General features: G+C 64.4%; 116 protein-coding genes, 1 tRNA gene and 1 pseudogene (2 of these 118 only partly in view). 75 read left to right on the top strand and 43 right to left on the bottom strand.

The annotated features are described in order from the left end of the window. Positions 1-364 carry the start of a formate dehydrogenase accessory sulfurtransferase FdhD gene (gene fdhD / locus JLZ96_RS18540; protein ID WP_094694990.1) on the bottom strand. 476 nt of this gene lie to the left of the window's left edge, so 364 of the gene's 840 nt are visible here — the first part of the coding sequence; the start codon lies at positions 362-364; the stop codon falls past the left edge of the window. Between the two features lie 60 nt (positions 365-424). Then, positions 425-2,584 carry a 4-alpha-glucanotransferase gene (gene malQ / locus JLZ96_RS18535; protein ID WP_236254150.1) on the bottom strand — a complete coding sequence of 720 codons (2,160 nt, stop codon included), beginning with the start codon at positions 2,582-2,584 and terminating at the stop codon, positions 425-427. Between the two features lie 183 nt (positions 2,585-2,767). Between malQ and JLZ96_RS18530 the strand changes: the two genes are divergently transcribed. From JLZ96_RS18530 to proB, 12 genes are all read left to right on the top strand, one after another. Further along, the gene (locus JLZ96_RS18530) at positions 2,768-3,199 is read left to right on the top strand and encodes an anti-sigma factor (protein WP_027497563.1); all 432 of its coding nucleotides are present in this window, start codon (positions 2,768-2,770) and stop codon (positions 3,197-3,199) included. After that, positions 3,199-3,984, top strand: coding sequence for a SigB/SigF/SigG family RNA polymerase sigma factor (locus tag JLZ96_RS18525; RefSeq protein ID WP_032368200.1), 786 nt, complete (start codon positions 3,199-3,201; stop codon positions 3,982-3,984). Before JLZ96_RS18530 ends, JLZ96_RS18525 begins: the two co-directional genes overlap by 1 nt. A 49-nt stretch (positions 3,985-4,033) precedes the next feature. Continuing rightward, positions 4,034-6,034 carry an alpha/beta fold hydrolase gene (locus JLZ96_RS18520; RefSeq protein ID WP_201010930.1) on the top strand — a complete coding sequence of 667 codons (2,001 nt, stop codon included), beginning with the start codon at positions 4,034-4,036 and terminating at the stop codon, positions 6,032-6,034. A 9-nt stretch (positions 6,035-6,043) separates the two neighbouring features. After that, positions 6,044-8,713, top strand: a complete 2,670-nt coding sequence (locus tag JLZ96_RS18515) for a valine--tRNA ligase (protein WP_201010929.1) — start codon at positions 6,044-6,046, stop codon at positions 8,711-8,713. Further along, positions 8,714-10,144 (top strand): folylpolyglutamate synthase/dihydrofolate synthase family protein, encoded by a 1,431-nt coding sequence (locus JLZ96_RS18510; RefSeq protein WP_201010928.1) that lies wholly within the window; start codon positions 8,714-8,716, stop codon positions 10,142-10,144. Then, positions 10,141-10,530 (top strand): DUF4233 domain-containing protein, encoded by a 390-nt coding sequence (locus JLZ96_RS18505; RefSeq protein WP_201010927.1) that lies wholly within the window; start codon positions 10,141-10,143, stop codon positions 10,528-10,530. Before JLZ96_RS18510 ends, JLZ96_RS18505 begins: the two co-directional genes overlap by 4 nt. Positions 10,531-10,598: 68 nt before the next feature. Beyond that, the gene (ndk, locus tag JLZ96_RS18500) at positions 10,599-11,018 is read left to right on the top strand and encodes a nucleoside-diphosphate kinase (RefSeq protein WP_027497557.1); all 420 of its coding nucleotides are present in this window, start codon (positions 10,599-10,601) and stop codon (positions 11,016-11,018) included. Between the two features lie 487 nt (positions 11,019-11,505). Beyond that, complete coding sequence (locus JLZ96_RS18495) at positions 11,506-15,108, top strand: translation initiation factor IF-2 N-terminal domain-containing protein (RefSeq protein ID WP_201010926.1); 3,603 nt, start codon at positions 11,506-11,508, stop codon at positions 15,106-15,108. A 233-nt stretch (positions 15,109-15,341) separates the two neighbouring features. Beyond that, positions 15,342-15,653 carry a 50S ribosomal protein L21 gene (gene rplU, locus JLZ96_RS18490; protein WP_027497555.1) on the top strand — a complete coding sequence of 104 codons (312 nt, stop codon included), beginning with the start codon at positions 15,342-15,344 and terminating at the stop codon, positions 15,651-15,653. 59 nt (positions 15,654-15,712) lie between these two features. After that, the gene (gene rpmA, locus JLZ96_RS18485) at positions 15,713-15,976 is read left to right on the top strand and encodes a 50S ribosomal protein L27 (protein WP_027497554.1); all 264 of its coding nucleotides are present in this window, start codon (positions 15,713-15,715) and stop codon (positions 15,974-15,976) included. Positions 15,977-16,147: 171 nt separating this feature from the next. Continuing rightward, on the top strand, positions 16,148-17,599 hold the full coding sequence (obgE, locus tag JLZ96_RS18480; RefSeq protein WP_201010925.1) for a GTPase ObgE: 1,452 nt from the start codon (positions 16,148-16,150) through the stop codon (positions 17,597-17,599). A 62-nt stretch (positions 17,600-17,661) separates the two neighbouring features. After that, positions 17,662-18,741: a glutamate 5-kinase gene (gene proB / locus JLZ96_RS18475; protein WP_370878787.1), complete on the top strand. Its 1,080-nt coding sequence runs from the start codon at positions 17,662-17,664 to the stop codon at positions 18,739-18,741. Here the strand turns inward: proB and JLZ96_RS18470 are convergent. The 5 genes and pseudogenes from JLZ96_RS18470 to JLZ96_RS18455 form a co-directional block, all read right to left on the bottom strand. Continuing rightward, positions 18,714-19,532 carry a Sir2 family NAD-dependent protein deacetylase gene (locus tag JLZ96_RS18470; RefSeq protein ID WP_032368456.1) on the bottom strand — a complete coding sequence of 273 codons (819 nt, stop codon included), beginning with the start codon at positions 19,530-19,532 and terminating at the stop codon, positions 18,714-18,716. The two genes, proB and JLZ96_RS18470, sit on opposite strands and share 28 nt — an antisense overlap. Positions 19,533-19,686: 154 nt before the next feature. Further along, entirely contained in the window at positions 19,687-20,085 is a 399-nt protein-coding gene (locus JLZ96_RS18465) for an ectoine synthase (RefSeq protein WP_027497550.1), read from the bottom strand. Between the two features lie 38 nt (positions 20,086-20,123). Then, entirely contained in the window at positions 20,124-21,401 is a 1,278-nt protein-coding gene (gene ectB, locus JLZ96_RS18460; protein ID WP_236254169.1) for a diaminobutyrate--2-oxoglutarate transaminase, read from the bottom strand. Between the two features lie 48 nt (positions 21,402-21,449). Beyond that, positions 21,450-21,950, bottom strand: a pseudogene (gene ectA / locus JLZ96_RS25030) (diaminobutyrate acetyltransferase); the annotation flags it as partial. A gap of 198 nt (positions 21,951-22,148) precedes the next feature. Further along, on the bottom strand, positions 22,149-24,266 hold the full coding sequence (locus JLZ96_RS18455; RefSeq protein ID WP_201010924.1) for an ATP-dependent DNA helicase RecQ: 2,118 nt from the start codon (positions 24,264-24,266) through the stop codon (positions 22,149-22,151). Between the two features lie 45 nt (positions 24,267-24,311). On the opposite strand from JLZ96_RS18455, the gene JLZ96_RS18450 reads away from it, so the two are divergent. Then, positions 24,312-24,725 carry a CrcB family protein gene (locus JLZ96_RS18450; RefSeq protein ID WP_201010923.1) on the top strand — a complete coding sequence of 138 codons (414 nt, stop codon included), beginning with the start codon at positions 24,312-24,314 and terminating at the stop codon, positions 24,723-24,725. Further along, positions 24,722-25,096: a fluoride efflux transporter CrcB gene (gene crcB, locus JLZ96_RS18445; RefSeq protein WP_027497547.1), complete on the top strand. Its 375-nt coding sequence runs from the start codon at positions 24,722-24,724 to the stop codon at positions 25,094-25,096. The genes JLZ96_RS18450 and crcB overlap by 4 nt, the downstream gene beginning before the upstream one ends. Before the next feature lie 19 nt (positions 25,097-25,115). Here crcB and JLZ96_RS18440 read toward each other — a convergent pair whose 3' ends face one another. From JLZ96_RS18440 to JLZ96_RS18430, 3 genes are read right to left on the bottom strand one after another with little or no spacing between them, the layout of a single operon-like run. Then, on the bottom strand, positions 25,116-25,520 hold the full coding sequence (locus tag JLZ96_RS18440; RefSeq protein WP_201010922.1) for a VOC family protein: 405 nt from the start codon (positions 25,518-25,520) through the stop codon (positions 25,116-25,118). A 9-nt stretch (positions 25,521-25,529) separates the two neighbouring features. Continuing rightward, positions 25,530-26,000 carry a helix-turn-helix transcriptional regulator gene (locus JLZ96_RS18435; protein WP_027497545.1) on the bottom strand — a complete coding sequence of 157 codons (471 nt, stop codon included), beginning with the start codon at positions 25,998-26,000 and terminating at the stop codon, positions 25,530-25,532. After that, positions 25,997-26,824 carry a ribokinase gene (locus JLZ96_RS18430; RefSeq protein WP_236254168.1) on the bottom strand — a complete coding sequence of 276 codons (828 nt, stop codon included), beginning with the start codon at positions 26,822-26,824 and terminating at the stop codon, positions 25,997-25,999. Before JLZ96_RS18430 ends, JLZ96_RS18435 begins: the two co-directional genes overlap by 4 nt. 165 nt (positions 26,825-26,989) lie before the next feature. On the opposite strand from JLZ96_RS18430, the gene JLZ96_RS18425 reads away from it, so the two are divergent. The 9 genes from JLZ96_RS18425 (at position 26,990) to JLZ96_RS18385 (ending at position 39,772) form a co-directional block, all read left to right on the top strand. Further along, positions 26,990-28,255: an aspartate aminotransferase family protein gene (locus JLZ96_RS18425; RefSeq protein ID WP_201010920.1), complete on the top strand. Its 1,266-nt coding sequence runs from the start codon at positions 26,990-26,992 to the stop codon at positions 28,253-28,255. Next, a complete protein-coding gene (locus JLZ96_RS18420; protein ID WP_201010919.1) occupies positions 28,252-31,164 on the top strand; it encodes an FAD-binding and (Fe-S)-binding domain-containing protein in 2,913 nt (970 codons plus the stop codon). Before JLZ96_RS18425 ends, JLZ96_RS18420 begins: the two co-directional genes overlap by 4 nt. Then, positions 31,161-32,636, top strand: a complete 1,476-nt coding sequence (locus JLZ96_RS18415; protein ID WP_167329680.1) for an NAD-dependent succinate-semialdehyde dehydrogenase — start codon at positions 31,161-31,163, stop codon at positions 32,634-32,636. Before JLZ96_RS18420 ends, JLZ96_RS18415 begins: the two co-directional genes overlap by 4 nt. Positions 32,637-32,650: 14 nt before the next feature. Continuing rightward, on the top strand, positions 32,651-33,364 hold the full coding sequence (locus JLZ96_RS18410) for a GntR family transcriptional regulator (protein ID WP_236254149.1): 714 nt from the start codon (positions 32,651-32,653) through the stop codon (positions 33,362-33,364). 221 nt (positions 33,365-33,585) lie between these two features. Continuing rightward, complete coding sequence (locus JLZ96_RS18405) at positions 33,586-34,764, top strand: Xaa-Pro peptidase family protein (RefSeq protein WP_268963058.1); 1,179 nt, start codon at positions 33,586-33,588, stop codon at positions 34,762-34,764. 3 nt (positions 34,765-34,767) lie between these two features. Beyond that, positions 34,768-36,081 carry a PLP-dependent aminotransferase family protein gene (locus JLZ96_RS18400; protein ID WP_236254148.1) on the top strand — a complete coding sequence of 438 codons (1,314 nt, stop codon included), beginning with the start codon at positions 34,768-34,770 and terminating at the stop codon, positions 36,079-36,081. After that, positions 36,078-37,274, top strand: a complete 1,197-nt coding sequence (locus tag JLZ96_RS18395) for a M20 family metallopeptidase (RefSeq protein WP_032389264.1) — start codon at positions 36,078-36,080, stop codon at positions 37,272-37,274. The genes JLZ96_RS18400 and JLZ96_RS18395 overlap by 4 nt, the downstream gene beginning before the upstream one ends. Before the next feature lie 111 nt (positions 37,275-37,385). Beyond that, complete coding sequence (locus JLZ96_RS18390) at positions 37,386-38,816, top strand: MFS transporter (RefSeq protein WP_051365181.1); 1,431 nt, start codon at positions 37,386-37,388, stop codon at positions 38,814-38,816. Continuing rightward, on the top strand, positions 38,816-39,772 hold the full coding sequence (locus tag JLZ96_RS18385; RefSeq protein ID WP_080733330.1) for a D-2-hydroxyacid dehydrogenase: 957 nt from the start codon (positions 38,816-38,818) through the stop codon (positions 39,770-39,772). Before JLZ96_RS18390 ends, JLZ96_RS18385 begins: the two co-directional genes overlap by 1 nt. 20 nt (positions 39,773-39,792) lie before the next feature. Here the strand turns inward: JLZ96_RS18385 and JLZ96_RS18380 are convergent, their stop codons facing one another. Beyond that, positions 39,793-40,911 (bottom strand): NADH:flavin oxidoreductase/NADH oxidase, encoded by a 1,119-nt coding sequence (locus JLZ96_RS18380; RefSeq protein WP_201011027.1) that lies wholly within the window; start codon positions 40,909-40,911, stop codon positions 39,793-39,795. A 123-nt stretch (positions 40,912-41,034) separates the two neighbouring features. Between JLZ96_RS18380 and JLZ96_RS18375 the strand changes: the two genes are divergently transcribed. The 11 genes from JLZ96_RS18375 to holA all read left to right on the top strand — a co-directional run bounded on the left by JLZ96_RS18375 (position 41,035) and on the right by holA (position 51,781). Then, complete coding sequence (locus JLZ96_RS18375; RefSeq protein ID WP_094694970.1) at positions 41,035-42,315, top strand: glutamate-5-semialdehyde dehydrogenase; 1,281 nt, start codon at positions 41,035-41,037, stop codon at positions 42,313-42,315. Positions 42,316-42,366: 51 nt separating this feature from the next. Further along, positions 42,367-43,248 (top strand): MoxR family ATPase, encoded by an 882-nt coding sequence (locus tag JLZ96_RS18370; protein ID WP_027497532.1) that lies wholly within the window; start codon positions 42,367-42,369, stop codon positions 43,246-43,248. 1 nt (position 43,249) lies between these two features. Beyond that, positions 43,250-44,665: a VWA domain-containing protein gene (locus JLZ96_RS18365; protein ID WP_094664611.1), complete on the top strand. Its 1,416-nt coding sequence runs from the start codon at positions 43,250-43,252 to the stop codon at positions 44,663-44,665. A gap of 107 nt (positions 44,666-44,772) precedes the next feature. Then, positions 44,773-45,486, top strand: coding sequence for a nicotinate-nucleotide adenylyltransferase (gene nadD, locus JLZ96_RS18360; protein ID WP_027497530.1), 714 nt, complete (start codon positions 44,773-44,775; stop codon positions 45,484-45,486). Beyond that, positions 45,483-45,872 (top strand): ribosome silencing factor, encoded by a 390-nt coding sequence (gene rsfS, locus JLZ96_RS18355; protein WP_027497529.1) that lies wholly within the window; start codon positions 45,483-45,485, stop codon positions 45,870-45,872. The genes nadD and rsfS overlap by 4 nt, the downstream gene beginning before the upstream one ends. Continuing rightward, positions 45,869-46,522 (top strand): histidine phosphatase family protein, encoded by a 654-nt coding sequence (locus JLZ96_RS18350; protein WP_027497528.1) that lies wholly within the window; start codon positions 45,869-45,871, stop codon positions 46,520-46,522. The genes rsfS and JLZ96_RS18350 overlap by 4 nt, the downstream gene beginning before the upstream one ends. Next, complete coding sequence (gene octT / locus JLZ96_RS18345; protein WP_201010918.1) at positions 46,509-47,261, top strand: diglucosylglycerate octanoyltransferase; 753 nt, start codon at positions 46,509-46,511, stop codon at positions 47,259-47,261. Before JLZ96_RS18350 ends, octT begins: the two co-directional genes overlap by 14 nt. Then, a complete protein-coding gene (locus JLZ96_RS18340) occupies positions 47,258-48,106 on the top strand; it encodes a DegV family protein (protein ID WP_032389259.1) in 849 nt (282 codons plus the stop codon). The genes octT and JLZ96_RS18340 overlap by 4 nt, the downstream gene beginning before the upstream one ends. Before the next feature lie 107 nt (positions 48,107-48,213). After that, positions 48,214-49,170: a ComEA family DNA-binding protein gene (locus JLZ96_RS18335; protein ID WP_081701630.1), complete on the top strand. Its 957-nt coding sequence runs from the start codon at positions 48,214-48,216 to the stop codon at positions 49,168-49,170. Continuing rightward, positions 49,167-50,753, top strand: a complete 1,587-nt coding sequence (locus JLZ96_RS18330; protein ID WP_201010917.1) for a ComEC/Rec2 family competence protein — start codon at positions 49,167-49,169, stop codon at positions 50,751-50,753. The genes JLZ96_RS18335 and JLZ96_RS18330 overlap by 4 nt, the downstream gene beginning before the upstream one ends. A gap of 56 nt (positions 50,754-50,809) precedes the next feature. Beyond that, positions 50,810-51,781, top strand: a complete 972-nt coding sequence (gene holA, locus JLZ96_RS18325; protein ID WP_027497523.1) for a DNA polymerase III subunit delta — start codon at positions 50,810-50,812, stop codon at positions 51,779-51,781. Between the two features lie 75 nt (positions 51,782-51,856). Here holA and rpsT read toward each other — a convergent pair whose 3' ends face one another. Continuing rightward, on the bottom strand, positions 51,857-52,117 hold the full coding sequence (rpsT, locus tag JLZ96_RS18320; RefSeq protein WP_027497522.1) for a 30S ribosomal protein S20: 261 nt from the start codon (positions 52,115-52,117) through the stop codon (positions 51,857-51,859). A 355-nt stretch (positions 52,118-52,472) separates the two neighbouring features. Between rpsT and JLZ96_RS18315 the strand changes: the two genes are divergently transcribed. The 3 genes from JLZ96_RS18315 to JLZ96_RS18305 are packed head-to-tail and all read left to right on the top strand — an operon-like array spanning position 52,473 to position 55,843. Then, positions 52,473-54,029 carry a circularly permuted type 2 ATP-grasp protein gene (locus JLZ96_RS18315; protein ID WP_205913094.1) on the top strand — a complete coding sequence of 519 codons (1,557 nt, stop codon included), beginning with the start codon at positions 52,473-52,475 and terminating at the stop codon, positions 54,027-54,029. Continuing rightward, on the top strand, positions 54,030-55,004 hold the full coding sequence (locus JLZ96_RS18310) for an alpha-E domain-containing protein (protein ID WP_032368183.1): 975 nt from the start codon (positions 54,030-54,032) through the stop codon (positions 55,002-55,004). Further along, complete coding sequence (locus JLZ96_RS18305) at positions 55,001-55,843, top strand: transglutaminase family protein (protein ID WP_196248540.1); 843 nt, start codon at positions 55,001-55,003, stop codon at positions 55,841-55,843. The genes JLZ96_RS18310 and JLZ96_RS18305 overlap by 4 nt, the downstream gene beginning before the upstream one ends. A gap of 48 nt (positions 55,844-55,891) precedes the next feature. On the opposite strand, the gene JLZ96_RS18300 is transcribed toward JLZ96_RS18305, so the two are convergent. Then, a complete protein-coding gene (locus JLZ96_RS18300; RefSeq protein ID WP_048318614.1) occupies positions 55,892-56,461 on the bottom strand; it encodes a type II toxin-antitoxin system PemK/MazF family toxin in 570 nt (189 codons plus the stop codon). Positions 56,462-56,609: 148 nt separating this feature from the next. On the opposite strand from JLZ96_RS18300, the gene lepA reads away from it, so the two are divergent. After that, positions 56,610-58,457: a translation elongation factor 4 gene (gene lepA / locus JLZ96_RS18295; protein ID WP_374758055.1), complete on the top strand. Its 1,848-nt coding sequence runs from the start codon at positions 56,610-56,612 to the stop codon at positions 58,455-58,457. A 111-nt stretch (positions 58,458-58,568) separates the two neighbouring features. Here the strand turns inward: lepA and JLZ96_RS18290 are convergent, their stop codons facing one another. After that, on the bottom strand, positions 58,569-59,981 hold the full coding sequence (locus JLZ96_RS18290; protein ID WP_201010915.1) for an HNH endonuclease signature motif containing protein: 1,413 nt from the start codon (positions 59,979-59,981) through the stop codon (positions 58,569-58,571). Positions 59,982-60,114: 133 nt separating this feature from the next. Here JLZ96_RS18290 and JLZ96_RS18285 point away from each other — a divergent pair, with 133 nt between their 5' ends. Next, on the top strand, positions 60,115-61,122 hold the full coding sequence (locus JLZ96_RS18285) for a nitronate monooxygenase (RefSeq protein ID WP_201010914.1): 1,008 nt from the start codon (positions 60,115-60,117) through the stop codon (positions 61,120-61,122). Positions 61,123-61,132: 10 nt separating this feature from the next. On the opposite strand, the gene JLZ96_RS18280 is transcribed toward JLZ96_RS18285, so the two are convergent. After that, a complete protein-coding gene (locus JLZ96_RS18280; RefSeq protein WP_236254147.1) occupies positions 61,133-63,178 on the bottom strand; it encodes a glycoside hydrolase family 15 protein in 2,046 nt (681 codons plus the stop codon). 94 nt (positions 63,179-63,272) lie between these two features. On the opposite strand from JLZ96_RS18280, the gene JLZ96_RS18275 reads away from it, so the two are divergent. From JLZ96_RS18275 to JLZ96_RS18255, 6 genes are all read left to right on the top strand, one after another. Further along, complete coding sequence (locus JLZ96_RS18275; RefSeq protein WP_027497514.1) at positions 63,273-63,503, top strand: hypothetical protein; 231 nt, start codon at positions 63,273-63,275, stop codon at positions 63,501-63,503. A gap of 149 nt (positions 63,504-63,652) precedes the next feature. After that, entirely contained in the window at positions 63,653-63,742 is a 90-nt protein-coding gene (locus tag JLZ96_RS25250; protein WP_310180897.1) for an Ms4533A family Cys-rich leader peptide, read from the top strand. Between the two features lie 197 nt (positions 63,743-63,939). Then, positions 63,940-64,962 carry a sulfate ABC transporter substrate-binding protein gene (locus JLZ96_RS18270; RefSeq protein WP_032368180.1) on the top strand — a complete coding sequence of 341 codons (1,023 nt, stop codon included), beginning with the start codon at positions 63,940-63,942 and terminating at the stop codon, positions 64,960-64,962. After that, on the top strand, positions 64,963-65,856 hold the full coding sequence (gene cysT, locus JLZ96_RS18265; RefSeq protein ID WP_236254146.1) for a sulfate ABC transporter permease subunit CysT: 894 nt from the start codon (positions 64,963-64,965) through the stop codon (positions 65,854-65,856). Continuing rightward, a complete protein-coding gene (gene cysW, locus JLZ96_RS18260) occupies positions 65,853-66,653 on the top strand; it encodes a sulfate ABC transporter permease subunit CysW (RefSeq protein WP_201010913.1) in 801 nt (266 codons plus the stop codon). The genes cysT and cysW overlap by 4 nt, the downstream gene beginning before the upstream one ends. Further along, a complete protein-coding gene (locus JLZ96_RS18255) occupies positions 66,653-67,693 on the top strand; it encodes a sulfate/molybdate ABC transporter ATP-binding protein (protein WP_032368179.1) in 1,041 nt (346 codons plus the stop codon). Before cysW ends, JLZ96_RS18255 begins: the two co-directional genes overlap by 1 nt. Before the next feature lie 23 nt (positions 67,694-67,716). On the opposite strand, the gene JLZ96_RS18250 is transcribed toward JLZ96_RS18255, so the two are convergent. From JLZ96_RS18250 to JLZ96_RS18230, 5 genes are read right to left on the bottom strand one after another with little or no spacing between them, the layout of a single operon-like run. Further along, entirely contained in the window at positions 67,717-68,457 is a 741-nt protein-coding gene (locus JLZ96_RS18250) for a sirohydrochlorin chelatase (protein WP_201010912.1), read from the bottom strand. Then, complete coding sequence (locus tag JLZ96_RS18245; protein ID WP_032368177.1) at positions 68,454-69,764, bottom strand: sulfate adenylyltransferase subunit 1; 1,311 nt, start codon at positions 69,762-69,764, stop codon at positions 68,454-68,456. The genes JLZ96_RS18250 and JLZ96_RS18245 overlap by 4 nt, the downstream gene beginning before the upstream one ends. Then, positions 69,764-70,708, bottom strand: coding sequence for a sulfate adenylyltransferase subunit CysD (cysD, locus tag JLZ96_RS18240; protein ID WP_027497507.1), 945 nt, complete (start codon positions 70,706-70,708; stop codon positions 69,764-69,766). The genes JLZ96_RS18245 and cysD overlap by 1 nt, the downstream gene beginning before the upstream one ends. After that, positions 70,705-71,415: a phosphoadenylyl-sulfate reductase gene (locus tag JLZ96_RS18235; RefSeq protein ID WP_032368442.1), complete on the bottom strand. Its 711-nt coding sequence runs from the start codon at positions 71,413-71,415 to the stop codon at positions 70,705-70,707. The genes cysD and JLZ96_RS18235 overlap by 4 nt, the downstream gene beginning before the upstream one ends. Continuing rightward, positions 71,412-73,130, bottom strand: a complete 1,719-nt coding sequence (locus tag JLZ96_RS18230; RefSeq protein WP_032374560.1) for a nitrite/sulfite reductase — start codon at positions 73,128-73,130, stop codon at positions 71,412-71,414. Before JLZ96_RS18230 ends, JLZ96_RS18235 begins: the two co-directional genes overlap by 4 nt. Before the next feature lie 364 nt (positions 73,131-73,494). On the opposite strand from JLZ96_RS18230, the gene hemW reads away from it, so the two are divergent. Continuing rightward, the gene (gene hemW, locus JLZ96_RS18225; protein ID WP_201010911.1) at positions 73,495-74,706 is read left to right on the top strand and encodes a radical SAM family heme chaperone HemW; all 1,212 of its coding nucleotides are present in this window, start codon (positions 73,495-73,497) and stop codon (positions 74,704-74,706) included. A gap of 43 nt (positions 74,707-74,749) precedes the next feature. Here the strand turns inward: hemW and JLZ96_RS18220 are convergent, their stop codons facing one another. Beyond that, positions 74,750-75,055 carry a type II toxin-antitoxin system VapB family antitoxin gene (locus JLZ96_RS18220; protein WP_027497503.1) on the bottom strand — a complete coding sequence of 102 codons (306 nt, stop codon included), beginning with the start codon at positions 75,053-75,055 and terminating at the stop codon, positions 74,750-74,752. 133 nt (positions 75,056-75,188) lie between these two features. Here JLZ96_RS18220 and hrcA point away from each other — a divergent pair, with 133 nt between their 5' ends. The 8 genes from hrcA (at position 75,189) to era (ending at position 83,061) form a co-directional block, all read left to right on the top strand. Continuing rightward, on the top strand, positions 75,189-76,232 hold the full coding sequence (gene hrcA / locus JLZ96_RS18215; RefSeq protein WP_027497502.1) for a heat-inducible transcriptional repressor HrcA: 1,044 nt from the start codon (positions 75,189-75,191) through the stop codon (positions 76,230-76,232). Between the two features lie 94 nt (positions 76,233-76,326). Beyond that, entirely contained in the window at positions 76,327-77,484 is a 1,158-nt protein-coding gene (gene dnaJ, locus JLZ96_RS18210; RefSeq protein ID WP_027497501.1) for a molecular chaperone DnaJ, read from the top strand. Positions 77,485-77,487: 3 nt separating this feature from the next. Then, positions 77,488-78,261, top strand: coding sequence for a 16S rRNA (uracil(1498)-N(3))-methyltransferase (locus JLZ96_RS18205; protein ID WP_201010910.1), 774 nt, complete (start codon positions 77,488-77,490; stop codon positions 78,259-78,261). Continuing rightward, positions 78,258-79,013, top strand: a complete 756-nt coding sequence (locus JLZ96_RS18200; protein WP_201010909.1) for a S9 family peptidase — start codon at positions 78,258-78,260, stop codon at positions 79,011-79,013. The genes JLZ96_RS18205 and JLZ96_RS18200 overlap by 4 nt, the downstream gene beginning before the upstream one ends. Positions 79,014-79,127: 114 nt before the next feature. Continuing rightward, on the top strand, positions 79,128-80,171 hold the full coding sequence (locus JLZ96_RS18195) for a PhoH family protein (protein WP_027497498.1): 1,044 nt from the start codon (positions 79,128-79,130) through the stop codon (positions 80,169-80,171). 53 nt (positions 80,172-80,224) lie between these two features. Further along, a complete protein-coding gene (gene ybeY, locus JLZ96_RS18190; protein WP_032368173.1) occupies positions 80,225-80,767 on the top strand; it encodes an rRNA maturation RNase YbeY in 543 nt (180 codons plus the stop codon). 40 nt (positions 80,768-80,807) lie between these two features. After that, positions 80,808-82,130 (top strand): hemolysin family protein, encoded by a 1,323-nt coding sequence (locus JLZ96_RS18185; RefSeq protein ID WP_027497496.1) that lies wholly within the window; start codon positions 80,808-80,810, stop codon positions 82,128-82,130. Between the two features lie 16 nt (positions 82,131-82,146). Then, entirely contained in the window at positions 82,147-83,061 is a 915-nt protein-coding gene (gene era / locus JLZ96_RS18180; RefSeq protein WP_027497495.1) for a GTPase Era, read from the top strand. 18 nt (positions 83,062-83,079) lie between these two features. On the opposite strand, the gene JLZ96_RS18175 is transcribed toward era, so the two are convergent. Continuing rightward, entirely contained in the window at positions 83,080-84,501 is a 1,422-nt protein-coding gene (locus tag JLZ96_RS18175) for an amidase (protein ID WP_201010908.1), read from the bottom strand. Between the two features lie 72 nt (positions 84,502-84,573). Here JLZ96_RS18175 and recO point away from each other — a divergent pair, with 72 nt between their 5' ends. The 4 genes from recO to JLZ96_RS18155 are packed head-to-tail and all read left to right on the top strand — an operon-like array spanning position 84,574 to position 87,620. Continuing rightward, on the top strand, positions 84,574-85,407 hold the full coding sequence (recO, locus tag JLZ96_RS18170) for a DNA repair protein RecO (RefSeq protein WP_008715506.1): 834 nt from the start codon (positions 84,574-84,576) through the stop codon (positions 85,405-85,407). Next, on the top strand, positions 85,373-86,182 hold the full coding sequence (locus tag JLZ96_RS18165) for an isoprenyl transferase (protein ID WP_027497493.1): 810 nt from the start codon (positions 85,373-85,375) through the stop codon (positions 86,180-86,182). The genes recO and JLZ96_RS18165 overlap by 35 nt, the downstream gene beginning before the upstream one ends. Continuing rightward, a complete protein-coding gene (locus tag JLZ96_RS18160) occupies positions 86,175-86,579 on the top strand; it encodes a hypothetical protein (RefSeq protein WP_032384552.1) in 405 nt (134 codons plus the stop codon). The genes JLZ96_RS18165 and JLZ96_RS18160 overlap by 8 nt, the downstream gene beginning before the upstream one ends. 33 nt (positions 86,580-86,612) lie before the next feature. Then, positions 86,613-87,620 (top strand): iron-siderophore ABC transporter substrate-binding protein, encoded by a 1,008-nt coding sequence (locus JLZ96_RS18155; RefSeq protein ID WP_236254145.1) that lies wholly within the window; start codon positions 86,613-86,615, stop codon positions 87,618-87,620. Positions 87,621-87,627: 7 nt separating this feature from the next. Here JLZ96_RS18155 and JLZ96_RS18150 read toward each other — a convergent pair whose 3' ends face one another. Together JLZ96_RS18150 and JLZ96_RS18145 are read right to left on the bottom strand one after the other, a co-directional pair. Beyond that, positions 87,628-88,068 carry a Fur family transcriptional regulator gene (locus JLZ96_RS18150; RefSeq protein WP_027497490.1) on the bottom strand — a complete coding sequence of 147 codons (441 nt, stop codon included), beginning with the start codon at positions 88,066-88,068 and terminating at the stop codon, positions 87,628-87,630. Next, a complete protein-coding gene (locus tag JLZ96_RS18145) occupies positions 88,065-88,439 on the bottom strand; it encodes a metalloregulator ArsR/SmtB family transcription factor (RefSeq protein WP_048318751.1) in 375 nt (124 codons plus the stop codon). The genes JLZ96_RS18150 and JLZ96_RS18145 overlap by 4 nt, the downstream gene beginning before the upstream one ends. A 281-nt stretch (positions 88,440-88,720) precedes the next feature. Between JLZ96_RS18145 and JLZ96_RS18140 the strand changes: the two genes are divergently transcribed. Beyond that, positions 88,721-90,106, top strand: a complete 1,386-nt coding sequence (locus tag JLZ96_RS18140; RefSeq protein ID WP_032368169.1) for a glycine--tRNA ligase — start codon at positions 88,721-88,723, stop codon at positions 90,104-90,106. Between the two features lie 69 nt (positions 90,107-90,175). On the opposite strand, the gene JLZ96_RS18135 is transcribed toward JLZ96_RS18140, so the two are convergent. Continuing rightward, positions 90,176-92,206 carry a YgcG family protein gene (locus JLZ96_RS18135; RefSeq protein ID WP_236254144.1) on the bottom strand — a complete coding sequence of 677 codons (2,031 nt, stop codon included), beginning with the start codon at positions 92,204-92,206 and terminating at the stop codon, positions 90,176-90,178. A gap of 122 nt (positions 92,207-92,328) precedes the next feature. On the opposite strand from JLZ96_RS18135, the gene JLZ96_RS18130 reads away from it, so the two are divergent. From JLZ96_RS18130 to dnaG, 7 genes are read left to right on the top strand one after another with little or no spacing between them, the layout of a single operon-like run. Then, on the top strand, positions 92,329-93,243 hold the full coding sequence (locus JLZ96_RS18130) for an ABC transporter ATP-binding protein (RefSeq protein ID WP_027497486.1): 915 nt from the start codon (positions 92,329-92,331) through the stop codon (positions 93,241-93,243). Further along, positions 93,240-94,034, top strand: coding sequence for an ABC transporter permease (locus tag JLZ96_RS18125; protein WP_027497485.1), 795 nt, complete (start codon positions 93,240-93,242; stop codon positions 94,032-94,034). The genes JLZ96_RS18130 and JLZ96_RS18125 overlap by 4 nt, the downstream gene beginning before the upstream one ends. A gap of 46 nt (positions 94,035-94,080) precedes the next feature. After that, positions 94,081-95,190, top strand: a complete 1,110-nt coding sequence (locus tag JLZ96_RS18120; protein ID WP_236254143.1) for a sensor histidine kinase — start codon at positions 94,081-94,083, stop codon at positions 95,188-95,190. Next, positions 95,187-95,795 (top strand): response regulator transcription factor, encoded by a 609-nt coding sequence (locus JLZ96_RS18115; RefSeq protein ID WP_032374419.1) that lies wholly within the window; start codon positions 95,187-95,189, stop codon positions 95,793-95,795. The genes JLZ96_RS18120 and JLZ96_RS18115 overlap by 4 nt, the downstream gene beginning before the upstream one ends. Before the next feature lie 55 nt (positions 95,796-95,850). Next, positions 95,851-96,567 (top strand): YdcF family protein, encoded by a 717-nt coding sequence (locus JLZ96_RS18110; RefSeq protein WP_236254142.1) that lies wholly within the window; start codon positions 95,851-95,853, stop codon positions 96,565-96,567. Then, positions 96,568-97,842: a deoxyguanosinetriphosphate triphosphohydrolase gene (locus JLZ96_RS18105; RefSeq protein WP_032370250.1), complete on the top strand. Its 1,275-nt coding sequence runs from the start codon at positions 96,568-96,570 to the stop codon at positions 97,840-97,842. It abuts the gene before it with no gap. A gap of 42 nt (positions 97,843-97,884) precedes the next feature. Beyond that, positions 97,885-99,801, top strand: coding sequence for a DNA primase (gene dnaG / locus JLZ96_RS18100; protein ID WP_201010906.1), 1,917 nt, complete (start codon positions 97,885-97,887; stop codon positions 99,799-99,801). Here dnaG and JLZ96_RS18095 read toward each other — a convergent pair. Further along, complete coding sequence (locus tag JLZ96_RS18095; protein ID WP_027497479.1) at positions 99,798-100,043, bottom strand: hypothetical protein; 246 nt, start codon at positions 100,041-100,043, stop codon at positions 99,798-99,800. The two genes, dnaG and JLZ96_RS18095, sit on opposite strands and share 4 nt — an antisense overlap. Positions 100,044-100,225: 182 nt before the next feature. On the opposite strand from JLZ96_RS18095, the gene JLZ96_RS18090 reads away from it, so the two are divergent. Then, a tRNA-Asn gene (locus JLZ96_RS18090) sits at positions 100,226-100,298 on the top strand. A 71-nt stretch (positions 100,299-100,369) separates the two neighbouring features. On the opposite strand, the gene JLZ96_RS18085 is transcribed toward JLZ96_RS18090, so the two are convergent. The 4 genes from JLZ96_RS18085 to JLZ96_RS18070 form a co-directional block, all read right to left on the bottom strand. After that, a complete protein-coding gene (locus JLZ96_RS18085) occupies positions 100,370-100,825 on the bottom strand; it encodes a tyrosine-type recombinase/integrase (protein WP_201010905.1) in 456 nt (151 codons plus the stop codon). A 444-nt stretch (positions 100,826-101,269) separates the two neighbouring features. Beyond that, a complete protein-coding gene (locus tag JLZ96_RS18080) occupies positions 101,270-101,518 on the bottom strand; it encodes a hypothetical protein (RefSeq protein ID WP_201010904.1) in 249 nt (82 codons plus the stop codon). 59 nt (positions 101,519-101,577) lie between these two features. Further along, positions 101,578-101,961: a hypothetical protein gene (locus JLZ96_RS18075; RefSeq protein ID WP_201010903.1), complete on the bottom strand. Its 384-nt coding sequence runs from the start codon at positions 101,959-101,961 to the stop codon at positions 101,578-101,580. A 379-nt stretch (positions 101,962-102,340) separates the two neighbouring features. Further along, positions 102,341-102,844 (bottom strand): hypothetical protein, encoded by a 504-nt coding sequence (locus tag JLZ96_RS18070; protein WP_201010902.1) that lies wholly within the window; start codon positions 102,842-102,844, stop codon positions 102,341-102,343. 17 nt (positions 102,845-102,861) lie between these two features. Here JLZ96_RS18070 and JLZ96_RS18065 point away from each other — a divergent pair, with 17 nt between their 5' ends. Next, positions 102,862-103,128 (top strand): hypothetical protein, encoded by a 267-nt coding sequence (locus JLZ96_RS18065; RefSeq protein ID WP_201010901.1) that lies wholly within the window; start codon positions 102,862-102,864, stop codon positions 103,126-103,128. Positions 103,129-104,405: 1,277 nt separating this feature from the next. On the opposite strand, the gene JLZ96_RS18060 is transcribed toward JLZ96_RS18065, so the two are convergent. From JLZ96_RS18060 to JLZ96_RS18035, 6 genes are all read right to left on the bottom strand, one after another. Then, positions 104,406-104,747 (bottom strand): hypothetical protein, encoded by a 342-nt coding sequence (locus tag JLZ96_RS18060; protein ID WP_201010900.1) that lies wholly within the window; start codon positions 104,745-104,747, stop codon positions 104,406-104,408. Then, positions 104,744-105,082 (bottom strand): hypothetical protein, encoded by a 339-nt coding sequence (locus JLZ96_RS18055; protein ID WP_201010899.1) that lies wholly within the window; start codon positions 105,080-105,082, stop codon positions 104,744-104,746. The genes JLZ96_RS18060 and JLZ96_RS18055 overlap by 4 nt, the downstream gene beginning before the upstream one ends. A gap of 473 nt (positions 105,083-105,555) precedes the next feature. Beyond that, positions 105,556-105,942: a hypothetical protein gene (locus JLZ96_RS18050; protein WP_201010898.1), complete on the bottom strand. Its 387-nt coding sequence runs from the start codon at positions 105,940-105,942 to the stop codon at positions 105,556-105,558. Positions 105,943-105,977: 35 nt separating this feature from the next. Next, positions 105,978-106,466, bottom strand: coding sequence for a hypothetical protein (locus JLZ96_RS18045; protein ID WP_201010897.1), 489 nt, complete (start codon positions 106,464-106,466; stop codon positions 105,978-105,980). Beyond that, positions 106,463-106,912 carry a hypothetical protein gene (locus JLZ96_RS18040; RefSeq protein ID WP_201010896.1) on the bottom strand — a complete coding sequence of 150 codons (450 nt, stop codon included), beginning with the start codon at positions 106,910-106,912 and terminating at the stop codon, positions 106,463-106,465. The genes JLZ96_RS18045 and JLZ96_RS18040 overlap by 4 nt, the downstream gene beginning before the upstream one ends. Before the next feature lie 18 nt (positions 106,913-106,930). After that, positions 106,931-107,596, bottom strand: coding sequence for a hypothetical protein (locus JLZ96_RS18035; protein WP_201010895.1), 666 nt, complete (start codon positions 107,594-107,596; stop codon positions 106,931-106,933). A 718-nt stretch (positions 107,597-108,314) separates the two neighbouring features. On the opposite strand from JLZ96_RS18035, the gene JLZ96_RS18030 reads away from it, so the two are divergent. The 4 genes from JLZ96_RS18030 (at position 108,315) to JLZ96_RS18015 (ending at position 110,522) form a co-directional block, all read left to right on the top strand. Further along, positions 108,315-108,758, top strand: coding sequence for a hypothetical protein (locus JLZ96_RS18030; RefSeq protein WP_201010894.1), 444 nt, complete (start codon positions 108,315-108,317; stop codon positions 108,756-108,758). A gap of 173 nt (positions 108,759-108,931) precedes the next feature. Further along, entirely contained in the window at positions 108,932-109,543 is a 612-nt protein-coding gene (locus JLZ96_RS18025) for a hypothetical protein (protein WP_201010893.1), read from the top strand. 224 nt (positions 109,544-109,767) lie between these two features. Then, positions 109,768-109,965, top strand: a complete 198-nt coding sequence (locus JLZ96_RS18020) for a DUF1508 domain-containing protein (protein WP_201010892.1) — start codon at positions 109,768-109,770, stop codon at positions 109,963-109,965. A gap of 296 nt (positions 109,966-110,261) precedes the next feature. After that, the gene (locus JLZ96_RS18015; protein ID WP_201010891.1) at positions 110,262-110,522 is read left to right on the top strand and encodes a hypothetical protein; all 261 of its coding nucleotides are present in this window, start codon (positions 110,262-110,264) and stop codon (positions 110,520-110,522) included. A gap of 298 nt (positions 110,523-110,820) precedes the next feature. On the opposite strand, the gene JLZ96_RS18010 is transcribed toward JLZ96_RS18015, so the two are convergent. The 3 genes from JLZ96_RS18010 to JLZ96_RS18000 are packed head-to-tail and all read right to left on the bottom strand — an operon-like array spanning position 110,821 to position 111,438. Further along, positions 110,821-111,036, bottom strand: coding sequence for a hypothetical protein (locus JLZ96_RS18010; protein ID WP_201010890.1), 216 nt, complete (start codon positions 111,034-111,036; stop codon positions 110,821-110,823). Continuing rightward, positions 111,033-111,305 (bottom strand): hypothetical protein, encoded by a 273-nt coding sequence (locus JLZ96_RS18005; RefSeq protein ID WP_201010889.1) that lies wholly within the window; start codon positions 111,303-111,305, stop codon positions 111,033-111,035. The genes JLZ96_RS18010 and JLZ96_RS18005 overlap by 4 nt, the downstream gene beginning before the upstream one ends. Continuing rightward, positions 111,298-111,438 carry a hypothetical protein gene (locus JLZ96_RS18000; protein ID WP_201010888.1) on the bottom strand — a complete coding sequence of 47 codons (141 nt, stop codon included), beginning with the start codon at positions 111,436-111,438 and terminating at the stop codon, positions 111,298-111,300. The genes JLZ96_RS18005 and JLZ96_RS18000 overlap by 8 nt, the downstream gene beginning before the upstream one ends. Positions 111,439-111,498: 60 nt before the next feature. Between JLZ96_RS18000 and JLZ96_RS17995 the strand changes: the two genes are divergently transcribed. Next, positions 111,499-111,663, top strand: coding sequence for a hypothetical protein (locus tag JLZ96_RS17995; RefSeq protein WP_201010887.1), 165 nt, complete (start codon positions 111,499-111,501; stop codon positions 111,661-111,663). Between the two features lie 254 nt (positions 111,664-111,917). Here the strand turns inward: JLZ96_RS17995 and JLZ96_RS17990 are convergent, their stop codons facing one another. The 4 genes from JLZ96_RS17990 to JLZ96_RS17975 are packed head-to-tail and all read right to left on the bottom strand — an operon-like array spanning position 111,918 to position 113,106. Further along, positions 111,918-112,142, bottom strand: a complete 225-nt coding sequence (locus JLZ96_RS17990) for a hypothetical protein (RefSeq protein WP_201010886.1) — start codon at positions 112,140-112,142, stop codon at positions 111,918-111,920. A gap of 38 nt (positions 112,143-112,180) precedes the next feature. Next, complete coding sequence (locus JLZ96_RS17985) at positions 112,181-112,495, bottom strand: hypothetical protein (protein WP_201010885.1); 315 nt, start codon at positions 112,493-112,495, stop codon at positions 112,181-112,183. 50 nt (positions 112,496-112,545) lie between these two features. Next, positions 112,546-112,713 (bottom strand): hypothetical protein, encoded by a 168-nt coding sequence (locus tag JLZ96_RS17980; protein WP_201010884.1) that lies wholly within the window; start codon positions 112,711-112,713, stop codon positions 112,546-112,548. A 42-nt stretch (positions 112,714-112,755) separates the two neighbouring features. Continuing rightward, complete coding sequence (locus JLZ96_RS17975; RefSeq protein ID WP_201010883.1) at positions 112,756-113,106, bottom strand: hypothetical protein; 351 nt, start codon at positions 113,104-113,106, stop codon at positions 112,756-112,758. 219 nt (positions 113,107-113,325) lie between these two features. On the opposite strand from JLZ96_RS17975, the gene JLZ96_RS17970 reads away from it, so the two are divergent. Together JLZ96_RS17970 and JLZ96_RS17965 are read left to right on the top strand one after the other, a co-directional pair. Continuing rightward, complete coding sequence (locus tag JLZ96_RS17970) at positions 113,326-114,192, top strand: hypothetical protein (protein WP_201010882.1); 867 nt, start codon at positions 113,326-113,328, stop codon at positions 114,190-114,192. 259 nt (positions 114,193-114,451) lie between these two features. Further along, positions 114,452-114,454, top strand: the 5' end (the start) of a protein-coding gene (locus JLZ96_RS17965) for a hypothetical protein (RefSeq protein ID WP_201010881.1). It continues 444 nt past the right edge of the window; only the first 3 of its 447 coding nucleotides appear in the window; it begins with the start codon at positions 114,452-114,454; the stop codon falls past the right edge of the window.

The raw sequence follows: 114,454 nt of genomic DNA, 5'->3' as shown, positions 1-114,454 counted from the left end.
ATCCCTTGCCGCAGACCCCGCACGACGAGGTCGTGTAGAAATTGCGTTCCACCCCGGTCTCGGGGGCTGCCACACCCGGTGCCAGCGTGACGTCCAGGACGTTGTAGGTGTTCGCGCCCTCGTCGTCGACGCCGTCGCAGTACCGCGCCGCAGCGATATCGGCACGCGATGCAATGACGCCCTCGGTCAGCAGGAAACCGTGGGCCAGTTCGACGTCGTGGCCCGGCGTACGCATCGTGACGGCAAGGGCTCTGCCGTCGACGCGCAGTTCCATCGGTTCCTCCACCACCAAGGTGTCGGGACGGTCGACTCGGTGTTCGCCGCGTATTCGGACGACGGGTCTGCGAGCGGTGATCCGGCCCATCAGTGCCGACTCGATACGCGGCGACGTCGAAAGCTCATACCTCGATTGTGGACCCTCGTGTCATCGGTCCGACGACTCGGTTGCCATTGCCTGCACGAGCGACACCAATCGCGGGTGTTCGGCGAGGTCGTCGACCAGCACTGCCGAGCCGTCGGAGTCGGCGAGCGGGACCTTCCAGTTGCCGTACTGGGTCTCGTCCGTACCCGGTTGGTTCTGAATGCGATGTTCACCGACCGCGTCGGCGAGAGCGACGCCGATCAGGAGTGACGGGCTGCGCTGGACCAGCCGATGCAACGCCTCGACGGTCTCGTGGTTGTCGGCATCGGCGGCGAGTAATCCACGGGTGCGGGCCAGGTCCAGGACCGCCTCTCGCGCACGGGAATCCACTTCCTTTTCCGCATCGATGTCTCGCTCGAGCAGGCCGAGTCGGGACCGCAGTTCGATGTGCTCGCCTTCGAGGTATCCAGCGGTGGGAGGCAGGTCGTGCGTCGTCACCGACGTCAGGCACAGAGTCCGGTAGTCCTCGGGTGGGATGGGTCCGGAATCATCGGCCTCGAACCACAGGATGGAGGTGCCGAAGATTCCGCGCTCGGTGAGGTATTCCTGCACCATCGGCTCGAACACCCCGAGGTCCTCGCCGACCACTACCGCACCCGCGCGCTCGGCTTCGAGGGCGAGGATGCCGATCAGCGCCTCGTGGTCGTATTCGACATACGTTCCGCCGCCGGCGTTCTCGGCCTCCTGCGGAATCCACCACAACCGGAACAGGCCCAGGATGTGGTCGACGCGGATGCCCCCGGCGTGACGCAGAATCGTGCGCAGCATGTCTCGGTACGGGACGTAGGCCATCTCGCGCAGTCGATCCGGATCCCAGGGCGGTTGATTCCAGTTCTGGCCCTGCTGGTTGAAGTTGTCCGGCGGCGCTCCCACGGTGACTCCGGACACCAGCACGTCGCCGAGCGTCCACGCATCGGCCCCGCCGCGGGCGACTCCCACCGCGAGGTCGTGCATGACGCCGATATCCATCCCGGCGTCGAGCGCGGCTCGCTGGGCAGCGGCCAGTTGCTCGTCACAGATCCACTGCAGCCACATGTGAAAGTCGATGCGCCCGGCCAGCTTTGCGCGTTGTTCGAGGACGAAATCGGTGCGTGGGTGCGCTGCGCGATCGGTCCATGCGGGATCGTTCGGGCCGAACTTCTCCGCCAGCGCGCTCCACACCGCAAAATCCCGGAGCCCGGTGCCCTCGCGTTCGACGAACGCCCGGAACGCGGACTCGCGGGCCGGACTGCGCTCGACCTTGTGGACGCGTTCGAGGGCGCGGAGCTTGGCCTTGAACGTCGCGTCCCGGTTCAGCTTCTTGGTGCGAACGTTCGCCTTGTCGAATCGAGCCGCGGCATCCTGGATCTTGCCGAACTGCTTGGGCGAGAGCAGCGCCGTCTCTCGAATGTTCTCGACTCGGATGTACAGCGGATTGAAGAAGCGTCGCGTGGTCGGTAGATACGGAGAGGCCTCCACGGGCGTCGTCGGCCGGTCGGCGTGCAGCGGATTGACCAGCAGATAGTCGAATCCATGCACGCGGCCGGCGATGTCGACCATGTCCTCGAGGTCGGCGAGATCACCGATGCCCCACGAACGCGTCGAGCGCACCGAGTACAGCTGTGCCAGCAGACCGGTACGTTGCCTGTCGGCAAGTTCGGCATTGGGCGACAACGACTTCGGTGTGACCACGACGACCGTGTCCGAGGTTCGGACGGTGTTGTCCTCACCGATCGTCGTCGCTGTGAGGCTGTGCCATCCCAGCGGGGCATCGCCGGGCACCACGAACGTGGCACGTCCGATCAGCCGTCCGTCCACCTCGCGCGGATCGACCCAGACGTCGGCCTGCGGTACCTCGATGGCGTCGCCGTCCTCGGACACCATCGACACTTCCACCGGATTGCCGTGTGGCACATGCACCCACACCGTCGCCTCGGTGCCCTGGGTCGTGACGACCACAGGAGGAAGCAGGCGACGCCACGGTGCGTTCTCGATGTCCTCCAGTGCCCGATCGACATCCTCGGTGGTCTCGGTCGCGTAACCGCGTGCAGCCAAGACCTGCCGCAGGGTCGCGTCGCTCACGTCGTGCTCGGTGTCGTCCCAGCCTCGGTACGACGTCGACGTACCGAGCCGCTCGGCGAGAGTCCGTAGGGCCTGCGAGTAATCCTCATCCGAATGTGCCACGGTGTCGATCGTGCCAGTTCGACGGGCGCACGTCACCCGCACCGGTCGGCCGTTCACCGCAGGTTCGTTCCGCGGTGTGTTCGGGGGCGACACCCGTGTACTGCGAGGGTTGAAAGCTTCCCCGCTGGGTAGTCTTGCTCGGCACACGAGAAACGAACTGCTTGGCGACGATGGGAAGTGCGGATGGCTGGGGTCAGCAAGATCGAAGAACTGGAGCGAGATTCCGGTGCACCGGTCGAGCTGAGGGTGCGCGCAGAAGCCGACCAATTGCCGGTGGTGCGGGCCGTCGCGGAGACTCTCGTGGTGCTCAGTGACTTCACTCTCGACGACATCGCCGACGTGAAACTCGTCGTAGACGAGGTGTGCTCCCAGCTCATCAAAGGTTCGGTCGCCGACGCGGAACTCTCGTGCAGGTTCTCCGTCAACGATGCCGGGATCCGAATCGTCGTGACGTCCACGCTGACTCCGACGTCGGTCCCGAAGCAGGACAGCTTCGGTTGGCACGTATTGCAAACTCTCGCAGACTCCATCGAACTCCGCGCCGACGACGCGATCGACGACGTTGCCGGCCGCACCGTCGCGATCGACGTGGTCAAGCGGAGGAGCAAGGTCTAGTGCCGGTGCCGCAGGAACGAAGCACACGGCGAGAGTCCGACGATTACAGCGACGTGGTCGCGCTGATCCAGCAGATGCAGGCGCTGGACGAGAATTCACCGCAGCGTTCCGTGCTGCGTGACCGCATCATCACGCGCTGCCTTCCTCTCGCCGAACACATCGCGCGCCGATTCGGTGGGCGCGGTGAAGCGCACGAGGACCTCTTGCAGGTGTCCAGGCTGGGTCTGGTCAATGCAGTCGACCGGTTCGACATCGAGCGTGGGTCGGATTTTGTCTCGTTCGCCGTCCCCACCATCATGGGCGAAGCACGTCGCTACTTCCGCGACGCCGGCTGGTCGGTACGGGTACCGCGACGCATGAAAGAGCTGAACTCGATGATCTCGCAGGCGGTGGGATCGTTGTCGCAGAAGCTCGGTCGCGCCCCGACCGCGAGCGAAATCGCCGCCGAACTCGGGATCGACGTCAAGGAAGCATCGCAGGCACTGCTTGCCCGCAGCGCGTATCAGACCGTGTCGGTCGATTCGGTGGTGAGCGAGGATCGCCTCCCGCTGATGGACACGCTCGGTGCCGACGACCCGGAACTCGAGAAGATGGAAAGCTACCTCGCTGTGCGGCCCGCACTGGAGAAGCTGCCCGAGCGCGAGCGTCGTATCGTGGTGCTCCGGTTCTTCGGGTCGATGACGCAGACGCAGATCGCCGAGAAGGTCGGAATTTCGCAGATGCACGTATCGCGAATTCTTGCGCGCACGCTCGCTCAGTTGCGTGAGGATCTCGGCGAAGACTGAACCGGGCACAGCCGCCGCGGAACGATCTGTTGCCACTACTGTCGTTCGCATGAGTGTCTACGACAACATCGACGAGTACATCGCGGCCCGACGTGTCACGGGGTTGGCGGTGGATCGCAGTGGTTCTCGTGCGGTCGTTGTCGTTGCTGCTCTGAGTGATTCGCGCACCGAGTACCGAACGTCGCTGTGGGAGATCGACGTGGACGGGCGTTCCCCGGCGCGGCGAATCACCCACGGCGAGCTGGGCGAGAGCGCGCCGGTGTTCACCGCGTCCGGGGATCTGATGTTCTCGCGCCGCTCCAGCGAGGATGATCCGGCACAATTGTGGATACTGCCCGCCGCCGGCGGGGAGGCCCACGTGGTCGAGACCCGGTCGGCGGGAATCGGTGACGTGCGAGCGGCACGGTCCGTCGATCGGTTCGCCGGCTTCTCGCCGGTGTTCGGCTCGTCCACGACAGACGTGGACGACGACGGCCTGCGTACCGAGCGCAAGACGAACAAGGTGGATGCAATCCTGCACACCGGTGTGCCGGTGCGTTTCTGGGATCACGATCTCGGTCCCGCAACCCCGCATCTGTTCGGAGGTGAGACGGAAACCGACCTCGAGTCGGCACCACTGCGTGATCTGACGCGTGACGCGGCAGGCGCTCTGCAGGAAGCGGCCTTCGACATCAGCGCCGACGGCACTTTCGTCGTCTCCACGTGGTCGGTGCCCGGCCCGCTCGCAACCGTCCGCACGATACTGGTGCGCATCGACACCGGGACCGGAGAACGGACCACGATCGTCGACGACGCGGATGCCGATCTGGGTGCACCGGCCATCTCGCCCGACGGCCGTGCCGTCGCGTTCGTCCGTGAATCGATCTCGAATCCCGAACAAGCGCCACGAATGACGTTGCAGCAGTACGAGTTCGGTACGGACTCCGTCACCGATCTCGCTCCGGGCTGGGATCGATGGCCGATCGGTCCGGTCTGGCTGCCGGACGGGTCCGGCGTGTTGGTCACCGCGGACGACGACGGCCGGTCACCGATCTTCGTGATCGAGCCGGGTGCGGAGCCACGTCGCCTGACGCATACCGACGACGCGTACACCCACATCCATGTGTTGTCGGACGGCAAGCGCGTAGTCGCTGTGGCCGCCTCGTATCTGGCCGCCCCGCACCCGGTCTCGATCGACCTGTCCGACGGCACCGTGGTCGACCTCGACGCCGGAATCGACAACGGCCCGCTGCCCGGCACGTTGACCGAGATCGAGACCGTCGTCGAGGACGGCAGTCGAGTCCGAGGATGGCTGGCGTTGCCGCACGGTGTGTCGGACGATTCGCCCGCGCCGCTGCTGCTGTGGGTGCACGGCGGCCCACTGGGTTCGTGGAACACGTGGTCCTGGCGGTGGAACCCATGGCTGATGGTGGCGCGAGGGTACGCGGTGCTGCTCCCGGATCCGGCGTTGTCCACCGGCTACGGCCAGAACTTCGTGCAGCGTGGTTGGGGCGCGTGGGGCAGTGCCCCGTTCACCGATCTGATGGCGTTGACCGATGTGGCGGTTGCCCGAACCGATATCGACAACACGCGCACCGCCGCAATGGGTGGCTCGTTCGGCGGGTACATGGCCAACTGGATCGCCGGGCACACCGACCGATTCGACGCCATCGTCACCCACGCCAGTCTGTGGGCACTCGATCAGTTCGGACCGACGACCGACGCACCGTGGTACTGGGCGCGGGAGATGTCCCCCGAGATGGCGGTGGAGAACTCTCCACACCTGTTCGTCGCGGACATCTCGACGCCGATGCTGGTCATCCACGGTGACAAGGACTATCGCGTGCCGATCGGCGAGGGCCTGCGGTTGTGGTACGAACTGCTCAGCGAATCGGGATTGCCCGCCGACGACGACGGTGAGACCGAGCACCGGTTCCTGTACTTCCCCGGCGAGAACCACTGGATTCTGACGCCTCAGCACGCCAAGGTCTGGTACGAGGTGGTACTGGCATTTCTGGCGGGGCATGTCCTGGGCGAGAGCGCGTCGATGCCGCGAATACTGGGCCACTAGAATCGACCGGTGACCAGTTCAGCGCCAGAGACCCCAGACAACCCAGCCGACCGTTTGCCCAAGAGCTGGGACCCCAGCGAGGTAGAGGCCGAGCTGTACCGGGGTTGGGTGGATGCCGGTTATTTCGAGGCCGATGCCGCCAGCGACAAGCCGCCGTACTCCATCGTGCTGCCGCCGCCCAACGTCACGGGCAGCCTGCACATGGGCCACGCCCTCGACCACACGTTGATGGACGCGCTGAGTCGGCGCAAGCGCATGCTCGGGTACGAGGTGCTGTGGCTCCCGGGAATGGACCACGCGGGCATCGCCACGCAGTCGGTGGTGGAGAAGCAGCTCGCCGCCGACGGAAAGACCAAGGAAGAGTTCGGTCGCGAACTGTTCATCGACAAGGTGTGGGATTGGAAGCGCGAGTCGGGCGGCACGATCGGCGGCCAGATGCGTCGTATCGGCGACGGTGTCGACTGGAGCCGTGAGCGATTCACCATGGACGACGGCCTGTCCGAGGCCGTGCAGACCATGTTCAAGCGCATGTTCGACGACGGTCTGATCTACCGCGCCGAGCGGCTGGTCAACTGGTCGCCGGTGCTGCAGACGGCCATCTCCGACATCGAGGTGAAGTTCGAGGACGTCGAGGGTGAACTCGTCTCGCTGCGATACGGGTCGCTGGACGACTCCGAACCGCACGTCATCGTGGCCACCACTCGAGTGGAGACGATGCTCGGCGACACTGCTGTGGCGGTGCACCCCGACGACGAGCGCTACCGGGCTCTGGTGGGCACCACCCTCGAGCATCCGTTCACCGGACGAAAAATACCGATCATCGCCGACGACTACGTCGATCCCGAATTCGGTACCGGCGCAGTGAAAATCACTCCGGCGCACGACCCCAACGACTTCGAGATGGGCGTTCGGCACTCACTGCCGATGCCGTCGATCATGGACAAGGCCGGCCGCATCGCCGATACCGGAACGCAGTTCGACGGTATGGACCGTTTCGAGGCCCGTGTCAAGGTCCGTGAGGCCCTGGCCGAGCAAGGCCGAGTGGTCGCCGAGAAGCGCCCGTACCTGCACAGCGTCGGACACTCCGAGCGCAGCGGTGAGCCGATCGAGCCGCGTCTGTCGCTGCAGTGGTGGGTCAAGGTCGACACCCTGGCCAAGGCGGCCGGTGACGCAGTTCGCAACGGCGACACCGTCATTCATCCCAAGAGTCAAGAGCCACGCTGGTTCGCCTGGGTCGACAACATGCACGATTGGTGCATCTCGCGTCAGCTGTGGTGGGGCCACCGAATTCCGATCTGGTACGGCCCCGACGGCGAGACGGTGTGCCTGGGACCGGGGGAGACCCCACCCGAGGGGTGGGAGCAGGACCCCGACGTCCTCGACACCTGGTTCTCTTCCGGCCTGTGGCCCTTCTCGACGATGGGCTGGCCGGAGGCCACTCCCGAACTGGAGAAGTTCTATCCGACCGGCGTACTCGTCACCGGCTACGACATTCTGTTCTTCTGGGTCGCCCGGATGATGATGTTCGGCACCTACGTCGGAGCCGACGACGCCATCACCGCAGGAAAGCAGGGCCCACAGGTTCCGTTCCGAGATGTCTTCCTGCACGGACTGATTCGCGATCAGTTCGGTAAGAAGATGTCCAAGTCTCGGGGCAACGGCATCGATCCGCTCGACTGGGTCGACCGCTTCGGCGCGGATGCACTGCGGTTCACGCTGGCCCGCGGTGCCAACCCGGGTGCCGACATGTCCGTCGGCGAGGACCATGCGCAATCCTCGCGCAACTTTGCCAACAAACTGTTCAACGCCACCAAGTTCGCCCTGATGAACGGCGCAGCGCCGGCCGAGCTGCCGTCGCGCGCCGCACTCACCGACGCCGACCGTTGGATTCTCGACCGGCTCGATCAGGTTCGAGCAGAGGTGGATTCGGCGTTCGATCGCTACGAGTTCAGCAAGGCGTGCGAGGCGCTCTACCACTTCACGTGGGACGAGGTCTGCGACTGGTACCTCGAAATTGCGAAGGTGCAGTTCGCCGACGAGAGCATCGCCGAATCCACCCGTGGAGTCCTGGGCAACGTTCTCGACGCGGTGCTGCGCCTGCTGCACCCGGTCGTCCCGTTCGTGACCGAGACCCTGTGGAAGGTGCTGACCGGGGGCGAGTCCCTGGTGGTCGCCACGTGGCCGACCCCTGCCGCCGATCCGGTCGATCCTGTTGCCGCGCAACGCATCGAGGACATGCAGCGCCTCATCACCGAAATTCGTCGGTTCCGCAGCGATCAGGGGCTCAAGCCCTCGCAGAAGGTTGCCGCTCGCATCGTCGGAGTGGGTGACGCCGACCTGGAAGGCCAGATCTCGGCAGTGACCTCGCTGGCCCGGTTGACCGAGCCGGGTGCGGACTTCGCGGCGACGGCATCGGTGGAGGTGCGTACGAGCAAGGCCACCGTCGTCGTCGAGCTCGATACCTCGGGCACAGTCGATCTGGTCGCCGAACGCGCGCGACTGGTGAAGGATCTCGCCGCTGCGGAGAAGGAGTTGGCACAGACGACCGGCAAACTGGGCAACGAGGCATTTCTGGCCAAAGCCCCGGATGCGGTGGTGGACAAGATCAGAACTCGTCAGACGATCGCTCGCGAAGAGATCGCGCGCATCGGCGCGCGCCTCGAATCGATGGGAAGCTAAGTGACCGAGCCGGACGACGCCCTGCCGTCACCACCACCGACCCCGGTCGACCTGGCCGAGCTCGCACTCGTCGAGGCCGAGCTCGACAAGCGTTGGCCAGAAACGAAAATCGAGCCGTCTACCGCCCGAATCTCGGCGCTGATGGACCTGCTCGGTTCTCCGCAGAAGGCGTATCCGTCGATCCACGTGGCCGGAACCAACGGCAAGACGTCCGTCACCCGCATGATCGATGCGTTGCTGACCGCTTTTCATCGGCGTACCGGCCGCACCACCAGCCCGCATCTGCAGATGGCCACCGAACGGATCAGTATCGACGGCCGTCCGGTGTCCCCGCGCACCTACGTGGACACCTACAACGAGATCGCACCGTTCGTCGAGATGATCGATGCACAGTCCGAGGCCGCCGGTGGACCGCGGATGAGCAAGTTCGAGGTCGTCACCGCCATGGCGTTCGCGGCCTTCGCCGAGGCACCGGTCGAGGTCGCCGTCATCGAAACCGGGCTGGGCGGCCGCTGGGATGCCACCAACGTGGTCGACGGTGAGATCGCCGTCATCACCCCGATCGGTCGCGACCACGTCGAATTCCTCGGGGACGATCTGTCCACGATCGCGGGGGAGAAGGCCGGCATCATCAAGAAGGCACCGGAACTACTCGTGCCACGGGACACGGTGGCCATCCTCGCCAAGCAGGAACCCGAGGTGTCCGAGGTCTTGCTTCGTGCGGCGGTGCAGGCAGACGCTGCCGTGGCACGTGCCGGATCGGAGTTCACCGTTCTCGGTCGGCAGATAGCCGTGGGCGGACAACAGCTGGAGTTGCAGGGGCTGGGCGGTGTCTACACCGACATCTTCCTGCCGTTGCACGGAGAGCACCAGGCGCACAACGCCTCTCTCGCTCTCGCAGCAGTCGAGGCATTCTTCGGGGCGGGCCCGGACCGTCAACTCGACCAGGACACCGTGCGCGAAGCCTTTGCGACCGTGGTCAATCCCGGTCGTCTCGAGCGAGTACGCAACGCGCCCACGGTGTTTCTCGATGCCGCACACAACCCGCACGGGGCCGCTGCACTGGCGGCCGCCCTGACCGACGAATTCGACTTCCGCAAACTCGTCGGGGTCGTCAGTGTCATGGCGGACAAGGACGTCGGCGCGATCCTCGAGGCATTGGAACCGGTGTTCGACGACATCGTCGTCACCCACAACGGGTCCGGTCGGGCGATGGATGTCGACGCGTTGGCCGACATAGCCGTGGCCAAGTTCGGCGACGAGCGGGTCGTGGTGGCGTCGACGCTGCCCGATGCGCTCGAAACGGCGATCGGGTTGGCCGAAGAAGTGGCCGAGCCCGGCGAAGCCGTGTCCGGTGCCGGGGTCGTCGTCACCGGCTCGGTGGTGACCGTGGGCGCAGCGCGCACGTTGTTCGGAAAGGATCCCGCGTGAGCGAAGCAGAGTTTCGACCACCGACAACCGACCCGTGGAAGGGATTTCGCGGTGTGTCGGCGGGCACACTGGTACTGGAAGCGATCGTGACTCTGCTCGCTCTTCCGGTCGTGGCGACTCTCGGCGGCGGCGCAACGTGGTTCTCGACCACCTATATCGTGGCGCTCGCCGTGGTGATGATTCTGGCCGCGGGGAAACAGGGCGAACCCTGGGCGATGAAGCTCAACTTCGCGTTGCAGTTCTTCGTGATGGCCGGGGCCGTGTTCCATCTGTCCATCGGCGCCGTGGGTCTGATCTTCCTTGCCGTGTGGCTGTATCTGCTCTATCTGCGCCGGGACATCACCGAACGCATTCGACGCGGCATGCTGCCCGGGCAACGCGACTGACACCGGACCGGTTCGGTTGGGGCCATGCGCCGCGCGACCGGGTGCCGGTGTCCATTACTGTCGTCGACGTGACCGATCGCACCCTAGTACTGATCAAGCCAGACGGAGTTGCCCGGCGTTACGTAGGAGAGATCCTCGGCCGCGTGGAGAAGAAGGGTCTGAGCATCGTCGCCCTCGAGCTCAAGACCGTCTCTCGCGACGTGGCCTCGGCTCACTACGCGGAGCACGAGAGCAAGCCGTTCTTCCCCGACCTTCTCGAGTTCATCACCTCCGGGCCCGTTGTGGCCGCGGTTCTCGAAGGCCCCCGTGCCATCGAAGCCTTCCGTCAGATCGCCGGCGGCACGGATCCGGTCGCCAAAGCAGTTCCCGGCACCATCCGAGGTGACCTGGCCCTCGACGGTCAGCAGAACCTGGTACACGGATCCGATTCGGTGGAATCCGCAGAGCGCGAGATCGCCCTGTGGTTCCCAGACCTGACCGCCTCCTAGAAGCCCGTCGCAGAGCACTTCCGCAGTCACGCCGCACCCGCTCGAAGTCCGATCGGTGCGGCGTGGCTCGTACGGATCATCGCGTGTGGGATACTCGACGGAGATCGACCCCACAGCACTTGTACGTTCACACGCTCCACCTCTGTTCAGCTCCACCGAAGTTCGCTAGAGAAAAAGTGCTCGTGGGATCGATCGGATGACTGTCGTCGACCCGCTGCCCGTCATCGCAGAGTCGCGAACGAGAGACAGGCTCTTTCGCGTTCATGCTTGATGATCAGGCGCTCGGATCGCCGAGACACCACCATCCAGCCAGGCACTGCACACGCCGTCGTCGGCCACCGAGATTCACGAGGTGGCTCAAACGATTTGTGGAGAGCGAGACCGAACAGCTGACGTCCAACCCGACGTGAGTACACAAGGATTGCCCTCGCGTGGCCGCGTCACACCCGATTTCGGATGAACGCGCCCGGGGGCCCGAGGAGACTACGTGGCCGATCAAAGCCCGCCCGAAGATGTACAGAGCACGAACGCAGGAAATCCGGAGGACACCGACGCGGTGTCGTCCGCGAAATCCGACGCGGTTTCCGTGCAACCCGACACCATCGAATTGCCGACCAGGCTGCGTGTGCATGCACTGGCGAAAATTCTGGGCGTGACCAGCAAGCAGTTGCTCGTCACTCTCGGTGAGCTCGGCATCGAAGCCCGCAGCGCGCAGTCGAGTCTGAGCCGAGACGTTGCCGAGTCGGTGCGCGATTCGGTGAACGGGCCGACCGCACCCGCCCCCGATGCCTCCGCAGCGGAGTCGCCGGCACCGGATGCGTCGACAGACCAGCAGCCCGAGCCCGCATCGGTAGAGGTCCCGGCCGAGACGGCACCCTCGGTAGAGGTCCCCGCTGCCGAGGCAACGCTGTTCACCAGCGCGCCCACGGCCGAGCCCGAGGCCGCCCAACCCACGGCCACGACCTTCGCGACGCCGGTGTTCCTGCAGCCGGCAGCGGCAGAGCCCGCAGCAGAATCGGCGGATGCTCCGTCCGAGGCCCCCGCACGGCGTCGACGTAGTCGCAAGGCCGCACCCAAGGACGAGGCACCGTCCGACAACATCGCAGCGTCCGACAACAAGGCCACGGACGAGCCCGCGAACGGCGAGTCACCCGTCGCCGAGAACGTCTCGACGGTCGCCTCCGACACCGCCGCGCAGGACACCGCTGTGTCCGGTGCTCCCGTGTCCGAGTCCGGTGCATCGGATGCGTCGTCCGACGAGTCCGGGGCTTCCTCGGCAGCGGACGGCTCGGGAGACGACGACGACCAGTCTCAGCCCCGTCGCCGTCGCCGCGGTCGCCGCGGTCGTGGGCGTGGACGCGGAGAGCAGTCGTCCGACGACAACTCGACCGACGACAACTCGACCGACGAGGATTCGGACGACACCGACTCCGAGACGGACAGCAGCACGTCCGCCTCTTCGGTAGACGGCGAGTCCACCGGAGCGGACGAGTCCGACGATTCCGATGCCGACGAGACCTCCGGCGACGACCAGCCCTCGAGTTCGGGACGGCGTTCGCGTCGCTCACGGTCACGCGGCCGCGGGTCCGATCGGCAGAACGCCACGACCGACGCCACCACCGACGGGTCGGACAAGCAGGGCGAGGACAGTGAGGACGAGTCCGAGTCCGGCGCTCAGGACAACTTCGGCGACTCCGACAACGGTGATTCTGACAACGGCGATTCGGACGGAGACGGCTCGAGCCGTCGTCGTCGGCGTCGCCGCCGCCGTAAGACCGGAGCCGAGGCCGCGGCAGAAGCAGCTGCGTCCTCCGAGGACGACCCGCCCAACACCGTCGTGCACGAACGCGAGCCGCGCAACAAGAGCCGCGCACCGCGCGACGAGGTGCAGGGCATCTCCGGTTCGACTCGGCTCGAGGCCAAGCGGCAGCGTCGCCGTGACGGCCGTGATGCCGGGCGACGTCGTCCGCCGATTCTGACCGAATCGGAATTCCTCGCTCGTCGTGAGTCGGTGGACCGCGTGATGGTCGTTCGCGAGAAGGCCACCCCGGACCATCCGTTGACCACGCAGGTCGCCGTGCTCGAAGACGGCGTTCTGGTGGAGCACTTCGTGACCAGTAGCGCCACCGCCTCGATGGTCGGCAACGTCTATCTCGGCCGCGTGCAGAACGTCCTGCCCAGTATGGAAGCAGCGTTCATCGACATCGGCCGTGGCCGTAACGGCGTGCTGTACGCAGGCGAGGTCAACTGGGACGCTGCCGGTCTCGGCGGAAGCGCGCGCAAGATCGAGCAGGCCCTCAAGCCGGGCGATCAGGTTCTGGTGCAGGTCAGCAAGGATCCGGTGGGCCACAAGGGCGCTCGCTTGACGACGCAGCTGTCGTTGGCCGGACGCTTCCTCGTCTACGTTCCCGGTGGCAGTTCCACCGGCATCAGCCGCAAGCTGCCCGACACCGAGCGCAAGCGACTCAAGGAGATTCTGCGCGACATCGTTCCCCCCGAGGCCGGCGTCATCATCAGGACCGCGGCCGAGGGCGTCAGCGAGGAAGAACTCGCGCGCGACGTGACGCGGCTGCAGGCCCAGTGGGCCAGCATCGAAGAGCGGTCCGCGAACGCTGAAACAGGCAAGGGCGTGCAGCCGCAGACGCTGTACGAAGAGCCCGACATGCTGGTGAAGGTCATCCGCGACCTCTTCAACGAGGACTTCTCGAAGCTCGTCATCGAGGGTGACAAGGCGTGGACGACCACGTCGAACTACGTGGAGACCGTGGCTCCGGACATGATGGAGCGCCTGCAGCGCTACGAGGCCAACGGCAGCTCCGTGGACGTGTTCGCAGCTCACCGCATCGACGAACAGCTGGCCAAGGCCCTCGATCGCAAGGTGTGGTTGCCCTCGGGCGGCACGCTGGTGATCGATCGCACCGAGGCGATGACGGTCGTCGACGTCAACACCGGAAAGTTCACCGGCTCCGGCGGCAACCTGGAAGAGACCGTCACCCGCAACAACATCGAGGCGGCCGAGGAAGTCGTCCGCCAGATGCGTCTGCGCGACATCGGCGGCATGATCGTCGTCGACTTCATCGACATGGTGCTGGAATCGAACCGCGATCTGGTGCTACGCCGTCTGACCGAGGCGTTGGGCCGTGACCGGACCCGTCATCAGGTGTCCGAGGTGACCTCGCTCGGTCTGGTGCAGATGACGCGCAAGAAGCTCGGCACGGGATTGGTCGAGGCCTTCTCCACCACGTGCGAGCACTGCCAGGGTCGCGGAATCATCGTGCATCCGTTCCCCATCGACGCCAAGCCGGACTCCGACGGTGGACGCCCGAGCTCGTCACGTTCGGACTCGAACGGTTCGGGCAACGGCAGCAGGCGTCGACGCGGCAAGGACGCCAAGTCCGACGGAAACGATCGGTCCGACAACACCGAGCGGTCGACGCCGAACGGACAGTCGGGCACGACGGACGGGACCGACCACCCGGTGGTCGACCCGTCGATCAAGCGGGCACACCCCGTGGCTCTGGCGATGGCAGCGCATCATGACGACGTGGTGGCCGATGTCAGCCCCGCGGAGGTCTCGCAGGCATCGTCCGGCTCCGCCGGTGACAAGGACGAGTCGGTCACCGTGGTCTCGGCCGAGGACGTGGCTGTCGCCGCAGCGGCGAACGAGGACGCGGACGCCGCGCAGGCAACCGTGGACAGCGCGCAGGCTCACGAGCCGGTGCCGGCTGCAGAATCCGTCGGCGACGGCGGCTCCGCGGATACCGGGGCGACGCAGTCCTCCGACGACACCCCCGCCCAGCCGGAGCCGGTGGTGGCCACCCCACGACGGGGCCGACGGGTGGCTCGGAAGGCCGCCGCGCCGACCAGTGCTGCGCCGGATGCCGGTGTGCTGATGGTGGTTTCGGCCACGGCAGACGCCGACGATGTTGCCGACGCAGGTTCGGCCGGCGGTGACACGGTGGCCGATTCAGCGCCGCTGACAGCGGCGGCGGAGCAGCCTGTCGAGCAGGTGGACGTGCCGACCGCACGTCCGCGCAGGAGACGGGCAGCGGCACGTCCGGCAGGCCCGCCGGTGGACATCGATGTGTAGGGGTCGAGGCGGTTTGACCCTGGCCGTCTCTCTGCCGTAACCTTGATAAGTCGCTCCCGGTGACACTGTCTTGTTGTGCCTAGCGGTCCTGCAAGTGGAAACAGTTCTCGAGTGGTTCGGATGCAGTTCGGTCCGGATCGGCCGAATGGGAGCAAGCAAACACGTTTTACCAGACCAGTCGCGGTGCCATGCGCAACGCGAGCAAGTTCGAAGAAGCAAGGGGTAGCCCTCCGATGGCAACGTACGCGATCGTCAAGACCGGCGGAAAGCAGTACAAGGTCGCTGTTGGTGACCTCGTCAAGGTCGAGAAGATCGAGGGAGCGCCCGGCACTGCTGTCTCGCTTGCTCCGGTCCTCGTCGTAGACGGATCCGACCTGACCACAGATGCAGACAAGCTGGCAAAGATCTCGGTCGCCAGTGAGATCGTCGAGCACACCAAGGGCCCGAAGATCCGCATCCACAAGTTCAAGAACAAGACCGGATACCACAAGCGTCAGGGACACAGGCAGAAGCTGACTGTCCTCAAGGTCACCGGCATCAAGTAACCAGGTCTTACCGGACCCGAGTTCTTTTCAGCTGATTCACCCCGAGGAGGGTATGCAACATGGCACATAAGAAGGGTGCATCAAGCTCCCGTAACGGTCGCGACTCGAACGCACAGCGCCTCGGCGTCAAGCGCTTCGGCGGCCAGACCGTCGGCGCAGGCGAGATCTTGGTCCGCCAGCGCGGCACGCACTTCCACCCCGGCGTCAACGTCGGCCGTGGCGGCGACGACACCTTGTTCGCACTCGCTCCCGGCGCAGTCGAATTCGGTGCCAAGCGCGGACGCAAGACCGTGAACATCGTTCCGGTCACTGTAGAGGCCTAGTCCTTCTGCAGCTCGCGCTCACGATGACCGGCACGGCAGGCAACTGCCCGGGTCGGACGTCCACCGCGCACGTTCACAGCTCCCGATAGGGGCGGACCAGGGTCACGAGACCGGTCCGCCCCTATCGCTTTTTTCACCCCGTTTTTCTTCCAGAAAGGATCGAAGACAGCTATGTCACGATTCATCGACCGCGTGGTGCTGCACGTCAGCGCCGGCAAAGGTGGCAACGGCTGCTCTTCGGTTCACCGCGAGAAGTTCAAGCCTCTCGGCGGCCCGGACGGCGGCAACGGCGGTCAGGGTGGCGGAGTCATCTTTGTCGTCGACAGCAACGTCCACACATTGCTCGACTTCCACTTCTCCAGTCATGCGAAGGCCGGCAACGGAACTCAGGGCATGGGCGGAAACCGTGAAGGGGCCAACGGAGAGGACCTGATTCTCAAGGTCCCCGACGGCACCGTCGTGCTCGACAAGAAGGGCAACGTCCTCGCCGACATGATCGGTGAGGGAACGCGTTTCGACGCCGCTCCCGGCGGGCGCGGCGGGCTCGGCAACGCAGCACTGGCGTCCAAGGCTCGTCGAGCGCCCGGTTTCGCTCTGCTCGGCGAAGAGGGCATCGAACGCGAACTCGTCCTCGAACTCAAGTCCGTCGCCGACGTCGGCCTCGTCGGATTCCCGTCGGCCGGTAAGTCCTCGTTGGTTTCGGTTCTCTCCGCAGCGAAGCCGAAGATCGCCGACTACCCGTTCACCACACTGGTGCCCAACCTCGGTGTCGTCTCCAGTGGAGACACCACGTTCACCGTCGCCGACGTCCCCGGACTGATACCCGGCGCGAGTCAGGGCCGCGGTCTCGGACTGGACTTCCTGCGTCACCTCGAGCGATGCGCTGTGCTCGCACACGTAGTCGATTGCGCGACACTGGATCCGGGCCGCGACCCGATCTCCGACGTCGACGCTCTCGAAGCGGAGCTTGCGGCCTACAAGCCGGCCCTGTCCGGTGATGCCAGCCTCGGTGATCTCGCCGACCGGCCCCGCATCGTCGTACTGAACAAGGCAGACATTCCCGAGGGTGCCGAGCTCGCCGAGATGGTCACCGCGGAATTCGAGTCTCGCGGCTGGCCGGTGTTCACCATCTCCGCAGTGACGCGCGCCGGTCTCAAGCCTCTGACGTTCGCGTTGGCGAAGCTCGTCGAGGATTACCGCACAGCTCACCCGGCACCGGAGCCGCGGCGTCAGGTGCTGCGTCCCGTCGCACGAAACGACAACAGCTTCAAGGTCGTCAAGGATCCGGACATCCCGGACGGCTTCATCGTGCGCGGTACCCGTCCGGAACGGTGGGTGCGCCAGACGCAGTTCACCAATGACGAGGCCGTCGGCTACCTCGCGGACCGCCTCGCGCGGCTCGGCGTCGAGGATGCACTGATCAAGGCGGGCGCTCAGCCGGGCGCGTCGGTCACCATCGGCGACGTGTCCTTCGATTGGGAACCGCAGACCCCGGCCGGTGTCGAGATCACGATGACCGGTCGCGGCACCGATGCTCGACTCGATCAGGTCGAGCGCATCGGTGCCTCCGAGCGCAAGCACGCCCGTCAGGTTCGCCGCGGGCTCGATACCGAACAGGAGTAGACGAGGTGTCGGTGCGTGAATCCGATTCGCCCGCAGAGGCTCTCACCGATACCCGTCGTACGATCGCCGACGCCAAGCGCATCGTGGTCAAGATCGGATCCTCGGCGCTCACCAGCCTCGATGCCGGTCTCGATCTGGCTCGACTGGACCTGTTGGCCGACGCCATCGAGTCGCGGATGCGTAGCGGCACCGACGTGGTCGTCGTCTCGTCGGGCGCGATCGGTGCAGGCATGGCACCACTCGGCCTCACCAGACGCCCACGTGACCTCGCAACGAAGCAGGCTGCGGCGAGCGTAGGTCAGCTTGCTCTGGTCAACGCCTGGAGTTCGTCGTTCCACCGGTACGGCCGCACGGTCGGGCAGGTGTTGCTGACCGCCGAGGACATCGCGCGGCGAACCAATCACCGTAATGCGCAGCGCACCTTGGATCGGCTACGGTCGCTCGGCGCAGTCGCGATCGTCAACGAGAACGACACCGTGGCCACCGCCGAGATTCGGTTCGGTGACAACGATCGGTTGGCGGCACTCGTGGCACACCTCGTCGGTGCCGACGCGCTGTTCCTGCTCTCGGATGTGGACGGGCTGTACGACGGTGACCCGCGCAAGGGTTCGGCCACGTTGATCCCCGAGGTGACCAGCCCGGAAGATCTGGACGGCGTCGTCGCCGGGTCCGGGGGAGCGCTCGGTACCGGCGGTATGGCCTCCAAACTCTCTGCTGCGCGCCTGGCGGCCGACGCCGGGGTTCCGGTGCTGCTGGCCGCGGCATCCGATGCTGCTCACGCTCTGACGACGTCCGCAGTGGGCACCGCCTTCGCGGCGCGCCCGACGCGGTTGTCGGCACGAAAGTTCTGGGTGCGGCATGCGGCCGACGCGGCAGGTGAGCTACACCTCGATGCCGGTGCCGTGCGAGCAGTCGTCGAGCGGCGCAGGTCGTTGTTGTCTGCGGGGATCACGGCCGTGTCCGGTTCATTTCACGGCGGAGACGTCGTCTCTCTCGTCGATACCGACGGTGTACTGGTGGCCCGCGGGGTCGTCGCCTACGACTCCGGGGAGTTGTCCGGAATGCTCGGGCGGTCCACGGGGGAGTTGGCCGCGGAGCTACAGCGTCCGGTGGTTCACGCGGACGATCTCGTCCGCGCCTGATCGGACGCGTCAGCCAGCGCTGTCGCTGTTTCCGAACAGCCGGTATGCAGTGTGAGAGAGGCGAATTCGTCGCCACGGGTAGAACCCCGATTGACGATGACAACGGGCGTGCCGGTCTTGAACGCGTGTCTGACGAATCGCAGGCCCGACATCACGGTCAGCGAGGACCCTAGTACCAGCAGTGCGTCACTGCGGTCGACGAGGTCGAAGGCCTCGGCCACGCGCGGTTTGGGGACACTCTCGCCGAAATAGACGATGTCGGGTTTGAGTATGCCGGAACAGGATTCGCAATCGACCATCCGAAAATGCGCGGTGGACGAGATGATCGCGTCGGCGTCGGGTGCGATCTCGACGCCCTCGGCCGGAGCAACGGATTCGACGAAGCCCGGGTTGGCTCGGTCGAGGCGTCGGGCCAACTCGAACCTCGACACCAACCGCTCGCAATTCAGGCAACGCACGCGGGCGTAGACACCGTGGAGATCGATGACGTTGCGGCTGCCGGCTTTGGTGTGCAGCATATCGACGTTCTGGGTGATGATGCCGGTGACGACTCCTGCACGTTCGAGACGGGTCAGGGCTCGGTGGCCGTCGTTGGGTACTGCCGCGTCCATATGCCGCCAACCCACGTGATTACGCGCCCAGTAGTGCCTTCTGAACTCGGCATCACCGATGAACTGCTGAAAAGTCATCGGATTGCGCGGTGGTGACTTCGGACCCCGATAGTCCGGAATTCCGGAGTCGGTCGACATGCCGGCACCGGTGAGCACTGCAACAGTTCTTCCGTCCAGCATCGAGAGCAATTGCCGATACGTTTCCGCGGGCGCGGTCGGAGCATTCACCTCGTCCAGGATAGCGAAGAGTCGTGTCACGCATCGACCGACAACGACGACACCGGGCCCGCACCGACGATGCGTCGGTGCGGGCCCGGTGTTGTGACGAAATGCGTTACGCAGGTACCTCGACGAGGGGGTACACGCCGTTTTCGTCGTGCGTCTCGTTGCCGACGACCGGCGGGTTGAACACACACAGCATGCGCATTGTCGTGCGCGGCTCCACGGTGTGACGCTCGTGCCCGTTGAGCAGGTACATCGACCCCGGTCCGAGCTCGTACGTCTGTCCGGTCTCGCGATCGGTCAGCGTTCCTTCACCCTCGATGAGCCACACCGCTTCGACGTGGTTCGCGTAGTGGAAGTTGTTCACCGTTCCGGGCTGGATGGTGGTCTCGTGGAACGAGAAGCCGACCTTGTCACCGCCCAGAATGATTCTCTTGCTGCGCCAGTTGCCGTCCTCGCTCGAGATGTCGCGGTCGGTTCCGGTGATTTCTTCGGTGGTGCGAACGATCATGCGATGTCTCCTTCGATGTCGGTGTGTGCTGGACGCTGCTAGGACAGAACTTTCGCCACTGCACTTTCGATGATGTCCAGGCCGCGGTCGAGCTCGTCGATCGTCGTGGTCAACGGGGGAAGAAGCTTGACGACCTCGTCCTTGGGGCCCGCGGTCTCGACGAGCAGACGCTCGTCGTAGCACAGCTGAGACACCTTGCCGGCCAACTCCGCGTCGTCGAACACCAGAGCCTGGACCATGCCGCGACCGCGAGTCGAGATGCCGTCGAACTTGGCGCACAACTTCATGAACCGATCCTGGATGTGCTCGCCCTTGGCGAGGGTTTCCTTCTCGAACTTGTCGTCGGACCAGTAGTGGTCGATGGCTGCCTTTGCCGTGACGAACGACGGGTTGAAGCCGCGGAAGGTGCCGTTGTGCTCACCCGGTGCCCAGACGTCCAGCTCGGGCTTGAACAGTGTCAGCGCCAGCGGCATGCCGTAGCCGCCGATGGACTTCGACAGGGTGACGATGTCCGGGGTGATGCCGGCTTCCTCGAACGAGAAGAACTGGCCGGTGCGGCCGCAGCCCATCTGCACGTCGTCGACGATCAGCAGAATTTCGCGTCGCGAGCACAGTTCGGCCAACGCGCGCAACCACTCCGGTCGTGCGACGTTGATTCCGCCCTCGCCCTGAATGGTCTCTACGATCACCGCGGCCGGTCGGTTGAATCCACTGCCCGAGTCGTCGAGAACGCGCTCGAACCACTGGAAGTCCTCGGTGACGCCGCCGAAGTAGTTGTCGTACGGCATCGGAGTGGTGTGCACCAATGGAATTCCGGCGCCAGCTCGCTTCATCGAGTTGCCGGTGACCGACAACGCGCCGAGTGTCATGCCGTGGAATGCGTTGGTGAAGTTGATGATCGCCTCGCGCCCGGTGACCTTGCGAGCGAGCTTGAGCGCTGCCTCGACGGTGTTGGTGCCCGTCGGACCGGGGAACTGAACCTTGTAGTCCAAGCCGCGGGGGTCGAGGATGTTCTTCTTGAACGACTCGAGGAACTCACGCTTGGCGACGGTGGACATGTCGAGTCCGTGCGTGATGCCATCGCTGGTGATGTAGTCCACCAACGCGCTCTTGATCATGTCGTTGTTGTGGCCGTAATTGAGTGCGCCTGCGCCACCGAAGAAATCGAGGTAGTCGTTGCCGTTCTCGTCGGTGATGACCGAGTTCTTCGCTGTGGTGAACACGGCGGGCCACTGGCGACTGTAGCTACGCACGCCGGACTCGACGGTCTCGAATACGTCGGGCTTCTCTGTTGTCACTGTGTTCTTTACGGTCATGTTCTGCTTGTTCCTTTCGTAATTCCGCGATGCGTCCGGGCCTACGGTGTAGAGCTCTTCTGCTTCGTGGCTATCAGGGAAATCGTTGGGCGCGAACAAATCCGACTTGACGATGTCGGTACCTCGCTTGCGTGCGAGGCTGGTGAAGGTTGCGATGGACGCTTCGTTGTCCGGGCTGATCGTGGTTTCGAGGTGCGTGATGCCCTGTGGCTCGAGGCGGTCGAGCAGCTCCATGAGCATGCGACCGGCAAGTCCCTTGCCGCGCTGGTCCGCATCCACGGCGACCTGCCACACGAACAGCGTTCGAGGGGCGTCCTGGCGGATGTATCCGGTGACGAAACCGACTGCGCGGCCGTCGATGTCGGATACGACAGTGGTGGCCGCGAAATCTCGGCACCACAACACGTACGAGTAGCTGGAGTTCAGATCCAGAACTCGTGAATCTCTTGCGATCTCCCAGAGCCGGACTCCGTCGGAGATCTGTGGCTTACGAAACTTCACTGCGTCCGGCGCAGTGAGCGGGGTACCTCTCAGCAATGCAGGCTTCATAGGAAATACGACCGTAACAAGGAGGCGGGAGCATATCGAGTGCGTCGGAGAATCGACGCCCGAATCGGACATGCTTTGCCTGGTTAACCGCCGATTGTGATGGTGCTCACATATTTCAGGATCGGCTGGCGGTACCCACCTGGCGCGTTTTCAAACACGAATTCCGAGAAGGCCCTGGTTCGGCGTTGCCGCTATGCCCTATTTGGGCGTTGCCAATGCGAAGGGGAGGATCGCATCCGCTCCCGCAGCCTGCAGCGCTGCGGTTGCACACGTGAACGTCCAGCCGGTGTCGGTGAGCAGATCGACGAGCAGAATCGGCCCGTCTACGGACGATACGTCCGGAACCTCCCACGAGTCCACCAGGCCGGCAACTCGGAAGGCCGAATTCGCGGCCGATACCGGGGGATGTCCCGGTCTGACCTGCATCACTCCCAGGTTCTCCAGCTTCCCGACGGTTGCCAGGCGCTCGGCTACCGAGCGCACCAGCAGCGGGTGGGTGGGGGAGTCGAGGGCCAGCACGGCGGTCGGGCGGTCGGCCCAGTCCCAGTTGGCCAGCACCGAGATGCAGGCCTTCTCCAGCGCCTCGGTGACGGGAGCGTCGGGTGCATCCAGCAGGGCTCGCAAGCGTCCACCCCACCCGAGGTCGGTGAGGCGGCCGAGAACGCGACCCGGTCGGTGCGGGGTGCCGATCTTGCCCGAGAGCGATACACCGAGCTTTTTCATCCCACTGGGCCACTGCTTTCTGGGCTGGAGATCGAGTCCGGGGCGATCGAGCCGGGCCCTCGCAGAGTCGACCGACGTGGCATCGACCGCGGACGAGAGATGCTCGCCCGTGCAGTTGTCGCATCGGCCGCAACGGTCGGACTCGGTGCCGGGTGCGCCGAGATCGGGGTCGTCGAGCTGCCGACGAAGAAATTCCATCCGGCACCCATCGGTGCTCTGGTAGTCGAGCATCGCCTGCTGCTCACGGTCCCTGGCTTGCTCGAGGCGTTCGTAGCGGCTCGCGTCGTACGTCCACGACTCACCGGTGGCCATCCAACCGCCACGGACGCGTCTGACGGCCCCGTCGACGTCCAGGACCTTGAGCACCATCTCGAGCCTGCTGCGATTGAGCTCGACCAGTGGCTCGAGAGCTTGGGTCGACTGAGCCTTGTCGGTATCGAGTGCCTCGATGACCTGTCGCACGAGATGTTCCCGCGGGAATGCGACGGAGGCGAAATAGCTCCAGATCTGCCGGTCCTCGTGGCCGGGGAGTAGTACGACGTCGGCGCGTTCGGTGGCGCGGCCGGCGCGACCGACCTGCTGGTAGTAGGAGATCGGCGAGGACGGTGCCCCCATGTGCACGACGAAGCCGAGGTCGGGTTTGTCGAACCCCATGCCGAGTGCGGAGGTCGCGACGAGCGCCTTGACCCGGTTTGCGAGTAGGTCGGCTTCGAGTGATTCGCGTTCGGTGGGGTCGGTCTGACCGGTGTACGACGCCACGACGTGGCCCTGGTCGGTGAGCAGCGCGGCGAGATCCTTGGCGGCCGAGACCGTCAGCGTGTAGATGATTCCGGAGCCCGGCAGGGTCTTCAGGTGATCGCCGAGCCACGCTGCGCGCTCGGTGGCGTTCTCGATCCGCACCACCGACATCCGTAGTGAGTCTCGTGCGAGTCCGCCGCGTAGGACCAGGGTGTCTCCGCCGCCGACCCCGAGTTGGGCGGCGACGTCGTCGACCACCCGGTCGTTCGCGGTCGCGGTGGTGGCCAGCACGGGTATGCCGTCGCGCAGTTCGGCGATGAGGGTTCGGATCCGCCGGTAGTCGGGCCGGAAATCATGTCCCCAATCGGAGACACAGTGGGCCTCGTCGACCACGACCAGGCCGGCGTCACCGGCCAACGACGGCAGCACCTGGTCGCGGAAGTCGGGATTGTTCAGGCGCTCCGGGCTGACCAACAGCACGTCGAGCTCACCCGAGTTCACCTGTTGATGGATCTCGTCCCACTCGGTCATGTTGCCCGAGTTGATGGTCGCCGCCCGCACCCCGGCGCGCTGCGCAGAGGCGACCTGGTTTCGCATCAACGCCAGCAGTGGCGACACGATGACCGTCGGTCCCAGACCCTGGGCGCGCAGTAGTTTCGCGGCGATGAAGTAGACAGCCGACTTACCCCAACCGGTCCGCTGGACCACCAGCGCACGCCGACGGTGCACGACCAGCGCCTCTATTGCCGTCCACTGGTCCTCGCGCAACACCGCGTCGGGGCCGGCGAGCTCACGCAGCAGCCTTTCGGCGTCTTCGCGCAAGTTGCCTACGGTCGCGTGCGTCGCTGTCGTCATACTGTTCATCGTGCAGCATCGGTACGACAGAGAGCAGAGCCGGCGGTGAGCGACCCGGCATCGCATCGCAACCTCGCGGCCTTGGCAACGGTATTCGTCGGCGGCGCGGCAGGCACTGCTGCTCGCTATGCGATCGAGGAACGTCTCCCGCACACGACGTCGCAGTGGCCTCTTGCCACCTTCGGAATCAACATCGTCGGTGCGTTCGTGCTGGGGTTGCTGCTCGAGTCGCTGCTGCGCAGTGGTCCCGATACGGGTGGACGGCGTCGGCTCCGGTTGCTCGGCGGTTCGGGGTTCTGTGGCGCGTTCACCACGTACAGCACCTTCGCCCTCGAAACGGTCGAGGGTGTCCGGGGCGGATTCACCGGACTGGCGTCGGCATACGCCGTCGTCAGTGTGGTGTTGGGAGTTGTGGCGGCCGGAGCCGGAATCATGTTCGCCAACACGGTGATCCGATGATCGCGGCCCTGGTGATCCTGGCCGGCGCGCTCGGGTCGGTCGCGCGATTCTTCGTCGATGCGGAGGTGAAGTCACGGCTGAGCTCGCGCACGAGCTTCCCGTGGGCAACCGTCGGCATCAACATCTCGGGCTCGTTCCTGCTCGGGTTGCTGGCCGGCTGGGTGATGCTGCGCGCCGGCTCCACCGATGCGCAGGCAGTTCTCGGAACCGGGTTCTGTGGGGGCTACACCACCTTCAGTACCTCGACCGTGGACACCGTGCGGTTACTGCAGCAGGGCCGTCGGGTCGACGCCGCCGTCAACGCGATCGGCACACTGGTGGCGTCCGTACTCGCGTGCGGTGGCGGTCTGGCGCTCGCCTCGGCTCTGTAGTCGAGGCGGGCGCCACACTTCAGGCTTGGCTGACGCGCACCATGTTTCCGGCCGGGTCACGGAACGCGGCATCGCGGGCACCCCAGGGCTGACTCGTCGGCTCCTGCAGTATCTCGCCCGTACCCGCCGCGCGGATCCGCTCGAACGCGGCGTCGAGGTCGTCGGCGCGGAACAGTAGTCCCGGCAACTCGCCCTTGGCCAGCAGCGCGGCGAGCTGATCGCCCAGTTCCCGAGAACGGCCCGCGTACGGCTGCGACAACACGACCTCGATTTCGGGTTGTTCGCTGGTGGACAGCGTGATCCAGCGGTAGCCGTCGTTGGCCACCTCGCTCTTGACCTCGAGTCCGAGAGCGTCTCGATAGAACGCAACCGAGGCATCGGGGTCGTCGGTGTAGACGTGAACGTGGCTCAGTGAAAGTGTCATGGATGAAGGCTAGGACGCCCCGGCCGCAGATGCTTCTTCGATTCTGCTCGGCTCGGTCACCGCCGCCGTCGGGGATGTGGGCCCTCGCATCGGGCGTCCGAGAACCATCGCGGTGCAGCTGGGTACGGCATGGCTGCCACGATGATCGCGGGCGCGGTAGGCGCTCGGTGTCTCGCCCACGATCTCGGTGAATCTCGAGCTGAACGACCCGAGGCTGGTACAGCCGACGGCGAAGCACGCCTCGGTGACCGTGACGTCTCCGCGTCGCAGCAGCGCTTTGGCGCGCTCGATCCGTCGTGTCATCAGATGCGCGTACGGCGTCTCGCCGTAGGCCTCCCGAAAACGGCGACTGAAATGTGCAGTGGACATCAGCGCGGTTCTGGCGAGTGACGGGACGTCGAGCGGTTGCGCGAAATCGCGATCCATCCGATCGCGCGCGCGGCGCAGCAGGCGAAGCTCGGTCGGGTCGTACGCAGTCATCGCGCGTCCGCACGGTGAAGGGATTCGATCTGGGCCCTCGTTCCCGAGGACGAGCTCGCGCCCGCTCCCGTCGCAGCGAAAGCACCTGCGGCGACGGCCCATTCGACTGCAGCGCGGGGACCGCCCGACCAGGACGCCGCGAGTGCCCCGGCGAAAGCGTCACCCGCTCCGGTGGTGTCGACCGCCTCGACCTTCGGCGCAGGTACTTCGAACGATTCCGAGCCGCGGTATCTCGCGCCTCGTGCGCCGAGCGTGGTGACCACATGTTCTATGTTCTTCGCTCGGCTCCCGATGCGCGCTTCCTCGGCCTCGTTGACCACCAGGACGTCGGTGGCGGTAACCAGAGCGTCGGGCAGATCCTGGACGGGGGACGGGTTGAGCATCGTCACGACGTCGTGGGAGTGCGCGTACTCGAACGCGGCGAGCACGGTCTCGAGGGGAATCTCCAACTGGCACAGCAGGATATCGGCCTCGTCGATGATTGCCAGGTCGTCGTCGGTGAGCTCGTGTACACCGCCGTTGGCTCCGGCGACGACCACGATGCTGTTCTCGGCTCGGTCGTCGACGGTGATGGCGGCGATACCGGACGCTCCTGCTGCGGTTCGCAGAGCGTGGTCGTCGACGCCTGCGCTGGTGAGTGTGTGCCGCAGTGTCGGCCCGAATTCGTCGTCGCCGACCGCCCCGACGAAGCTCACGCGACCTCCCGACTTCGACGCCGCGATCGCCTGGTTGGCACCTTTGCCGCCGGGAGCGGTGTCGAACGAGGTCCCCAACACGGTTTCGCCCGGTTCCGGCAGGGCGGGGGTCCGAGTGATCAGGTCCATGTTGATGCTGCCCAGTACGACGATGCGTGGGCTGTTCGAGCGAGGGTTCGATGCGGACACGACCGAACCCTATCGCTCTCGGCTCGACCGAACGGGTCGATCCCGCCCGGAATTTTCAATTGCAGATTGTTGACAATCCGTAATCGGTGGGTGACGATGGCACCCATGACAGCGTCGACTCGCACCCACCTCAGCCCCGCACTCAAGCAGGCGACCCCGATTGTCGTCGACCACGGAAAGGGCAGCTGGATCATCGGGACCGACGGGCGCAAATACCTCGACTTCACCACCGGCATCGGCGTCACCAGCACCGGTCATTGCCATCCCCGCGTGGTCGAGGCAGCTCGCGAGCAGGTGGGCAAGATCATCCACGCCCAGTACACGACCGTCATGCATCAGCCTCTGCTCGCGCTGACGGACAAGCTCGGAGAAGTGTTGCCTGCCGGGTTGGACAGTGTGTTCTACGCGAACTCGGGATCCGAGGCAGTCGAGGCGTCGATCCGATTGGCGCGCATGGCAACCGGTCGACCGAACATCGTTGCATTCCACGGCGGCTTCCACGGGCGAACGGTGGCGGCTGCATCGCTCACCACGGCGGGAACCAAGTTCCGGTCGGGATTCTCGCCGATCATGGGTGGGGTGCACATCGCACCGTTTCCGTATGCATTTCGGTACGGATGGGACATGGACACCGCAGTCGCCTTCGCGCTGAAGGAACTCGACTACCTGTTGATGACGATGTCCAGCCCCGCCGACACGGCTGCGTTCATCATCGAGCCGGTGCTGGGCGACGGCGGGTACCTGCCCACGCCCCCTGCATTCCTCGAGGGCTTGCGCGAACGCGCCGACACCCACGGCATCGTCCTGATAGTCGACGAGGTGCAGGCCGGAGTCGGACGCACCGGAACGTTCTGGGGCCATCAGCACTCGTCGATCACTCCCGACATCCTCATCACCGCAAAAGGACTCGCCAGCGGGTTCCCGATCTCGGCGATCGCCGCATCGGCAGAGCTGATGGGCAAGGCATGGCCGGGGTCGCAAGGCGGAACCTACGGCGGCAACGCCGTCGCTGCTGCGGCGGGAGTCGCTACCCTCGACGTCGTGCGCGAGGAAGGTCTGGTCGACAACGCGGCAGCGCAGGGCCGAGTTCTCCTCGACAGCCTTCTCGCGCTGAAGGAACAGCACCCGGCCATCGGTGATGCTCGGGGACTCGGATTGATGCAGGCGCTCGAATTCGTCGACAGCTCGGGCAATCCCGACGCCGCCGCTGCTCTGCGGGTGCAACAGGGTGCCATCGACGAAGGGCTGCTGTTGCTCACCTGCGGTGCGCTCGGCAACGTGGTTCGTATCATCCCCGCACTGATCGTGAACGACGACGAGATGACGTTCGGACTCGACGCGTTGTCGCGGACATTGAAGAACGTCCTGTGACAGCAGCCCCTGTTCGTTCCGAGGTGCCCGCACTCGTACAGCGAGTACGAAGACTGGGCATCGACGTCGACGATTCGTCCCGACGGTTGGCCGAATACTCCTACGACGCGTCGAACTACCGAGTCCCGCCGGCCGCTGTCGTCTTCCCGCGCAGCGCCGACGAAGTGGCTACGGTCGTGTCGCTGTGTGCCGCCGCCGACGTTGTCGTCATCGGGCGTGGCGGCGGTACCTCCATGGCGGGCAACGCAATCGGCCGTGGAATCGTCCTCGACTTCTCGCGCCACATGAACCGGGTGCTCTCGGTCGACACCGAGTCCAGGACTGCCGTCGTCGAGCCCGGGATCGTCATCTCGGAGTTGCAACGTCAGTTGGTGACGCGGACCGACGGTGCCTTCACCTTCGCGCCCGATCCGTCCAGCAAGACCCGGGCGACGGTGGGCGGGGCCGTCGGCAACGACGCGTGCGGTAACCACTCCGTGCGGTACGGTCGCACCGCCGATCACACGGTGGCCATGGACGTGGTGACTGCCGACGGATACCTGCTGCGAGTCACGCGCGCCGGTGTGCAGGCGCTGCGAACCCAGGACTCGGCGGCTGTCGCTGCAGCCGAGCGTATCTCGAACGAGCTGCGCTCGCTGGTGTCGGACAACCTGGCCCTTCTGCGGGTCGAGTTGGGTCGCATCCCACGTCAGGTATCGGGATTCCACCTCTCGCATCTGTTGCCGGAGAACGGTTTCGACGTTGCCCGGGCCCTCGTCGGAAGCGAAGGTGCCTGCGCGGTGATCGTGTCGGTGACCGTCGCCGTCGTGCCCGTACCCCCGGCCGCACTGCTGCTGTGTCTCGGATATGACGACGTGGTGGCCGCCGCGGCGGACGTGACGACCATTCTCGAGTTCTCACCCGCCGCCGTCGAAGGAATCGACGACAACATCGCCGGCACGATGGAGTATCGCCGCGGACCGGACTCGGTACGGGGGCTCCCTGCAGGAAATGCCTGGTTGTACGTCGACCTCGACGGGGCCGATGCGACAGAAGTGCAGGACAAGGCATCTCGGTTGCTCGAGGCTCTCGGTCGGCTCGGGCGCGTCAAGGAGGGTCGTATCGTGACCGATGCGGCCGATCGCGCAGCGTTGTGGCGGGTGCGCGAGGACGGCGCCGGTTTGGCGACGCGCCTGGCGAGTGGAGTCGAGTCCTGGGGCGGTTGGGAAGACGCCGCCGTGGCACCGGAGAACCTGTCGGCGTATCTCGCGGACCTGAATTCGCTACTGGCCGAATACGACTTGACCGGAGTGATGTACGGCCACTTCGGTGCCGGCTGCATGCACGTACGGATCACCTTCGACCAACGCACCGACGCCGGACGACGAGTGATGTACGACTTCCTGCGCGCTGCCGCACGCGTCGTCGTCAAGCACGGCGGCAGTCTTTCGGGCGAGCACGGTGACGGCCGCGCGCGCTCGGAGTTGTTGCCGGTCATGTATTCCCCTCGCATGCTCGACGCCTTCTCCCGGTTCAAGCGCATCTGGGACCCCGCGGGAATCCTGAACCCCGGATCCATCACCGACCCCGAACCCCTGATGGACAACCTGATGCTTCAAGGCATCCCGGCCCGGGAGTGGAAGACCAGCTTCGATCTGCACCAGATAGGGTCGCGATCCGATCTGGACCCGTTCGTCCATGCCACCCAATCCTGTGTGGGCGTGGGGAAATGTCGAACGACAACCGGTGGCGTCATGTGCCCGAGCTACCGTGCGACGGGTGACGAGAAGGATTCGACGCGGGGCCGGGCGCGGGTGCTGCAGGAGATGGTGCGCAGTTCTCCGACGGTGGCCGACGGATGGGCATCGAAGGACGTTGCGGAGTCGCTCGATCTCTGCCTGTCGTGCAAGGCCTGCTCCTCGGACTGTCCCGTCGGCGTCGACATGGCCACGTACAAATCGGAGTTCCTCGACCATCACTATGCGAGGCGGCTGCGGCCGCTGTCGCACTACTCGCTCGGGTGGTTGCCTCGATGGCTCGCGGTGACGAAGCGAACGGCACCGCTGCTCAATCGTCTGCTGACACCCCGGGTGTCGGCAGTGGCGGCACGTCTGGGTGGGCTGACCACCGAACGCGCATTGCCTCGGTTCGCGTCGTCGAAGGAACTGGCCGATGCCGTCCGAGTCGGCGGTGGCCGCGACGCCGATGTGGTGCTCGTTGTCGACACGTTCACACAAGGATTTCGCCCCGAGGTCGCTGGTGCGGCACAACGCGTTCTCGAAGACTCCGGACGCACCACCGAATGCCGAACGGATGTGTGTTGCGGTTTGACGTGGATTTCGACGGGTCAGCTGAAGTCCGCTCGCAAGCAGCTGACGAAAGCCGTTGCGGCGCTGGACGACGGTACCGACAGGCCGATCGTCGTGACCGAACCGAGCTGTGCGGCCGCGTTCCGTAAGGACATGCCCGAACTGGTCCCCACGGACGCGGCAAGGAGGGTCGCGGCGCGCGTCCAGAGCTTCGCCGGAGCGGTGATCGATCAAGCAAGCGCGGGCTGGCAGCCCTCGGGCGACATGCCGGCTGCGGTCACGGTGCAGACTCACTGCCACGAGTACGCCGTGTTCGGCGATGCAACGCAGCGCCGGGCCCTCGCCGCCGTGGGCGTCGAGTCGGTACGTGAGGCCACCGGATGTTGCGGTGTAGCAGGTAATTTCGGCTTCGAGAGTCGGCATTACGAGCTCAGCATGGATGTCGCCGAGCAGGCTCTCGCGCCCGCGTTGCGGGCTACCGAACCCGACACTCCAGTTCTGACCGATGGATTCAGCTGTCACATGCAGGTGCGCCAACTGACCGGTGACTCGGGCGACGATGCATCCGTACACCTGGCACAGATACTCGATCCACGTTCGACGAAAGGACCGCGGCCATGACCGCCAGCTCGACCACCAGCCTCACGCGTCCGCGCATCACCTCTCCCACAGACTGTTTCATCGGTGGTGCGTGGTCTCCGTCGGTATCGGACGCCCGATTCGACGTCGTGGACCCGGCCACGGGCGAGGTCATCGCCACGGTTGCGGACGGCGGTATCGCGGACGCAGAGAAAGCGCTTGCTGCAGCCGTCGACTCCGCGGCGGAGTGGGCGGCCACCGCACCGCGAGTGCGAAGCGACATACTGCGGACGGCATACGAGATGATCATGGCCCGCTCGGAGGAGCTCGCTGCGATCATCACCGCCGAGATGGGTAAACCGCTCGCCGACGCGCGCGGCGAGGTGGCGTACGGAGCCGAGTTCTTTCGCTGGTTCTCCGAGGAAGCGGTACGCATCTCGGGTGATCACACCCTGACCGGAGACGGGAAGAACCGCATCGTGGTCACCCGCGCGCCGGTCGGGCCCTGCATTCTCGTCACGCCGTGGAACTTCCCGCTGGCGATGGGAACTCGCAAGATCGGGCCTGCCCTTGCGGCAGGCTGCACCGTCGTGTTCAAGCCCGCCGAGCAGACGCCGCTGACCGCACTTGCGCTGGTTCAGATTCTCCACGAGGCGGGGGTGCCTGCGGGCGTCGTCAACATCGTGCCGACCACCGATGCGTCGGGTGTCGTGGGGTCGTGGATGAGCAGCGGCGCTGCCCGCAAGATCAGCTTCACAGGATCCACGGCAGTGGGCAAGATTCTGCTCGAACAAGCGGCGGCGACGGTGATGCGGACGTCGATGGAGCTGGGCGGGAATGCACCCTTCGTGGTCATGGACGATGCAGATCTCGACCGCGCCGTCGACGGAGCCATGGTTGCCAAGATGCGCAACATGGGCGAAGCATGTACCGCAGCGAACCGGTTCTTCGTTCACCGCAGTGTGGCACAACGCTTTTCGGATGCTTTGGCCGACCGAATGGGCGCGCTGAGGGTGGGCGCGGGCGCTTCTCACGGGACCGAGGTGGGGCCGCTGATCGACGACGCAGGCCGGGGCAAGGTCCAGGCTCTGGTCGACGATGCTCTCGCGCGCGGTGCCCGCGCCGTCGTCGGTGGTGCGGCCCCGGACGGGCCGGGCTACTTCTACCCACCGACCGTCCTGACCGATGTCGATACCGAATCGGATCTGATGTCCCAGGAAATATTCGGACCGGTGGCCGCCATCGTTCCCTTCGACACCGAGGACGAGGTCGTCGCGCTGGCCAACGACACCGAATGGGGACTGGTCGGATACGTGTTCACCCAGGACATCGATCGGGCTCTGCGAATGGGGGAGCGCCTCGAGGTGGGCATGGTGGGGCTCAACACCGGGCTGGTGTCGAATCCGGCAGCCCCGTTCGGTGGTGTCAAACAATCGGGACTCGGCCGCGAGGGCGGGAAAGTCGGAATAGACGAGTTTCTGGAGTACAAATACTTCGCGATTCCCCGCAGCTGAGGAAGGTTCTGATCATGCCCGGTTCGAGACGCCTGACACCAATCGACGCACGCAACACGTCGATGGTGATCGCGGATCAGATTCGCGATCGCATCATCGACGGGTCCTACGCGCCCGGAGAACAGATCAACGAGGCGAATGTCGCGGCGGAGCTGGAGATTTCACGTGGCCCCGTGCGAGAGGCGTTGCAGCGTCTGAATCAGGAGGGACTGCTCGTCAGCTACCGCAACCGCGGTGTGTTCGTCGTCGAGCTCAGCAGCGGCGACGTCGCCGAGATCTACCAGTCGCGTGCAGCGATCGAGGTCGGTGCGGCATGGACTCTGGTACATGGAGATCGTGCCCAGCTGATCAAGACCGCAGACGAACTCTCGGCCATCGTGATGCAGATGCAGCCTTTCATCGATCGGGCGGATTGGCGTGGCCTCGCCGAACGCGACCTTGCCTTTCACACTGCCCTGGTAGCGGCCACGAGAAACAGTCGGATGTCTCGTATGTACGCCACGCTGGCGGCCGAGGCACGCATTTGCATGGCAAATCTCGAAACTGCTTACTACCGTCCCGAAGCCCTGGTCGAGGAACATCAGCTGATCGTCGATCTGCTGCTGGGATCGGATTGGGATGCGCTCGAGATGGGCGTCCACGAACACATGGACACCGCCGTGCACGATCTGACGCGAGCCATGGTCGACGAGCAGGCCGAGCAATCCGTACTCGCCACACCCGGGTAGAGCCTTCGGGCGCAACACAGCTTTAACACGGCAGCCCTTGCTCCCCACCGACACCTGCGGATAGCCTGATTGTCAACAATCTACTAAAAGACCTCCCGAAGGGGGTGCCCGTGAACGCCTCATCCGACGATGCCTACGTCACCGCAATCGGACCCGCGCAGACTCCAGGACGGGCTGCTCCCGGCCTGGCTCGCTACCCGGACGTACCGAACAGCACGCCCATCACGTTCACCGACGAGGAATACGCCGACCGGCTCGCAGCCGTCCGTCAGCGCATGGCGTCGCAGAACCTGACTGCGCTGATCGTCACCGACCCCGCGAATCTCTACTATCTGCTGGGCTACAACGCACTCTCGTTCTATACCCCGCAAATGCTGTACCTGCCGCTGGACGGCGAGCTGTACTTCTTCGCTCGCGAGATGGATGCCAACGGTGCGTTCCGTACGTCGTGGTTGCCGCAGGACCACACCTTCGGATACCCGGAGACGTTCGTTCAGCGCAGAGACACCCACCCGTTCGTCTGGGTAGCCGCCAAGCTACGAGAGTTGGGGTTGGTCAACAACTTCGAGCACGGTCAAGTGGGACTGGAGATGGACTCGTACTACTTCAGCCCCAAGGCCTTCGAAGCGCTCGTCAAATCGCTACCCGAGTATCGATTCACCGACTCGTACGAGTTGGTCAATTGGATCCGCGTGGTCAAGTCGCCGGCCGAGATCGCGTTGATGCGCGGCGCGGCGACGGTGTGCGAGGCCGCGATGTCTGCTGCGCACCACGCGATTTCGGTAGGGGAACGGCAGTGCGATGCAGCTGCCGCCATCATGAACGCACAGGTACGCGGCACAGCCGACTTCGGCGGCGATCACCCAGCCATCGTGCCGATGCTGCCGACCGGGGCAGGAGCGGACACTCCGCATCTGACGTGGTCGGACCAACGGTTCGTCCGCGGCGAGACCACCGTCGTCGAACTGGCCGGGGTGTTCCGGCGGTACCACATTCCGATGGCCCGCACGATCGTGCTCGGCAAGCCGAGTCCGCGTCTGAAATACCTCGCGGAATCCACCGGTGAAGCGCTGAACGAGGTACTGGCAACGGTCCGCCCCGGGGTCACCGCAACCGAGCTGGCTCAGGTATGGAACACCAGCCTGGCCAAGCACGGCCTCCACAAACCCTCGCGCATCGGCTACTCGATCGGCGTCGCGTACGCCCCCGACTGGGGCGAGCGCACGGTGAGCCTACGCACCGACGACGAGACCGTCCTGGCCGAGAACATGACCTTTCACATCATCGGCGGAATGTGGATGGACGACTACGGATACGAGGTGTCCGAAGCAGTCCGAGTCACCGACACCGGCGTCGAAACCTTCACCGCATACCCCCGAGAACTACTGACGAAGGAGTGAGACATGACCACCTCCACCGCAGGCTCCACTCCTGCTACTTCGAGTCGTTCCGCAGGCTCCACTCCTGACCAAAAGGGTCGTTCCGCAGGCTCCACTCCTGCCATTCCCTGGGCCCTGCGCACCGACCAACTGGTGGGATCGGTGATCGACTCGTCGACATCGCTTCTCGCCGCCCAGAAACACGACATCGTCAGGTTCGCGATGGGATCTCCTGCAGCCGAGACGGTTCCGGCTGCCGCGTTCACCGAGATCGCCGGCAGTGCGCTCACAGCGGACGCCTTCGATTACGGTGCCACCGAGGGTGATCCGGGTCTGCTCGACGCGTTGTTGGCGTATCTCGAGTCCGTCGGCGAACCCACGTCCGAGGATCGGGTCGTCATCACCTCGGGCGGCATGCAGGGTCTCGACATCGCCTGCAAGCTGTTCGTCGATCCCGGTGATCTGGTCATCGTCGAAAGTCCCACGTACACCAACGGAACTGCCACCGTGCTGAGCTACGGCGGCGATATTCTCGAGGCACCGATGGACAGTGACGGTCTCATCGTCGAGGCGTTACCCGAACTCGTCGAGCGAGCCGGGCGTCTACCGAAAATGATCTACGTGATTCCCAACTTTCAGAATCCGTCCGGGGTCACGCTGTCACTCGAGCGTCGACTGTTGTTGATCGAGTTGGCACACCGATGGGGTTCAGTGATTCTCGACGACGATCCTTATGGCCTGCTGCGTTTCTCGGGGGACCCGATCCCGAGTTTCGGGGCGCTGAGTCCGAACGATCCGCTGATCTTCTCGGTGCGGACCTTCTCGAAGATGATCGCTCCCGGTCTGCGCGTGGGGTGGGTGGACGCGGCCCCCGAAGCGCGTCGGTTGATCGTCAACGCCAAGCAGGCGATGGACACCTGTACGAATCTTCCGGCCCAGAGGATGGTGGCCGAGTACATCCGGCGCGGGCTGCTCGAGGAGCACCTGCGGTCGCTGGCTGCGGTGTACCTACCGCGAAAAATGGCGATGCAGAACAGCATTGCGACACACTTCGGTGACGCGATGTCCACCACGGACCCCGACGGGGGCTTCTTTCTGTGGGCGACGTTACGTGGAAACGACCACGATTTCTCGACGCAGGACCTGTTCGAAACCGCACTGGCCGAAGGAGTTGCCTACATTCCCGGACCGGCATTGTCGGTGGGCGGCAAGTTTCACGATTCGCTACGGCTGTGCTTCGCCTCGTCGACACCCGAGCGCATCGAGGAAGGCATCAGGCGGTTGGCCGTCGCGGTGGAAAAATCGAAGCATCTGCTCGCCTCCGACCCCACGCGATGACCGTTCCGAGTGCCCAGCAGTCTCTGCTCGACGCCGTCGACGAGAACGAGATCGTTTCTCTCACAGCCGCGTTGATCGAGGCGGGCGGTGAAAATCCGGGCGACACCGAAGAAAAGTGCGCGAAAATACTCGCGGAGCGATGTCGCGCACTGGGATTCGACGTTCGCACGGTCGAGGTCGCTCCCGGCAGACCGAACGTGGTCGCCTCGATCGGACCCGATGACACCCCGGGGGTCCTGTTCGTCGGCCACTCCGACGTCGTTCCGGCGGGCACGGGCTGGACGACGGATCCGTTCACCGCGGTCGTGCGAGAGGGGCGCATGGTCGGGCGGGGAGCATGCGACATGAAGGGGGGAGTGGCCGCAGTGGTGGCCGCTATGGATGCGGTGAACCGTGCAGGTCTTGCAGATCGCTTCCCGATGACGTTGGCGTGTCTGGTGGATGAGGAAGACACGGGCTCGGGTATTCGAGCATTCGTGGCCGACCCGGGACCCCGTCGTTTCCAGGGGTGCGTGGTGGCCGAGCCGACGGACCTGGTGACCATCGTCGGTTGCCGAGGAGCCGCGAATATCGAGATCGACGTGCGCGGGCGTTCGGCTCATGCAGGTCGTCCGCGTAACGGTGCCAATGCGATATCCGCTGCCGCCCGCATCGTCGCCGTCATCGAGGACTGGCAGATCGAATTGGACGAGGATCCACACGCCGAACTCGGTCCCGCCACCTGGAACGTGGGCACCGTGACGGGAGGCACCGGTACGTCGATGGTTGCCGACCGGTGCGTGCTCACGGTCGACCGTCGGCTGCTACCCGATGAGAGCGCTGCGGAGGTGGTGGACGACCTGCGTTCGCGGATCGACGCGGCAGGTATCACCGGTTCGGGAATCGAGGTACATCTCGAGGTGTCGATGGAAATGCCGGGCTTTCTGACCGCTGCGGACGATGGATTGGTCACCACTGCAATGCAATCGGTTCGCGACATCGGATCTGCCGGTTTCACTGACATCTGGACGGCTTCGTGCGATGGTGGTTTCGTGGCACAGCAGATGGGTATCCGCACCGTCGTGCTCGGTCCCGGGGAGATCGAAAACCAGGCGCACCGGCCGGACGAGTCCGTCGCCGTGCAGCAATTGACCGACAGCGCAAAGGCGTACGCGTTGATCGCCACCAGAATCGCTGCGCCACCTGGTCTTTAGTTTTCCAAGAGGGGGTTGTTCGAGACGTGCGTCCGGCATCGACGTAAAGTCGGACGCTGCGAAGTACCAAACCGACGCTCCACGTTGTCATAAAGCGAGAGGTATTGGACCGTGACCGAAACTTCAGGGTCGGCAGCTTCGCCGACCGGATATCCGCCGAGTACCGACACACTCAGCGCGAACGAAACGAAAATTCTGCATCGCGCGATCGGCGGGTCCGCACTGGGCAACGCCGTGGAGTGGTTCGACTACGCGGTGTACGGCTACCTCGCCGTCTACATCGCCGCCAACTTCTTTCCGTCGGACGACGGGGGAGCGAGCCTGCTCTCCACGTTCGCCGTGCTGGCCGCGTCGTTCATCATTCGCCCCATCGGCGGCATCGTGCTCGGCCCGCTCGGCGACCGCATCGGTCGTCAGAAGGTCCTCGTCCTGACCGTCTCGATGATGACGTTGGCCACGGCGGCGATCGGGGTGCTGCCGACGTTCGACACCATCGGTATCGCAGCACCGTTGCTATTGCTCGTCTGCCGACTGGTGCAGGGCTTCTCCACCGGCGGTGAGTACGGCGGCGCAGCAGTGTTCATGGCCGAGTACGCGCCCGACAAGCGCCGCGGATTCTTCGGGTCGTTCCTCGAATTCGGCACCCTCGCAGGCACGGTGGGCGGTGCCACCCTGTGCACCCTGCTCAACGTCGGGCTCGGAGACGAGACCATGGAGGCCTGGGGCTGGCGAATCCCGTTCCTGGTGACGCTCCCGCTGGGCATCGTCGCGTTGTGGTTGCGGACCCGGCTCGAGGATTCTCCGGTGTTCGCCGAGGCCAAGGAAGACGGCGGCACGGTCGAAGAAGGTGCAGGTGGAGCAGTCACCTCCCTCAAGGCCACCCTGACGTACTGGCAGCGAATCCTGATTCTGATGGGATTCGTGCTGCTGCTCAACATCGCGTACTACACAGTGCTCACGTTCTTGCCCTCGTACCTCAGCGACACGTTGGGGCACAGCACGACTCAGTCGAACTTCACTCTCGTGGCCATCATGATCATCATGATGTTGATCATCAACCCCATCGGCGCTCTGTCCGACCGGGTGGGCCGAAAGCCGTTGCTGCTGGTCGCCTGTGTGGGGTACTTCGTCTTCAGCGTCCCGCTGTTTCTGCTGATCATCAACACCGGCCTGATCGGCCAGAGCATCGGCCTGCTCGGTCTCGGCGTGTTGCTGGTCATCATGTGCTCCTGCGTGTCGTCGACGCTGCCCGCACTGTTTCCCACCCAGGTGCGCTACGGAGCGTTCGCCATCGGATACAACGTCTCCACGGCGCTCTTCGGCGGCACGGCACCGCTGATTCTGACGTTCCTGATCGACCGAACGGGTTCCAACCTGATCCCCGGTTGGTACATGATGATCGCAGCTGCCATCGCGTTCGTTCCGATCCTGTTGATGCCAGAGACCGCGGGCCGGTCGTTGCGCGGCACCCAGTGCCCCGGTGACAACGACGACGAGGTCGCTGCGTCCGGCGTCGAGCTCGTCGGATACAAGTCGAAGTAGTGCGTCCGGTTCTGGCCGTTCTGCATGCCGGCGACCTTCCCGACGGACTCGATTCCGTCGCGAAGGTCGCCGACATCAGATATGCCACCGCCGACACGCTCGCCGAGGCCGTCGACGGCGCCGATGCCCTGCTGCTGTGGGATTTCTTCTCGCCCGCAGTCGAATCCGCATGGCCGCAGTGCGGTTCGCTGAAGTGGATCCATATCGCCGCTGCCGGAGTGGACTCGTTGTTGTTCGACGAACTGGTGGAATCCGATGTGGTCGTGACCAATTCACGTGGAGTGTTCGACCGGCCTATCGCGGAGTTCGTGCTGGCTCAGATTCTGGCGTTCGCGAAGGACTCCGAACGTTCGCGCACACTGCAGCATTCGAAGACCTGGCAGCACCGCGAGACCGAACGCATCGACGGTGCACACGTGATGATCGTGGGCACCGGAGCAATCGGGCGTGCCATCGCGACTCTGCTGAGTGCTGTGGGAATGTCGGTCTCCGGCGTGGGTCGAACAGCGCGAGGCGGCGACGGAGACTTCGGCACCGTGTACGCCAGTGATGATCTGGTGGACGAAGTAGGGCGGGCCGACTACCTGGTTCTGGTTGCCCCGCTGACCGAACAGACGAGGGGCCTGGTCGACGATTCCGTGTTGGCCGCGATGAAGCCCGGATCCAGGGTGATCAACGTCGGTCGCGGCGAGCTACTCGACACCGATGCCCTGCTCACGCATCTCGATTCGGGACACCTCGCCGGGGCTGCGCTCGACGTCTTCGAGACCGAGCCGCTCCCGGCCGACCACCCGCTGTGGGCGGCCGAGAACGTGGTCGTCACTCCGCATATGAGCGGGGACGCGTCGGGGTGGAAGAGTCGTCTCGCCGACGTCTTCGCCGACAACGCGCAGCGATACTTCCGCGGCGAACAGCTGCGCAACGTCGTCGACAAGAAGCTCGGTTTCGTGGTGTGACCGGTCTCGTGATGTGACTGTCAGTAGGCCCGCTCGTACTGCGGTGCCACTGCCGGTGCCATCTCCACTCCGAGTTCGCGGGCCGCGCGCCGTGGCCAGTACGGATCGCGCAGCAGCTCGCGGGCGAGGAGCACCGCAGTCGCCTCGCCGAGCGAAACGATGTCGTCGGCCTGTTTCGGTTCGGTGATCATCCCCACCGCTGCGGCCGGCATCGTGGTCTCGTTCTGGATACGCCGTGCGAACGGCACCTGGTAGCCGGGTTCGACCGGAATCTCGGCGCGTACGTTCCCGCCGGTGGACGTATCGACGAGATCCACGCCGTGCTCGGTGAGTATCTGCGCCAGCGCGACAGTCTGATCAGAGGTCCAACTCGGAGCTTCCAAGTCGGCTGCAGCATCGGACTTCTCGGGTTCGTCGAGCCAGTCCGTTGCCGACAGACGGACGAACACCGGAAGCTCGGCCGGCCACACCTCACGGACCGCGTCGACCACCTCGATCAGCAGGCGAGTCCGCCCCGCGAAGTCGCCGCCGTAGGCGTCGGTGCGGGTGTTGCTGGCTGGCGAGAGGAATTGGTGCAGGAGGTATCCGTGCGCGCCGTGTATCTCGGCCACCTGGAACCCGGCCTTCAGTGCGCGCCGCGCAGCGTTACGAAAATCGTCGACGATCTTCGCGATGTCGTCGGCTGTCGCCTCCCGTGGTGTCGCGTAACGACCGAACGGTACGGCGCTCGGGCCCACGGTCTCCCAGCTCCGGGGATCCTCGGCGGGCAGTGATGTGCCACCGAGCCAGGGAGCCGCCGTCGAGCCCTTCCGGCCCGCATGCGCCAGCTGGATGCCCGGGACGGTACCGAAGGACGAGATCTCGGTGACGATCTCGGCCAGTGCGTCGGCCTGTGTGTCGTTCCAGATGCCCAGGTCCGACGGGCTGATTCGGCCCTCGGGGCTGACCGCTGTGGCCTCGGTGATGATCAGGCCGGCTCCGCCGATCGCGCGGCTCACCAGGTGGGTGCGATGCCAGTCGCCCGCGACGCCGACGTTCTCGCCCGTCTCGTCGGCCGAGTACTGGCACATCGGTGCCATCCATACCCGGTTGGGAAAGGTGAGCTCGCGCAATGTCAGGGGCTCGAACAGGGCACTCACAGGTGGTTCCTCCGGTCTGTCGGTCTCGACGTCGGTGACGTCGGTGACGTCGGCGATGTCCACGCTGTGCTGCAACGACGTGGAGATGCAGCTTCATTCCCCGGCCCTATTAGTGTGTAGTGCATGACTGCTTCCGTCTCGGCCGCTTCGGTGCCGTCCTCTGCCGACGAGCGCGAGAACGTGCACTCGGCTGCTCGCCGAGCCCGCGTCGCTTCACGTGCACTGGCGTTGCTGACCACTGCGGAGAAGGATTCGCTGCTGCATGCCGCGGCCGACGCCGTGCTGGCCGCAGCGGAGCCGGTGCTCGCAGCCAACGCCGCCGACATCGAGATCGCCCGCGCTGCGGGAACGGACGAGGGTCTGCTCGATCGGCTGCGGCTGACGGCACCTCGCATCGACGGTATTGCCGCAGGGCTGCGGCAGGTGGCGGGCCTACCCGATCCGATCGGCGAGGTCATCCGCGGATCGACGCTCCCCAACGGGCTCGAGATCAGGCAGATGCGGGTTCCGCTGGGCGTCGTGGGCATGGTCTACGAGGCGCGCCCCAACGTGACCGTCGACGCGTTCGGTCTGGCGTTCAAATCCGGGAACGCAGTGCTGCTGCGGGGATCCTCGTCCGCGGCGCAGTCGAACGCAGCCCTGGTCGAGGCGCTGCAGGGTGCGCTCACGAGCCACGGGCTGCCGGAATCGGCAGTACAACTGCTCGGTAGTGCTGATCGGTCGACGGTCACCCACCTCATTCAGGCCCGCGGGCTGGTGGATGTCGTGATCCCGCGTGGGGGAGCGGGTCTGATCGCCGCGGTCGTGCGTGATGCCACGGTTCCCACCATCGAGACCGGGGTGGGTAACTGCCACGTCTATCTGCATTCCTCCGCCGACGCGGAGACGGCCGAGAAGATCGTGCTCAACGCCAAGACCCGCCGGGTGAGCGTGTGCAATGCCGCCGAAACGGTGCTGGTCGATGCCGCGATCGCCGAGACTATAGTGCCGAGGTTGTTGCAGGCGTTCCAGATGCACAGCGTCACGGTGCACGGTGATCTGCCGGGGTTGGTTCCCGCAGGCGACGACGATTGGTCGCAGGAATACCTCTCGCTCGACATCGCGCTGAAGGTGGTCGACGGCATCGACGAGGCAATCGACCACATCGACCGATACGGCACCGGCCATACCGAGGCGATCGTCGCGTCGGACATTGGTGCTGCGCGCGAATTCACCCGACGAGTCGACGCGGCTGCCGTGATGGTCAACGCCTCCACCGCGTTCACCGACGGCGAGCAGTTCGGCTTCGGTGCCGAGATCGGCATCTCCACCCAGAAGCTGCACGCCCGCGGCCCAATGGGCCTACCCGAGCTGACCTCGACCAAGTGGACGGTGTGGGGCGACGGGCACGTCAGACCCGTCTGACCGGCCTGCAGCCACTCGACCCGCCAGACCCGATCTTCCAGGAGTTGTGACGTGGACCGTGCCCTACCGACGACACCACCGTTGTTCGCGAGCGTGAACGATGTTCAGGCCCGTCTGGCCGAGACGGGGTATCTGGCCGACAAGGCCACGGCAACATCGGTTTTTCTCGCCGATCGCCTCGGCAAGCCGCTGTTGATCGAGGGTCCCGCCGGAGTCGGCAAGACCGAATTGGCGCGCGCGGTCGCGCAGTCGACCGGAGCCGAACTGGTGCGACTGCAGTGCTACGAGGGCGTCGACGAGGCGAGGGCTCTGTACGAGTGGAACCACGCCAAACAGATCCTGCGTATCCAATCCGGCTCGAGTGCCGACTGGGACTCGACGAAGCTCGACGTGTTCTCCGAGGAGTTTCTGCTGGCTCGGCCACTGCTGCAGGCCATTCGCCGAACCGAGCCGACCGTGCTCCTGATCGACGAGACCGACAAGGCAGATGTCGAGATCGAGGGCTTGCTGCTCGAGGTGCTCAGCGACTTCGCGATCACCATTCCCGAGCTGGGCACGATCACGGCGGAGCGCACCCCGTTCGTCGTGTTGACCTCCAATGCCACGCGCGAACTGTCGGAAGCCCTCAAGCGCCGCTGCCTGTTCCTGCACCTCGACTTTCCCGACGCGGACCTCGAGCGTCGAATCCTGGCCAGCCGCGTTCCCGAACTGCCCGAGGCGATCGCGGAGCAGATGATCAAGACCGTCCGCGTGCTCCGAGGGATGCAGCTCAAGAAGTTGCCGTCGGTGGCCGAGACGATCGACTGGGGTCGCACACTCCTGGCCCTCGGCATGGACACTCTTGACGACGACGCGGTCCGGTCGACGCTCGGAGTCGTGCTCAAGCATCAGTCCGATCAGGTGCGCGCCGCCGCCGAACTGCGGCTGAACTGACATGCTCGCCCCACACGGAATTCCCGGGCATCTCGTCGGCTTCGTCGAGGCGTTACGCAAGCGTGGGATCTCGGTGGGGCCGTCGGAGACCGTCGATGCCGGACGCGTCCTGTCGGTGTTGGATCTGTTGGACAGAGAAGCGGTCCGCGAGGGGCTGGCCTGCGCGCTGCTGAGACGGCCGACGCACCGCGGGGTGTTCGACGCGTTGTTCGACCTGTGGTTTCCGGTGGCATCGGGGACCAGGGATTCGGGGCAGATCGACACCGCGCTGCCTCGCACCGAGACAGGCGAGGTCGATATCGATGCGTTGCGTGAACTGATCGTCGAACTGCTCTCGGACGACTCGGCGGAGGCCGCCGAATTGACCCAGATGCTGGCGGCCCAGATGGTCGAGGAACTCGGTCAGTACAAGTCCTCGAACGGGCCGTCGTTCTCGGCCTATCAGGCGTTGCGTGATGTTGCTCCCGACACGCTGCTTCGTAAGATCCTCGACGGCCTGCTGGGCCGGAGTGACGACGCGCCGGATCGGCCCACCGACGACTACGAGTCGGAGGTGGCCAAACGTACTGCAGCGCAACGCATTGCCGACCTACGTAAGATGGTCGAAAGTGAGACGAGGCGACGGTCGGCCGAGAAACTGGGCCGCGACCGGGTAGCGAGCTACGGCGTGCCGAAACTGGCGGAGGAAGTCGATTTCCTGCGTGCCTCGGACGCGGAGATGGTTGCATTGCGGCGTAACGTCGCACCGCTGGCGCGGTTGCTGGCCTCGCGACTTGCGGTGCGCCGCAGTCGAAGCAGGCACGGCTCCATCGATCTGCGACGCACGCTGCGCAAATCCATGTCGACCGGCGGTATTCCCATCGATCTGGTGGAGCGTAAGCCGCGTCGTGCCCGGCCGGAACTGGTTGTGCTGTGCGATGTCTCGGGGTCGGTGGCCGGATTCAGCAACTTCACCCTGCTGCTGGTGCACGCTCTTCGTGAACAGTTCTCCCGGGTGCGAATCTTTGCGTTCGTCGACTCCACCGACGAGGTGACGCGGTTCTTCGATTCCGGGGCAGACCTCGGGGCCGCCATGAGCCGGATCGTGCGGGAAGCGGACCTGGTGACCTACGACGGTCATTCGGATTACGGGCATGCCCTGACGACATTCGACGAGAAGTACGCGCAGGTCATCACCAGCCGCAGTTCGGTTCTCGTTCTGGGCGATGCCCGGACGAACTATCGAGAACCGAAGCTGCCGGCGTTGGCCCGAATCGTCTCGGTGGCCAAGCACGCCTACTGGCTCAACCCCGAACCCAAATCTCAGTGGGGATCCGGTGATTCGGCGGCCAAGGTGTATGCAGACGTGATTGCGATGCACGAGTGTCGGTCGGCCCAACAGCTCGCGACGGTGGTCTCACGACTGTTGCCGGTATGAGGCGTGTAACCGGCGTCGCTGCCACGGACGTAGAATCGTCGGTTGTGCAGCACGAATCCGGCCCCGGTGAGGACACGAACACCACGCCGACTCTCCGGTTGGGGGTCATGGGCGGCACTTTCGACCCCATTCACCACGGTCACCTCGTGGCTGCGAGCGAGGTGGCGGCCACGTTCGGTCTGGACGAGGTCATCTTCGTTCCCACCGGGACCCCGTGGCAGAAGGAGGGGCGGTCGGTCAGCCCGGCCGAGGATCGCTACTTGATGACGGTCATCGCCACCGCGTCGAATCCTCGGTTCTCGGTGAGCCGGGTCGACGTCGACCGGGAGAAGTCGACGTACACCGTCGACACCCTGAGGGATCTTCGAGCGCAGCACCCCGATGCCGAGTTGTATTTCATCACCGGTGCCGATGCGCTCGAGTCCATCCTGACGTGGCAGAACTGGGAGGAGCTCTTCGAGCTCGCGAAGTTCGTCGGAGTGACGCGGCCGGGGTTCGAGCTCGGCGTCGATCATCTGGCCAACCATCTACGATCGTTGCCCGCCGACACTCTCACATTGATGGAAATCCCGGCACTCGCGATATCGTCGACGGACTGCCGACGTCGTGCCGGTGAAAATCGGCCGGTCTGGTACCTCGTCCCGGACGGCGTCGTGCAATACATCTCGAAGAGGAACCTCTATCGACCACGGGGCGCGCAGCGCCTCGACGGATCCGTCACCATGTCGGAACCGGCGCCACAGAAGAAGCAACCGGCCGGGTCGGTCACCAGCGCAGTGACCGCGAACCCGAGCCATACGAGTGGGAGTACACCGAAGTGACTGCAACAGCCGAAGCCGCCGAGATGGCGCGTATCGCCGCGCTCGCAGCCGACGACAAACTGGCCAGCGACGTGGTGATCCTCGACGTCTCCGACCAGCTCTACATCACCGATTGCTTCGTGATCGCCTCCGCGCCCAACGAGCGTCAGGTCAACTCGATCGTGGAGAACATCGAGGACCAGCTTCGTGAGGCCGGACACAAGCCGGTGCGTCGCGAGGGTACCCGAGAGGGCCGCTGGGCGCTGCTGGACTACTCCGACATCGTGGTGCACGTCCAGCACAACGAAGAGCGCAACTTCTATGCGCTCGAGCGACTGTGGAAGGACTGCCCGACGATCGAGGTTCCGGGCCTCGGTCAGCATCCGGCACCGGAACCGGAGCAATGATCCGGCGGCTCATCCTGCTTCGCCACGGTCAGACTGACTACAACGCCACCGACCGTATGCAGGGCCAGCTCGATACCGATCTGTCCGAGCTGGGCCGCAGTCAGGCGAAGACGGCTGCGGCCGAATTGGCTGTCCGCGCGCCCATCCGCATCGTCTCGTCCGATCTCAAGCGCGCTCTCGACACTGCGGAAGCTCTCGGGGACGCGGCTGGAGTCCCGGTGTCCACGGACGAGCGGCTGCGGGAGACACATCTCGGCGACTGGCAGGGACTCACCCACACCGAGGTGGACGACATCGCCCCCGGGGCGCGTCCGGCCTGGCGTGCCGACGCAACCGTCGCCCCGCCCGGTGGGGAAAGTCGCATCGACGTTGCGAACCGCAGCGTGCCGCTGGTGCGTGAGCTCCTCGGCGGCGTCCCCGAGTGGGGTGCCGACGGCGACCAGCGACCACTGGTGCTCGTGGCGCACGGAGGGTTGATCGCTGCCCTGACCGCAGCGTTGCTCGCACTGCCGACCGATCGCTGGCCGGTGCTCGGCGGCCTCGCCAACACCAGCTGGGTACAGCTCGGTGCGCACGGACCCGGTGACAACCCGTCCTGGCGGCTCGACGTCTGGAACGCCTCGGCGCGGGTGGCCAGTGACGTCCTCTGAGGAGGCCGCCGCGCGCCCCGTGCTGCTCGTGCTGGCGGACTCGCTGAGCTATTACGGACCCGAGGGCGGGCTGCCGGTCGACGATCCTCGGCTGTGGCCCAATATCGTTGCTGCAGAGCTGGATTGGGATGTCGAGCTGGTAGCCCGCATCGGCTGGACGAGCCGCGATGCGTGGTGGGCTCTGACCCAGGATCCGCGAGTGTGGGCGGTGATACCGCGGGCCGGTGCCGTCGTACTCGGAATCGGCGGCATGGACTCGTTGCCGTCGCCGCTACCGACCGCGTTGCGTGAGCAGATCCGCTACATCCGTCCGCCCGCACTTCGGCGGGTCGTTCGCGCGGGTTATCAAGCGGTGCAGCCGGTCCTGTCGCATCTGGGTTGGCCGGTGGCGCTTCCGCCGCGACTGAGTGTCGACTACCTCGCGCAGACCCGCGCCGCATTGGCCTACGTGCGGCCGGAATTGCCCGTCGTCGGTACCTATCCGTCGGTGCATCGGTGCGACGCCTACGGGCGGGTGCATTCGGGGCGCGAGCCCGCGGTACGAGCGCTGCGTGCCTGGAGCGACGAAAACGGTGTTCCGATGGTCGATCTCGCGGAGGCAGTTCGTCCGAACATCGAGTCCGAGAACGCCAACCCCGACGGAATCCACTGGGGTTGGGATGCACACGTGGCCGTGGCCGACGCAATGCTGACGGTGTTGCGACCGGTGGCAGCGGCGGCAGCGATCCGGCACCCATGACCGTCGCCGTCGTCACCGATTCGTCGTCCTGCCTGCCCGCGTCCATAGCCGCCGAGTGCGGTATCACGGTGGCACCGCTGCATGTGTTGGTGGACGGCGTCGACCATCGTGAGGGTATCGACGAGATTCCCGAACAATCGACCGACGGAAAGCCGGTGACGACCGCGGGGGCGTCTCCGGGCGAGCTGACCGAGGTCTATGCCGCAGCTCTCGAACGCAGTCGCGGGGCGGGCGTCGTCGCACTGCACATCTCCCGGGGCCTGTCGAGCACCTGGGAGGCTGCGCGGCAGGCCGCCGAGCAGATCGGATCGTTGGTGAAGGTTGTCGATTCCGGTTCTGCCGGAATGGGATTGGGCTACCCGGCGCTGGCAGCAGCGTATGCCGCAGCGGGTGGAGCCGGACTCGACGAGGTCTACGACAATGCTGTTCGCAGGTCTGCGTCGTCGAGATGTTTCATCGTCGTCGATCGATTGGATCACCTGCGCCGCGGCGGCCGTATCGGCACTGCCGCAGCCCTGCTCGGTACGGCCCTGGCGATGAAGCCGGTGCTGTACATCAGCGATGGTGCGCTGGTGTTGCGCGAGAAGACGCGAACCTCCTCGAAAGCACTGAGCAAGCTGGTGGACGCGGCAGCTGCCGCGGCGGCCGACATCGGTACGCAATCCGGGGTTGTCGTGGCTGTGCATCATATGCAGTGCGCCGAGCGAGCCGAGGACGTCTCAGCCATGCTGATGGCGCGTATCCCGGACCTGACCAGCGTCGACGTGCTGCCGTTCGGTGCGGTGCTCGGTGCACACGTCGGTCCCGGTGCCGTCGGCGTAGTCGTCGCTCCTGGTCATCGGTAGGGCGTATCGAGCCGCGTCATCCACAGAATCTCGGTTGTGCACAGGGCAGTTCGCGACCACTGTTCGCCCCGGTCAGGTCCGTCCGGAGGGCGCTAGCGTCCTGAGACATGGGCGGCGACGACGATCGGGCACACACGGTGGCACGATTGAATTCCGTGCGGAGGCAGAGTGATTCCGCGCGCGCCGAGCCGCGCCGAGTCGACGAATTCGATGACCCCCAGGGCGAGCCGCCGATCGGGCAACCACAGGCCGGCGTCGTGCATCCCGATCCGGAGTGGCTGCTTCCTGCCGTGCAGCGTCCCGAATCACCATGGTCGTCGTTGCTACCGCAGCGGTGGCGATTCGCGCGGGTGGATCCCGGCCGACCCGGTGTGAAGGCGTTGGCGGCGGCGGGTGTGTTCGTGGTCCTCGTCGCCGGCTTCGCGGTGTTTCGAGATGCGCCGACGCCTGCGCCCGCACCACCACTGGCGGTGGTCTCCACCGACGCCGCCGATGCCCGCGCGCCGGACTCGGCGTTGTCCGAATCCGGATCGTCGAGCCGGCCGCCGGACAGAACGGCCGGCACGGCACCTGTTGCGGAAACAGAACTTGTCGTCAGTGTCGTCGGACTCGTCGCGCATCCCGGTCTCGTTCGGCTGCAACCGGGCTCGCGCATCGCCGACGCCCTGGCCGCAGCGGGAGGGGCTGTGGAGGGTGCCGATCTGTTGGCGCTGAACATGGCAGCTCGGGTGTCGGACGGCGATCAGATCGTCGTGGGGCTGGTACCGGCTCCGGCGGCCCCTCCGGTCAGCGGCACCACATCGGGTCAGGGTGCAGGGCCGGGCGGAGTTGCCGGTTCGACGACGGACCAGGCGGGCCCTGCCGCCGGCGGAGCAGTGGACCTCAATACGGCCACGGTCGCAGAATTGGATGCGCTGCCCGGTGTGGGACCGGTGACGGCAACGTCGATCGTGAGCTGGCGCGACACGAACGGCCGCTTCGTATCGGTCGATCAGCTCGCCGAGGTCGACGGTATCGGCCCGGGCCGGCTCACCAAGATTCGCGACCTGGTCCGAGTCTCGTGACCGGGGTGCCGTCGTCGACGGACTCCGAGGAACCAGTTCCTTTCGACATCCGCCTGATTCCGGCGGCAGCGGCATCCTGGTCGATCACTGCGACCGGTATTCTCGCCGGTCCGAGCGCGGCGGTGAAGGCCACGGTGGTGACGTGCGCGATCGTGGTGCTGGGAGCCGTTGTGCTGCAGAGGATCTCGAAGGGTCGAGCGGACACCGCGAGACACGTGTGGTCCGGGGCGGCCGCGGTGATCGTCGTGGCGTTGTGTTTCGGCGGTGCGATCTGGCTCCAGATGCGCTCGGTGGCGGAGCATCCAGTGGCTGCGGCCGCGCAGAATCGGGCATGGATCACGGCAGTAGTCGACATCGAAGAAGACCCGCGACGTCTGCCCGCGTCCGGGCCGCCGACGGTGATGTTGCAGGCGGAGATGACCCGCGTCGATGTCGGTGGCGAGGCGCTCTACGTCGGCGGCCGGGTATCGATCGTGGCACCGGAGTCGACATGGTCGGCACTGCTTCCGGGCCAGCAGATCACGGTCCGGGGCCGGCTCGGGGTACCCACCAGGTCCGATATGACCGTGGCCGTCATCCGAACGACCGGTCCGCCGGTGGCAGTAGGTGAGCCCGGACCGGTCTCATCGGCGGCGGGCTCGTTTCGCTCGAATCTGGCAGATGTGGCGCAGAATTCGCTCCCGTCGGACCGGGCAGGTCTACTGCCGGGCCTCGTCGTGGGCGATGTCTCACGATTGGACGAGCAGGTAGTCGAGAACTTCCGAGCCGCGGGCTTGACGCATCTGACGGCGGTGTCGGGTGCGAACTTCGCGATCCTGATCGGTGCCGTGCTGTTGGTGTTGCGCGGCATAGGGATAGGGCCTCGCGCCACCGTCACGATTGCCTTCGTCGTTCTGATCGCCTTCGTCGTCGTGGCCCGACCGTCCCCGAGCGTGTTGCGCGCCGCAGTGATGGGGTCGATCGGTTTGCTGGCATTGGTGACCGGCAGACGGAAGCAAGCGGTCCCGGCCTTGTGCGGCGCGGTGTTGGTACTACTCGGGTGGTGGCCGCGGCTCGCCGTGGACGTCGGATTCGTGTTGTCGGTGTTCGCCACCGCGGGGCTGGTGCTGGTGGCACCGATCTGGGTGGACTGGCTGCGGGCCCGAGGATGGCCCAGGGCAGCTGCGGAGGTGGTGGCGGTCGCCGCGGCGGCCCACGTGGTGACGGCACCCGTCGTCGCGGCAATGGCGGGAACGTTCAGCGTGGTGGGTGTGGTTGCGAACGTACTGGTCTCGCCGGTGGTCGCTCCCATCACCGTGGTGGGCATCGTGACTGCGGTGTTGGCTGTGGTCAGCACCTCGTTGGCCGACGTGACGGCGCAGCTGGCGTCGGCACCGTTGTGGTGGTTGATCACGGTGGCCGAGCGTGCCGCGTCGGTGCCGGCAGCATCGGTCGTCGTTCCGGAGGGTGTCCGTGGAATCGCGGCGGCGATCGTCGGCACTGTCGTGCTCCTGGGCGCGCTGCGATGGGCGTTGTTCCGTTGGGTGTCGGCCACGTTCGCGATTGCACTTCTGGCGCTGTGGACGGCCCATGTCGTGTGGTGAGTGACGGTCCGAAGCGGATGTCCGTGGTGTCGGCGGCGCATGGCACGATCATGGTCGTGACTTCGAGTGTGGCTCCTCTGCATCTGGTACTCGGCGACGAGGAACTACTGATGGATCGTGCGGTGGCCGCGATCGTGACGCAGGTGCGTGCGAATGCGGCGATCCCGGGGGAGGACCTCCCGGTGACCCGGCTGCGGACCGGTGACGCAAGTGCTCCCGAGCTCGCCGAACTGCTGAGTCCGTCTCTGTTCGCCGAAGACCGTGTCGTCGTACTCGAGGCGGCGGCCGAGGCCGGCAAGGATGCAGTCGCTCTGGTGCTCGACGCGGCTACCGATCCACCCGAGGGTGCCGTCGTGGTGGTCATGCATTCCGGCGGCGGCCGCGCCAAAGCGATGGTCGGTGCCCTCCAGAAATGCGGGGCTCAGGTCCACGAATGCGTCAAGCTCACCAAACCGGCCGAGCGGATCGATTTTGTCCGGGGCGAGTTTCGCGCGGCGGACGTCCGCGTCAGCGGCGAGGTGATCGAGGCTGTCGTCGAGTCCGTCGGTAACGAACTCCGCGAATTGGCCTCGGCGTGTTCACAGTTGGTCTCCGACACCGGAGGCAAAGTCGATCTGGCCGCCGTGCGTCGGTACTACTCGGGCAAGGCGGAGGTATCGGGATTCGACGTCGCGGACAAGGCCGTCATCGGTGATCGAGCCGGCGCTCTCGAAGCCTTGCGGTGGGCGATGCACCGGGGAGTGGCCCACGTTCTTCTCGCGGATGCGCTCGCCGATGCCGTGCGCACAATCGCGCTCGTCGGCTCGGCCGGTCGCGGTGACCCGTTCCGGATGGCAGGCGAACTGGGAATGCCGCCCTGGAAGATCAAGAAGGCGCAGGGCCAAGCGCGCGGCTGGAACGGCCGCTCGATAGCGCAGGCCCTGCGCGTGGTGGCGCAGCTGAACGCCGACGTCAAAGGCCAAGCAGCGGACGCGGACTACGCGGTGGAGCGAGCTGTCGCCGAGGTCGCCTCGTTGGGTGACCGCTAGCGGGGTGCCCGGCGCACGACAAAGCCCGCTGCGTCCTCATCGGATGCAGCGGGCTCGATCGAGCTCAGTACGAGATCAGAGCTTGTTGACTGCGAGAGCCAGTGCCGACTTCTTGTTGGCGGCCTGGTTCTTGTGGATGACGCCCTTGCTGGCGGCCTTGTCGAGCTTGCGGCCGGCATCGAGGAGAATCTCGGAAGCCTTGTCCTTGTCGCCCGCAGCCTGTGCCTCGCGGAACGAGCGGATGACGGTGCGAAGGGAGGACTTCACCGACTGGTTGCGCAGGCGTGCACGCTCGTTGGTGAGAATCCGCTTCTTCTGGGACTTGATATTGGCCACGCGTAAAATCCTTGTCGTCTTCGTCGGTATTCCGGTCAGGGCGATCCATGCTGGAATGCCCGAAGTCTGCTGCTGAGCGTTGAGCCCTGCGCCGAAGATCGAGAATACCAGCACAGGACGGCAGAACCCAATCCGGCGTCGCCCTCCACAGCCGTTTCAAGAATTTAACGCTTCTACCGCGCCTAACTCCTGTCTCTGTAGCAACATTGCCAGGATGAGTCCGCGATCGGCAACGCATGCCGCCTCCAAGGCCAAAGCGACCAGAACGAAGTCAGCGGATCGTGTCGAACCCGATGCAGACGGGGTGTTCGGGGGGTACTCCGACGTCGGAAAGTACAGCCTCGCCTTCGACGAGATGTTCGACTCGGACGGTCGTACTCGAACGCCGTACAAAGGAATCCACACGGCGCTCGCCCCGGCGAACGCCGTGGACCTGGACGCCAGATCGGATGCGCTCGGACGCGCGTTCGTCGACCAGGGCATCACGTTCTCGCTGTCCGGCCAAGAACGCCCGTTCCCGCTCGATCAGGTGCCCCGCGTCATCGCAGCAGGGGAGTGGTCGCGTCTCGAACGCGGCATCAAGCAGCGCGTTAAGGCTCTCGAGATGTTTCTCGCCGACATCTACGGAGACCAGGAAATCCTGCGGGACGGCGTCGTTCCGAAACGCCTGATCACGTCGTGCGAGCACTTCCACCGTGAGGCCGTCGGCATCACCCCGCCCAACGGCGTACGTATCCACGTTGCCGGAATCGACCTCGTGCGCGACGCGCAGGGCACGTTCCGTGTCCTCGAAGACAACCTGCGCTCACCCTCGGGCGTCTCCTACGTCATGGAGAACCGCCGGACCATGGCCCGGGTGTTCCCGGACCTGTTCGCCAGTCACCGCGTGCGTGCCGTCGGCGACTACGCCTCGCATCTGCTGCGGGCACTGCGCGCATCGGCCGCCCTCAACGAGGCCGACCCGACCGTGGTGGTTCTCACTCCGGGCGTGGCGAACTCGGCGTACTTCGAGCACTCGCTGCTCGCTCGGCTGATGGGCGTCGAGCTCGTCGAAGGTCGAGACCTGTTCTGCCGAGACAACATCGTCTACATGCGCACCACCGAGGGTGAGCGTCAGGTCGATGTCATCTACCGACGAATCGACGACGACTATCTCGACCCCATGCAGTTCCGTCCCGACTCGGTGCTGGGAGTAGCAGGTCTGGTCAACGCCGCCCGCGCAGGCAACGTCGTCATCTCGAGTGCCGTCGGAAACGGCGTCGGCGACGACAAGCTCGTCTACACCTACGTTCCCACCATCATCGACTACTACATGGGCGAGAAGCCGCTGCTGGCCAACGTCGACACGTTCCGGTGCTGGCTCGACGACGAGTGCGAGGAAGTCCTCGACCGCATCGACGAACTGGTGATCAAGCCGGTGGAAGGTTCTGGCGGCTACGGCATCGTCTTCGGACCCGACGCCTCGCCGAAGGAACTCGCCACCATCAGCAAGAAGGTCCGCGCGGATCCGCGCGGCTGGATCGCCCAGCCCGTCGTACAGCTCTCGACGGTGCCGACGAAGATCGGCGATCGCTTGGTACCCCGCCACGTCGACCTGCGGCCGTTCGCGGTCAACGACGGCGACGACGTCTGGGTGTTGCCCGGCGGACTGACCCGAGTGGCGTTGCCGGAGGGGTCCCTGGTGGTGAACTCCAGCCAGGGCGGTGGCAGCAAGGACACCTGGGTGCTCGCCACTCGGACCTCTCAGGAGGAGCAGGAACTTGCCGGCGACGAGATCGTCAGCGTTCCGCCGGAGTCACCGATGGCCGAACAAGGCCCGGAGCTGACGATGGACCAACAAATGAATCAGCAGCAGCAGCAGCAGCAACAGCAGCAGGCAACGAACTCGGACTCGAACGGCGGTGGACAGTAAATGCTCGCGCGCAACGCAGAGTCGCTCTACTGGATCGGGCGGTATGTGGAGAGAGCGGATGACACGGCCCGCATTCTCGATGTCACCGTCCACCAACTTCTCGAAGACGCCACAGTCGATCCCGACCACACTTCGCGAGTGTTGTTGCGAGTGCTCGGTTTCCAGCACGAGCCGGACGTCTCGCTCGACGTGTGGTCGCTTACCGAGGTCGTCGCCTTCAGCCGCGACGGATTGGGTTCGATCGTGGACTCACTGTCGAGTGCGCGCGAGAACGCCCGAGGTGCGCGTGAAGTCACGTCCAGTGAGATGTGGGAGTGCTTGAACACCACGTACAACGGATTGAACGAGCGCATCAGGGCGTCCAAGCGCACCGGCCCGGCCGAGTTCTTCAGCTACATCGAGGAGCGCGCCGCGATGTTCGCCGGTCTCGCGGACTCCACCCTCAGCCACGACGACGGCTACCGCTTTCTCCTGCTCGGTCGCTCGGTCGAGCGCATCGACATGATCGTTCGGTTGTTGCTCTCGCGAGCCGGTGACCGGCCGTCGTCGCCGGCTTGGGTCACTGTGCTTCGCTCGGCCGGTGCCCACGACACCTACCTGCGCACCTACCGCGGCGCGCTCGATGCCCAGCGAGTACTGGAATTCATGTTGTTGGACAGACTCTTTCCGCGTTCGGTGTTCTACGCACTGACCGAGGCGGAACGGTCTCTCGACCAGCTCGATCATCAGCCGAACAGTCGCGTCGGTGCCCGCGCCGAGGCGCAGCGCCTACTCGGTCGCGCTCGAAGTGAGCTCGAATTCCTGCGTCCCGGTGCAATTCTCGAGGACCTGCAGGATCGGCTGCTGGCATTGCAGGAAACCTGCCGCGAACTCGGCGAGGCGATCTCGAAGCAGTACTTCCATGCCGCGCCGTGGGTGGCGTGGACCGATGCCGGGTCCGGCACATACGAAGATCAATTGGAAGGTGAACTGTGAGCTGGCGTATGCGTGTCGTGCACACCACGGGCTATCAGTACGACGCACCGGTGACGTCGTCGTACAACGAGGCTCGACTGACGCCGCGAAGTGACAACCGGCAGAACGTCATTCTGAACCGAGTCGAGACCAACCCGGTGACCCGCTCCTACCGGTACACCGACTACTGGGGAACGGCGGTGACGGCATTCGACCTGCACGCGCCGCACACCGAGCTCGAGGTGACCGGTTCGTCGGTGGTCGAGACCGACCCCTTCGTCTACCCCGACGAGAACGCCTCATGGGAGGAGCTGGCCAGCGACCCGATCACCGACCGCTTCAACGAGGTGCTCGACAACACCGAGTACGTGCCGAAGAACAGGCAACTCGCGTCGGTCGCGAAAAAGCTGTCGAAGGGTCTGCCGCCGCAGGAATCGGTCGTCGAGATCTCCAACTGGGTCAACCAGGAGATGTCGTACGTTCCCGGTACCACCGGTGTGCACACCTCGGCGGTGGAGGCCTGGTCGGAGAAGAAGGGTGTGTGTCAGGACTACGCCCACCTGACGCTGCTGATGCTGCGCAGCGTCGGCATCCCCAGCCGGTACGTCTCGGGCTACCTGCACCCGAAGAAACAGGCCGCGATCGGTGCGACGGTGGAAGGCCAGAGCCACGCCTGGATCGAGGCCTGGACCGGGGCGTGGTGGGGCTACGACCCCACCAACGCCATCGCCGTCAACGAGCAGCACGTGTCGGTCGGACTCGGCCGTGATTACGCCGACGTCCCGCCGCTCAAGGGCATCTTCTCCGGCGGCGGTTCGACGGCTCTCGACGTGGTCGTGGAGATCACGCGGCTGGCCTAGCGTCGTGCGCGTTTTGCGTACCCAGGGATACGCAAAACGCGCACGAGGTCAGTTCCAGCCGTAGTCCCGACGCAACCGATCTGCCACGGACTCGAACTGAGCTCTACCGAGGATTGCGCCTTCGCGACGAATGCCGTCCTCGGGCACATCGAGAACTCGGTCCAGACGAATCCAGCTCGGTCGCCCCTCGGCGTCCCACGCGCCGGATCCGATCGACTGCCAGTCGCGGTCGCCGTCGCGGCTGCTCTGGCTCGACAGCATCAGACCGAGCAGATCGTTGCCCTCGCGCCCGATGACCAGCACCGGGCGGTCCTTGCCCTGAGTGGCGTCTTCCTCGTAGGTGACCCAGGTCCAGACGATCTCACCCGGATCGGCCTTACCGTCCAGATCGGGGGAGTACTCGACGGTCCGCGCCCGTTGGGCGGTCGGCCTGGTCTGCGATGCCACCGGACGGCCGGGGCGAGGTGCAGGAGCCGGTGTGCGCGACGCGCTTCCGGAGATCGCGTCCTTGCCCTTCTGCAGCGCACCGGAGTTCTGTAGTTGACGCAGTAGCCGCGGGCCCTCGCGCATCGCGATCTTGCCCAGTTCCTTGCCGAATCTGCTCCAGTTGCCAGCCATGCGGCGAGTGTAGCCACGGCGGCAGCGCTACAAACCGCCCTGACTCACCGGGGGACCAGCCACGACGGACAGCCGGGGACGGCGCACCGTTCCGCTCGTGGGACGATAGGGAAACCCGTTCGCTCATTTCGAACACGCCAGCCGAAGGATACGAGTGCCCAGCTTCGCCGACACGACGTTCACCGATCCGTCCAGGATCAGGAACTTCTGCATCATCGCCCACATCGACCACGGAAAGTCGACGCTGGCAGACCGGATGTTGCAGCTCACCGGCGTCGTCGACGACCGGTCGATGCGTGCGCAGTATCTGGACCGGATGGACATCGAGCGCGAACGCGGCATCACCATCAAGGCGCAGAACGTGCGTCTGCCCTGGGTCGTCGACGGCGAAGAATTCGTTCTGCACCTCATCGACACACCCGGCCACGTCGACTTCACGTACGAGGTGTCCCGCGCGCTCGAAGCGTGTGAAGGTGCTGTCTTGCTCGTCGACGCTGCTCAAGGCATCGAGGCGCAGACGCTGGCGAACCTCTACCTGGCTCTCGACAAAGAGCTCATTATCATCCCCGTGCTCAACAAGATCGACCTGCCTGCTGCCGACCCGGATCGTTACGCCGCCGAAATCGCGCACATCATCGGATGCGAGGCCGACGACGTGCTGCGGGTGTCCGGCAAGACCGGAGTAGGCGTCGAGGAACTGCTCAACGAGGTCGTCAAGCTGGTGCCGGCTCCGGTCGGCAACCCGGACGGGCCTGCCCGCGCGATGATCTTCGACTCGGTCTACGACACCTACCGAGGCGTCGTCACCTACGTCCGAGTGGTCGACGGCGCACTCAACCCTCGTGAGAAGGTCACGATGATGTCGACCGGCTCGACGCACGAGTTGCTCGAAGTCGGCATCGTGTCGCCGGACCCGAAGGCCACGAAGGGTCTGGGCGTCGGCGAGGTGGGGTACCTGATCACCGGCGTCAAGGACGTCCGTCAGTCCAAGGTCGGCGATACCGTCACCACGTTCCGCAAGGGTGCTACCGAGCCGCTGACCGGTTACCGCGAGCCACGGCCGATGGTCTACTCGGGCCTTTACCCACTCGACGGCTCCGACTACCCGGACCTGCGCGACGCCCTCGAAAAGCTTCAGCTCAACGACGCGGCCCTGACCTACGAGCCGGAGACCTCCGTGGCTCTCGGATTCGGCTTCCGCTGCGGCTTCCTGGGGTTGCTGCACATGGAGATCACCCGCGAGCGGCTCGAGCGTGAATTCAACCTCGACTTGATCTCGACCTCGCCGAACGTCGTTTACCGCGTCGAGATGGAAGACGGTGCCGAGCACATCGTCACCAACCCGTCGTACTGGCCCGAGGGCAAGGCGCGGGAAGTGTTCGAGCCCATGGTCAAGTGCACCATCATTTCGCCGAGCGAGTTCATCGGTTCCATCATGGAGCTGTGTCAGGGACGACGAGGCGAGCTCGGCGGTATGGACTACCTTTCGGAGACTCGTGTCGAACTGCGCTACACGATTCCGATGGCCGAGATCATCTTCGACTTCTTCGACATCCTGAAGTCTCGTACTCGTGGATACGCCAGCCTCGACTACGAGGAGATCGGCGAGCAGAGCGGTGCGCTGGTGAAGGTCGACATCCTGCTGCAGGGCGAGGCCGTCGACGCCTTCAGCGCGATCGTCCACAAGGACGCCGCTGCGGCCTACGGCAACAAGATGACGACCAAGCTGAAGGAACTGATTCCGCGGCAGCAGTTCGAGGTGCCGATTCAGGCTGCTATCGGATCTCGCATCATCGCCCGCGAGAACATCCGCGCCATCCGTAAGGACGTGCTTGCCAAGTGCTACGGCGGCGACATCAGCCGTAAGCGCAAGCTGCTCGAGAAGCAGAAGGAAGGCAAGAAGCGAATGAAGACCATTGGACGGGTCGAAGTTCCGCAGGAAGCCTTCGTGGCGGCACTGTCCTCGGAGTCCTCGTCGGACAAGCCGAAGAAGTAGGGACGGGACTTCCGCTCTCTGAAATCGTTGTAACGCAACCTTTCCGGCCCCGCACCGTGTTCTCGGTGCGGGGCTGGTGTGTTTGTGTGGGGCTGGTGCGTTTGCGCGGGCTTATGCGATGTGGGGGCCTGCTCGGGCGTGGGATGGTCTGGGTTGTCGGTAGGGGTCGACGGATGCCGGGGGTACGAACCAGGGGTGTTGATCGGTGCCGATGAACACTTCCCAGTCGGAGTGGTGGATGAGTCGGTGATGAAACCCGCACAGGAGGACGAGGTTGTTCATGTCGGTGGGGCCGCCGTCGGCCCAATGCCAGATGTGGTGGCCTTCGGTCCAGGCGGCGGGTTTGCCGCAGCCCGGGAACGCGCAGCCGTGATCGCGGGCAGTCAATGCGCGTTTCTGTTTGGCGGTGACGGTCCGGGCGGTGCGGGCGAGGTTGAGTGGGTTGCCGTTCTCGTCCATGACGATGGCGGTGAGGAGGCAATCGCAGGCCAGTTGTCGGGAGGTGTTGCGGGAGAGGGGTCCCATCCACGGTAGCCACCCGACCGACGTGCCGTCACCGAAGAGATCCCGATACGCGCTCCGGTTCGCGGTCGGGCTATCGGACTCGCCCCGGGGATCCGCCTCGCCCCGGCGATCGGACTCGTCCGTGTCGGGGTGGATCGGGTTTCCGGTGTCGAGGTCAACCGGATCGGCTGGATCTGTCTCGTATTCTGCTGCGGCGCGGGTCGTTTCGTCGTCGGTGATGTCGCTGTTGTTCTGGCTGCTCTGGCTTTGGAGGTCCTGTAGCCGGACGTGCAGGTTAACGTGTGGTTTTTCGCCGCCTTCGGTGGGGCGATTCGAGGTGGCGAGGTAGCGGTCGAGGATGTGTCCGAAGGCGTCGGCTCGTCTCTTGGCGGGGCTGCGGCCGTCTGGGGTGCCGTCGGCTGCGGGGTGGGGTTCGGTCAGGGGCGAGAGTGCGGTGAGCAGCTTCTCGCCGGTGATCGCATCGAAATCACCTTTCAACACCAGCCGCCCGTTCAAGGTCTTCGAGGCGAAGAGTTCGTTGCGGTCCGTGTCTTCGGCGGGTGGCTTCTTACCGCCGAAGGTGTCCTGCAACTTGGTGATGGCTGCGCGGATGCGGTCGGTGCGGGCTTCGGGGCCGGATGCGGCGGCGATCATGGCAGTACGGGCGAGATCGCGGCCCTCTTGGGGGAGGTTTTTCGGGGGTGTTTCGGCGAAGGTGAGGATCAGGGCGGCGTGGTCGATGGTCATCACGCCGGTGTTGACGGCGTCGGCGATGTCGGGGAAGTTCTTCATGCCGCGGGCGAGGGCGACGATCTTGGTGGCTTTGGATGGTGAGAGAAGGGTGGTGGAGGTCAGCCAGCCGGCGGGTCCGGGGAACCCGAGCTTCTCTCGGCTCACGCGGGTGTCGATGTCGGCGACGAGGGCGATGCGCCGGGCTTCGAGCAGTTGGATCCGGTGGGAGACATCAGCAGCGTCGGCGAGGAGTTCTGCCTCGCTCAGTTGCCAGATCTCCGTGGTCATGGAGATAAGTGTATCGAACGGGTGTTCGATGCACAATGATGATGCAATCGAAAACTATTGCTGTGCAAAAGGATTCGGGAAGTGGAAGGTGTCGGTGGTCCGTGATATCGCTCGGAGAGTACATTTCGAATCTGTGACGACGCCGATCCTGAAGAAATTGCGTGTTCCCGTTGTCGGTGCGCCCATGGCGGGCGGTCCGAGTACTCCCGAGCTCGCCCGGGCTGTGTCCGAGGCCGGCGGACTCGGAATGATCGCCGGCGCGTTGCTGACGCCGGATGCCTTTGCCGCGCAAATAGATTCGATGCGAGGTCTGGTGTTCGGGGTCAATCTTTTCCTACCCGAGGAGCCGTCGGGCGCGGATGTCGACTCCTACGCCCGGCATTTGGCATCGTGGTTCGAGCGATTCGACGCCGAACCCGGCGTGCTGAAACGCCGCGACGATTACTACCCGGGGAAATTCGCCTGGCTGCTTGCCCATCCGGTGCCGGTGGTGTCGAGTACTTTCGCCACCTTCGATGCCGACGAGGTTGCCCAGCTGCATTCGGTGGGAACCGAAGTGTGGGCAACGGTAGCAACCGCCTCCGATGCGTCGATCGCCACCGCGAACGGTGTGGACGCACTGGTGGTGCAGGGTCCCGAGGCGGGCGGACACCGAGGCACGTTCGACGGATCGGCCCCGGAAGAGCCGTTGACGGAGTTACTGGTCGGCGTACGTGAAATTTCGGATTTGCCCAGAATCGCGGCGGGCGGGCTCATGGACGGCAACGACATTGCGCCGCTGCTGGATTCGGGTGCCGCGCATGCAGCCCAGCTGGGTACCGCGTTTCTGAACACTCCCGAGGCAGGAACGAAGCCCGTGCACCGCGAGCAGCTGGCCAGTGCGTCGGGTACCGCCGTGACGAAGGCGTTTTCGGGCCGTCCTGCGCGGGGCTTGGTGAACGAGTTCATGCGCGAGAACTCCGACGCCGCCCCGCTGGCGTACCCCGATCTGCACTATCTGACCGCGCCGATGCGCGCGAAGGCCGCAGCTGCGGGTGACCCGTCGGGACTGTCGATGTGGGCCGGGACCGGCTATCGCCGCGCTCAGGCGAAACCGGCGGCCGAGCTGGTCGCCGAATGGGCGAGACAACTCGGCCGCTGAACCAGACAGCTCAGGGGTTGGCGTGGGCGGGCTGGAAGTGTCCCGATGCCTGCGCTTCCTCTGCTCGGATGACGTGCACCACGGCGTTGATCAACGCCAAGTGCGTGAATGCTTGCGGAAAGTTGCCGAGATGACGGCCGGTGCGATGGTCGATCTCTTCGGCGTACAGCTTGAGCGGGCTCGCGTAGGCAAGCAGTCGTTCGCACAGGTGCTTGGCGCGCGGGAGTTCGTCGATCTCCACCAGGGCGGACACGAGCCAGAACGAGCAGATCGTGAACGTGCCTTCCTCGCCGGACAAACCGTCGTCCGTGGTGTCGGTTCGATAGCGCAGAACCAAGCCGTCCTCGGTCAACTCGTCGGCGATGGCGAGCACTGTGGCACGAATGCGTTCGTCGTCGGCCGGCAGAAATCGCAGGAGGGGTGCGAGTAGCAACGACGCGTCCAGAGAGGGATCTCCGTACCGCTGCGTCAGCACGCCGCGCGAGTCCGCGCCGTTGTCGAGGATGTCGGCCTTGATCTCGTCGGCGATTTCGTTCCACTTGGTCGAGTAGTCCTTCTCGCCGTGGATATCGGCGAGCTTCGCACCGCGATCGAGCGCAACCCAACACATCAGCTTCGAGGACGTGAAGTGCTGGGGCTCACCGCGTACCTCCCAGATGCCACGGTCGGGTTTGCGCCAGTTCGCGATCGCTTCCTCGACCTGCCGCTTGAGCAGAGGCCACAGGAACTCCGGGACGTGTTCACGCGACTTGACGTGCAAGTACACCGAGTCGAGCATGGTGCCCCAGATGTCGTGCTGCTCTTGGTCGTAGGCACCGTTGCCGATACGTACCGGTCGGGCGCCGTCGTACCCGGACAAGTGCGGTAGTTCGGCCTCGTCGAGGGTCTTCTCACCGCCGATGCCGTACATCACCTGAAGCGGGTTGACCTCCCCGTCTGCACTGGTGGCTACATCGGACATGAAGGCGAAGAAGTCGTTGGCCTCACGGTCGAGCCCGAGCGTGTACAGACCCCACAGAGCGAATGTCGAGTCGCGGACCCAGGTGTAGCGATAGTCCCAATTGCGTTCCCCACCAGGTGTTTCGGGTAGCGACGTGGTCGACGCGGCGAGCAGTGCTCCCGTGGGTGCGTAGGTCAGTCCTTTGAGGGTCAGAGCGCTGCGCTGGAGGTAGCCGCGCCACGGATGATCGGGGAATCGGCCGATCGTGATCCACTGCCGCCAGCATTCGGAGGTCTGCCACATCTTGCTGGCCGCTTCCTCGAACGTCTGCGGTGCGGGAAGATCGGACCACGACAGCGCGACGAAGATGTTGTCGCCCTCCGTCATTCGGGTTCGCGCGCGTGCTTCGCGGCCCTCGATGCCGATCCGAAGATTGGTGGTCAATTTCAGGGTGGGCTGGTCGCCGTCGGCGCTCGCCTCGCAGGTCGCGGTGGTCTCCTCGTACACCTTGCCGGTGTACTCCCATGTCGCGGGTGCCCGATGGTAGTCGAAGGCGGGCTCGCAGCTCATCTCCAATTCGACTGTGCCGCTGACACATTTGATGGTTCGGAGCAAGATGTGCTCGGCATCCCAGTCGCTCGGTGCGCGCTTGTGAGTTCGAGAACGCTGGTCGGTGTTGTGCCAGGGGCCCATCACCAACGCGTCACGCACGATGAGCCACCCGGTCTCGGTCTGCCAGGTCGTCTCCACGATGAGGCCGCCGGGCAGGTATCGACGGGCGGCGGGTACCGACTGTCCGTACGGCCCGACGCGGAAGTGGCCCGCGCTTCGATCGAGGACGGCACCGAAAATACTGGGGGAGTCCGGCCGCGGTACACACATCCATTCGACGGAGCCGTTTCGGGCGATGAGGCACGTCGTCTCGCAGTCCGAGAGAAATGCGTAGTCGTCGATGGGCGGAAACGCGCTGCGGTAGGAGACCAACGTGGACACCGGCGCATCGGTGCTGCCCAACGCACCTTGGACTTCCGTTCCGCCCAGGCCTGGATGTCCTGAGCCCATGGCCGGCTCCTCGGCGACCGGGGGCACGGGCGAAACCTCATCGAATGCCGTCATGGCGTAATCATCGACCGATCCGTGGCAGCCGTCCACTGAGAGGCCGTACTCGGCGTGGCGCGGCTCAGGTGGAGCCCTGGTTTAAGCTGCGAGGATGGAATCGTTCGCGCGGTGGTGGGACGGCGTCGAGCTGTGGGTGACGGGCCTTCCGTTCGTTCCGCAGTCGGTGGTCGTCCTCGCAGTGCTCGTTCCGGTTGCGTTCGTCTCGGCTCGGGTGTTCGATCGCGTGCTGGCAGTGATCCTGCGCGTGTTGGGCCGTGACGCCAGCGCAGCACGCGAGGCCGAGCTCTCGGCCTCGACGTCTACGACGAAGGATGGACTGTAATGCCGCGGTCTCGGGTGACATGGGCTCTGATCGCGCTGCTGGCGTTGGTCGTCATCGCGTGGTTGATCACTCGCTGACACGCGCCCGTCGTGCACATGCACGACTCCTCTGATTAGAGTCGGTCCGGAACCTCTGCTAGATTCCTGACCGTGTCTTCTGCCGCCGAGTACCGCGTCCGCCACCAGTTGGCGTTGATTGCTGTCGGCATGCTGGCAGTCGCCGATATCGACTGTTGTTGATTCTTTCCTTCGCGAATCGGTTTCGTCGATCCACTGTCGCCGCGTAGCGCAGTGTGTCCGCACGACGGACCGGAGTCCGTGCCGCCAGTTCGCTGCTTCGCCGGCCGGGTCCTGACTGCTACGGCGCTCAGCGCGAATCTCCTTGCGTGTCTTGTGTTCTTTCCTCATCGTCACACCACCATGAAAGGCCTTTCGCAATGAGGCATCGTTCTCGTTATCTGCTCACCACGTTCGCAGCTGTGGGAACTCTTCTGGTCACCGCCTGCGGCGGCGGTTCCAGCGATGTCGTCGGGGGCGGGTCGGACACTGCCAGTGGCCCGGCTCTGACACTCGTCGGCTACGCAGTGCCGAAGAACGGCTGGGACGCAATCGGTCCGGCGTTCGCAGCCACCGAGGATGGAGAGGGTACGGCGATCAACGCCGACTACGGCGCATCGGGAAACCAGTCGCGCAAGGTCGCCGACGGCGCGCCTGCGGACATCGTCAACTTCTCCGTCGAGCCGGATGTCACTCGACTTGTCAAGGCGGGCAAGGTCGACGAGGACTGGAACCAGAACGCGTACGGCGGGGTGCCGTTCGGCTCGGTGGTGACCATCGTCGTCCGCGAGGGCAATCCGAAGAACATCCAGACGTGGGACGACCTGATCAAGCCCGACGTTCAGGTCATCAGCCCGAGCCCCCTCAGCTCCGGATCGGCTAAGTGGAACCTGCTCGCGCCGTACGCCGCCAAGAGCAACGGTGGCCAGGACAAGCAGGCCGGTCTCGACTTCGTTCGTACGCTCGTCGCCGATCACTTCCCTGTGCAGCCCGAATCCGGCCGCGCCGCAACCGAAGCGTTCCTGCAGGGGCAGGGCGACGCGTTACTGAGCTACGAGAACGAGGCACTGCTCATCGAAGAGCAGGGACAGAAGGTGGAGCACGTGGATGTTCCCGTCACCTTCCGCATCGACAACCCGGTGGCAGTGATCAACAGCAGTGCGAACCTCGAGCGTGCCAACGCACTCAACGATTTCGTCTACTCCGACGAAGGCCAGAAGATCTGGGCCGAGGCGGGTTTCCGGCCGACCAATCCGGAGATCGCCTCCGAATACTCGGACAAGTTCTTCACGCCCGAAAAGCTGTACACCATCGATGATCTCGGCGGCTGGACTCAGGTCGACGCCGACCTGTTCGGAGACAACGGCGCAATTGCGACGATCTACCAGGAAAGTACTCGGTAGATGTCGTCGTCGACCGGTGAACCCGCGGCCCCAGGTTCGGTCGTCCCGCCCAGTGCGACACCTCGGTTTCGTGCTGGGCGGGAAGGTCGCAAGTTCCGGGGCCCCGGTTCGGTGGGTCCGCTGGGCCTCGGTGTCGCCGTTCTGTGGCTCAGTGTCATCGTGCTGCTGCCGTTGGCGGCGTTGACGGTTCAGTCGTTCGACGGCGGCCTCGGTGGTTTCTGGGATGCGGTCACCGAGACACGTGCCATCGCCACGTTCAAGGTGACTCTGCTGGTGTCCGTGGCCGCCGCCGTGATCAACCTCTTTCTCGGCACACTGATCGCGTGGGTTCTGGTGCGAGACGAGTTTCCCGGCAAGCGCTTCGTCAATGCCCTGATCGACCTGCCGTTCGCACTACCGACCATCGTGGCGAGCTTGGTGTTGCTGTCGCTGTACGGACCGTCGAGTCCGATCGGCATCGTCTTCAACGCCACCAAGCCTGCGGTCATCGTGGCTCTGCTGTTCGTCACGCTCCCGTTCGTGGTGCGTGCGGTGCAGCCGGTGCTGATAGAACTCGACAAGGACGTCGAAGAGGCGGCCGCATCGCTGGGTGCGAACAACTGGACCATTTTTCGGCGCATCGTGTTGCCGGTACTGCTTCCGGCTGTGCTCTCGGGCGGTGGGCTCGCGTTCGCCCGTGCCATCGGCGAATTCGGGTCGGTGGTGTTGATCGGCGGCAACATCCCCAACGACACGCAGGTCGCTTCGCAGTACATCCGTGAACTCATCGAGTACGACCGGCCGATCGACGCAGCCGCAATCTCCGTGGTGCTGTTGGCAATCGCCTTCGCTGTGCTGTTCGTGCTCCGCATCATCGGCAACAGGTTGGCCAGACGGGAAGAGCAGATCTCGTGAAAATCGGTTTCCCGATCAAACTGTCCCTGCGTGCCGTCGCACTGATCTATCTCGCTGTGCTCGTGCTGTTCCCCCTCGGTGCCATCCTGTTTCGCACGTTCGAGGACGGGGTGGTGGCGTTCTGGGAGCAGATCACCACTCCCGCCGCGCAATCCGCTCTCCAACTGTCGCTGTTGATCGTGGCGATCGTCGTTCCCATCAACGTCGTGTTCGGAATCGTCACGGCGTTGGCATTGGTACGCGGACGGTTCCGCGGCAAGGGGATACTCGAAGCGATCGTGGACCTGCCGTTCGCGGTGTCCCCGATCATCACCGGCGTCGCGCTCATCCTGCTGTGGGGTGCCAACGGATGGTTCGGTGGCATCGAAAGTCTCGGTTTCAAGGTCATCTTCGCGCTACCCGGCATGGTCATCGCGACGATATTCGTCACCTTGCCGTTCGTCGTTCGCGAAGTGGAACCGGTCCTGTACGAGATCGGTGAAGAGCAGGAAGAAGCTGCCTCGACTCTGGGTGCGAGTACCTGGCAGACGTTCTGGCGAATCACGTTGCCTGCCATCCGATGGGGACTGACCTACGGCGTGGTGCTCACCGTCGCACGTTCGCTCGGAGAATTCGGCGCCGTCATCATGGTCTCCACCAACCTGCCCGGCATTTCCCAGACGCTCACACTGCTGGTCAATTCACGGTACGAGGACTTCAATCAGCAGGGCGCATACGCGGCGTCCACGTTGCTCATGGCGATCGCCGTCATCGTGCTGCTGCTGATGACGGTTCTCGACAAGAAGAGGACGAAGTAATGACCGAGACATCTTCCGAGATCGAGATCTCCGTGGTCGGCGCAAACAAGCGCTACGGTGATTTCGCCGCCCTCGACGACGTCAGCATCGACATCCCGAAGGGCTCGTTGACGGCGCTGCTCGGACCCAGTGGCTCGGGCAAGTCCACGCTGCTTCGATCCATCGCAGGCCTCGAGCAGCTCGATACGGGCCGAGTGGTGCTGGCAGGCCAGGACGTCACCTGGGTGAGCCCGCAGCGTCGCGAGATCGGGTTCGTGTTTCAGCACTACGCCGCGTTCAAACACCTGACGGTGCGCGACAACGTGGCGTTCGGCTTACAGATCCGCAAGCGGCCCAAGGCCGAAATTGCCAAGAAGGTCGACGAACTGCTCGAGATCGTCGGTCTGGCGGGTTTTCAAGGCCGCTACCCGGCGCAGCTGTCCGGAGGACAGCGTCAACGCATGGCGCTGGCACGTGCACTCGCCGTCGACCCGCAGGTTCTCCTCCTCGACGAGCCCTTCGGTGCCCTCGATGCCAAGGTGCGCGCAGATCTACGGACGTGGCTGCGCCGATTGCACGACGAGGTACACGTCACCACCGTGTTGGTGACCCACGACCAGGAAGAAGCGCTCGACGTCGCCGATCGAATCGCGGTGCTGAACAAGGGCAGAATCGAACAGGTCGGCACCCCGGAGGATCTCTACGATCGCCCTGCCAACAACTTCGTGATGTCGTTTCTCGGTCAGGTGGCCAGGCTGAACGGACTTCTGGTGCGCCCGCACGACATTCGTGTCGGACGCGACCCGTCGTTGGCACAGGCGCAGGCAAGCGGCACGGCAGAATCTGCCGGGGTGACGCGGGCCGTCGTCGAACGGGTCGTACGCCTCGGCTTCGAGGTGAAGGTCGAGCTCAAGAACGCGGCCACCGGCGAGTTGTTCGCGGCGCAGATCACGCGCGGCGACAGCGAGGCGCTGGGGCTGCACGAGGGCGAAACCGTGTACGTCCGTGCGACTCGGGTTCCGACGATCACGGATACGACCGAATCGGCTCCGGTGCACTGATCGGACGAGCAGGACCGTTCGTGCTACGCGATCGAGCGATCGTGCGCGAGAGCTGCGTCGTACCGCCTGGAGGCGAGCTCGGCCACTGCCGGATGAGGGCCCAGGACATCGGCGTACGTCACGTCAGGAAGGCCGTCCAGCACCTGTGAGATGCGGTCGGTGAGCCTCCCGGGTGCCAGGAACCAGGGGGCCACCACGATCCGGGTGGCTCCCAGCGCGCGCAGCTGTGCGACCGCGTCGAGTGGAGACGGATCGACGGACGTGGCGAAACAGGTGACAACTCCCGCCCAGCCGGTGCCGGACATCAGTACGTTCGCCACTCCGCGGCTGCGGTCGTTCGCCGAGGAATCGCTCGATCCGACGGCAGCCAAGGCGACTCCGACGGTCGAATCGCCGAGCACCGCGCCGGCGTCGAGAACACGATCGCGAACGGCGTCGACGAGAAGTGGGTCGTCGCCCAGCACCTCGGACTGACCGATCGATACGCGCGGATGCCGCACCCGTGCTGCAGCCAACAGCGCGGGCAGGTCCACCTTCGCGTGAAAAGCTTTGCCCAACAACAGTGGAACCGCGACGATGCGGGCATGTCCTGCATCGGCCAGCTCGTCGAGTACCTGCTCGACGCTTGGCTCACTCAGGTCGAGAAACGCGACGCGCACATCGAGATCCGGACGCCGTCGACGCAGGACGTCGACGGCGCGGTGGATCGTCTCGCTCGAGCGGGGATCGCGGCTGCCGTGCGCTACCGCGAGCAGAGCCGTCACGCCGGAACTGCCGACCCCAGCTCGACGGCGGCCAGTGCGTTGCCCACCAGACCGGCTGCCAGTGTGTTGCCACCGGCCGGATCGATTAGCAAGAAGCTGCCGGTGTGCCTGTTGACGGCGTAGTCGTCGGCCACGATCGGCTCGGCAACGCGAACAGAGATGCGTCCGATTTCGTTGAGCTCCAACGATTCCGGGCCCTCGTGTGCAGTGAGGTCCTGTTCGTCGAAACGCTCGACGAGAGCCCCGACGATGGCCTGGGTGGTACGAGTGCCGTGCTTGAGCAGCAGACGAGCGCCCGGGCGAAGCGGCTTCTCGGCGAGCCAGCACACCGTGGCCTCGAAGTCGCCGATCGGTTCCGGTGCGTCCTGCGGGGAGGCGATGGTGTCGCCGCGCGAGACGTCGACATCGTCGGCGAGGACGAGGGTGACGCTACGTCCGGCATGCGCCGTGCGCAGCTCGCCGTCCGCGGTGTCGATGCGCTCGACGGTCGTTCGGGTGCCCGACGGCAGAATGACGACCTCGTCGCCGACGTCGACGGAGCCTGCTGCGACCTGGCCGGCATATCCGCGATAGTCCGGGAACTCCGCTGTGCGCGGCCGGATCACGTACTGCACGGGGAAGCGCAGACCGACCCGGTGCGGTTCGGCGTCCACCGGGACCGACTCGAGGTGCTCGATGAGGGTGGGCCCGTCGTAGTACGGGGTCTTGTCGGACTTGACCGCGACGTTGTCGCCGTGCAGCGCGGACACCGGAATTTCGATGACGTCCTCGGTGGACCAGCCGAGCGAGGAAGTCAGCGAATTGAACTCTGCCGAGATCTCGGCGAAGACGGTCGCAGGGTCCTCGACCAGATCGATCTTGTTGACGGCGAGCACCAGGCGCGGAACGCCGAGGAGGGCCAGAACCGCTGCATGCCTTCGGGTCTGAGTGATCACGCCTTTGCGGGCGTCGACGAGCAGGATGACCAACTGCGCCGTCGACGCGCCCGAGACGGTGTTGCGGGTGTACTGCACGTGGCCGGGGGTGTCGGCCAAAACGAAGGAGCGATTGGGCGTCGCGAAGTACCGGTAGGCGACATCGATCGTGATGCCCTGTTCGCGCTCGGCACGCAGGCCGTCGACGAGCAGCGACAGATCGGGAGTGGACAATCCTTTGTCCACCGAGGCCCGAGTGACGGCGTCGATCTGGTCTGCCAGAACGGATTTGGTGTCGTACAACAGGCGTCCGACAAGAGTGGACTTGCCGTCGTCGACGCTGCCTGCGGTAGCGAGGCGAAGGAGTTGCGTACCCGTGCTGGTGCTGCTCATCAGAAGTATCCTTCTCGTTTGCGATCTTCCATGGCAGCCTCGGACACGCGGTCGTCGCCGCGAGTGGCTCCGCGTTCGGTCAGCCTGGACGCCGCGACCTCGGCGAGGATCGCTTGATTGTCGGCAGCCTCGGACAGGACGGCACCGGTGGTGGATCCGTCGCCGACAGTGCGGTAGCGCACCGACAGTGTCTGCAACTCTTCACCTTCGGCCGGTCCGCCCCAGACGCCCGGCGTCATCCACATGCCGTCGCGCTGATACACCGGGCGCTGGTGGGCGTAGTAGATGCTGGCCAACTCCACGTCGTCGCGAGCGATGTAGCGCCAGATGTCGAGTTCGGTGAAGTTGCTGAGCGGGAACACGCGCACCTGCTCGCCGGGGGAGTGCTTGCCGTTGTACAGGTTCCACAGTTCCGGACGCTGCTTCTTCGGCTCCCACTGCCCGAATGCGTTGCGCAGCGAGAAGATTCGCTCTTTGGCTCGGGCGCGTTCCTCGTCGCGTCGGGCACCGCCGAACACCGCGTCGAACCGGTTCTCGGAGATCGCGTCGAGGAGAGGCACGGTCTGCAGCGGGTTGCGGATGCCGTCGGGGCGCTCGGTGAGACGTCCGTCGGCGAGGTACTCCTCGACGCTGGCCACGTGCAGGCGCAGGTTGTACTTCGCAACCACGTGGTCGCGGAAGTCCAGCACCTCCTGCAGGTTGTGCCCGGTGTCGACGTGCAGCAGTGCGAACGGCAGGGGAGCGGGCCAGAACGCCTTGATGGCCAGATGCAGCAGAACCGTCGAGTCCTTGCCACCCGAGAACAGGATGACGGGGCGCTCGAATTCGCCGGCCACCTCTCGGAAGATGTGGATGGCTTCGGATTCGAGTGCGTCGAGGGTGTCGAACCGATCTGCATCGAGATGGGTGCGTCCGACGGTCGCCGTCGTGAGGTCGAGTGTCATGAGGCGTGCAACCCACATTCGGTCTTGGCCTTGCCGGCCCAACGACCGCTGCGCGGGTCGGCTCCGGGGGCAGGTTTGACGGTGCACGGTGCGCACCCGATGGACGGATATCCCTCGTCGACGAGAGGGTTGACCAGGATCGAATGTTCGTCGATGTAGGCCTGCATCTCCTCGTCCGACCACGGTGCGATCGGGTTGATCTTCACCAGGCCGAAGGCGTCGTCGAACGAGATCAACGGAGCGTTGGCGCGCGTCGGGGCCTCGACTCGCCGGATGCCGGTGACCCACGCGCTGTAGTTCGCCAGTTCCTTCTTCAGCGGCGCCACTTTGCGCATCGCGCAGCAGCGGTTCGGTTCGCGGGCGAACAGGTCCTTGCCGTCGATCGCATCCTGTTCTGCGACAGTCTTCTCGGCGCGGGCGTTGACGACGTGCACGCCGTATACGGCCTCGACGGCATCGCGCGTTCCGATGGTCTCGGCAAAGTGGTAGCCGGTGTCGAGGAACAGGACGTCCACTCCGGGGTGAACCTGTGCGGCGAGGTGAACGAGAACCCCGTCCTGCATGTTGGAGGCGACGATGAAGTCGCTACCGAAGGTGTCCTCGGTCCATTGCAACAACTCGAGCGGGCTTGCGCCGTCGAGTTCGCGGGCACCGCGCTCGGCGATGTCCTTCAGTTGGTCGACCGTCAAATTCAGTCTGGTACTCATCGCAAATCCGCCTCGTCTGCTCGCACGGCCCATTGAGCGAACCGTTCGCCGTCTTCGCGGTGCTTGTCGAAATTGCGCACCACTCTGTCGATGTAATCTCCCAGCTCGGAGCTGTTGACCTTGTGCTGACGCAACTTTCGGCCGAACGCACTGTCCAGGCCGAGGCTGCCTCCGAGGTGAACCTGGAAACCCTCGATCTGATTCCCGTCCCCGTCGTCGACCAACTGTCCCTTGAACCCGATGTCGGCGATCTGCGACCGCGCGCACGAGTTGGGGCAACCGTTGATGTTGATCGTGATCGGAACGTCGAGTCGACTGTTGATGTCGGACAAGCGCTCTTCGAGCTCGGGGACGAGAACCTGTGAGCGCTTGCGGGTTTCGGCGAACGAGAGCTTGCAGAACTCGATGCCACTGCACGCCATCAGATTCTTGCGCCAATGCGAGGGGCGAGCCGGTAGGCCCAGCGCATCGAGGTCCGAGATCAGCTGCTCGAGCGTCTCGTCCGGAACATCCAGCACGATCAGCTTCTGATACGGCGTGAATCGGACGCGATCCGACCCGGCCTTCTCGGCGGCGTCGGCGACGGCCGCGAGGATGGTGCCGGACACGCGACCCGCGATGGGCGCGACACCGACGGCGTTGAGCCCGTTCTTGAGCTTCTGGATCCCGACATGATCACGGGGCCGAGCGGGCTTCTCGGGAGCCGGGCCGTCGATGAGCTTGCGGTGCAGGTACTCGTCCTCGAGGACCTGGCGGAACTTTTCGATGCCCCAGTCCTTGATGAGGAACTTCAGGCGCGCCTTGGTGCGAAGCCGGCGGTAGCCGTAGTCACGGAAGATCGAGACGACGCCTTCCCATACATCGGGAACGTCCGCGAGCGGAACCCAGACACCGACGCGCTGCGCGAGCATCGGGTTGGTGGACAGGCCGCCGCCGACCCACAGGTCCAGGCCGGGCCCGTGCTCGGGGTGGTTGACACCGATGAAGGCGACGTCGTTGATCTCGTGCACTACGTCCTGCAGACCCGAGATCGCGGTCTTGAACTTGCGTGGCAGGTTCGAGTACTCGGGCTTGCCGATGTACCGCTCGACGATCTCGTCGATGGCCGACGTCGGGTCGAGAATCTCGTCGACCGCTTCACCTGCCAGCGGGGAACCGAGCACCACACGGGGGCAGTCTCCGCACGCCTCGGTCGTCTTCAGGCCGACTGCCTCGATCCGACGCCAGATCTCGGGGACGTTCTCGACCTCGATCCAGTGGAACTGGACGTTCTCGCGATCGGAGAGGTCCGCGGTGTCGCGGCCGAACTCCTTCGAGATCTGAGCCAGAGTGCGCAGCTGCTCCAGATTCAATGCACCGGCATCGCACCGGATGCGCATCATGAAGTACTTCGCCTCGAGCAGGTCGATGTTGTCGTCACCGGTGAAGGTGCCGTCGTAGCCCTGTTCACGCTGGGTGTAGAGACCCCACCAGCGGAACCGGCCGCGCAGATCGCCCTTGTCGATGCTGTCGAAACCCTGCTTCGAGTAGATGTTCTCGATGCGGGCGCGCACGTTGAGCGGGTTGTCGTCCTTCTTGGACTGCTCGTTGGCGTTGAGCGGCTCTCGATAGCCCAGAGCCCACTGGCCTTCGGCGCGACGCTTGGTCGGCCGCGGCGCTCGCTCTCGCGGTGTGGCGGAGGCAGCGTCGGTGGTCGCGTCGCTGGTCGACGACATGCAATGCTCCTGCATCTTCGGTGCGGGCCGGCTCCGATCGTTGCGCAGAAGAGCGCTCACGAGATGGTGCGGAACCGGTGGATCGAATGGACGTGCTCCAAGGAGGGCTGGGTCAGCAGCCGGTCGTGTGTCGACACGACGCGCTGCAGACACGGCCGAGATCGACGTGGCGGCGCGCCACGAGTCGAATTCCTGAGTCGGTCACGGGTGCCATTGTGCCACGTCATCGACCGGGTGCCGACCGCGGCGGCCTATTTACCCCAAAATTCCGGTAAATAGGCTGGCAGGGTGCGAGTCGTGCGTGCACAGCGCCCTGGGCGGCGCGTGGATCGGGCCGCCGGTGAACTCTGGGACACTGGAGTCCGTGAATACCGTCGTCGATACCTCCTCAGTCTTCGAGCTGCCGTCCGGCGCATTCGCCGGAGTGGGGGAACGTGCGTTCGGGATCTACGTTCATGTGCCCTTCTGCGCCACGCGATGCGGGTACTGCGACTTCAATACGTATACGGCCGGGGAGCTGGGCACATCGGCGTCGCCGCAGTCCTGGTTGGAGGGCCTGCGCAGAGAACTCGACGCTGCGGCGAACCTGATCGGAACGGGCACGGGTCGAGTACCGACGGCCGACACAGTCTTCGTCGGAGGTGGGACGCCGTCGTTGCTCGGGGGCGACGGCCTCGCGGACGTATTGGGCGCGGTCCGGTCGAGCTTCGGGCTGTCCGACGGGGCGGAAGTGACCACGGAATCGAACCCGGAATCGACGTCGCCTGCATTCTTCGAGCGGCTGCGCGACGCCGGGTTCACGCGGGTGTCGTTGGGCATGCAATCCGCGGCACCGCACGTTCTGGCGGTTCTGGATCGCACCCACACTCCGGGGCGAGCGGTGGCCGCGGCGAAGGAAGCGTCCGCAGCCGGCTTCGAGCACGTGAACCTCGACCTCATCTACGGAACGCCGGGCGAGCGAGACAGCGATCTCGACCAGTCCCTCGCTGCGGTGCTCGACGCGGGTGTCGACCATGTCTCCGCGTACGCACTGATCGTCGAGGACGGCACCGCCATGGCGCGAAAGGTGCGCCGAGGTGAGTTGCCGGCACCCGACGACGACGTGTTGGCGAGCCGATACGAGCGCATCGACACGGCCATGAACGCAGCAGGCCTGTCCTGGTACGAGGTATCGAACTGGGCCGCCGATGCCGATGCGCGGTGCCGGCACAACATCGGCTACTGGGACGGCGGCGATTGGTGGGGTGCCGGGCCTGGAGCGCACAGCCACATCGGCGGCACGCGATTCTGGAACGTCAAACACCCGGCCACCTACGCCGATCGGCTCGCCGCGGGCGAGCTGCCGGTGCAGGGCAGTGAGCTGCTCACCGCGCAGGATCGTCATCTCGAAGAACTGATGCTGACCGTGCGTCTGCGCTCAGGAGTGCCGATGAGTCTGCTGGGGCCGACCGAGCTCGCAGCCGCCGAGCAGACCGTGGCGGACGGGTTGATGGTGCAGCGAGGCGATCACCTCTTGCTGACCGACCGCGGCCGGTTGCTCGCCGACGCCGTGGTGCGCACCATCGCCGCGGCCTGAACGATCTGTTTCAGGCTGCAGTGTTCTCAGGGCCTTCGAACCCTCAGGCTCCCAGGGCGTCGTAGTCGAACACTCTGGCGTGCAACACCGTTCGACTGCGCAGCGCCGCCCGGACAGCGCGGTGCAGGCCGTCCTCGAGGTAGATGACGCCTCGGAACTGCACAGCATGGGGGAACAGGTCGCCGTAGAAGGTGGAGTCCTCGGACAACAACCGGTCGAGTTCGAGCACCTTGGTGGTGGTGACGATCTCGTCCAAACGCAGTTGGCGTGGAGGAATTCTCGACCAGTCCCTGATGGACAGGCCGTGCTCCGGGTAGGGCTTTCCGTCTCGTACACCCTTGAAGATCATCGCGAGCCTCGAACCGCTGGACCGAATCGAAAGACAGTTTCCACTCGGACCACAGTAAGGCCTTGCACGAGCATGCGTTCCTCGGCTACTAGACTCGAGCGACGATTGGCAACGAGAACGGAGGTGGGCACCGATGTCGAGCACCGACGACAGGCGGTTCGAGGTTCTGCGAGCGATCGTGGCGGACTACGTGTCCACTCAGGAGCCCGTCGGATCGCGTGCTCTTGTCGAGCGTCACAACTTGGGTGTGTCGAGTGCGACCGTGCGCAACGACATGGCTGTCCTCGAGGCCGAGGGCTACATCGCCCAACCGCACACCAGCTCCGGGCGGGTGCCGACCGACAAGGGCTACCGCCAGTTCGTGGACCGGATCGCCGACGTCAAACCGTTGTCAGCGGCCGAGCGTCGCGCCATCCTGGAGTTTCTCGAGAACGGCGTCGACCTGGACGATGTGCTGCGCCGCGGTGTTCGACTGCTCGCTCAGCTGACCCGGCAGGTAGCCGTGGTTCAGTACCCGACGCTGTCGGCGTCCTCGGTTCGACATCTGGAGGTCGTCGCCCTCACACCGGCTCGACTGCTGTTGGTGCTCATCACCGACTCCGGCCGGGTCGATCAACGCATCGTCGAACTCGGCGACGTCATCGACGACGAGAACTTGGCCCAGTTGCGGCGGTTGCTCGGCGGCGCACTGGAAGGCAAGCGGCTGGCGGCGGCGTCCGCAGCCGTGGCCGAGCTGGCCGAAAATGCACCTCCCGCCCTGCGTGACGCGATGATTCGTTCGGCCACGGTGCTGGTGGAATCGCTCGTCGAACATCCCGAGGAGCGGCTGGTTCTCGGCGGAACGGCCAATCTGACGCGCAACGCTGCGGACTTCGCGGGCGACGCAGGGTTTCCGGGATCGCTCCGAGCGGTACTCGAAGCGCTGGAAGAGCAAGTGGTGGTACTCAAGCTGCTCGCCGTGACGCAGGACACCCGCACCGTCACCGTGCGTATCGGCGAGGAGACGCAGGTCGAGGAGATGCGCGGAACATCGGTGATTTCCACCGGATACGGCTCTGCTGGCATGGTCCTGGGAGGGATGGGCGTTCTCGGCCCCACCCGAATGGACTATCCAGGAACAATCGCGTCGGTCGCGGCGGTTGCCAGGTACATCGGCGAGGTCCTGGCCGAGCGCTGACACGAGCCGACGACCCATCGTCGGCCGCGGGGGCACAGCGGCCGCGACACAGCATCAACGAACGAGATTCATCTTCTAGGACGAAAGAGACGACGTGGCACGGGATTATTACGGGACTTTGGGCGTCGGCCAGCAGGCGACGGACCAGGAGATCAAACGCGCTTACCGCAAATTGGCGCGAGAGTTGCACCCGGACGTGAACCCGGACGAGGCCGCACAGGCCCGGTTCAAGGACATTTCCACCGCATACGAGGTGCTCTCCGATCCGGAGAAGCGTCGGATCGTCGACCTCGGCGGCGATCCTCTGCAGCAAGGCGGCGGCGGTGGTGGCGGCGGATTCGGCGGTGCCGGATTCGGCGGCGGCCTCGGCGACGTCTTCGAAGCGTTCTTCGGCGGTGGCGCAGGCGGTGGACAGCGCGGACCCAAGGGACGCGTACAACCCGGAGCCGATTCGCTGCTGCGAACCAAACTCACCCTCGACGAATGCGCCACCGGCGTCACCAAGCACATCACCGTCGACACGGCGATCCTGTGCGACCTGTGCACCGGCTCGGGCACCAACGGCGATTCCAAGCCCGTTCGGTGCGAGACCTGTGGCGGTGCCGGCGAAGTGCAGTCGGTGCAGCGCTCGTTCCTCGGCCAGGTCATGACCAGCCGTCCGTGCCCCACCTGCCGCGGTGCAGGCGAGACCATCCCGGACCCCTGCCGCAAGTGCGGCGGCGACGGCCGGGTGCGTTCGCGTCGGGACATCTCGGTGAAGGTCCCGGTCGGCGTCAGCAACGGCATGCGCATCAGGTTGGCCTCGCAGGGCGAGGTCGGGCCGGGTGGCGGCCCCGCAGGCGATCTCTACGTGGAAATCGTGGAGCAGCAGCACGAGGTGTTCGTCCGTGACGGCGACGATCTGCACTGCACCGTTCGCGTCCCGATGGTCGACGCGGCACTCGGGACGTCGGTGACGGTCGACGCCATCATCGACGGCCCGACCGAGATCTCGATCGAGCAAGGGACACAACCGAACTCGACGACGGTGCTGCGCGGGCACGGGATGCCCAAGCTCCGTTCCGGTATCCGCGGTGACCTGCACGCCCACCTCGAGGTCATCGTGCCGACCAAGCTGGACAGCAAGCAGACCCACCTGCTCGAACAGCTCAAGACCATGCGCGACCGCGATTCGGCGGAGGTCGTCACCACCGGTTCGGCGCACAGCGGTGGCCTGTTCTCGCGGTTGCGGGAAGCCTTCAGCGGGCGCTGATTCATGGCCCCCACGGTCTTCTATCTCACGCCGCTGCCGGCCGTGGGAGAGCTCGCCGTGCTCGACGGCAAAGAAGGTCATCACGCCGCGACCGTGCGGCGGATCCGAGTCGGCGAGCGGCTGCTGCTCAGTGACGGTGCCGGCGGTCTGGCCGACACGGTCGTCGTCGGTGCGGAGAAGAACCGACTCGAACTGACGGTGCAGTCGCGCACGGACATGCCGCGAGCCACGCCCACGGTGACGCTGGTTCAGGCGTTGCCGAAGGCGGACCGCTCCGAACTGGCGATCGAGCTGGCCACCGAGGCCGGGATCGACGCCGTGGTGCCGTGGCAGTCGGCGCGATGCGTCGCTCGCTGGGAAGGGCCCAAGGCAACCAAGGGGGTCGCGCGCTGGCGCAGTACCGCCGCCGAGGCGGCCAAGCAATCGCGTCGCGCATACATCCCCGAGGTCTCCGAGTTGCACGATTCAGGCTCGGTGTACGCCCTCGTGCACCGGATCGTGGCGGGCGGCGGCATCGTCGCCGTGCTGCACGAAGCGGCCACCTCGGCATTTCGCGACCTGCCGTTCGATTCGGTGCCCGAGGTCGCGATCGTCGTCGGACCCGAGGGTGGCCTCGACGACAGAGAGATCGCGGCTCTGACCGAGGCGGGCGCGACCCCGGTGGTGCTGGGGCCGACGGTGCTGCGAACCTCGACGGCCGGAGCTGTTGCGTTGGGAGCTCTCGGCGTTCTGACGACGCGGTGGGCGCAACTTCCGCCCGATTTCCCGAACGCATGAGCGTTCGCATCAAGATCGCGTACGGCGATCATCCGGAACAGTTCGGTCACCTCTATCTGCCGTCCGCGCCGGTCACGCCCGCGACACCGGTGGTCGTGATCGTGCACGGTGGATTCTGGAGTGGGCAGTACGCGTCGAATCTGGGCACCCAGTTCGCCCGAGCTGTCGCCGGAGCCGGTGCGGTGGCCTGGAACATCGAGTACAGACGCGTCGGTGCGGGCGGGCACTGGCCGGAGATGCAAGCCGACGTGCGCGCCGCACTCGACGCCGTGGCCGGGGTGGTACAGCACCACGCCCCGGTCGGTGTCGACGATGTCCGCGTCATCGGGCACTCGGCGGGCGGCCACCTGGCAGTGTGGCTCGGCGGCGAAACCGACACGACGGTCCGGCCGTCGCGCATCGTCTCGCAGGCGGGTGTCCTCGATCTGGAGCCGCGCGGGGCGTCGGGACGTACCAATCCGGCGGTCGAGGCCCTGCTGCAGGCCCGCTACGAAGACGAGCCCGAGCTGTACCGGTCGGCCTCACCTCTGGCCCGACTACCCATCGGCATCCCGACGATCTGCCTGCACGGATCCGATGACCTTCAGGTCCCGGCTTCGCAGAGCTCGAGGTACGTCGAGGCCGCACGAGCCGCGGGCGACGACGCGGAGCCGGCGATCGTGCCGGGCGAGGACCACTTCGCCTTCCTGAACCCGGATTCGCGGTGCTGGGCGCTCTCGCTCGAGGCCGTCCTGGACGAGCGCCGTGGGTAATAGGAATGCGCATCGATCCTGCGGCGTTAAACTTGGTCCGAGCGCGACCTGACGGACGCGTTCGGAAACATCAGCGTCACCGGTCGAAACAAGAGAGCAGGCCATAGCCACCACGTGAGTGAACACAGCGAATTTCCCGCCGAGCGCGACGTTCGGTCCACCTTGGAGCTCGCCCCCGAAGCAGTGATGCCGCTGCTGGGACAGTCCGACGAGAACCTCCGGGCGCTCGAGCAGATGCTGACGGCCGACATCCACGTACGAGGGAACGCCGTGACGCTCACCGGGAAGGTGCCCGATGTGGCGTTGGCCGAGCGGGTGATCACCGAATTGGCGGCATTGGCCAAACGTGCTCAGCCACTGACTCCCGACGCAGTGCGCCGGTCGATCGCCATGCTCACCGAGGGGGTGTCGGATTCTCCCGCCGAGGTGCTGAGCCTGGACATTCTGTCGCGTCGAGGCAAGACCATTCGGCCCAAGACGTTGAACCAGAAGCGCTACGTCGACGCGATCGACGCCAACACGATCGTGTTCGGAATCGGTCCTGCCGGAACGGGCAAGACCTACCTGGCCATGGCCAAGGCAGTGCAGGCATTGCAGACCAAGCAGGTCAGCCGCATCATCCTGACGCGGCCTGCGGTGGAGGCAGGTGAGCGTCTGGGCTTTCTGCCCGGAACCTTGCACGAGAAGATCGACCCGTATCTGCGTCCACTGCACGACGCCTTGCACGACATGATGGACGACGAGGCCATCCCCAAGCTGATGCAGGCCGGCGTCATCGAGGTCGCGCCGCTCGCCTACATGCGTGGCCGTACGCTCAATGACGCGTTCATCATTCTCGACGAGGCGCAGAACACCACGGCCGAACAGATGAAGATGTTCCTCACGCGTCTCGGATTCGGATCGAAGATCGTCGTCACCGGAGACGTGACGCAGGTCGACCTACCCGGCGGTGCCCGGTCGGGCCTTCGTGCGGCGTCGGAGATTCTCACCGATGTGGACGACATCCACTTCGCACAACTGACCAGTAGTGACGTGGTGCGTCACCGGCTCGTTTCGGAAATCGTCGACGCCTACGAGCGCTTCGAGTCCGCATCGGAAGGCGTCATCGCGAACCGCGCGCAACGCCGTGCCGGCGGGCCGCGTTCGGCGAGAAGATGATTCAGGCGTACGGAAACGGTAATGCAGGCAACGAGAGCGTGGGTAGTGGCTAGATGAGTATCGAAGTGTCCAACGAGTCGGGGATGGACATCTCCGAGCCCGAACTGGTCTCGGTCGCACGGTTCGCGATCGCAGGCATGGACGTGCACCCCGCTGCGGAACTGTCCATGGTGCTGGTGGATTCGGCAACCATGGCAGATCTGCACATGCGTTGGATGGATCTGCCCGGCCCCACCGACGTGATGTCGTTTCCTATGGACGAGCTCGAACCGGGCGGTCGGCCCGATGCTCCCGAGCCCGGACCGGCAATGCTCGGAGACATCGTGCTGTGCCCGTCCTTCGCGGCGGATCAGGCCGCGGCAGCAGGACATTCGCTCGAACACGAGCTCGCGCTGCTCACCGTGCACGGCGTGCTGCACCTGCTCGGCTACGACCATGCCGAGCCGGACGAAGAGAAGGAAATGTTCGAGCTGCAGAACCGTCTGCTGGCCGAATGGTACGAGGACGCCCGGCGGGCGGAGCAGGCTGCCGAACAGGCCGTTCGAGACGCTCGGCTGCTCGGCAAGGCCGGCTTCGTCGACGGTCTCGACCGATGATGTGCGTGTTCGGACCAGCGGGAGTGCGGGGTCCTAGCGCGTGAGCAGTGCTGCCGCACTCATCGTCTTCGCCGTTCTGCTGGTTCCCCTCGGCGGCTTGTTCGCCGCAGTCGATTCGGCCCTGAACACCGTCTCGCGGGCGCGGATCGAAGACATGGTCAAGGACGAGCGACCGGGTGCCACCGGTCTCGTCGTCGTGGTTGCCGACCGCCCGCGGTACGTCAATCTCATGGTGCTGCTTCGTATTCTGTGCGAAATCGGCGGCACGGTGCTGCTCGCAGGCGGCCTGACCCAATTGATCGACTCGACCACCGCGCTCGTGATCACCGCTGTGGCAATGGTATTGGTCAGTTACGTCGTGATCGGCGTCGGTCCGAGAACGCTGGGTAGGCAGAACGCGTACTCGATCGCGCTCGCCGCAGCGTTGCCGTTGCGCGCCCTCGGCTGGCTCCTCGGGCCGATCAGCAGGCTGCTCATCCTCATCGGTAACGCCATCACCCCGGGCAAGGGATTTCGCAACGGCCCGTTCGCATCCGAGATCGAGCTACGTGAGCTGGTCGACATGGCTCGCGAGCGCGGAGTCGTGGCCGACGACGAACGCCGAATGATTCAATCGGTGTTCGAGCTGGGCGATACCTCGGCCCGCGAGGTCATGGTGCCGCGGCCCGAGATGGTGTGGATCGAATCCGACAAGTCGGCGGGGCAGGCGACGTCGCTGGCCGTGCGCAGTGGGCACTCCCGCATTCCGGTGATCGGCGAGAACGTGGACGATATCGTCGGCGTGGTGTACCTCAAAGACCTTGTGCAGCAGACGTATTACTCCACCGACGGTGGGCGAGGCGTCCAGGTCTCCGAACTGATGCGCCCGGCGGTGTTCGTACCGGACTCCAAGCCGCTCGACAGTCTTCTCGCCGAGATGCAGCGAGACCGAAACCACATGGCGCTGCTGGTCGACGAGTACGGCGGCATCGCGGGCCTGGTGACCATCGAAGACGTCATCGAGGAGATCGTCGGCGAGATCGCCGACGAATACGACTCGGACGAGGTAGCACCCATCGAGCAACTCGAAGACGGACGGTTCCGGGTGTCCTCGCGGGTACCGCTCGAGGATCTGGGCGAAATCTTCGGTATCGACATCGAATCCGAGGAGGTCGATACCGTCGGCGGACTCCTCGGCTACGAACTCGGCCGCGTGCCGCTGCCCGGTTCCGAAGTAACCACTCACGGGCTGTTGCTGCGCGGCGAGGGCGGAGCCGACCCGAAGGGCCGCGTCCGCATCACCACCGTGCTGGTCGAAAAGCTCGAACCCGACGAAGAATCCACCGAGGACGACGACTCGTCGGACGTCACTCACCAACACTGAAATCTGGAGGTGCTCGATGTCCGAGCAACACACCGAAGAGTTCCGATCCGGATTCGTCTGTTTCGTAGGCCGGCCCAACACCGGCAAGTCCACCCTGACCAATGCACTGGTGGGGTCGAAAATCGCCATCACGTCCTCGCGACCCCAAACCACGCGCCACACGATCCGCGGCATCGTGCACCGCGATCACGCGCAATTGATCCTCGTCGATACCCCGGGGCTCCACCGACCGAGAACGCTTCTGGGACAACGCCTCAACGACCTGGTGCAGGACACCTACTCCGAGGTCGACGTCATCGGACTGTGCATCCCCGCCGACGAGAAGATCGGACCGGGCGACCGGTGGATCCTCGAACAAGTGCGGCACATCGCGCCGAAGACCACCCTGATCGGCATCGTGACCAAGATCGACAAGGTCAAGAAGGAACGCGTCGTACAGCAGTTGATGTCGTTGTCGAAGTTGCTGGGCGAGAATTCGCATGTCATCCCGGTATCGGCCGAGTCCGGTGAGCAGATAGAGAAGCTCGTCGACCTACTGGCCTCCGAATTGCCTCCGGGTCCCGCCTTCTATCCCGACGGGGAACTGACGGACGAGCCGGAGGAAATCCTCATGGCCGAGCTGATCCGCGAGGCAGCGCTCGAAGGTGTCCGCGACGAGCTCCCGCACTCGCTGGCAGTGGTCATCGAGGAGGTAGTGCCGCGCGAGGGCCACGACAACATGCTCGATGTGCACGCGATCCTGTACGTCGAACGGTCCAGCCAGAAGGCCATCATCATCGGCAAGGGCGGCTCGCGACTCAAAGAGGTCGGCACCGCGTCGCGACTGCAGATCGAGAAGCTGCTCGGTACCCGAATCTACCTGGATCTGCACGTCAAGATCGCCAAGGACTGGCAGACCGACCCCAAGCAGATGGGCAAGCTCGGTTTCTGACGTGCCCTGACGAGCAGGCTACGAGGTGTCGCTCACCCGGTTCCACCACGGCTCGGGGCGTCGGCGATGCCACTGCAGTACGTTCTCGAGTTGAGCGGCCACCGAGACCAGAAGTGGCTCTGTGGATTCGTGGCCCATCAGCTGCAGACCGATCGGTAGACCGGCTTTCGTCAGTCCCGCGGGGACGTTGACGCTCGGCCAACCGAGGACGTTCCACGGCCACGTGTACGGGCAGTGTTCGGTGATCACACGGTCGGTGTCGGCGTTGGAGATGCCGTCGATGGCGTCGACCCGCGGAGGCGGCGTGGCCGTCGTCGGGGCGAGCACGATGTCGTAGTCGTCGAAGAACTGGCCGATGCGGCGGGCTATCCGTGGCTCCGCCGCGCGGGCCGCCCGCAGTGGTGCGCCGGCGAGGGCTCGTCCGCTCCGGGCGTTGGCTCGGGTGCGGGGGTCGGCCAGAGACGGGTCGGGCAGGCGGTCGAGCCAGGCCGCGACTCCGGCCAACGACCGCGGTAAGAAGTTGAGCCCCAACAACATTCCGTACGCAGGATCGTCGACGACCACGCGGTGACCGAGCAACCGCAGCACGGCAGCCATCTCGTACGCCGCAGCCGTGATCTCGGGATCCAGTGCCGCGGGTGTCGGAATGAACGGCTTGCGCAGACTCAACGCGATGCGCAGGGAACCGGGGTCGCGGCCGACAGCGTCCGAGACGGTCAGCGGAGTGGGCCGGTGCAGATCGCCGTCGTGCCCACCGGAGACCACGTCGAGAAGCAGGGCTGCGTCGGCGACCGTTCGGGCGAGCGGACCGATGACGGTGATGCCGTTGAACGCCTCGGCATCGGGCCAGGTGGAAATTCGGCCGCGCTGCGGCTTGATGCCGACGAGGTTGGTCCACGACGCCGGGATGCGCACTGAGCCGGCACCGTCGGAACCCAAAGCGGCGGAAACCAATTCGGCTGCTACCGCGGCAGAACTACCACCGGAGGAGCCGCCCGGAGTCCGGTCTCGATGCCACGGATTTCTCGTGTGGCCGAACGATCCGCCCGTGAACGGCCATTGCCCGAGTTCGGGACTGTTCGTCTTTCCCACGATGATCGCCCCTGCCGCACGCAGTCGGCGGACCACCTCGGAGTCCTCGGTGGCAGGAGGAAACCGGCCCGCGCAGCCAAAGGCGGTCGGTTCGCCGACGATGTCGACGTCGTCCTTGACTGCGATCGGAACGCCGAGCAGGGGAGCGGACGAGCCCGCAGCGATCAGCCGATCGGCCTCGGCGGCTTCGGTGAGGGCGGCATCGCGTCGCACGATCCGGAACGCGTTGAGGGTGGGTTGACTGCGTTCTATGCGATCCAGTGCAGCGGTGACCACCTCGACCGAGGTGACGCGTCTCGACGCGAGTTCGGCAGCCTGAGCAACGACTGTCGACCGATGGAAATCCACGTGTGCACAGTATCGACTCACCGTCAGCGCGGGAACGATCTTCGTCGACGCCCACGTGGGACACTGGAGAGCGTGAGGCCATACCGTGACAACGCAGTCGTCCTGCGCCAGCACAAGCTGGGTGAGGCCGATCGCATCGTCACGTTGCTGACCAGGGAGAACGGCATCGTCCGTGCGGTGGCCAAGGGGGTGCGCCGCACCAAGTCCAAGTTCGGCGCACGGCTGGAGCCGTTTGCGCACATCGACGTCCTGCTCTATCCAGGACGCAACCTCGACATCGTCACCCAGGTGCACACGGTGGACGCGTTCGGCGGGGACATCGTTGCCGATTACGGCCGCTACACCACCGGCTGCGCAGTCCTCGAAACCGCCGAGCGTCTGGCCGGCGAAGAACACGCCCCCGCGCAGCGCCTGCATCAGCTGACCGTCGGCGCGCTGCGTGCCCTTGCGCAGCACGTGCGGCCGCCCGAGTTGGTTCTCGACGCGTATCTGCTGCGTGCGATGGGTTTCGCCGGATGGGCTCCCGCACTGACGGACTGCGCTCGATGCGCTGCGGTGGGGCCGCACCGTGCGTTCCACGTCGCCGCAGGTGGCGCTGTGTGTGTGCATTGCCGACCGCCGGGATCTGCGACGCCATCGACCGGTGTTCTGGATTTGATGGTGGCCCTCGAGCGCGGGGAGTGGGACTACACCGTCACCACCTCCGATGCGGTCCGAAAGCAGGCCAGTGGCCTGGTGGCGGCTCATCTGCAGTGGCACCTCGAACGCCAGCTCCGCACACTTCCGCTCATCGAGCGCTCGCATCCACACCAGGTGCCGCTGGCCCAACCTGACTCCGTGTTCGCCGACACCGTCGGGCAGGATGGGGACCGTGATTCGACGACGCGAGCCGCAACACCGGCCTGACGAACGGCCGGCGGTTCGCCCGCCGGACCCGCACCCCTCGGGTGCGCGGCCGCCGATCTTGCAGCCGGAGCTGATTCCTCGTCACGTCGCTCTGGTCATGGACGGTAACGGCCGGTGGGCTCAGGATCGTGGATTGCCGCGAACCGCAGGGCACGAGCAGGGCGAAGCAGTACTGATGGATGCCGTCTGTGGCTGCATCGAAATCGGTGTGCAGTGGTTGTCTGCGTACGCTTTCTCCACGGAGAACTGGAAGCGCAGTCCTGACGAGGTCAAGTTCTTGATGGGCTTCAATCGCGACGTGATCCGGCGTCGACGAGACGAGATGAACGAGATGGGTGTGCGGGTGCGCTGGGCCGGTCGGCGACCGCGACTGTGGGGCAGCGTCATCAAGGAACTCGAAGTGGCCGAGGAGCTGACGAAGCACAACACGGTGATGACGCTGACAATGTGCGTCAACTACGGCGGGCGAGCCGAAATTGCCGATGCCACAAGAGAAATCGCGCGTCAGGTTGCCGCCGGAAAGATCAACCCGGAAAAGATCACCGAGGCGACCGTTGCGAAGTACCTCGACGAGGCGGACATGCCCGACGTCGACCTGTTCCTGCGTCCCTCGGGGGAGCAGAGAACCTCCAATTTCCTGCTGTGGCAGTCGGCCTACGCGGAGTTCGTGTTCCAGAAGAAACTGTTCCCCGATTTCGATCGTCGAGATCTGTGGGAGGCCTGCATCGAATTCGCGTCGCGGGACCGACGATTCGGTGGAGTGAAATATGAGTGACGATGTACCGGGCCTGACCTTGCAGACGCGGGCTCAGTTGGCGCTGGCGCAGTTCGCCACTGTCACTGTGGGGGAGGAAGGCTCTCTGGGGTTCGACTATGCGGGTGCGCTGTGCTCGCTACGCGCGGTGCAGCTCTCGCCGGAGCTCGAGGTGCTCTCGCTAACCGCGGTTTTGGCCTGGGATCGACCGCTCAAGCCCGCACTGCACAAGAAGGTAGCCGACCGCAACGCCGATTCGCAGTTCGGCGCGATTTCGGTCAACACCCACGACAAGCTCGCAGATGTGTTGTTGCGCTATACCTTTCCGGCCAACGGGTTGGACGACGAAGCGATGTTGACGATGTTGATTCTGGTGCTCGCCGGGGTCGAGAAGGCCCGCGAGGGTTTGCTGCCCTGAACGGTCGTCTAAGGTAAGCCTTTACTTACTCACGTGAAGGCGGTTGCAATGGCGGTTCGAGTGTCCAGAATGCTGACGGCAGTGGTGGCGGTGATGGCCATCGGCGCGTCCGCAACTGCCTGCTCCACAGCAGAACCCGACAACAGCGCGGCCCAGTCTGCGGACGGTGTATTCCCGGTGGTCATCGACCACATCTACGGCAGCACGACCGTTCCGGAGAAGCCCACCCGCATAGTCACACTCGGGGTATCCGACGCCGATGCCGTCATCGCGCTCGGAACCGTCCCGGTCGGAAACACCGGATACACCTTCTACGAGACCGGACTCGGTCCGTGGACCGACGAGTTGGTCGGCGACGCACCACTGACGCTGCTGGGCTCGGAGTCCGAACCGAACTTCGAGCTGATCGCCTCTCTGCAACCGGACCTGATCACCGGACTGAACGCCGGCTTCGACGAGGCCACCTACGCACAACTCAGTGACATCGCCCCGACCGTCGCTCGACCGGCCGGATCGGCGGCATACGCCGTCGATCGCGAGGTGGCCACCGACACCATTGCACGCGCGATGGGCGAATCCGATCGTGGCAAAGAGCTCAATGCACAGACCACCGCTGCGCTCGAACAGGTGCGAGCCGCACATCCGGAGTTCGCGGGTAAGACTGCCGCCGTGGCACTTCCGTACGACGGTCAGTTCGGCGCATATTTGCCAGGCGATGCACGCGGTACGTTCGTCACGTCGTTGGGCTTCGGAATTCCGGACCCGATCCTGGCCGAGGACAACGGCACCAACTTCTTCGTTCCGGTCTCGGCCGAGAACATTTCCACGCTCGACGCCGATGTGGTGCTCTATCTCGGCACCGGGGACGACATCGACGTCGTGGCCGAGAACCCGATCTTCGGAACGCTGACAGCTGCCCGCAACGACGCGATCGTTCCGTTGTCCACCGATCAGCGCGGGGCGATCACGTACAACTCGGTTCTGTCCATTCCGTTCGCCATCGATTCGGTAGTGCCTCGCCTGGCGGGTGCGGTGGGGTGAGAGCTGTTCAGTGACCGGCTGTGCTGCACTGGCTGCAGGTGCCGAATATTTCGATCGTGTGGCTCACGTCGCTGAAGCCGTTGGACTCAGCGACACTCTGCGACCACTTCTCGACGGTGGGACCCTCGACCTCGACGGTGAATCCGCATGCTCGGCACACCAGGTGGTGATGATGGCCCGAGGAGCAACGCCGGTAGACCGACTCGCCGTTGTCGGTACGCAGGACATCGACCGTTCCTGCGTCGGCAAGGGTCTGCAGTGTGCGGTACACGGTCGTCAGGCCGATCCCCTCGCCGCGCTTGCGAAGCTCGTCGTGCAGATCCTGCGCGGACTTGAACTCCTCGATGGTGTCCAGCAGATCCGAGATCGCACTGCGTTGTTTGGTGGCGCGCACTCCGACCACGACCGGTCGTCTCGGAGTGGCGGTATCGGTCGTCTTCTCGGTCACAGGTTTCGGCCTTCCTCGGCGTGAGCCACGGCGTCGACGACGATGTGGGAGAGATGGTCGTCGACCAGTCGGTACAGGACCTCGCGGCCGTTACGTTCTCCGCGAACCACGCCGGCCGCCTTGAGAACCCGCAGATGCTGGCTGATCAACGGCTGTGTCACACCGAGGGCGACGACGAGTTCGTGAACGCAGCGCTCGGATTCTCGGAGCTGCAGGACGATCGCAATCCGAACCGGTGCGGCCAGTGCACGCAGGATGTCGCCGGCCGCGGCCAAGGTCTCCTTCGGCGGAAGTAACGCCGGGGGAGCGGCGGCGAACGGGTCGTCGTGCACCGGGCGTTCCGGATCCTGCAGATGCGCCGCCGTCTCCATGGACGAGTCGGTTCTGTGGGTGTGCACCGTGGACATGGCTGCGGCTCCTTCGGTCACCGGTCGGTTGTCGAATTCTCCCTGCACGGTCGACGTCATGAACTCAGGCTAGTGCAGTCATCGTTATTGCAAATCATATTCATTGTGATATGCACAGGTGCGCATGTCAATTTCGGTGCCCGACCGCTGTTCGGAATCGACGACCGAGCCAGATAGTCTGATCAGGGCGAAAACCGCCCACGTCACCTCTTACACGATGTAACCGAAGATGGAGAGCTCCGCCAGTGGCACCCAAGTCCAAGGTCGAAACCGTCGCCAACCTCGCCAAGCGCAGAGGTCTCGTCTACCCGTGCGGCGAAATCTACGGCGGTACGAAGTCGGCCTGGGACTACGGTCCGCTCGGCGTCGAGCTCAAGGAGAACATCAAGAAGCAGTGGTGGCGCAACATGGTCACCAGCCGCGACGACACCGTCGGGCTCGACTCGTCGGTGATTCTGCCGCGCCAGGTGTGGGAGGCCTCCGGCCACGTCGAGACGTTCTCCGATCCGCTCGTCGAGTCGCTGCACACCCACAAGCGCTACCGTGCCGATCACCTCATCGAGGCCTACGAGGAGAAGCACGGCCACCCGCCCGAGAACGGACTCGCCGATATCCGCGATCCGGAGACCGGTGAGCCCGGTTCGTGGACCGAGCCGCGCGCATTCTCCGGCCTGCTCAAGACCTTCCTCGGCCCGGTCGACAACGAAGAGGGGCTGCATTACCTGCGCCCCGAGACCGCCCAGGGCATCTTCGTCAACTTCGCCAACGTGCTGACGACCTCACGCAAGAAGCCGCCGTTCGGCATCGGCCAGATCGGCAAGAGCTTCCGCAACGAGATCACGCCGGGAAACTTCATCTTCCGCACTCGTGAGTTCGAGCAGATGGAGATGGAGTTCTTCGTCAAGCCCGGCGAGGACGACGAGTGGCATCAGTACTGGATCGACTACCGCATGAAGTGGTACACCGATCTCGGCATCGATCCGGAGAACCTGCGGCTGTACGAGCACGCCAAGGAAAAGCTGTCGCACTATTCCAAGCGCACCGTCGACATCGAGTACCGCTTCGGCTTCCAGGGCAGCGCCTGGGGTGAGCTCGAGGGCGTCGCGAACCGCACCGATTACGACCTGACGGTGCACTCGAAGGCGTCGGGCCAGGACCTGAGCTACTACGAGCAGGCCACCGACACCCGGTACACCCCGTACGTCATCGAGCCGGCCGCCGGCTTGACTCGGTCGCTGATGGCGTTCCTCGTCGATGCGTACACCGAGGACGAGGCACCCAACGCCAAGGGCGGCGTCGACAAGCGTGTCGTGCTCAAGCTCGATCGTCGTCTTGCCCCGGTGAAGGTCGCGGTGCTTCCGCTCTCGCGTAACGCCGATCTGACGCCGAAGGCGAAAGATCTTGCGCAGCAACTGCGTCAGTACTGGAACGTGGAATTCGACGACGCCGGAGCCATCGGCCGTCGCTACCGTCGCCAGGACGAGATCGGTACCCCGTTCTGCATCACCGTCGACTTCGACACCCTCGACGACCATGCCGTCACCATTCGTGAGCGCGACACGATGGCACAGGAGCGCGTGGCTCTCGATCAGGTCGAGGGCTACATCGCCGCCCGTCTGATCGGCGCGTAGGGCTGTAGGCAATACACAGGGCCCGATCTCTCGGTGAGAGATCGGGCCCTGTCGCATGTCTGGGTCGAATCAGAAGCGGCCGCCGCCGCCACCGAAGCCGCCGCCTCCGCCTCCACCGCCGCCGAAGCCCCCGCCGCCGCCGAATCCACCACCGAATCCGCCTCCGCCGCCGCGCAGCACGCTGTTGATCAGGATTCCGCCGAGCACGGCGCCTGCTACGTTGCCGCCGCTACTGCCGCCGCGTGGGCCGTGCCGATTTTCCCAGTTCTGTACATCGGATTGGGCGATCTGCGATGCGCGCGAAGCCAATTGACTGGCGGCATGCGCGTGCTTGAGAGCCTCGTCGGGATTGTCCGGTTCGAGCTGCCGAGCTGCACCGAGATGCCGTTCGGCTTCGGACAAACGCGTTCGAGCATCGGCACCCACTCCGCCGCGTCGGGTCGAGATGTAGTCCGCTGCAGCAGTGATCTGCGCCTGGGCAGCGGCAATATCGCGTTCCAGACGCGCCCGCAGCTGATCCTCGGCGGCCTTCTCCGCCGACGCTTCGTCGACGATCTTCTCGAGTTCGGAATCTGCTGCGGCAAGGGCGGTGTAACTACCGAGCGGATCGCTCGACTGTGCCGTCTCGGCGTTCTTCAATGCCGTCTGTGCCGCAGTCATCGCCGCCTGCAGTTCGGTGCCGCCGTGTTCGGCCAGTCCGCGAGCCTTCTCGATGTCCCGGCGGACGTCCGCGATGGCGTCGGGCAGGGTGGCTATTGCGTGCCGTATGTCGTCGCGGGCGTGGTCGACTCCGTCGAGCAGTGACTTCGCTTGATCGACAGCTCGTTCCGCGGTCCGAATCGCGGTCACGGCCGGGCCCTGCTTTCCGGGCGGAAGTGCTGCGGCCTTGCGGCCGGCTTCGATGTTCTCCTCGGCCAGGGAAACTCGATCCTTGGCCATCGTGACGTTGTCGGCAATCGATTTCAGTGCGGTATCGGAGAATTCCGAATGCAGCTGAGAGAGTAGGGCTTCGGACTGCGGAATGCGCACCGTCAAGCCGATGATGGCTTGGGTGAGCTCGTCGAGATGCGAGCCGGCGTTCATGACGAGGTCGCGGAATCCGTCGAATTCCTCGACCCGAGAGTCGAGTTCCCGATCTGCCTGGCCGCACGAGGAGATGATCTCGACGAGCATCGCCCGTCGCTGATCGGGGGTTTCGGGAATGGCGTCGTCGAGCCGCTGACGGATCTCGAAAGCAGAGGCCAGAGCTTTCTTTGCGTTGTCGTACGCAGTGATGAACGGAGCGGCTGCCGAATCGCCGAATTCGCCTCGGGCCAGGGTCAATTCCTCCTCGCTGGCTCGCACGGCGTTGTCGGTTTCGATCAGAATTTCCTTGGCGCGGGTGTCGAGAACGTCGATCGGGAATTGGGCCAATGCTGCTGGGTCACTCGGGTCGATCTTCGCCACCGCTTCCAGCTCGGCGGCCACTCGAGCCTTCTTGCGCCGTGAGGAGTAGACAACAGCTCCGCCGCCTGCGACGGCCACCACCCCGACACCGATCAGCAGCGGTGCCGACGACCCACCTCCACCGCTCGATGCATAGGCCTCGCCGAGAGCGCCGGCCGCAGCTATGGCCGCCCCCGACCAATCCTCTTCGCCCAGCGCAGGTTCGACGTCGTTGACACGAATGTCGTCCTGCTCCGCCGTGGTGATCTGTGAGAGCCCGGTGTTGACGCCGAGGTAGTACGACCGATCGACGGTCGCCACTGCGAGCAGGACGTCTCGCTGACCGAGATCGCTCCGTTCGTACGTCTGCCGTGCCCAGTCGGCCGCCGACATGTTGTCGAAATCCGCAACGTAGGTGACCCACAGCCTGAGCTGGCTGCCGCCGTACAGGTCGTCGATGGACGTCTGCACCTCGGCCAGCGAGTCCGGATCGAGTGCCTGCACGTTGTCGGTGATCTGGGTGGCGAGGCGCGACGGTGCCTCGGCGGAGGCGACGCCGGGGGCGAGGAGAACCGCAGCGAACAAGGTCAGAGCACCTGTTGCGGTGAGGCGACGGAATCGATGGACCGACCTACGGACTGTGGCGCTGGAGTGCCGCCGGTGCTGGACTGCCATGCGCTGAAATCTACCGGCTCCAGCGTGTCCGAATCGAGCAGGTCGATCCATGACAGTTGTCATCGTGCAATCGTGACGCTCGGTCGAGGTGGTCGGGCTCGGATCGCAGCAGAGTAGCTGTCATGACCACAACGAAGGCAGTCGAACTGCGAGGCGTCACGAAGACATACGGATCGGTCCGTGCGGTGGACGGGATCGACCTGTCCATCGAGCCGGGCGAGGTAGTCGCTTTTCTCGGACCGAACGGTGCCGGCAAGACCACGACCATCGACATGATGCTCGGCCTGGCCACACCCACCACCGGGACGGTATCGGTGTTCGGCGGAACTCCGGCCGACGCCATCGCTCAGGGGCGCATCTCGGCGGTGATGCAGACCGGCGGACTTCTTCGCGACCTCACCGTCCGCGAAACCGTCGAACTGACTGCGGCCCTGTTTGCGAGAACCAGGTCCGTGAAAGAGGTGCTGACGCGGGCAGGCATCGCCGACATCGGTGATCGTCGGGTGGCGAAGTGCTCCGGCGGCCAACAACAGCGACTGCGATTCGCACTCGCTCTGTTGCCCGATCCGGATCTGTTGGTGCTGGACGAGCCGACCACCGGCATGGACGTCGAGGGGCGACGCGACTTCTGGAACGCCATTCGCCAGGACGCGAGCACCGGCCGAACAGTGCTGTTCGCAACGCACTACCTCGACGAGGCCGATGCCTACGCCGACCGGATCGTCCTGGTGCGGCACGGCAAGATCGTTGCCGACGGCAGCGCCGCCGAGGTCAAGAATCTCGCGGCGGGACGCACGGTCACCGCCACCCTGCCCGGTGTCGACCGGTCCACGTTGCTCGCTCTTCCCGGAGTCGACCGGGTCGAGACGCGCGGCGACCGGGTGATCGTGCACGGACGCGACTCCGACTGCGTTGCCCGCTACCTCCTCAACGATGCGCATGCGACCGATCTCGAAATCGTCTCGCGCAACCTCGAGGACGCCTTCCTCGCCCTGACCACCGATGCCGACACCGAACTCGCCGGGAGTATCCGATGACCACGACCTCGCCCCGCCCCACCGCTGCCAGAGCCGTTGCGTACGGCGGATTTTCGCCCACGTTCCTCGGACTCGAAATCCGTCGCCTGTTCCGGAACAAGCGCACGTTGGTCTTCACGTTGGTCATGCCCCCGGTGTTCTTCGTCATCTTCGGTACGCAGTCGGACTACCGGACCAACTACCCCTTCGCGCACGGCAACGTCACGGGCTACATCGCCATCAGCATGGCCGTCTACGGAGCGATGCTGGCCACCACCAGTGGGGGAGCGATGGTCTCCGTCGAACGCGCTCAGGGCTGGAGCAGGCAGCTGCGACTGACTCCGCTCAAACCTGTCGCTTACATCGTCACCAAGATGCTCGTCGCCATGACGATGGGTGCTGCAGCGATCGTCGTGGTGTTCGTCGTCGCGGCATTCTTCGGAGCCGACATGCCGATCTGGGTGTGGCTCGCCTGCGGAGTGATCGCGTGGCTCGGATCTGCGGTGTTCGCCGCATTCGGGTTGTTCATGGGGTACCTGCTGCCCTCGGAGAACGTCATGCAGATCCTCGGACCGGTACTGGCCTTCCTCGCCCTGGCCGGCGGATTGTTCGTCCCGCTCGGTGACAGCGGCTGGTTCCCGATGCTGGCGAAGTTCACCCCGTTGTACGGTCTGGCGACTGTGGCCCGGGCTCCGTTCACCTCGGCCGACGCAGGCATCCTCGCCGTCGCAGTGGTCAACCTGGTGGTGTGGGCGGTGGTGTTCATCGCAGGAGCGGCGCTGCTGTTCCGGAAAGACACCAAGCGTGCCTGACGCGGAAACCACCGATCGTGTCGCCCACGGAGATACCGTGGGCGACATGACCACGTTCACCGCCGACCTCCCCGAGGGCAGGGTCTGGCGGTACGGCTGGATGTTCGGAGCCATCTGGCTGATCTACCTGATCTATCCGTTGAACGAGATTCTGTCGTTGGGGTCTGTGGCGGCACGGGTCCTCGGTATTGCCGCGATCGTCGGGTTCGGAGTCGTATTCACGGCCACCTTCTGGCGCTTTCGCAACGGTCACCGCCGCGGACACCCGCTGCCGATACGGCAGGCCTGGATCGCGCTCGCGGCAATGCTGGCCCTGACCGCGGCGATGAGCGCGCTGATCGGAACCACCGGATTCGGCGCAACGATCTACATCGCGGTGCTGGCGATGATGACGCTGCCGGTTCGGCAGGCGTGGACGTTGGTCGCGGTGATGGTGGTGCTCATCGAAGTGGCACCGCGGGTCATCCCGTCCTGGGAGCCCGACAACTTTTTCGCGTTTCAGTTGCTGATCAGCTCGGCCGCTGCGTGGGGTATCACTCAGGTCTTCCAGCGCAACCACGAATTGGCCGTGGCGCGGCAGCAATTGGCGGATCTGGCCATCGTCGCCGAACGTGAGCGGATGAGCCGAGACGTGCACGACATTCTCGGGCATTCCCTGACCGTCATCACTGTCAAGAGCGAACTGGCCGGCAGATTGCTCGAGATCGATGCTGCCCGAGCAGCTGTCGAGATCGCCGAGGTGGAAGCCCTTGCAAGGCAAGCACTGGCCGACGTTCGCAGCACCGTCGGCGGCATGCGTCAAATCGACATCGGCACCGAACTGGCAAGCGCACGAACAGCTCTGGTGGCCGCAGCCATCGACGTCGAGCTGCCCGCGGATGCCGACGTCGTTTCACTGCGACACCGCGAACTGTTCGGCTGGGTCCTGCGCGAAGCGGTGACCAACGTGGTGCGACACTCCCACGCACGGCACTGCCGAGTGATGCTGACGCCGTCGAGCATTTCCATCGTCGACGACGGATGCGGGCCGGCCGAGGAACACTGTGGAGGAAACGGGCTCCGCGGGTTGGGTGAACGCGTGAGCGCTGCCGGTGGTTCACTGACGGTCGCCCGGGTTCCGACCGGCGGATTCAAGGTGGAGGTCTCGGCACCATGAGTATCAGACTGTTGCTGGCCGACGACCAAGCGCTGGTGCGTGGTGCTCTCGCGGCATTGTTGGGACTCGAACACGACCTCGACATCGTCGCAGAGGTGGGACGAGGCGACGAAGTGGTGGCGGCGGTTCTCGAACATCGACCCGACGTCGTGCTGCTCGACGTGGAAATGCCGGGCAAGAACGGCATCGACGTCACCGCCGAGCTGGCTCAGGCGGTACCGGAGTCGAAAGTGCTGATCGTCACGACGTTCGGCAGGCCGGGATATCTGCGCCGTGCGATCGATGCCGGAGCCTCCGGATTCGTCGTCAAGGACACTCCAGCCAAACAGTTGGCCGATGCCGTGCGACGGGTCCACATGGGTCTGCGCGTCGTCGATCCCGCGCTCGCCACCGAGACGCTCACCGAGGGCGTCTCGCCGCTGACCGCCCGTGAGCAGGAAGTTCTTCGCGCAGCGTCGAAGGGTGGAACGGCCGGTGCCATCGCGGCGCAGGTGCACCTGTCGGAAGGGACAGTGCGCAACCATCTCTCTTCGGCGATCGGAAAAACCGGCACCAGCACCCGGGCCGAAGCGGTCCGAGTCGCCGAGGACCGCGGGTGGCTCTGACCTTCCGAGGCGCGCCGTGACCGCCGAAGATGCGCGGGCCTGGCAAACTCGAGGGGTGAATCCAACTCTCGACCGAGATTCGTACGGCGACCCGTACGACGACCGGTATGCCCCGGACCCCGGTCCCGAGCGGCTGGGCTTCTTCGGAACGCTCGGACGCTGGACGGGTCGGTTGGTCGCGGGAGTGATACTGATGGCCCTCGTTCTGGTGGCAGGCACCGCGGTGCGCGTGTGGCAGGTGGCTCGAATCGACGACCATACTGCGGCGGACGCCATCGTCGTACTCGGTGCTGCGCAGTACAGCGGTACGCCCTCGACGGTGTTCGAGGCACGCTTGGCGCAGGCCGCGTCGTTGTACGAGCAGGGCATCGCTCCCGAGATCGTCACCGTCGGCGGCAAGCAAGAAGGTGACCTGTTCACCGAGGCGGCGTCGGGTCGCAATTACCTGATAGATCAGGGCGTGCCTGCCGACGCGATCGTGGCCGTCGAAACCGGATCGGACACCCTCGAAAGCATCGAAGCCGTCAGTGCCACGCTACGAGATCAGGGCAAGATATCGGTGGTGCTGGTCAGCGATCCGTGGCACTCGCTGCGCACCCGAACCATGGCGCGCGACGCCGATCTCGATGCGTGGACGTCGCCCACCCGCACCGGGCCTGCCGTCTACACCCGCGAGTCGCAGGCGCACGGAATAGCCAGGGAGACAGGCGCTCTGCTGTGGTACCAGTTGACGCACTTCACCGCTGATTTCTCCTACACGGCAGGCCAGTAGATGACCGGCACATACTCCGAGCACGACGTCGAACGATTCGTTCCCGAACCGCCCAAGACCGCTGGGCTTCGATCCGGGGCGGACAACGCCTCGCATCGGAGTGCGTTCGCGCGAGATCGTGCGCGGGTCTTGCACTGTGCTGCCCTGCGTCGTCTGGCGGACAAGACCCAGGTGACCGGGCCCCGCGACGGCGACACCCCGCGCACCCGGCTGACGCATTCGCTCGAGGTCGCGCAGATCGGGCGCAGCATCGCGGAGGGGCTCGGCAGCGACCCCGATCTGGTCGATCTGGCGGGCTTGGCACACGACATCGGTCATCCTCCCTACGGACACAACGGCGAGCGGGCCCTCGACGAGGTGGCCCAGGATTGCGGCGGATTCGAGGGCAACGCGCAGAACCTGCGCATCCTGACCGGCCTCGAGCCCAAGATCCTCGACTCCGACGGCAACAGCGCGGGACTCAACCTCACCCGCGCCGCCCTCGACGCCGCGATGAAGTATCCGTGGACCAGGCCCGCGCCGGGCGCGAAATTCGGTGCCTACGACGACGACTCGGCCATTCTCGGCTGGGTACGCGACGGTGCACCGGACAAGCACAAGTGCCTCGAAGCGCAGACCATGGATTGGTCCGACGACGTCGCCTACTCGGTACACGACGTCGAGGACGGCGTCATCGACGCCAGAATCGACCTGCGCGCACTGTCCGATCCGATCGAGCAGCGGGCACTGGCCGAACTCGGTGTGTCGGAGTTCCGCGGACTCGACGTCGACGAGTTGATCGAGGCGGCGAGCCGGTTGTCCAAGATGGACGTCGTCGTCGCGGTCGGCAGATACGACGGCACTCTCACCGCGTCCGTGGCGCTCAAGCACATGACCAGCGAGCTGGTCGGGCGATTCGCCACCGCTGCCATCGACGGAACCCGCCAGAAGTACGGCACGGCAGCGTTGACGAGGTACGACGCCGACCTCGTGGTGCCGTCGATCGTCGCGTCCGAAGTGGCTCTGCTCAAGACCATGGCACTGCGGTACGTCATGTCCGACGCCGGGCACAAGATTCGGCAGGAACGTCAACGTGACCGGATCCATCGCGTCGCCGAGTGGTTGATGCGCTCGGCGCCGGGCGAACTCGATCCCATCCTGGTGCCCGCGTGGCAACGCGCGTCCAGCGACGCCGAACGGACTCGCGTCGTCGTCGATCAGATCGCGTCGTACACCGAGAGTCGACTCGAACTGGTGGACAAGCGGTCGCTCGGGGCTCAGGCCAGCTGGGGTTGATCGACGGGTGTCGGGCGTCTTGTTCGACGCTAGACTCCAGTCGTGGCCGGCCGAATCCCTGAACGTGACATTGCCGCCATTCGCGAACGCACACGAATCGAAGACATAGTCGGCGACTACGTCTCCCTCAAGCGCGCGGGCGGCGACTCGATGAAGGGATTGTGCCCCTTCCACGACGAGAAGTCGCCCTCCTTCCATGTTCGGCCCAACCACGGTCACTATCACTGCTTCGGTTGCGGCGAGGGCGGTGATGCCTACTCCTTCCTCCAGAAAATCGAGCACATCTCCTTCGTCGAGGCCGTCGAGCAACTCGCCGATCGGCTGAACTACTCGATCTCCTACGAGGGTGGAGGGCCATCGGTTCAACGTGACCGTGGCACCCGAGCGCGCCTGATCGCCGCGAACGCGGCAGCCCAGGAGTTCTACGCGGGCAGGCTCAGCGGCCCCGACGCCCAGACCGCACGCGACTACCTCACCGAACGAAACTTCGACGGCCACGCCGCGCTGGCATACGGCTGCGGATACGCACCCGACGGCTGGGACACCCTCACCAAACACCTGCTGGGCAAGGGCTTCGAAGCCAAGGAGATCGTGGACGCGGGCCTGGCGACACCCGGCAAGCGCGGCACGCCCATCGATCGTTTCCGGCGCCGATTGGTGTGGCCCATTCGCAGTCAGAGCGGCGACGTCATCGGTTTCGGCGCCCGCAAACTGTTCGACGACGACACGATGCCTGGAAAGTACATCAACACCCCGGAAACCATGCTGTACAAGAAGTCTCAGGTGTTGTTCGGGCTGGATCTCGCGCGCAAGGAGATCGCGAAGTCGCATCAGGCCGTCATCGTCGAGGGCTACACCGACGTCATGGCGATGCACCTCGCCGGCGTCAAGACCGCGGTGGCGTCCTGTGGCACCGCGTTCGGCGAAGACCACCTTGCGATGCTGCGCCGACTGATGATGGACGACAGCTACTTTCGCGGTGAGGTGATCTACACCTTCGACGGTGACGACGCCGGCCAGGCCGCCGCCATGAAGGCGTTCGAGGGGGATCAGAAGATCGCCGGGCAGACCTTCGTCGCCGTCGCACCCGACGGAATGGACCCGTGCGACCTGCGCCTGAAATCCGGTGACAACGCGGTTCGCGATCTCGTGGCCCGGCGAACCCCGATGTTTGCCTTCGTCGTCAAATCGCTGCTCCGAGAGCATGATCTGGACACGCCCGAGGGGCGCGTCGAAGCGCTCAAGCGCACTGTTCCGGTGGTCGCGCGAATCAAGGACGCCTCACTGCGGGACGAGTACGCCAGGCAGCTCGCCGGGTGGACCGGCTGGGACGACACTGCGATGGTGCTCGCCCGCGTGCGCGACGAGGCGAAGAAGGGTGCGCGAGGTGACACGAGCGGTAAACGCGTGCCCTTCGAGAAGCGTCAGGCAGCGCCGACGGAAGCCCCGGCCGGGCCGCCGCGTCCCAACCCCACCGATCCGACGCTGTGGCCGCAACGAGAGGCCCTCAAAGCGGTGCTGCAGATGCCCGCGGTCGCCGGCACCGTCTTCGATTCGCTGCCACCCGAAAGCTTTCACCATCCGGCGTACGCCGCGGTGCGTGATGCCGTGGCCGCGGCCGGCGGCACTGCCGCGGGCCTGGGCGGTGGGGAGTGGGTCGACGCGGTGGCCAAGCAGGCCAAGGACGCCGTGGTGGTGTCGTTGGTGACGGAGTTGGCCGTCGACCCGATGCGCGTGGCCGACGACGCTCTCACGCGCTACATCTCCGGTGTGCTCGCCCGGCTTCAAGAGGTGTGGGTGGGCCAACAGGTCGCCGAACTGAAGTCCAAGCTGCAGCGCATGTCGCCTGCGGAGAAGCCGGACGACTACAACGCCCTGTTCGGTGATCTCATCGCCCTCGAGCAGTACCGCCGCAGCCTGCTCGAACTCGCCGTGGGAAGCGTCGCCGAGGTCGGTTAGCGCCGCAGCTGATCGCGCGGGACAAAAACCTGGTCTTCGTCGTCGACGGGCTTCATCGGCTCGAGTCTCGGCTGCGTGTTCAGAGAGTCGGACAACTTCTGACGGCCGACCTCGATGGCCTTCTTGGTGGCCGGGCTCGACGCGACGGCGCTGGCCGTCTTACGAATCTGCTCGTACCGGCCCCGTCCGGCCTTGGCTCCCAGTACATATGCAGCTCCAGCCGCCAGTACCAAACGAATCATCAGTGGGTCCTTCCGTAGAGCGTGCGGCCGTTCTTCCATCTTGCCCGACGAACCTCGAGCAGGGCGATTCGGTACACGGCGGAAGCTGTTTCGGTGCTCTCGTGGGCCCGATTTGGTACTCACAAGGGGGTGTGCGCTATTGTTTCCAACGGCTCGCACGAGAGTGTGACGCCGCAAGGTAATCCCCCATAGCTCAATTGGCAGAGCATTCGACTGTTAATCGAAGGGTTCCTGGTTCGAGTCCAGGTGGGGGAGCGCAAAGATAGCCCCTCACCTGCAAGTTCAGGTGAGGGGCTCTTTTCATTGCAGGCCATAGGTTGCCGTACTCAACACTTACCCAAGATTTTGCCGCTCTGACGGCGCGAAAGTGTTGAGTGCTCGGTCATATCCGGTGCCGAGTTCATCCGCTGGATGTAGTGCGCTTCCGTCACAGCGGTGTTGGCGTGACCGAGCTGCGCCTGTGCCGCCTCCACCCCGTACTGGACCTTCACGAGCGTTGCCACGGTCCGGCGGAAGCTGTGTGGCGTCACCCAGTCGAAGTTCTTGCCGAGCGCTCCGCGCCAGCAGCGCCGAACGTTGGCAGGGGAGACCCAGTTGCCGGTCGATGTGACAAAGACGGCATCGTTCGGGTTGTTGAACGTGAGGGCCTCTCGCCGTCGACGGAGGATGTCCACGGCGAACTTCGGGATGACGATGGCAGTGGGGGGAGCGTCGCCCTTACGGTGTGGCTGACGGATCAGCTTCTCCCCAGCCGTTCGTGGCTGCACCAGGGTCGCGTTCACTACGATTGTCGGAACATCGGCGTCGAGATGTACTCCCACAGCAAAGCCAGCAGCTCCGATATGCGGACCCCGGTAGCCATCAACAAGTCCATCTGATCCTGGAGGTCAGCCCCCGGCTTGGGTCCGTACTTCCTGCGGACCACTCCCTCGGCATCCACGGTTTCGTGTCGGCAGTACAAATCCACGGCGGCGCGTATGTCTGTCAGCTCCTCAAGAGTGACAGGACGGACCCGGCTCAGGCTTGGGCACCTTAGTCTCTCGCACCAGGTTGTGGTCGATCAGCTCGAGGCGGGTTGCCGTGCTGAACATCCCGCTGAGCACGATTCGTGCCAGACGCGCACGGCTCGGCGCACGGACAGCGACAGAGCGCGAGAAGGCATCCACGGCTCCCGCTGTCAACTCGGTGATGCGCAGGTCTCCCACGGCGTCCTTGCACACGCTCCGTCACGTGGAACGGTACAACGCCAGAAGGGAGTCCCCGACGGACGTGGATGTCTGCTTCTCTGCCAACCAGTACTCGGCCAACTCGGACACCGTGGTCCGCTTGGTAAGCTGTCCGTCCTTCTCACCCTCGGGCGTGACCCGTTCGATCAGCCTGGCCTGGAGCCTTCTCCGTGCTTCGTCCGCCGAGGCCCCGGTGGCTTCGACCAGTTGGAGCTTGCCGTCACGATCACGGATACGCGCCTTGGCCACGTGGGACTTGTCGCGTTTGGTGGTGGTGATGACACCCCATTCACCCGGCTTGAGCCTCTCTAGGCATCGGAGTCGTCCATGAGTGGATAGTCGACCGGCCATCCCGAGTTCTTGATGCTCTGAACCAGATTGGAGAGAATGGCCTCAATGTCCTTCAGTGCCTTCCGTCCGATCTCTCGCTCACCTTCGTGCGAGGCCAAGGATTGTCGACGTGCGCGATCGGCCATCGCCTTAAAGTGGATGTACTCCCTTGAGTTCTCGAGCCTGTAGGGCTTCGGAAGGTCGAGCCTGTATGGGCGAGAAGCATTGCTGTAACTGCCAAGCGCTCTGCCATTTTCCCTCAGCCAGTCGATGACGTCGCTGAATGACTCAGGAGTGAACTGCATGGCCCGAACTCGGTCAGCGTGGAATTTGTACTCACCTGAACCCGTTGGTGTGGTCATTCCCGACTCCTCTCGATCGAGCTGGCCTCTCGCTATCGTGCTTCGTCTGGAACGACGTCACCCACGCAGGCGGGAGGCGATTCGAGTCAAGAGGGCTAACGCCAGCACGGGCGAGCGATGCGCGTCTATCGATGGGGACTCAAGTCTCGCTACGCACGGAATGCGAACTGGGCCCACGATCGATATTGTCGGCTCAGGCTTCCGAGTCGTTGTGCTCTTCACTCTTTGTGAAGTGTTGAACACCCTTCGGCTTCAAGCTTTTTTCCTCGGTTCCAACAACTATCTTTTGCATCTGCTCCTCCTTGGTCGGGGGAGGCTGCTTCTTGCCGGGCTCTGGAGTTTCGTCATTGCTCTGAGTCGCACCCTGTTCTGACATATCTCACACGTTTCCTATCAGCACAATCACGGCTGTGACGAGGCCCGCCACAGTCAATGTCCACGCACTCTGCTTCCAACGTAAAGCCTTGCAGTGAATCGCGTCGGAGTTTGTGACGAAGACAATGGACCGTCCGTGTATCAGGACGTTGAGGCAGTCCTCTTCGGTCGTCTCTTTGTCCTGCATCAGAGTCGTCAGCGCCTGTGACGGATCTGGTGCGTCTTTGTACTTTCTGACCCGCAACGAAGAGTAGGCGAGTGCGCACGATGCTGCGGTGATGAGCAGAGGGAAAAGCCTCCAATAGCTGAGATCGCTCTGAGTGACGATGAAAGCCCCCAACGCTATGGAGAAACCGAGAACCGTCGTCCCCTTGGTATCGATGGTTGAGACGGCCAGAGCTTGGCGGTCGAGTCGGTCTTTGAACTCGGTGTTGACCAGTCGAAGCTTCTCCAGCTCAGCCGGACTGGCTGTTCGATGGTTGTCGTCTCTCGACTCCGGGGTGGACATCCCTCGATGTTGTCACGGTGAGCGTGGGAGCGAAGCCGAACATCCTTAGCCATCTCGCCGTGCAACCACTGTCGGATGCTTCCGATAGCTTCATGCGCATGAGCGAGCGCGTAGCAATTGAAACCCAGTCCACACCGGTCGACGGTCACAAGTGTCCGAAGTGTAGGTATCCCGTCGATGCGCAGACGCTGGTCGTGGTCTATTCGGACAGAACCATGGAGGACCAGGGCGTGATCGGCCTCTGCCTGCGTGATTCATGTGGCTGGGAGGGCAAGCTGTCGTGACCCATGAGCTAAGGGTCACCCTGGCGCTGTATGGACTCCATGCGGGGTTGCCGCTCGACGAATCGTTCAGGCTATTCGACGTGATGCTCCAGGAAGACACAGGCAAGGTGTATCAGCTCGAACGGTTCACCCGTGAGCTTGTCGTATGAGCTCAGGAACACGCTGCGGCGAGGGACTAGCTGGCCAGGTTGCGTCGAGCCTTCCAGTCCTTTGCGTAGTGCGAGGAGCATAGTCCACGCCCAGTGACAGGCCCAGTGCAGTCTTTCGTCGCACACCTGGACTTCTCCTGGGTACCTGATCCCTGGACGGCAGTCGGGATGGCTTGCCCGACAACATACGCAGCGACAGCGGTACTGCCGACTCCGGACGCAACCATGCGACCGACTTCAGCAGGTTTGATCGACGTAGTACCGGAGCCCGATGCCAGTGCCGGAGCGACTGCTTGTGCCGCCACGAGGGCGGTGCCCGATCCATTGGCCCAGACCCTCACCAACAGTGTCGGCTTCGCAGTCGAAGTGCCGGAACCTGATGCTGCTGCAGTGCGACCGAGGAGCACGAGCCCTGTGACGAAGTCGGTGCCCGAGCCGGTGGCCCTTGCTGTCACCCGGCCAGCCCCACGAACCCTGGTGACGCCAGCACCTTTAGACCGTGCGACGACGATGAGCACCGGGGAGACCGTTGCGGTACCGAAACCTGTTGCCTCCGCTGTGGTCTCGGGGATAAACGGTGGGATAAACCCCTCCGGTAAGACCGACACGGAAACAGCCGGCAACTCGATCACAAGGATCGGGCCAACCGGCATCGTCATCTCCAGTACCGGTGATGTCGGGAGGTCCATCACCCATTTGTCCATCGCGCCTCCTCTACCGCCGAAGTGCTATCAGGACTGGGTGTAGCTGATCGGTGCCTTGACCTGACCCTGATCGGTGACTTGACCTGACCCTGATCGGAGAGCGTCACCGAAGCCGACAGTGCGCCGCCGTCGATGAAGGTGCCGCCGGTCGCTGCCGTCCACAGGCCCCAGTGGGTCTACGTCCCGGCGGGAACGTCGAAATGACGGCGCTCATCGAGTGACTTCCGAGCCCGAGACGGTCGAACCGGAGGCTGCGCCCCACGTGGTCTGCTTGCGGGCGTAGGCGGGGGGAGCCGCCCGTGGCCTCGTAGGCACCCGTTGCCGCCGGGGATGAGGTGTGAAGTGACACGAATGCACCCAGGGCGGCGTAGGCAGCGGCGAGGGAGTTCTTGGTGGTGGTGACGGCGATTGCCCTGGTGTTCTCCTAGCGGTGAGGTTGGCGGCGTTGGACGTTGCCGTAGAACCGGCAGTAGTCGGTTCTCGGTGAATCGGGGAAGCTGACGTACAGGTAGTAGGGGGTCCGATCAGCGATGGTGTCCGCGACCTCGGACTCCTGACGCCATCTGGCTTCGGCAGTGGTGACTGTCGCGGCCCAGGACATGAGCACAGTTCCTTGGTCCGGGTCGGTGTAGAAGTCGATTCGTGCGGTCGTACCAGCCGGAAAGGTCTGACCTACAGGCGGCTTGATGACTTGCTGAAAGTCCTGGACTCTGGTGAGCCACAGCTTGCGGGTCTCCTGGTCGACTTTGCCGAGTGGCTCGGTCATGTCGTTGCGCCAGTCTGTCTCGTCAGGACCCGTGCGAATGCTGACGCGGCCCGTGCAACGCGACTGTTTGCCATCGACATCGTAAGTCCGATAGCCCAGTTCACATGGTCGAGTGCTGCATAGAGGCCGTCAGCGGAGACATGGCTGTTGACTGCTTCCGAACGGCAGATGTACTTCGGCCAAGTCTGCGGGTCCTGGAACGCTGCGATGTTCTGATCGGGCACGATCGAAGTTGAGCCGTCTTTGTGAAGCAGCCAGATGTCGTTGTCGCGCTGATTGTCTCGGTTGTGTTCTAGGATGGCAACGAACTGCTCCAGCAAAAGGTACTCGTTCATCAATCGCCTGGAGGATCGTGGGAACCGGGTCAGCGGGCGGCTCAGCGAGACTCAGGGTTCCTCGCAGTGCATCGTTCTGCACCACGATGAGTGAGCCTCTCACCACCCTGAGATCGAGCGGATAGCCATCCACATTCACGTTCATGCTGCCTCCAGTTCAACCATGTCTCGCATGGCGTAGTTGTCGAACTCTCCTGAGTTCGTGAAAGACCCTCACCAAGAGTGGGGAAGTCGCCGGGAAAGCGCGGTTGCCATGGACTTAGGCGGTGTGTGTCTCCACGACGGCCATCGGAGCGCGACGCTCGGCGGCACTGAGCCTGCGTATCAAGTCGGCAGGGTCGGAGCTGGTCCGTGGCGACGTGGCAGGAGGCGTAATCTTCACCCGCGCCCGGAGCAGATCGTCCGGGGCAATCCCGAACTTGGCCAACCGCAGTCGAGCCTCGGAAGAGGATGCCTTGCCTCGAAGTGCAGCGTCATCGATCGCTACTGCGCGGGCCAAGAGAGGACCATTGGGCGGGCTGAAGTGTCTTTGTGGTGGGGAACTGTGCGAGCTGCTTCCAGAACAGGATCGTGGCCCCACCGGTTCCGAATGCTTCCTGCGGAATGTTCAGTGAGTACCGCCGCGGGCCCGTGAAGAACTCGGCCCCGATCTCCGAGCGCACGATGGTGGGCAGTGCAGAGTCGGTGAGGCTCATGACGGCTCGGGAGATGCGTGAGCTGCCGAAGGGCCGACCCAGACGGGGCTGATACACCAGGGGTTCGACCGGCACTCGCTTGAGAGTGTGGGAACGGACATCCGCCGACCAGACTCCGTTGCTGCCCTTGGCTGCAGTGATGACCTTTTCGGTCGTGTAGACCATGAAGCTTGTGGGCTGTCCGATCTCGTCCGAATCGACTACAGAGAGAGAGCAGCCCTGAGTGCTCGGCGGCGTGTGTCCCACAGTCCGGTGCCCGTCATGGCGTCACGTGCGGTGATGAGCACTTCGGGCTCACCGGCCTGAACATCACCGAGGGTGGTGGTGGCAATGAACACGACCGAGTGGATCAACGCGCTGGTGTGTGCCTGGTGGCTCTCGATGTCGAGGCTGTTGTCTTCCCAGAGCAGATCGATACCGAAGTCGGCTGCCGATGCATCGGGAAGAACGAAGTCGTCCAGGTTGCATCGGCGCGCCAGTGTGTCCACGGCCTTGGCAGGCCAACCGAGAACTGCCTCGAAGTTGCAGAGCTGAGGGGGAGTGGCGATGCCCAGGTCCTTGAACAGGTACTTGCTGTCGTAGTACAGAGCACGAAGCTTGTTGCGCAGCATCTTCTTGTCGAGCTGGTTGAACAGCTTGTCGACCGTGTTCCGATCGGAATGGTCGAGACCGGGGACCTCGATAGTCAAACGAGTACACCCACTCTCGGGGTTCGCTTTTCACGTTTCTTGCCGACACCAACGGCCACGGCATCGAGTCGGGCTTTCCATGCCATGACTCCGGCGTATGCGCCGTCGATCTTGTCGGTACTCTCGAAGTAGGCCTTGAAGATCAGGTAGCCAGTTCTGGTGGATCGCTTTCTGGCATTGAAGAAATGGCGCACCAATGCCGACGATCCGTCGTGAGTTATCTCGTTGTTGGCGATGGCGGACCGCATTCGTTCGATGTACTCACCGACGTTGGTGGTCTTGCCCCTCGGCCATGCCGAGATCGGGTTCGCTTGAGTCGCCTTGACCTTGTATCGCCTGCCGTACTTCGCTTCCCAGCGGGCGACGTGCTCGGTCCATCCGCTCGGGTCGGCGTAGAACCCGACGGCCTTGTAGGTTTCGTGCGCCTTGCGGACCGCTTCATCCACGTCAAGTGGTTTCGGTTGTCAGTTCTCACCGAGAGGACCGGAGGGCTGCTCCCAGACCTTGATCTCGAAGAGGTGCCCGTCTTCGACTCGACACCCGATCAGCGCGGTGGCGTCGGCCTTTCCTCGAACTCGGCCACGTGACCCGTCGAAACCGAGCACGATCACGTCGCCCTCATCGATCAACTTGTCGAGGTCCATGCAGCTCGTCATCTCGGGCTGTGAAACCCCGAAGTCACTGGCGTGCGTGATCTGTCCGAGGAAGTCCGAGCGGGATTGCTGCACATCTTGGCTTGGGTGCCAGATTGTGGAGACAATTCGCTCAAGATCGACGTGTCCAGGAGAACGGGGCGGTTCGTAAATGACGCATCCGTCCGGGTGACTGGAGGCATCGCCGTAGGCATGTCGCAATCCGATGACGAGAGACTCGCGTTCCATCATCTCGGTGTCCGACGGAGCCTCGCGGTGGTCGTGCAGCAGACCGTCGTCTTTGGCGCATCCTTCAAGAATGGCTGCTGCGAATGCTGCCGGCTCCTCGGCAACCCACTCCTCACCGGGGATGAACGCATTCGGTGTTTCGATCGTGACGCCACCGGTCTTGGCTGCATTGGCACGCATGGTGTTTGCGAACTTCTTACCACCGTTGCTGCGGAGCCATTCCTCGGACTGGTCCAGGGTTGCCAGCACTACGTTCGGTGCGCCCTTGATTCACCGAGGTGATGCGGTGACCGGAATGATCCGGCCTCCGGGGACTTGGACGAACGACTCCATCGGATCGAGACCGGGATGGTTCCCGATCGCTGGTCCTAGTCGGAGCATCTCCAGCAGCGGGTCCCAGGAGTTGTCGACCTGAGCCTTTGACACTGCTGACATCTGGATGTTGAACGGTGAGCGCAACGTGTTCCACGGGCGGCCCACCGGTTGCCCAGAGGAGTCGTATCCGTCAAAGACCACATCGGCCATCGACTCAGCTGCACAGACCCCGGCGACGAACAGGAGACTTCGACCAGTCACGGACTCGGCTCAGCAGAGCTCGGTGGTACCGCCGACGTCCCGTCAGCGGGTCAATCCTGTAAAACCGAAGGAGGAAGTCCACGTGTTCCCAATATAGCGTCCACGGCTCGTACAGCGGTGCACCCGGACGGGAGAGGTTTTCCTCCATCCAGTCGATGACACCCTTGTGCCAGGCCTTCTCGGTCATCGGGTTGGTCTTGCCGAAGATCGATTCTAGTGTCGGCTGTAATGCAGCCTCAGCCTCTACCTCGGTGAACCACGGAGTTTTGTTGCGTCGAGCGAGCTGATCGGGGCCTTTTGGGGGTGTGCCTATGCCTGACATATCCAACCACCACCTGACATAGCCGTTGTCTAGCCAGCGGAGCACTCTCCGTTGGTGTATTACTCAGGAATGGCGACGGATGAGGAACGCATGGCTTATGAGGTCGTTTCGTCGCGTCGCGTGCACCACGATGCATTGGTTTGGCAGGTCCCAGTCTTGAGCCTGACCGGGCAGTCGTTTCTGTTCACAATCGCTCTGTCACCCGAGTCGACTTCGACAGCTCGAACGATTGCTGGTGCGCTTGCCCTAATAGCGTCCGTAATGAGCGTGCAACTAATCGTTCGTCACCGCGGTTTCGAGCTTGCGGATGCGTTGTGGATTGACGCCTTTGAGCGAGCCCATGGTTTTACGGCGCAGCGATCGTCAGTACCTCAGTACCAGGGACCGTGGTTCTTAAAATGGCTCCAAAATCGGGTTGCATACACGACCTGGATCTGGGGCTTGCTGGCCTTCGGTGCCATGGCTGTGGTGATTCTGGTTCTGACCTGGACGACAGACCTGTTGAGTCATTAGTTGGATTGAAGTCCCAGACCGGTACAGGACGCGAGCCACTATGCCGACCGCAGGAGCTGGTGTGGCTAGGGGAGGGGGCGGTGCCCAGGCCTGGAGTCGGTCGAACGTATGACTTCGTCGAATCGCTCTGCCTGGCAACATCTGACTGTTGATGTTCAGAACCAGGAGGCGTAATGGGTACTAGCTCGTCAGGGAACGAATCAGTTCAAGCACTAGCAGCCCTTTACGCTGCTGAACGGGCAGACAACCAGAACTCGTTGGCTCAGTCCTTAGTTCTCACCAGCATGCTGATCGCATACTCGGTCGGAATCGGCGCGGTGATTGCGACGAAGCCGGAAACTTTGGTCGATATGCCTTTGCTTACTCTGCTGCTCCCCTTGCCGGTGTGGTCAGCAGTCGGGTTCCACATCATCATCAATGCGCTGGTTTTCGCGCACAACGCATCTATAGAGGTAATTGAAGTCAAGCTTCGTGATGCTGCGGGGATCGCATCCAAGCCGTGGGTTGGTGCGCCTGCAGGTAGGAAGGTGTCCGACGTGATGGTCCTGAAGGGCGAGCGACGATCGCTTCTACTCGCAACAGTCATGTCTTATGGATTGCTTGCAGTCATCGTCGTGGGCTTCACGTCCGTCAGTGTCTGGTGGCCGATCAGCCAGGGAAGCTGCTTGTATGCATGCGTTCCGGGGGCCATCTTCTACGCGTTGCTGTTCGCTGCAGCGGTCAGGGCGTGGGTGTTGATAGTCACCAAGATTAACGAGACGAACCTGGCGGCGTGGCCGATGTAATCCGTCAGGACTGTTCGAGATTCTCTCGGCCAGATTCGAACTGGCGTCATCGCGGACGGGGCCGTTCGCTCCCATTGGGAACCGGACTCGAACCGTGCGACTCGCGATGTCTTAGGCCGCTGGACTACGAAAGATTGTCTGATCGAATAGGCCTCGGCGTGTCTGCGGTAATTGGGGTCGCGTCCGTGAGACTCTCAATGGTCGTCACATTGAGGAACGGTCCCATGAGTTCTAAGCGAGTTCTCTACCAGCGATCAGATGACAAGTGGGCCTGGCGGTTAGTCGTGAACGGCAACATCGTCGCAACTGACGGCGGTCAGGGGTACGAGAACGAAGAGGACTGCCGCACGATGGCTGACCGCATCATTGGCGGTGAGTTCAAGGATGCGGAGAAGCGGATCGTAACTCCAGATGTCAAATGATGTGGTGACGGTGTAGGAGCGCGCTCGCAGAGCGGCATGGTGCACTTGCTCGGCAACGCAGATTGTCATGGCCATTGCCTCAGGTGTGCGCGCTGCACATGCTGTCCACGATGGGGTATGTCTGAGAGACCCATAGCTTCGTTGCGGGCACGGGCAGTGGCAACAGTGTGTAGGTCCGATGCTAGGAGTGGTTTTGTAACTGACCTTCGCTGTCGCGCATGGTCGCTCTAGGGTGGTGCTAGCTGAGCTCCAGCAAACCAGACCAGTGTGTCGGTGCTTTGTGTCACCATCTCCTCATGACTTTCATCGTGAGGATCAAGAAACCGGCCCACAACTTCCCTCAGCTCTTTGACATCGTGGAGGACGCAGGGCACGCCAGCGTTGGCGCGGCGGGAGAGCTGATCCTCAGGCCGTCGCGTGGGTCGAACGAAGTGACGGCGGTGTACGCGGCGGGTGAATGGACCACTGCGACGAAGGACGACTCAACCGAGGCTGTGCTCGAGGAAGGAAGGACAATCAAATTGTCTTCTTCCGGTGTCGTCAAGGCTGCTGAGTAATCATGACCGGTTACCGGGTCGTCGACGCCGCAGGGTCGATCCTAGTCGAGGAGTTCGAGGCGGCCAACGCTGCGAGCGCCAAGAGATTGCTGGATACAAATCACCCTGAGCTGAAGCTGGGCCGTTCCGCACATCTTCGATTCCGAAAGGGCAACGACTGGTACGACGTCGACGGTCGCGGGACAGTCACAAAGGCCTAGCGGCAAGTCATCTCGCCGTCAGATGGCCAGCGCGTAGTCAGTCTGCCTGTCCGCCCTCGGCGGACCGAACGTGCCGTGGCCCGAAGTCGGGGAATTGGTCATCGTCTCTTATCCTCGTAGTAGCCCGGTGATGTCAGCGGAGTGCCCCGCTCCCAACGCTTCACCGGGTCGGTCACGGTCTGGATCGGGACGTCCCGCACGAAACCGAAAGCACCACTGAGCAGCTCCTTGGGTTCGTGCTGACGCGTCTCGGTGTCACGGCTGACGTCGAAGCCGATCAGTTCGTGACCGAACACGGAGAGCGAGACGTTCATCGCGGGCGAACGGCCTTGATGCGCATGACATTGGACTCACACTGATCCATCCCCTTGGAGAGGTCGAACCTGACCTTCGTGGTATCGGGCCATCCGTCCATTGCAGCAAGGATGTCGCTCAGGAGGGCCTTGTCGGTCTCGTGCGGGCTGACATCGAGCTGGAGCGCGGTCTGGACGACGGGACGGCGTGGGCGGCTCATCGCCGCCATCTGAGCGGTCTCCATGTGCTGCTGACGTGGCTGCTGGCTCCACCTTGGTATGTCAGTCATTGAAGTTCACCGCATCGAGATCGACGGCGTAGTGTGCGCGGATTGCGCTGGCGAAATCACTTTCAGTCACGTCGTTGTACTGCTCCACATCGTGCTCGGTGAAGGCGACGACGCCCTTGGCTCCTGTGGGCACTTCAGGCTGTTCGCCGTGTCATCGTCCCATTCTTCGCCCAGGGCAAAGCGGTCCAGGACGATGACGAACGGGGTGGCAGTCTCCTCGGCGGTGCCGATGCTGCGGAAGACGGTGGGCAGTTACGTGGTGCGCATTCTCATGAGCGGCAGGTCTTTCCGTGAGGGTGACTATTTCAATCCGGGGTGCGTGTGGGTGGCCGGTTGGTACTTGCCCCGGTTGCGGTAACGCTCTTGGCCTCTGCGTGCCTCTTCGGCGGTCTTGCTGTCCGAGCAGTTTCTGACAAGCGGCCTGGCCGTTCTCCGGATCGAACTCGAGGTCGGGACGCTCGGCCACGTTCTCGATGTGGTCGGCGATCGTCGCTCGGCCCAAGCATTTCGGGCCTTTGATTTGGCATGTCCAGCCGTCGCGTTCGAGTACTGCGAGTCGCCAGGCTCTATGTCTCGGGGAGCTGGTCCTTGATGTTCCGTTCTGCCAGGACATCATTCGGCCCGTAACAGTGCGGTGTGCCAGACACTCCCAGCGTAATCAGCGAGGCCGAGCAGGCTCACGAAGTCCTGCTGACAGTCCTTGGTGGCGATCTGGACACTCAGATAGTCGGTGCCGTCCTCACGAAAGCCTCGGGACTTGGTAATCACGACGAAATCGACCAGGACCTTGGCAGCGCCTAAGCCGCTCACATCGAAATGCCGCTGAATTGCTGCCATAAGTGCTTCGTCGGCGTCGACCTATTCGGAAGTTCGAGTCACTCGAAATCACCACTCACGCCTATGGAAAAGCTTATCAGAACCATCTGGTAATCGGTTTGTGTCATGGATGTTTCACGCAACGCGTGACTTCCTTCCAGTATTGCGCGGAGCCTCGGTAAGAAGTCGGTGAGCGTCGAGCACTTCACCGAGATTGAAGCGGTCGATTCCGTCCATTGACGGCCTCGGAGTGACACGTTCGTCTTCGCCAGATATCGCACACGTTCGTAGCTGATCGCCTTATCTCCTCCGAGCGCGGGGAGCAGTCGAGACAATTCCTGCGGAGTTCCGATGACAGCCCTGGCTTCGGCCATTGCGGCCTCCTTGCGAGAACCACATCCAGGATCGAGCCGCACCACTTGCATCAGACGAGTCGCTCCACCGAGTAGCAGTACAGGCGACTCTGGCACTGCGGACACAGCCCTGCGAACTCTGGCTCCTCGGGCAGGTCGATGATCTCTCCGGCGTGCTCGACCGCGCTCACGATGCCGGCGAGATAAGCCTGTGCGTGATCGACCAGGGCGAGCTGCACGACGTGTCGGTGGAGCCATCTTGCTCGGCCTTCGACAGTCTCTCAGTATTCCCGTGGTACTCGAGATCCGTTCGGCTGCAATGGGCCTACGAAGTCCTGAGCGTGACTGAATGGAACCGGCAAGTATCGAATCTTGCGTTGGCTGGTGATTGCCAGTGCTGCCTGATCGAGGGACTTGGCGAGCCTGTGAGCGATGTCAGCGGCCTTGGGGTGGATCGGTAGGGGTTGGTCGACCTCGGTTGATCTCACGCCGTCCTGTCGTGCCACGGAATACTGACGGGTCGTTGTTGTCTCCAGATTGGGCCACAACCACTCGATGGCTTCGAGCTTGGCCATCAACACCTTGATCTCGGGACGGCTCAGTCGCAAAGCGTCCGTTTCGCCATTTGTCATACAAGTACACCTCCGTTATCTGTTCTGAGCGGAAGTGCACGAAAAACCAGCGTGATGGAAGGGCTAATTCTTTTTAGGGTGGCCTTGTACTAAAGCAGTACCAATCGTGTACCAATAAAGTCCGGGTAAACGAAAGAACCTCCGATCCGTAGGGGATCGAGTGCCTATCCGTGGGTGAAGTTCGCGGTGTCTAAGCACGAACTTCCCAGGGGGCGAACAATGTCGATTCTAGAGGCAACAGCTCCAGCGAGCAATACCAGGGAGTGCTTCCGGGAGTTCGCAAGGAAGCGCCTGCGCGTTGTTGCACTTAGTCGAGGCCAGGACCCAGACGAAGCCGAAGCTCTATATCGGTCCGAGTGGGCCGAGCGAAAGCGAATGGCGTCGATACGGGCCGAGGAAGTTGCACTCCAATCTCTTCGGCCACGAGCCAGTCGTGAAGACCGGTACTTCGGCCAGGTCTACGACAAGCACTACCGAGAAACGGTCGAAGCCATGCCGGTCCAGCCTGAGAGGGCAACTCGGCACCAGGACGTCATTGGTGACGTTGCACGCCGGGCGATATGGAAATTCTGGGACCTGGATATTGGCGATCTGCGGCAGGAGATCGAACTTGAGGCGTTGCTGCTCGAACGAGACACTCGTCCCCAAACCGTCCGGGATGCCGATGGGACCTGGGCGAGTCCGGGCTACATCACAACCTGCTTGAAGAACCGTGTCCGAGACTACGTTCGAGCCGAGTTCACACGAAGGAATACCGAAGTGCCCCTGACGGAGATTTACGAAGAACCTGTCGAGGACTTTCATGCGGACATCGAGCCTGATGTCGAGGTCTTCACGCGGGAGACGCTGAGGGAGGGACTCGTGCAGGTCGTCCTGAACCCGAATGATTTGCCTGCTCAGCTTCGAGGTCGGCTGAGTTCTATCCGGGAGAGTCTTACTCCTGCTGAGCACAGGGCCGTGTTGCACTACTCAGTCCTGAGGTACCTCAAGGACCATGGTCTCGACAGTCAGGCATCGGTCAGTCCTTCCACCCAGAGGACAATGCACCGCGTAGTCAGCAAGTACTTGGAGATCATCAACGAGTGACGTGATTGCTCGGGTAGACCGTTCACTCGTGTGGACTATTTGTCCCTATATATCTCTTTTATAGACATACCCCCGGAAATTGAAGACGTAGTAACAGGCTCTTTGAGCCCCTCCAGACCAGACAACATTTCAGAAGAGAACTTGAAGATTGTTTGAGTGGTACAGCCCACCTGCGCAAATACAAGAACACTGTCCACATCATGAGATCGTCCGTTGTGGGTCGCCATACCTTGTCGCATGGTGCTAATACGCTGAGGGCATG

This window comes from Rhodococcus sp. NKCM2511 (assembly GCF_014905595.1).
GTDB lineage: Bacteria > Actinomycetota > Actinomycetes > Mycobacteriales > Mycobacteriaceae > Rhodococcoides > Rhodococcoides fascians.
The sequence above is the reverse complement of the archived record's forward strand: the minus strand, read 5'-3'. Positions and strand labels throughout refer to the sequence as shown.

Coding starts and splice junctions, on each gene's coding strand:
- JLZ96_RS18530 (WP_027497563.1), top strand. CDS start 2,768: ATGGCTGGGGTCAGCAAGATCGAAGAACTGGAGCGAGATTCCGGTGCA.
- JLZ96_RS18520 (WP_201010930.1), top strand. CDS start 4,034: ATGAGTGTCTACGACAACATCGACGAGTACATCGCGGCCCGACGTGTC.
- rplU (WP_027497555.1), top strand. CDS start 15,342: ATGGCAACGTACGCGATCGTCAAGACCGGCGGAAAGCAGTACAAGGTC.
- rpmA (WP_027497554.1), top strand. CDS start 15,713: ATGGCACATAAGAAGGGTGCATCAAGCTCCCGTAACGGTCGCGACTCG.
- obgE (WP_201010925.1), top strand. CDS start 16,148: ATGTCACGATTCATCGACCGCGTGGTGCTGCACGTCAGCGCCGGCAAA.
- JLZ96_RS18470 (WP_032368456.1), bottom strand. CDS start 19,532: ATGCTGGACGGAAGAACTGTTGCAGTGCTCACCGGTGCCGGCATGTCG.
- JLZ96_RS18465 (WP_027497550.1), bottom strand. CDS start 20,085: ATGATCGTTCGCACCACCGAAGAAATCACCGGAACCGACCGCGACATC.
- ectB (WP_236254169.1), bottom strand. CDS start 21,401: ATGACCGTAAAGAACACAGTGACAACAGAGAAGCCCGACGTATTCGAG.
- JLZ96_RS18455 (WP_201010924.1), bottom strand. CDS start 24,266: ATGACGACAGCGACGCACGCGACCGTAGGCAACTTGCGCGAAGACGCC.
- crcB (WP_027497547.1), top strand. CDS start 24,722: ATGATCGCGGCCCTGGTGATCCTGGCCGGCGCGCTCGGGTCGGTCGCG.
- JLZ96_RS18440 (WP_201010922.1), bottom strand. CDS start 25,520: ATGACACTTTCACTGAGCCACGTTCACGTCTACACCGACGACCCCGAT.
- JLZ96_RS18435 (WP_027497545.1), bottom strand. CDS start 26,000: ATGACTGCGTACGACCCGACCGAGCTTCGCCTGCTGCGCCGCGCGCGC.
- JLZ96_RS18430 (WP_236254168.1), bottom strand. CDS start 26,824: ATGGACCTGATCACTCGGACCCCCGCCCTGCCGGAACCGGGCGAAACC.
- JLZ96_RS18425 (WP_201010920.1), top strand. CDS start 26,990: ATGACAGCGTCGACTCGCACCCACCTCAGCCCCGCACTCAAGCAGGCG.
- JLZ96_RS18415 (WP_167329680.1), top strand. CDS start 31,161: ATGACCGCCAGCTCGACCACCAGCCTCACGCGTCCGCGCATCACCTCT.
- JLZ96_RS18410 (WP_236254149.1), top strand. CDS start 32,651: ATGCCCGGTTCGAGACGCCTGACACCAATCGACGCACGCAACACGTCG.
- JLZ96_RS18400 (WP_236254148.1), top strand. CDS start 34,768: ATGACCACCTCCACCGCAGGCTCCACTCCTGCTACTTCGAGTCGTTCC.
- JLZ96_RS18395 (WP_032389264.1), top strand. CDS start 36,078: ATGACCGTTCCGAGTGCCCAGCAGTCTCTGCTCGACGCCGTCGACGAG.
- JLZ96_RS18375 (WP_094694970.1), top strand. CDS start 41,035: ATGACTGCTTCCGTCTCGGCCGCTTCGGTGCCGTCCTCTGCCGACGAG.
- JLZ96_RS18365 (WP_094664611.1), top strand. CDS start 43,250: ATGCTCGCCCCACACGGAATTCCCGGGCATCTCGTCGGCTTCGTCGAG.
- nadD (WP_027497530.1), top strand. CDS start 44,773: ATGGGCGGCACTTTCGACCCCATTCACCACGGTCACCTCGTGGCTGCG.
- JLZ96_RS18350 (WP_027497528.1), top strand. CDS start 45,869: ATGATCCGGCGGCTCATCCTGCTTCGCCACGGTCAGACTGACTACAAC.
- JLZ96_RS18340 (WP_032389259.1), top strand. CDS start 47,258: ATGACCGTCGCCGTCGTCACCGATTCGTCGTCCTGCCTGCCCGCGTCC.
- JLZ96_RS18335 (WP_081701630.1), top strand. CDS start 48,214: ATGGGCGGCGACGACGATCGGGCACACACGGTGGCACGATTGAATTCC.
- JLZ96_RS18315 (WP_205913094.1), top strand. CDS start 52,473: ATGTTCGACTCGGACGGTCGTACTCGAACGCCGTACAAAGGAATCCAC.
- JLZ96_RS18310 (WP_032368183.1), top strand. CDS start 54,030: ATGCTCGCGCGCAACGCAGAGTCGCTCTACTGGATCGGGCGGTATGTG.
- JLZ96_RS18300 (WP_048318614.1), bottom strand. CDS start 56,461: ATGGCTGGCAACTGGAGCAGATTCGGCAAGGAACTGGGCAAGATCGCG.
- JLZ96_RS18290 (WP_201010915.1), bottom strand. CDS start 59,981: ATGACCACGGAGATCTGGCAACTGAGCGAGGCAGAACTCCTCGCCGAC.
- JLZ96_RS18280 (WP_236254147.1), bottom strand. CDS start 63,178: ATGACGGCATTCGATGAGGTTTCGCCCGTGCCCCCGGTCGCCGAGGAG.
- JLZ96_RS18275 (WP_027497514.1), top strand. CDS start 63,273: ATGGAATCGTTCGCGCGGTGGTGGGACGGCGTCGAGCTGTGGGTGACG.
- JLZ96_RS18270 (WP_032368180.1), top strand. CDS start 63,940: ATGAGGCATCGTTCTCGTTATCTGCTCACCACGTTCGCAGCTGTGGGA.
- cysT (WP_236254146.1), top strand. CDS start 64,963: ATGTCGTCGTCGACCGGTGAACCCGCGGCCCCAGGTTCGGTCGTCCCG.
- JLZ96_RS18255 (WP_032368179.1), top strand. CDS start 66,653: ATGACCGAGACATCTTCCGAGATCGAGATCTCCGTGGTCGGCGCAAAC.
- JLZ96_RS18245 (WP_032368177.1), bottom strand. CDS start 69,764: ATGAGCAGCACCAGCACGGGTACGCAACTCCTTCGCCTCGCTACCGCA.
- cysD (WP_027497507.1), bottom strand. CDS start 70,708: ATGACACTCGACCTCACGACGGCGACCGTCGGACGCACCCATCTCGAT.
- JLZ96_RS18235 (WP_032368442.1), bottom strand. CDS start 71,415: ATGAGTACCAGACTGAATTTGACGGTCGACCAACTGAAGGACATCGCC.
- JLZ96_RS18230 (WP_032374560.1), bottom strand. CDS start 73,130: ATGTCGTCGACCAGCGACGCGACCACCGACGCTGCCTCCGCCACACCG.
- JLZ96_RS18220 (WP_027497503.1), bottom strand. CDS start 75,055: ATGATCTTCAAGGGTGTACGAGACGGAAAGCCCTACCCGGAGCACGGC.
- hrcA (WP_027497502.1), top strand. CDS start 75,189: ATGTCGAGCACCGACGACAGGCGGTTCGAGGTTCTGCGAGCGATCGTG.
- JLZ96_RS18205 (WP_201010910.1), top strand. CDS start 77,488: ATGGCCCCCACGGTCTTCTATCTCACGCCGCTGCCGGCCGTGGGAGAG.
- JLZ96_RS18200 (WP_201010909.1), top strand. CDS start 78,258: ATGAGCGTTCGCATCAAGATCGCGTACGGCGATCATCCGGAACAGTTC.
- ybeY (WP_032368173.1), top strand. CDS start 80,225: ATGAGTATCGAAGTGTCCAACGAGTCGGGGATGGACATCTCCGAGCCC.
- era (WP_027497495.1), top strand. CDS start 82,147: ATGTCCGAGCAACACACCGAAGAGTTCCGATCCGGATTCGTCTGTTTC.
- JLZ96_RS18160 (WP_032384552.1), top strand. CDS start 86,175: ATGAGTGACGATGTACCGGGCCTGACCTTGCAGACGCGGGCTCAGTTG.
- JLZ96_RS18145 (WP_048318751.1), bottom strand. CDS start 88,439: ATGGAGACGGCGGCGCATCTGCAGGATCCGGAACGCCCGGTGCACGAC.
- JLZ96_RS18135 (WP_236254144.1), bottom strand. CDS start 92,206: ATGGCAGTCCAGCACCGGCGGCACTCCAGCGCCACAGTCCGTAGGTCG.
- JLZ96_RS18130 (WP_027497486.1), top strand. CDS start 92,329: ATGACCACAACGAAGGCAGTCGAACTGCGAGGCGTCACGAAGACATAC.
- JLZ96_RS18125 (WP_027497485.1), top strand. CDS start 93,240: ATGACCACGACCTCGCCCCGCCCCACCGCTGCCAGAGCCGTTGCGTAC.
- JLZ96_RS18120 (WP_236254143.1), top strand. CDS start 94,081: ATGACCACGTTCACCGCCGACCTCCCCGAGGGCAGGGTCTGGCGGTAC.
- JLZ96_RS18115 (WP_032374419.1), top strand. CDS start 95,187: ATGAGTATCAGACTGTTGCTGGCCGACGACCAAGCGCTGGTGCGTGGT.
- JLZ96_RS18105 (WP_032370250.1), top strand. CDS start 96,568: ATGACCGGCACATACTCCGAGCACGACGTCGAACGATTCGTTCCCGAA.
- JLZ96_RS18095 (WP_027497479.1), bottom strand. CDS start 100,043: ATGATTCGTTTGGTACTGGCGGCTGGAGCTGCATATGTACTGGGAGCC.
- JLZ96_RS18075 (WP_201010903.1), bottom strand. CDS start 101,961: ATGACCACACCAACGGGTTCAGGTGAGTACAAATTCCACGCTGACCGA.
- JLZ96_RS18070 (WP_201010902.1), bottom strand. CDS start 102,844: ATGTCCACCCCGGAGTCGAGAGACGACAACCATCGAACAGCCAGTCCG.
- JLZ96_RS18060 (WP_201010900.1), bottom strand. CDS start 104,747: ATGACCGAGCCACTCGGCAAAGTCGACCAGGAGACCCGCAAGCTGTGG.
- JLZ96_RS18055 (WP_201010899.1), bottom strand. CDS start 105,082: ATGAACGAGTACCTTTTGCTGGAGCAGTTCGTTGCCATCCTAGAACAC.
- JLZ96_RS18050 (WP_201010898.1), bottom strand. CDS start 105,942: ATGGTCTACACGACCGAAAAGGTCATCACTGCAGCCAAGGGCAGCAAC.
- JLZ96_RS18030 (WP_201010894.1), top strand. CDS start 108,315: ATGGCGACGGATGAGGAACGCATGGCTTATGAGGTCGTTTCGTCGCGT.
- JLZ96_RS18025 (WP_201010893.1), top strand. CDS start 108,932: ATGGGTACTAGCTCGTCAGGGAACGAATCAGTTCAAGCACTAGCAGCC.
- JLZ96_RS18020 (WP_201010892.1), top strand. CDS start 109,768: ATGAGTTCTAAGCGAGTTCTCTACCAGCGATCAGATGACAAGTGGGCC.
- JLZ96_RS18015 (WP_201010891.1), top strand. CDS start 110,262: ATGACTTTCATCGTGAGGATCAAGAAACCGGCCCACAACTTCCCTCAG.
- JLZ96_RS18010 (WP_201010890.1), bottom strand. CDS start 111,036: ATGAACGTCTCGCTCTCCGTGTTCGGTCACGAACTGATCGGCTTCGAC.
- JLZ96_RS18005 (WP_201010889.1), bottom strand. CDS start 111,305: ATGACTGACATACCAAGGTGGAGCCAGCAGCCACGTCAGCAGCACATG.
- JLZ96_RS17995 (WP_201010887.1), top strand. CDS start 111,499: ATGACGAACGGGGTGGCAGTCTCCTCGGCGGTGCCGATGCTGCGGAAG.
- JLZ96_RS17990 (WP_201010886.1), bottom strand. CDS start 112,142: ATGGCAGCAATTCAGCGGCATTTCGATGTGAGCGGCTTAGGCGCTGCC.
- JLZ96_RS17985 (WP_201010885.1), bottom strand. CDS start 112,495: ATGGCCGAAGCCAGGGCTGTCATCGGAACTCCGCAGGAATTGTCTCGA.
- JLZ96_RS17975 (WP_201010883.1), bottom strand. CDS start 113,106: ATGACAAATGGCGAAACGGACGCTTTGCGACTGAGCCGTCCCGAGATC.
- JLZ96_RS17970 (WP_201010882.1), top strand. CDS start 113,326: ATGTCGATTCTAGAGGCAACAGCTCCAGCGAGCAATACCAGGGAGTGC.